101 protein-coding genes, 4 tRNA genes and 6 pseudogenes (1 of these 111 running past the window's edge) are annotated in these 113885 nt (G+C 70.1%); 61 read left to right on the plus strand and 50 right to left on the minus strand.

Annotated elements, in window-relative coordinates; all coding sequences use genetic code 11:
- From IEZ19_RS12810 to IEZ19_RS12820, 3 genes are all read left to right on the plus strand, one after another.
- Positions 1 to 1819, plus strand: a 1819-nt coding sequence (locus tag IEZ19_RS12810; RefSeq protein ID WP_189311280.1) for an MFS transporter, incomplete at its 5' end; no start/stop codon positions are given.
- 125 nt (positions 1820 to 1944) lie between these two features.
- Positions 1945 to 2766, plus strand: a complete 822-nt coding sequence (locus IEZ19_RS12815; protein WP_189311281.1) for a YceI family protein — start codon at positions 1945 to 1947, stop codon at positions 2764 to 2766.
- 49 nt (positions 2767 to 2815) lie between these two features.
- Entirely contained in the window at positions 2816 to 3286 is a 471-nt protein-coding gene (locus IEZ19_RS12820; protein ID WP_189311282.1) for a PPOX class F420-dependent oxidoreductase, read from the plus strand.
- Positions 3287 to 3293: 7 nt separating this feature from the next.
- On the opposite strand, the gene IEZ19_RS12825 is transcribed toward IEZ19_RS12820, so the two are convergent.
- Together IEZ19_RS12825 and IEZ19_RS12830 are read right to left on the minus strand one after the other, a co-directional pair.
- A complete protein-coding gene (locus tag IEZ19_RS12825) occupies positions 3294 to 4061 on the minus strand; it encodes a TetR/AcrR family transcriptional regulator (RefSeq protein ID WP_373296965.1) in 768 nt (255 codons plus the stop codon).
- Between the two features lie 2 nt (positions 4062 to 4063).
- Entirely contained in the window at positions 4064 to 4306 is a 243-nt protein-coding gene (locus IEZ19_RS12830; RefSeq protein WP_229840257.1) for a GntR family transcriptional regulator, read from the minus strand.
- Positions 4307 to 4462: 156 nt separating this feature from the next.
- Between IEZ19_RS12830 and IEZ19_RS12835 the strand changes: the two genes are divergently transcribed.
- A complete protein-coding gene (locus IEZ19_RS12835) occupies positions 4463 to 4747 on the plus strand; it encodes a hypothetical protein (protein ID WP_189311283.1) in 285 nt (94 codons plus the stop codon).
- On the opposite strand, the gene IEZ19_RS12840 is transcribed toward IEZ19_RS12835, so the two are convergent.
- The 7 genes from IEZ19_RS12840 to IEZ19_RS12870 form a co-directional block, all read right to left on the minus strand.
- Positions 4722 to 6911 carry an ArnT family glycosyltransferase gene (locus IEZ19_RS12840; RefSeq protein WP_189311284.1) on the minus strand — a complete coding sequence of 730 codons (2190 nt, stop codon included), beginning with the start codon at positions 6909 to 6911 and terminating at the stop codon, positions 4722 to 4724. The genes IEZ19_RS12835 and IEZ19_RS12840 overlap by 26 nt on opposite strands.
- Positions 6908 to 8332 carry a bifunctional glycosyltransferase family 2/GtrA family protein gene (locus IEZ19_RS12845; protein WP_189311285.1) on the minus strand — a complete coding sequence of 475 codons (1425 nt, stop codon included), beginning with the start codon at positions 8330 to 8332 and terminating at the stop codon, positions 6908 to 6910. The genes IEZ19_RS12840 and IEZ19_RS12845 overlap by 4 nt, the downstream gene beginning before the upstream one ends.
- Before the next feature lie 14 nt (positions 8333 to 8346).
- Positions 8347 to 9969: a sensor histidine kinase gene (locus tag IEZ19_RS12850; protein ID WP_189311286.1), complete on the minus strand. Its 1623-nt coding sequence runs from the start codon at positions 9967 to 9969 to the stop codon at positions 8347 to 8349.
- Positions 9966 to 10706, minus strand: a complete 741-nt coding sequence (locus IEZ19_RS12855) for a response regulator transcription factor (RefSeq protein ID WP_229840259.1) — start codon at positions 10704 to 10706, stop codon at positions 9966 to 9968. The genes IEZ19_RS12850 and IEZ19_RS12855 overlap by 4 nt, the downstream gene beginning before the upstream one ends.
- A 134-nt stretch (positions 10707 to 10840) precedes the next feature.
- Positions 10841 to 11743, minus strand: coding sequence for an amidohydrolase family protein (locus IEZ19_RS12860; RefSeq protein ID WP_189311287.1), 903 nt, complete (start codon positions 11741 to 11743; stop codon positions 10841 to 10843).
- A 48-nt stretch (positions 11744 to 11791) separates the two neighbouring features.
- A complete protein-coding gene (locus tag IEZ19_RS12865) occupies positions 11792 to 12676 on the minus strand; it encodes a DUF2797 domain-containing protein (protein ID WP_189311288.1) in 885 nt (294 codons plus the stop codon).
- A gap of 148 nt (positions 12677 to 12824) precedes the next feature.
- Positions 12825 to 13208: a thioredoxin domain-containing protein gene (locus IEZ19_RS12870; protein ID WP_189311289.1), complete on the minus strand. Its 384-nt coding sequence runs from the start codon at positions 13206 to 13208 to the stop codon at positions 12825 to 12827.
- A 56-nt stretch (positions 13209 to 13264) separates the two neighbouring features.
- Here IEZ19_RS12870 and IEZ19_RS12875 point away from each other — a divergent pair, with 56 nt between their 5' ends.
- Genes IEZ19_RS12875 through IEZ19_RS12885 form a run of 3 tightly spaced genes read left to right on the plus strand, consistent with a single transcriptional unit; the run spans position 13265 to position 14929 of the window.
- The gene (locus IEZ19_RS12875) at positions 13265 to 13699 is read left to right on the plus strand and encodes a heavy metal-responsive transcriptional regulator (RefSeq protein ID WP_189311290.1); all 435 of its coding nucleotides are present in this window, start codon (positions 13265 to 13267) and stop codon (positions 13697 to 13699) included.
- Positions 13700 to 13717: 18 nt separating this feature from the next.
- Positions 13718 to 14488 (plus strand): Clp protease N-terminal domain-containing protein, encoded by a 771-nt coding sequence (locus IEZ19_RS12880; protein WP_189311291.1) that lies wholly within the window; start codon positions 13718 to 13720, stop codon positions 14486 to 14488.
- Between the two features lie 48 nt (positions 14489 to 14536).
- Positions 14537 to 14929 carry a MarR family winged helix-turn-helix transcriptional regulator gene (locus IEZ19_RS12885; RefSeq protein WP_189311292.1) on the plus strand — a complete coding sequence of 131 codons (393 nt, stop codon included), beginning with the start codon at positions 14537 to 14539 and terminating at the stop codon, positions 14927 to 14929.
- 307 nt (positions 14930 to 15236) lie between these two features.
- Here IEZ19_RS12885 and IEZ19_RS12890 read toward each other — a convergent pair whose 3' ends face one another.
- On the minus strand, positions 15237 to 16802 hold the full coding sequence (locus IEZ19_RS12890; RefSeq protein WP_189311293.1) for an alpha/beta hydrolase: 1566 nt from the start codon (positions 16800 to 16802) through the stop codon (positions 15237 to 15239).
- Between the two features lie 446 nt (positions 16803 to 17248).
- Here IEZ19_RS12890 and IEZ19_RS12895 point away from each other — a divergent pair, with 446 nt between their 5' ends.
- On the plus strand, positions 17249 to 17515 hold the full coding sequence (locus tag IEZ19_RS12895; RefSeq protein WP_229840266.1) for a transposase: 267 nt from the start codon (positions 17249 to 17251) through the stop codon (positions 17513 to 17515).
- Between the two features lie 87 nt (positions 17516 to 17602).
- Positions 17603 to 18670: a tyrosine-type recombinase/integrase gene (locus IEZ19_RS12900; protein ID WP_229840268.1), complete on the plus strand. Its 1068-nt coding sequence runs from the start codon at positions 17603 to 17605 to the stop codon at positions 18668 to 18670.
- A gap of 139 nt (positions 18671 to 18809) precedes the next feature.
- On the opposite strand, the gene IEZ19_RS12905 is transcribed toward IEZ19_RS12900, so the two are convergent.
- A tRNA-Arg gene (locus tag IEZ19_RS12905) sits at positions 18810 to 18882 on the minus strand.
- A gap of 180 nt (positions 18883 to 19062) precedes the next feature.
- Positions 19063 to 19153, minus strand: a tRNA-Ser gene (locus tag IEZ19_RS12910).
- Positions 19154 to 19328: 175 nt separating this feature from the next.
- Here IEZ19_RS12910 and IEZ19_RS12915 point away from each other — a divergent pair.
- Together IEZ19_RS12915 and IEZ19_RS12920 are read left to right on the plus strand one after the other, a co-directional pair.
- Positions 19329 to 19811 (plus strand): SSI family serine proteinase inhibitor, encoded by a 483-nt coding sequence (locus tag IEZ19_RS12915; RefSeq protein WP_189311294.1) that lies wholly within the window; start codon positions 19329 to 19331, stop codon positions 19809 to 19811.
- A 349-nt stretch (positions 19812 to 20160) separates the two neighbouring features.
- Positions 20161 to 24489 carry a PAS domain-containing protein gene (locus IEZ19_RS12920; RefSeq protein WP_189311295.1) on the plus strand — a complete coding sequence of 1443 codons (4329 nt, stop codon included), beginning with the start codon at positions 20161 to 20163 and terminating at the stop codon, positions 24487 to 24489.
- Positions 24490 to 24547: 58 nt separating this feature from the next.
- Here IEZ19_RS12920 and IEZ19_RS12925 read toward each other — a convergent pair whose 3' ends face one another.
- The 5 genes and pseudogenes from IEZ19_RS12925 to IEZ19_RS12945 all read right to left on the minus strand — a co-directional run bounded on the left by IEZ19_RS12925 (position 24548) and on the right by IEZ19_RS12945 (position 28683).
- Positions 24548 to 26203, minus strand: coding sequence for a long-chain fatty acid--CoA ligase (locus tag IEZ19_RS12925; protein WP_373296966.1), 1656 nt, complete (start codon positions 26201 to 26203; stop codon positions 24548 to 24550).
- Between the two features lie 136 nt (positions 26204 to 26339).
- The gene (locus tag IEZ19_RS12930) at positions 26340 to 26933 is read right to left on the minus strand and encodes a SigE family RNA polymerase sigma factor (RefSeq protein ID WP_189311297.1); all 594 of its coding nucleotides are present in this window, start codon (positions 26931 to 26933) and stop codon (positions 26340 to 26342) included.
- Between the two features lie 166 nt (positions 26934 to 27099).
- A pseudogene (locus IEZ19_RS12935) lies at positions 27100 to 27603 on the minus strand (thiolase C-terminal domain-containing protein); the annotation flags it as partial.
- Positions 27600 to 28196: pseudogene (locus IEZ19_RS12940) on the minus strand (acyl-CoA dehydrogenase family protein); the annotation flags it as partial. The pseudogenes IEZ19_RS12935 and IEZ19_RS12940, both read right to left, overlap by 4 nt.
- A gap of 175 nt (positions 28197 to 28371) precedes the next feature.
- The gene (locus IEZ19_RS12945) at positions 28372 to 28683 is read right to left on the minus strand and encodes a hypothetical protein (protein ID WP_189311298.1); all 312 of its coding nucleotides are present in this window, start codon (positions 28681 to 28683) and stop codon (positions 28372 to 28374) included.
- 369 nt (positions 28684 to 29052) lie between these two features.
- Here IEZ19_RS12945 and IEZ19_RS12950 point away from each other — a divergent pair, with 369 nt between their 5' ends.
- Complete coding sequence (locus IEZ19_RS12950; RefSeq protein ID WP_189311299.1) at positions 29053 to 29922, plus strand: bifunctional DNA primase/polymerase; 870 nt, start codon at positions 29053 to 29055, stop codon at positions 29920 to 29922.
- A gap of 44 nt (positions 29923 to 29966) precedes the next feature.
- Positions 29967 to 30419 (plus strand): hypothetical protein, encoded by a 453-nt coding sequence (locus IEZ19_RS12955; protein WP_189311300.1) that lies wholly within the window; start codon positions 29967 to 29969, stop codon positions 30417 to 30419.
- Between the two features lie 20 nt (positions 30420 to 30439).
- Here IEZ19_RS12955 and IEZ19_RS12960 read toward each other — a convergent pair whose 3' ends face one another.
- Positions 30440 to 31684: an MFS transporter gene (locus tag IEZ19_RS12960; RefSeq protein WP_189311551.1), complete on the minus strand. Its 1245-nt coding sequence runs from the start codon at positions 31682 to 31684 to the stop codon at positions 30440 to 30442.
- A 138-nt stretch (positions 31685 to 31822) separates the two neighbouring features.
- Here IEZ19_RS12960 and IEZ19_RS12965 point away from each other — a divergent pair, with 138 nt between their 5' ends.
- From IEZ19_RS12965 to IEZ19_RS12990, 6 genes and pseudogenes are all read left to right on the plus strand, one after another.
- Positions 31823 to 32749: a LysR family transcriptional regulator gene (locus IEZ19_RS12965; protein WP_189311301.1), complete on the plus strand. Its 927-nt coding sequence runs from the start codon at positions 31823 to 31825 to the stop codon at positions 32747 to 32749.
- Positions 32750 to 33073: 324 nt separating this feature from the next.
- Entirely contained in the window at positions 33074 to 34585 is a 1512-nt protein-coding gene (locus IEZ19_RS12970) for an alkaline phosphatase D family protein (protein WP_189311302.1), read from the plus strand.
- A gap of 492 nt (positions 34586 to 35077) precedes the next feature.
- Entirely contained in the window at positions 35078 to 35557 is a 480-nt protein-coding gene (locus IEZ19_RS12975) for a cupredoxin domain-containing protein (protein ID WP_189311303.1), read from the plus strand.
- A 2-nt stretch (positions 35558 to 35559) separates the two neighbouring features.
- On the plus strand, positions 35560 to 36063 hold the full coding sequence (locus tag IEZ19_RS12980; protein WP_189311304.1) for a hypothetical protein: 504 nt from the start codon (positions 35560 to 35562) through the stop codon (positions 36061 to 36063).
- Positions 36064 to 36129: 66 nt separating this feature from the next.
- A pseudogene (locus tag IEZ19_RS12985) lies at positions 36130 to 36619 on the plus strand (DUF6529 family protein).
- A gap of 507 nt (positions 36620 to 37126) precedes the next feature.
- The gene (locus IEZ19_RS12990; protein WP_229840270.1) at positions 37127 to 38428 is read left to right on the plus strand and encodes a cytochrome P450; all 1302 of its coding nucleotides are present in this window, start codon (positions 37127 to 37129) and stop codon (positions 38426 to 38428) included.
- A gap of 96 nt (positions 38429 to 38524) precedes the next feature.
- Here the strand turns inward: IEZ19_RS12990 and IEZ19_RS12995 are convergent, their stop codons facing one another.
- A complete protein-coding gene (locus IEZ19_RS12995) occupies positions 38525 to 39082 on the minus strand; it encodes a GNAT family N-acetyltransferase (RefSeq protein ID WP_189311305.1) in 558 nt (185 codons plus the stop codon).
- A gap of 843 nt (positions 39083 to 39925) precedes the next feature.
- On the opposite strand from IEZ19_RS12995, the gene IEZ19_RS13000 reads away from it, so the two are divergent.
- The 4 genes and pseudogenes from IEZ19_RS13000 to IEZ19_RS13015 form a co-directional block, all read left to right on the plus strand.
- On the plus strand, positions 39926 to 40150 hold the full coding sequence (locus IEZ19_RS13000; protein WP_189311306.1) for a ferredoxin: 225 nt from the start codon (positions 39926 to 39928) through the stop codon (positions 40148 to 40150).
- Positions 40147 to 41514: pseudogene (locus tag IEZ19_RS13005) on the plus strand (NAD(P)/FAD-dependent oxidoreductase); the annotation flags it as partial. The gene IEZ19_RS13000 and the pseudogene IEZ19_RS13005, both read left to right, overlap by 4 nt.
- Positions 41515 to 41562: 48 nt before the next feature.
- Positions 41563 to 42768 (plus strand): cytochrome P450, encoded by a 1206-nt coding sequence (locus tag IEZ19_RS13010; protein WP_189311553.1) that lies wholly within the window; start codon positions 41563 to 41565, stop codon positions 42766 to 42768.
- Between the two features lie 315 nt (positions 42769 to 43083).
- A pseudogene (locus tag IEZ19_RS13015) lies at positions 43084 to 43748 on the plus strand (helix-turn-helix domain-containing protein); the annotation flags it as partial.
- A 161-nt stretch (positions 43749 to 43909) separates the two neighbouring features.
- Here IEZ19_RS13015 and IEZ19_RS13020 read toward each other — a convergent pair.
- The 7 genes from IEZ19_RS13020 to IEZ19_RS13050 form a co-directional block, all read right to left on the minus strand.
- Positions 43910 to 44012, minus strand: a tRNA-OTHER gene (locus IEZ19_RS13020).
- A gap of 245 nt (positions 44013 to 44257) precedes the next feature.
- Positions 44258 to 44779: a RipA family octameric membrane protein gene (locus IEZ19_RS13025; protein ID WP_229840272.1), complete on the minus strand. Its 522-nt coding sequence runs from the start codon at positions 44777 to 44779 to the stop codon at positions 44258 to 44260.
- Positions 44780 to 44831: 52 nt separating this feature from the next.
- Entirely contained in the window at positions 44832 to 47207 is a 2376-nt protein-coding gene (locus tag IEZ19_RS13030; RefSeq protein WP_189311307.1) for a P-loop ATPase, Sll1717 family, read from the minus strand.
- A 563-nt stretch (positions 47208 to 47770) separates the two neighbouring features.
- The gene (locus IEZ19_RS13035; protein WP_189311308.1) at positions 47771 to 48193 is read right to left on the minus strand and encodes a DUF6233 domain-containing protein; all 423 of its coding nucleotides are present in this window, start codon (positions 48191 to 48193) and stop codon (positions 47771 to 47773) included.
- Positions 48194 to 48263: 70 nt separating this feature from the next.
- On the minus strand, positions 48264 to 48506 hold the full coding sequence (locus IEZ19_RS13040) for a hypothetical protein (protein ID WP_229840274.1): 243 nt from the start codon (positions 48504 to 48506) through the stop codon (positions 48264 to 48266).
- A gap of 46 nt (positions 48507 to 48552) precedes the next feature.
- The gene (locus IEZ19_RS13045) at positions 48553 to 49062 is read right to left on the minus strand and encodes a GNAT family N-acetyltransferase (RefSeq protein WP_189311309.1); all 510 of its coding nucleotides are present in this window, start codon (positions 49060 to 49062) and stop codon (positions 48553 to 48555) included.
- Entirely contained in the window at positions 49059 to 49811 is a 753-nt protein-coding gene (locus IEZ19_RS13050) for a GntR family transcriptional regulator (protein WP_189311310.1), read from the minus strand. Before IEZ19_RS13050 ends, IEZ19_RS13045 begins: the two co-directional genes overlap by 4 nt.
- Before the next feature lie 489 nt (positions 49812 to 50300).
- Here IEZ19_RS13050 and IEZ19_RS13055 point away from each other — a divergent pair, with 489 nt between their 5' ends.
- The 10 genes from IEZ19_RS13055 (at position 50301) to IEZ19_RS13100 (ending at position 59494) form a co-directional block, all read left to right on the plus strand.
- The gene (locus tag IEZ19_RS13055; protein WP_189311311.1) at positions 50301 to 50567 is read left to right on the plus strand and encodes a DUF6284 family protein; all 267 of its coding nucleotides are present in this window, start codon (positions 50301 to 50303) and stop codon (positions 50565 to 50567) included.
- A complete protein-coding gene (locus IEZ19_RS13060) occupies positions 50564 to 50860 on the plus strand; it encodes a DUF6303 family protein (protein WP_189311312.1) in 297 nt (98 codons plus the stop codon). Before IEZ19_RS13055 ends, IEZ19_RS13060 begins: the two co-directional genes overlap by 4 nt.
- Positions 50857 to 51048 carry a hypothetical protein gene (locus IEZ19_RS13065; protein ID WP_189311313.1) on the plus strand — a complete coding sequence of 64 codons (192 nt, stop codon included), beginning with the start codon at positions 50857 to 50859 and terminating at the stop codon, positions 51046 to 51048. Before IEZ19_RS13060 ends, IEZ19_RS13065 begins: the two co-directional genes overlap by 4 nt.
- A complete protein-coding gene (locus tag IEZ19_RS13070; protein ID WP_229840276.1) occupies positions 51045 to 52163 on the plus strand; it encodes a DUF2637 domain-containing protein in 1119 nt (372 codons plus the stop codon). The genes IEZ19_RS13065 and IEZ19_RS13070 overlap by 4 nt, the downstream gene beginning before the upstream one ends.
- A gap of 99 nt (positions 52164 to 52262) precedes the next feature.
- The gene (locus tag IEZ19_RS13075) at positions 52263 to 52640 is read left to right on the plus strand and encodes a DUF6251 family protein (RefSeq protein ID WP_189311314.1); all 378 of its coding nucleotides are present in this window, start codon (positions 52263 to 52265) and stop codon (positions 52638 to 52640) included.
- Between the two features lie 399 nt (positions 52641 to 53039).
- Positions 53040 to 54947 carry a winged helix-turn-helix domain-containing protein gene (locus tag IEZ19_RS13080; RefSeq protein WP_189311315.1) on the plus strand — a complete coding sequence of 636 codons (1908 nt, stop codon included), beginning with the start codon at positions 53040 to 53042 and terminating at the stop codon, positions 54945 to 54947.
- A gap of 109 nt (positions 54948 to 55056) precedes the next feature.
- Entirely contained in the window at positions 55057 to 55911 is an 855-nt protein-coding gene (locus IEZ19_RS13085; protein WP_189311316.1) for a bifunctional DNA primase/polymerase, read from the plus strand.
- A 2-nt stretch (positions 55912 to 55913) separates the two neighbouring features.
- The gene (locus IEZ19_RS13090) at positions 55914 to 57389 is read left to right on the plus strand and encodes an AICE element replication initiation protein (protein ID WP_189311317.1); all 1476 of its coding nucleotides are present in this window, start codon (positions 55914 to 55916) and stop codon (positions 57387 to 57389) included.
- 477 nt (positions 57390 to 57866) lie between these two features.
- Complete coding sequence (locus tag IEZ19_RS13095; protein WP_189311318.1) at positions 57867 to 58052, plus strand: helix-turn-helix transcriptional regulator; 186 nt, start codon at positions 57867 to 57869, stop codon at positions 58050 to 58052.
- Positions 58053 to 58117: 65 nt separating this feature from the next.
- Complete coding sequence (locus IEZ19_RS13100) at positions 58118 to 59494, plus strand: tyrosine-type recombinase/integrase (protein ID WP_189311319.1); 1377 nt, start codon at positions 58118 to 58120, stop codon at positions 59492 to 59494.
- A gap of 135 nt (positions 59495 to 59629) precedes the next feature.
- Here IEZ19_RS13100 and IEZ19_RS13105 read toward each other — a convergent pair.
- Together IEZ19_RS13105 and IEZ19_RS13110 are read right to left on the minus strand one after the other, a co-directional pair.
- Positions 59630 to 59716 (minus strand) — tRNA-Ser (locus IEZ19_RS13105).
- A gap of 33 nt (positions 59717 to 59749) precedes the next feature.
- Positions 59750 to 61231 carry a S1C family serine protease gene (locus tag IEZ19_RS13110; protein WP_189311320.1) on the minus strand — a complete coding sequence of 494 codons (1482 nt, stop codon included), beginning with the start codon at positions 61229 to 61231 and terminating at the stop codon, positions 59750 to 59752.
- Positions 61232 to 61518: 287 nt separating this feature from the next.
- On the opposite strand from IEZ19_RS13110, the gene IEZ19_RS13115 reads away from it, so the two are divergent.
- From IEZ19_RS13115 to IEZ19_RS13125, 3 genes are all read left to right on the plus strand, one after another.
- A complete protein-coding gene (locus tag IEZ19_RS13115) occupies positions 61519 to 62358 on the plus strand; it encodes a glycerophosphodiester phosphodiesterase (RefSeq protein WP_189311321.1) in 840 nt (279 codons plus the stop codon).
- A gap of 254 nt (positions 62359 to 62612) precedes the next feature.
- Positions 62613 to 63251: an ATP-binding protein gene (locus IEZ19_RS13120; protein ID WP_189311322.1), complete on the plus strand. Its 639-nt coding sequence runs from the start codon at positions 62613 to 62615 to the stop codon at positions 63249 to 63251.
- 374 nt (positions 63252 to 63625) lie between these two features.
- On the plus strand, positions 63626 to 64591 hold the full coding sequence (locus tag IEZ19_RS13125; protein ID WP_189311323.1) for a DUF5926 family protein: 966 nt from the start codon (positions 63626 to 63628) through the stop codon (positions 64589 to 64591).
- 245 nt (positions 64592 to 64836) lie between these two features.
- On the opposite strand, the gene IEZ19_RS13130 is transcribed toward IEZ19_RS13125, so the two are convergent.
- Together IEZ19_RS13130 and IEZ19_RS13135 are read right to left on the minus strand one after the other, a co-directional pair.
- On the minus strand, positions 64837 to 65481 hold the full coding sequence (locus IEZ19_RS13130; protein ID WP_189311324.1) for a hypothetical protein: 645 nt from the start codon (positions 65479 to 65481) through the stop codon (positions 64837 to 64839).
- Positions 65482 to 65537: 56 nt separating this feature from the next.
- Complete coding sequence (locus IEZ19_RS13135) at positions 65538 to 66203, minus strand: bifunctional DNA primase/polymerase (protein ID WP_189311325.1); 666 nt, start codon at positions 66201 to 66203, stop codon at positions 65538 to 65540.
- 610 nt (positions 66204 to 66813) lie between these two features.
- Between IEZ19_RS13135 and IEZ19_RS13140 the strand changes: the two genes are divergently transcribed.
- The 3 genes from IEZ19_RS13140 (at position 66814) to pdxR (ending at position 71303) form a co-directional block, all read left to right on the plus strand.
- Positions 66814 to 68232 carry a PP2C family protein-serine/threonine phosphatase gene (locus tag IEZ19_RS13140; RefSeq protein ID WP_189311326.1) on the plus strand — a complete coding sequence of 473 codons (1419 nt, stop codon included), beginning with the start codon at positions 66814 to 66816 and terminating at the stop codon, positions 68230 to 68232.
- Positions 68233 to 68405: 173 nt separating this feature from the next.
- Positions 68406 to 69872 carry an aminopeptidase P family protein gene (locus tag IEZ19_RS13145; protein WP_189311327.1) on the plus strand — a complete coding sequence of 489 codons (1467 nt, stop codon included), beginning with the start codon at positions 68406 to 68408 and terminating at the stop codon, positions 69870 to 69872.
- A 63-nt stretch (positions 69873 to 69935) separates the two neighbouring features.
- Positions 69936 to 71303 (plus strand): MocR-like pyridoxine biosynthesis transcription factor PdxR, encoded by a 1368-nt coding sequence (gene pdxR / locus IEZ19_RS13150; RefSeq protein ID WP_189311328.1) that lies wholly within the window; start codon positions 69936 to 69938, stop codon positions 71301 to 71303.
- A gap of 38 nt (positions 71304 to 71341) precedes the next feature.
- Here pdxR and IEZ19_RS13155 read toward each other — a convergent pair whose 3' ends face one another.
- Positions 71342 to 71905 (minus strand): GNAT family N-acetyltransferase, encoded by a 564-nt coding sequence (locus IEZ19_RS13155; protein WP_189311329.1) that lies wholly within the window; start codon positions 71903 to 71905, stop codon positions 71342 to 71344.
- On the minus strand, positions 71902 to 72351 hold the full coding sequence (locus IEZ19_RS13160; RefSeq protein WP_189311330.1) for an ATP-binding protein: 450 nt from the start codon (positions 72349 to 72351) through the stop codon (positions 71902 to 71904). Before IEZ19_RS13160 ends, IEZ19_RS13155 begins: the two co-directional genes overlap by 4 nt.
- 184 nt (positions 72352 to 72535) lie before the next feature.
- Here IEZ19_RS13160 and IEZ19_RS13165 point away from each other — a divergent pair, with 184 nt between their 5' ends.
- The 9 genes from IEZ19_RS13165 to IEZ19_RS13205 all read left to right on the plus strand — a co-directional run bounded on the left by IEZ19_RS13165 (position 72536) and on the right by IEZ19_RS13205 (position 82311).
- The gene (locus IEZ19_RS13165; protein WP_189311331.1) at positions 72536 to 73375 is read left to right on the plus strand and encodes a hypothetical protein; all 840 of its coding nucleotides are present in this window, start codon (positions 72536 to 72538) and stop codon (positions 73373 to 73375) included.
- Between the two features lie 137 nt (positions 73376 to 73512).
- Complete coding sequence (locus tag IEZ19_RS13170; protein WP_189311332.1) at positions 73513 to 74244, plus strand: YcnI family copper-binding membrane protein; 732 nt, start codon at positions 73513 to 73515, stop codon at positions 74242 to 74244.
- 94 nt (positions 74245 to 74338) lie between these two features.
- Positions 74339 to 74992 carry an SCO family protein gene (locus IEZ19_RS13175; protein WP_189311333.1) on the plus strand — a complete coding sequence of 218 codons (654 nt, stop codon included), beginning with the start codon at positions 74339 to 74341 and terminating at the stop codon, positions 74990 to 74992.
- Positions 74989 to 75441, plus strand: coding sequence for a copper chaperone PCu(A)C (locus IEZ19_RS13180; RefSeq protein WP_189311334.1), 453 nt, complete (start codon positions 74989 to 74991; stop codon positions 75439 to 75441). Before IEZ19_RS13175 ends, IEZ19_RS13180 begins: the two co-directional genes overlap by 4 nt.
- Before the next feature lie 13 nt (positions 75442 to 75454).
- Complete coding sequence (locus IEZ19_RS13185; protein WP_189311335.1) at positions 75455 to 77332, plus strand: copper resistance CopC/CopD family protein; 1878 nt, start codon at positions 75455 to 75457, stop codon at positions 77330 to 77332.
- An 8-nt stretch (positions 77333 to 77340) separates the two neighbouring features.
- The gene (efeB, locus tag IEZ19_RS13190) at positions 77341 to 78624 is read left to right on the plus strand and encodes an iron uptake transporter deferrochelatase/peroxidase subunit (protein ID WP_189311336.1); all 1284 of its coding nucleotides are present in this window, start codon (positions 77341 to 77343) and stop codon (positions 78622 to 78624) included.
- Between the two features lie 80 nt (positions 78625 to 78704).
- Positions 78705 to 79637 (plus strand): prephenate dehydratase, encoded by a 933-nt coding sequence (pheA, locus tag IEZ19_RS13195; RefSeq protein WP_189311337.1) that lies wholly within the window; start codon positions 78705 to 78707, stop codon positions 79635 to 79637.
- 593 nt (positions 79638 to 80230) lie between these two features.
- On the plus strand, positions 80231 to 81508 hold the full coding sequence (serS, locus tag IEZ19_RS13200; protein ID WP_189311338.1) for a serine--tRNA ligase: 1278 nt from the start codon (positions 80231 to 80233) through the stop codon (positions 81506 to 81508).
- Positions 81505 to 82311, plus strand: a complete 807-nt coding sequence (locus tag IEZ19_RS13205) for an HAD family hydrolase (protein ID WP_189311339.1) — start codon at positions 81505 to 81507, stop codon at positions 82309 to 82311. Before serS ends, IEZ19_RS13205 begins: the two co-directional genes overlap by 4 nt.
- 389 nt (positions 82312 to 82700) lie before the next feature.
- Here IEZ19_RS13205 and IEZ19_RS13210 read toward each other — a convergent pair whose 3' ends face one another.
- The 5 genes from IEZ19_RS13210 to IEZ19_RS13230 all read right to left on the minus strand — a co-directional run bounded on the left by IEZ19_RS13210 (position 82701) and on the right by IEZ19_RS13230 (position 86503).
- Entirely contained in the window at positions 82701 to 82913 is a 213-nt protein-coding gene (locus IEZ19_RS13210; RefSeq protein WP_189311340.1) for an SGM_3592 family protein, read from the minus strand.
- Between the two features lie 79 nt (positions 82914 to 82992).
- Complete coding sequence (locus IEZ19_RS13215; RefSeq protein ID WP_189311341.1) at positions 82993 to 83712, minus strand: ABC transporter permease subunit; 720 nt, start codon at positions 83710 to 83712, stop codon at positions 82993 to 82995.
- Positions 83713 to 83722: 10 nt separating this feature from the next.
- Positions 83723 to 84634, minus strand: a complete 912-nt coding sequence (locus IEZ19_RS13220; protein WP_189311342.1) for an ABC transporter ATP-binding protein — start codon at positions 84632 to 84634, stop codon at positions 83723 to 83725.
- Positions 84631 to 85539, minus strand: a complete 909-nt coding sequence (locus IEZ19_RS13225; RefSeq protein WP_189311343.1) for an ABC transporter permease subunit — start codon at positions 85537 to 85539, stop codon at positions 84631 to 84633. Before IEZ19_RS13225 ends, IEZ19_RS13220 begins: the two co-directional genes overlap by 4 nt.
- Complete coding sequence (locus IEZ19_RS13230) at positions 85529 to 86503, minus strand: ABC transporter ATP-binding protein (protein ID WP_189311344.1); 975 nt, start codon at positions 86501 to 86503, stop codon at positions 85529 to 85531. Before IEZ19_RS13230 ends, IEZ19_RS13225 begins: the two co-directional genes overlap by 11 nt.
- A gap of 225 nt (positions 86504 to 86728) precedes the next feature.
- Here IEZ19_RS13230 and IEZ19_RS13235 point away from each other — a divergent pair, with 225 nt between their 5' ends.
- From IEZ19_RS13235 to IEZ19_RS13245, 3 genes are all read left to right on the plus strand, one after another.
- Positions 86729 to 87571 (plus strand): M24 family metallopeptidase, encoded by an 843-nt coding sequence (locus IEZ19_RS13235; RefSeq protein ID WP_189311345.1) that lies wholly within the window; start codon positions 86729 to 86731, stop codon positions 87569 to 87571.
- 5 nt (positions 87572 to 87576) lie between these two features.
- Entirely contained in the window at positions 87577 to 89337 is a 1761-nt protein-coding gene (locus IEZ19_RS13240; protein WP_189311557.1) for an SDR family oxidoreductase, read from the plus strand.
- Between the two features lie 271 nt (positions 89338 to 89608).
- Positions 89609 to 90157 carry an RNA 2'-phosphotransferase gene (locus IEZ19_RS13245; RefSeq protein WP_189311346.1) on the plus strand — a complete coding sequence of 183 codons (549 nt, stop codon included), beginning with the start codon at positions 89609 to 89611 and terminating at the stop codon, positions 90155 to 90157.
- 15 nt (positions 90158 to 90172) lie between these two features.
- On the opposite strand, the gene IEZ19_RS13250 is transcribed toward IEZ19_RS13245, so the two are convergent.
- A complete protein-coding gene (locus IEZ19_RS13250) occupies positions 90173 to 91075 on the minus strand; it encodes an LLM class flavin-dependent oxidoreductase (RefSeq protein ID WP_189311347.1) in 903 nt (300 codons plus the stop codon).
- A gap of 151 nt (positions 91076 to 91226) precedes the next feature.
- Here IEZ19_RS13250 and IEZ19_RS13255 point away from each other — a divergent pair, with 151 nt between their 5' ends.
- The gene (locus tag IEZ19_RS13255; RefSeq protein ID WP_189311348.1) at positions 91227 to 92153 is read left to right on the plus strand and encodes a Cof-type HAD-IIB family hydrolase; all 927 of its coding nucleotides are present in this window, start codon (positions 91227 to 91229) and stop codon (positions 92151 to 92153) included.
- Positions 92154 to 92160: 7 nt separating this feature from the next.
- Here the strand turns inward: IEZ19_RS13255 and IEZ19_RS13260 are convergent, their stop codons facing one another.
- The 5 genes from IEZ19_RS13260 to hisC form a co-directional block, all read right to left on the minus strand.
- Positions 92161 to 93210 (minus strand): M23 family metallopeptidase, encoded by a 1050-nt coding sequence (locus IEZ19_RS13260; protein WP_189311349.1) that lies wholly within the window; start codon positions 93208 to 93210, stop codon positions 92161 to 92163.
- 385 nt (positions 93211 to 93595) lie between these two features.
- On the minus strand, positions 93596 to 97093 hold the full coding sequence (gene cydD, locus IEZ19_RS13265; protein WP_189311350.1) for a thiol reductant ABC exporter subunit CydD: 3498 nt from the start codon (positions 97091 to 97093) through the stop codon (positions 93596 to 93598).
- Between the two features lie 78 nt (positions 97094 to 97171).
- Entirely contained in the window at positions 97172 to 98191 is a 1020-nt protein-coding gene (cydB, locus tag IEZ19_RS13270; protein WP_189311351.1) for a cytochrome d ubiquinol oxidase subunit II, read from the minus strand.
- A gap of 18 nt (positions 98192 to 98209) precedes the next feature.
- Positions 98210 to 99718, minus strand: a complete 1509-nt coding sequence (locus IEZ19_RS13275; protein WP_189311352.1) for a cytochrome ubiquinol oxidase subunit I — start codon at positions 99716 to 99718, stop codon at positions 98210 to 98212.
- A gap of 314 nt (positions 99719 to 100032) precedes the next feature.
- On the minus strand, positions 100033 to 101112 hold the full coding sequence (gene hisC, locus IEZ19_RS13280) for a histidinol-phosphate transaminase (protein WP_189311353.1): 1080 nt from the start codon (positions 101110 to 101112) through the stop codon (positions 100033 to 100035).
- Between the two features lie 463 nt (positions 101113 to 101575).
- On the opposite strand from hisC, the gene IEZ19_RS13285 reads away from it, so the two are divergent.
- The 3 genes from IEZ19_RS13285 (at position 101576) to IEZ19_RS13295 (ending at position 105142) form a co-directional block, all read left to right on the plus strand.
- A complete protein-coding gene (locus IEZ19_RS13285; protein WP_189311354.1) occupies positions 101576 to 102688 on the plus strand; it encodes a LacI family DNA-binding transcriptional regulator in 1113 nt (370 codons plus the stop codon).
- 314 nt (positions 102689 to 103002) lie between these two features.
- Positions 103003 to 104094: a metallophosphoesterase gene (locus IEZ19_RS13290; RefSeq protein WP_268248629.1), complete on the plus strand. Its 1092-nt coding sequence runs from the start codon at positions 103003 to 103005 to the stop codon at positions 104092 to 104094.
- 181 nt (positions 104095 to 104275) lie between these two features.
- Positions 104276 to 105142: a hypothetical protein gene (locus tag IEZ19_RS13295; protein ID WP_189311356.1), complete on the plus strand. Its 867-nt coding sequence runs from the start codon at positions 104276 to 104278 to the stop codon at positions 105140 to 105142.
- A gap of 144 nt (positions 105143 to 105286) precedes the next feature.
- On the opposite strand, the gene IEZ19_RS13300 is transcribed toward IEZ19_RS13295, so the two are convergent.
- Both IEZ19_RS13300 and IEZ19_RS50605 read right to left on the minus strand, forming a co-directional pair.
- The gene (locus IEZ19_RS13300) at positions 105287 to 106273 is read right to left on the minus strand and encodes a WD40 repeat domain-containing protein (protein WP_229840278.1); all 987 of its coding nucleotides are present in this window, start codon (positions 106271 to 106273) and stop codon (positions 105287 to 105289) included.
- A gap of 121 nt (positions 106274 to 106394) precedes the next feature.
- Positions 106395 to 106493, minus strand: a pseudogene (locus tag IEZ19_RS50605) (DUF6233 domain-containing protein); the annotation flags it as partial.
- Positions 106494 to 106587: 94 nt separating this feature from the next.
- On the opposite strand from IEZ19_RS50605, the gene IEZ19_RS13305 reads away from it, so the two are divergent.
- Both IEZ19_RS13305 and IEZ19_RS13310 read left to right on the plus strand, forming a co-directional pair.
- Positions 106588 to 106863 carry a hypothetical protein gene (locus IEZ19_RS13305; RefSeq protein WP_189311357.1) on the plus strand — a complete coding sequence of 92 codons (276 nt, stop codon included), beginning with the start codon at positions 106588 to 106590 and terminating at the stop codon, positions 106861 to 106863.
- Entirely contained in the window at positions 106860 to 108173 is a 1314-nt protein-coding gene (locus tag IEZ19_RS13310; RefSeq protein WP_229840280.1) for a PP2C family protein-serine/threonine phosphatase, read from the plus strand. The genes IEZ19_RS13305 and IEZ19_RS13310 overlap by 4 nt, the downstream gene beginning before the upstream one ends.
- 105 nt (positions 108174 to 108278) lie before the next feature.
- Here IEZ19_RS13310 and thiC read toward each other — a convergent pair whose 3' ends face one another.
- Positions 108279 to 110117, minus strand: a complete 1839-nt coding sequence (gene thiC / locus IEZ19_RS13315; RefSeq protein WP_229840282.1) for a phosphomethylpyrimidine synthase ThiC — start codon at positions 110115 to 110117, stop codon at positions 108279 to 108281.
- Positions 110118 to 110359: 242 nt separating this feature from the next.
- Here thiC and IEZ19_RS13320 point away from each other — a divergent pair, with 242 nt between their 5' ends.
- Positions 110360 to 110536 (plus strand): hypothetical protein, encoded by a 177-nt coding sequence (locus tag IEZ19_RS13320; protein ID WP_189311358.1) that lies wholly within the window; start codon positions 110360 to 110362, stop codon positions 110534 to 110536.
- Between the two features lie 87 nt (positions 110537 to 110623).
- On the opposite strand, the gene IEZ19_RS13325 is transcribed toward IEZ19_RS13320, so the two are convergent.
- The 4 genes from IEZ19_RS13325 to IEZ19_RS13340 all read right to left on the minus strand — a co-directional run bounded on the left by IEZ19_RS13325 (position 110624) and on the right by IEZ19_RS13340 (position 112888).
- On the minus strand, positions 110624 to 111061 hold the full coding sequence (locus tag IEZ19_RS13325) for an SsgA family sporulation/cell division regulator (protein ID WP_189311359.1): 438 nt from the start codon (positions 111059 to 111061) through the stop codon (positions 110624 to 110626).
- 98 nt (positions 111062 to 111159) lie between these two features.
- Positions 111160 to 112017, minus strand: coding sequence for an IclR family transcriptional regulator (locus tag IEZ19_RS13330; protein WP_189311360.1), 858 nt, complete (start codon positions 112015 to 112017; stop codon positions 111160 to 111162).
- A 198-nt stretch (positions 112018 to 112215) separates the two neighbouring features.
- Positions 112216 to 112428, minus strand: a complete 213-nt coding sequence (locus tag IEZ19_RS13335) for a DUF5326 family protein (protein WP_189311361.1) — start codon at positions 112426 to 112428, stop codon at positions 112216 to 112218.
- 142 nt (positions 112429 to 112570) lie between these two features.
- Complete coding sequence (locus IEZ19_RS13340; protein WP_189311362.1) at positions 112571 to 112888, minus strand: cupin domain-containing protein; 318 nt, start codon at positions 112886 to 112888, stop codon at positions 112571 to 112573.
- Between the two features lie 59 nt (positions 112889 to 112947).
- Here IEZ19_RS13340 and IEZ19_RS13345 point away from each other — a divergent pair, with 59 nt between their 5' ends.
- The 3 genes in view from IEZ19_RS13345 to IEZ19_RS13355 are tightly spaced (at most 7 nt apart) and all read left to right on the plus strand, a layout consistent with a single transcriptional unit that may run on beyond the window.
- Positions 112948 to 113328: a phage holin family protein gene (locus IEZ19_RS13345; protein WP_189311363.1), complete on the plus strand. Its 381-nt coding sequence runs from the start codon at positions 112948 to 112950 to the stop codon at positions 113326 to 113328.
- 7 nt (positions 113329 to 113335) lie between these two features.
- Positions 113336 to 113827 (plus strand): low molecular weight protein-tyrosine-phosphatase, encoded by a 492-nt coding sequence (locus IEZ19_RS13350; protein ID WP_189311364.1) that lies wholly within the window; start codon positions 113336 to 113338, stop codon positions 113825 to 113827.
- Positions 113824 to 113885, plus strand: partial view of a cystathionine gamma-lyase gene (locus IEZ19_RS13355; protein ID WP_189311365.1) — the start only. It continues 1075 nt past the right edge of the window; only the first 62 of its 1137 coding nucleotides appear in the window; the start codon lies at positions 113824 to 113826; its stop codon lies beyond the right edge, outside the window. The genes IEZ19_RS13350 and IEZ19_RS13355 overlap by 4 nt, the downstream gene beginning before the upstream one ends.

The following is a 113885-nucleotide window of genomic DNA, read 5'->3' on the forward strand; positions in this document are numbered from 1 at the left end:
CTGGGTCACCTTCGCCGGTGACAAGTACGACTGGGTGTCGTGGCAGACGTACACGATGGTGGCCGGTTCGATCGTCCTCGGTCTGCTCTTCCTGCTCGTCGAGTCCAAGGCCAGCCAGCCGATCATCCCGCTGCGCCTGTTCCGCAACCGCACCATCACCCTGTCGTCGCTCGCCTCGCTCTTCGTGGGCATCGCGATGTTCAGCGGCACCGTCTTCTTCGCCCAGTACTTCCAGCTGGCGCGGGACAAGTCCCCGACGATGTCCGGCGTCCTGACGATCCCGATGATCGGCGGTCTGTTCGTCTCCTCCACGGTCTCCGGCCAGATCATCACCCGGACCGGCAAGTGGAAGGCATGGCTGGTCAGCGGCGGCGTCCTGGTGACGGCCGGCCTGGGTCTGCTGGGCACCATCCGGTACGACACCGACTACTGGAAGATGGCCATCTTCATGGCGATGCTGGGTCTCGGCATAGGCATGATGATGCAGAACCTGGTGCTGTGCACGCAGAACCAGGTCGCGCCCTCCGACCTCGGCTCGGCCAGCTCCACGGTCACCTTCTTCCGCTCCCTGGGCGGTGCGATCGGCGTCTCCGCGCTCGGCGCGGTGATGGCCAACCGGATCACCCACTACGTCAAGGACGGCCTCGCCGACCTCGGCCCCAAGTACGCGCACCTCGCCTCCGGTTCGGGCTCCGGCGGCTCCATCCCGGACATGAACAAGCTGCCCGCGCCGCTGCGCACGGTCCTGGAGAGCGCCTACGGCCACGGCATCGCCGACGTCTTCTTCATCGCCGGCTGCCTGGCGGCGGTCGCCTTCCTGATCACGCTGTTCATCAAGGAGGTCCCGCTGCGCACCTCGGGCGCGCTCGCCCAGGCCGCGGAGGAGAAGGCGGCGGAGGAGGCGGCGGCCGAGTCCGCGCCGGAGACGGCCGAGCAGCCGGTGCCGAGCTGGGCGACCGCCGTGGTGAACCCGTCGGAAGGCGACGGCACCGAGGCCGCCGCCACCCGGCAGCTCACCGCCGTGGCCACCCTGCCCACCCCCGAGCGGTCCGCGTCCGGCGGCGTCCCGGTCCACGGCTTCGTCCGCGGTGCCGAGAGCTCCCCGGTCGGCGGGGCCGCGGTCACACTCATCTCCCTCACCGGCCGCCAGCTGGGCCGCTCGGTCGCCCAGGCCGACGGCTCCTACACGATGGAGGCGCCCGGCACGGGCACCTACGTCCTGATCGCCTCCGCCGACAGCTTCCAGCCGCAGGCGTCCACGATCGTCGTGGGCCAGGACCCGGTGTCGTTCGACATCCTGCTCAGCGGCACCAGCGGGCTGAGCGGTGTCGTCCGGGGTGCCGGAAACGCGCTGCCGGTCAAGGACGCGATGGTGATCGTCACCGACGTGCGCGGCGATCTGCTGGCCACCGGGAACACCGGTGAGCAGGGCGAGTTCGCCTTCGCCGAACTGGTGCCGGGCGCGGTGACCGTCGCGGTGAACGCGGCCGGCTTCCGCCCGCGCGCCCTGCCCGTCGAGATCAGCACCACCGGGGTCACCCGGATCGAGGTCGACCTGGACGCCGGCGCCCAGCTCCAGGGTGTCGTACGGGCCCCGCACGGGCCGCTGGCCGACGCCCGCGTGACCCTCGTGGACGCGGCGGGCAACGTGGTCGGCACGTCCACCACCGGCACGGACGGGGCGTACGCCTTCACCGACCTGAACAGCGGTGAGTACACGGTCATCGCGACCGGCTACCCGCCGGTGGCGACGGCCCTGACCGTCTCCGGCACCGGAGTCGACGGCCACGACATCGAACTCGCCCACCCCGGCGAGTAGTTCGGCCCCGGCCCGTGGCGGGCGCGCTCCTACGGACGGCGCGCGTGCCACGGGCCGGTCTGCTTCACCCGACCACTTTGCAAGGCTTTTCGAAGCCATCCATGGCTTTTGAGGGAGAAAACGGGATGGGACTGACCGCGAGGATTCAGACCCGGGACGGATGGGCCGTGTCGCACGCGGTCGTCACCGTGACCGACACGACGGGCCGGCAGGTGCTGCGCGCCGAGGCCGACGCGGAGGGGGCCGTCCGCGACGCGACCCAGCTGGTCCCCGGGGCGTACACGGTGATCATCATGGCCGTCGGGTTCGCGCCCGCCGCCGCCGGAGCGATCGTCACCGCGAGCGGCCGCGCCGAGATCGGCACGGTGACGCTGGCCCGGCAGGGCGGCACCGAGTTGCCCCCGCCCGGCCCGTGGACCGTCGACCCGGCCCACTCCACGGTCGGCGCCGTCGCCCAGCACCTGGGCATCTCCAGCGTCCGCGGCCGGTTCACGGACTTCGCCGCCACGATCGAGATCGCGCCCGACGACATCACCAAGTCCCGGGTGGAGGCGGTGATCCGGGCCGCGTCCATCGACACGGGCACCGCCATGCGCGACACCCATCTGCGCTCGGCCGACTTCCTCGACGTCGAACGGCATCCCGAGATCACCTACCGCTCGACGGGCCTGACCGCGTCCGGCGCCGACCACTGGACGGTCCACGGCGAACTCGCGATGCACGGCGTCGTACGGCCGGTCGACCTCGATCTCGCCTACCTCGGCACCGGCGCCGACGCCTGGGGCGGCACGCGCGCCGCGTTCCGCGCGACGGCCGAGCTGCGCCGCGACGACTTCGCCATGAACTACAACCAGATCGTCCAGGCCGGCATCGCCGCCATCGGTACGACCCTCAAGGTCGAACTGGACATCCAGGCGGTCCAGGGCGAGACACTGCCGCAAGGGTAGGCCCACCAGGGTCAGCCACAGCCGGGCCCGCTGCCCCTAGGCTGCCTCCATGGCACCGAACATCGCGACGAACACCTCCGTCTCCCTCGACGAGCTGCTGGACTTCGTACGGCCCCGCCACCGCGCCATCCTGCTCACCCGACGGGCCGACGGCGGCCCCCAGGGATCGCCGCTGACCTGCGGGGTCGACGACTCGGGCCGGATCGTGGTCTCCACCTACCCGGAGCGCGCCAAGACCCGCAACGCCAAGCGCGACCCGCGGGTCAGCCTGCTCGTGCTGAGCGACGACTGGAACGGACCCTGGGTCCAGATCGACGGCACGTCGGAGGTCATCGACTCCCCCGACTCGGTGGAACCACTGGTCGAGTACTACCGGAACATCGCCGGTGAGCACCCGGACTGGGACGAGTACCGGGAGGCGATGATCAAGCAGGGCAAGTCCATCATCCGGGTGACGCCGGAGCGCTGGGGTCCGGTGGCCACGGGTGGTTTTCCGGCGCGGCTGGTCTCCGGGGAGTAGCCGTTCCTCAAGCGCGGGTGGTGCGAGCCACCATCGCCTCGATGCCGGCCACCAGGAGTTCGAGGGCGAAGGCGAAGTCACGGTCCAGCATCTCCTGGACCGTGTCACCGCCGCGGGCCGCCATGATCTCGGCGGACTCCTGGACGGCGGCGGCGGTCTCGGGGGCTTCGGTCACCGCGCTCATCGCGGTGTGGAAGTACTCGTCCGGGGTCATGTCCGCCGCCGCGACCCGGGCGGCGAAGTGGCCCTCGATCGTGCCGTAGCCGTACACGAACTGGAAGACGGCCGAGATGGCGCCCGTGATGCCGTGCGCGGGCAGTCCGGTACGACGGATCACCTGCTGCACCCACCTGGAGAACGTGAGCGAGTTGGGCCCGATGTTGAGATAACGCCCGGCGAGCGGCGAGAGCCAGGGGTGCCGCACGAGCAGCCCCCGGTACTCCCGGGCCAGTGCGCGCAGCTGCTCCCGCCAGTCCCCACCGCCCGCCTCGGCGTCGGGCAGCCGCAGTTCGCCGTAGGCGGCGTCCAGGGCGAGTTCGAGCAGGTCGTCCTTGGTGTCGACGTACCAGTACACGGACATGGCGGTCACGTTCAGCTCACCGGCCAGCCGCCGCATGGAGAACCGGTCGAGTCCCTCGGTGTCCAGCAGCCGCACGGTCGCGTCGGTGATCCGGTTCCGGTCCAGCCCGGAGGGCTGTCCACCACGTGTGCGCCGACGGGCCTTCTCCCGCAACCACACACTGACGCGCACCGCGTCCGGCTCCACCGCGTTCACTGTCAGCTGTCCGCGGTGGGCACAGGGTCGACGACATGGCTGCCGCGGCCGGACCAGGTGACGATCAGGCCCTCGTCGCGCAGGGCGGCCACTGCCCGCTGAACGGTCGAGGCCGCGACATCGAACTCCGTCGCGACCGCCAGCACGGACGGCATGCGGGATCCGGGCGGGTACGTGCCGGAACGGATGCGGGCACGCAGGATGTCGAGGATCTGCGGATAGACGGGCTGCGTGCGGTCGACCATGAGGGCAAGCGTGCGACCCGACGACATTACGCGCATCCGGGGATTCGACCTACCGAGGATTCGACCTTTCGAGTACGCTGGATGGGCAATGGAAAGCGCCCCCTGAGAAGCCGGGCAGGGCTGCGTCAGGGGGCTGAGACACGAAGGGCGTGTCCTATGTCCGACCTTATCGACGCCGGCCGGGACCCCTACAACGGGAAGCGTGTCCTGGTCCAGCGTGGCGGGGTGCTGGAATTCGCCGCCAACACCGCCGTACTCGAATCCGCGACCGCGCTCCTCGGTGTCGTCGACGCGGTGCTGGCAGCCGAGGACCAACTCCGCGCCGATGAACTCGCCGTGTGGCTGCGGCCCACCGTCGATCTGTTGCGCGACGTCACGGCGGTCGCCGCCCGGTACGTGGACGACGACCCGCGCGTCAGCTTCCCGCGGCCTCCTGCGTGAGGTCGTAGAACGTGGCCGAACCGACCGTCACCTTCTTGAAGTTGCTCTGCACCCAGGAGGTGATCTGCGACGACGTGCCGCCGTCGCTGCCGCCCATGCCTCCGCCCATGCCGCCACCGGAGACGAAGTAGTGGATCTTTCCTTCCGCCACGTACTTCTTGAACTGGGCCAACGTCGGTGACGGATCCGTGCCGTTGAAGCCGCCGATCGCCATCACCGGTTCCCCGGTCGTGAGTTGGTAGCTCGCGGCGTTCTGGGAGCCGATGGACGCGGCGACCCAGGTGTAGTCCCCGGCATTCGACTTCAGGAGATTCTTCGCCTCGGCCGAGACGCTGGCGCCGTCGAGCAGGCCGCCGGCGCCACCGGCTCCGCCGCCCATCCGGCCGCCCTCCCCGATGAGACCACCACCCGGGAAGCCGTTGCCGTTCCCCTGGTCCGGTGTCGTGCCGTTCTGCTGGTTCTGACCGGGCAGGCCTCCGCCGGGCAGGCCGTTGCCGGTCCCCTGCTGCCCGTTCTGGCCCGGCAGGCCTCCGCCGAAGCCGCCGCGCATCCCGCCGCCGGCCCCGCCGGGTCCGCCAGGTCCGCCCCCGAACCCCATCGTGCTCGCCCCTGCCGGGCCCGCCGTCGGGATGGAACCCGTGTGTGCGGAGTCGACCGTGCTCAGCGTGTACGCCGTCGGGCCGGCCAGTGCCGCCACCAGGGCCGCCGCCGCTGCCCCGAGGGCCAGTCGCCGCGGAACCCGGCCCGCGAAGACCAGGCCCAGCGCGGCCACCAGGCCTCCGATCAGGACCAGCCACTTCAGCCAGGGGAGATAGTCCGGTGTGCGGTTGAGCAGGGCGTAGCCCCAGGCCGCCGCCGCCACGGCCGACGCGGCCAGGGTGATCGACGCCCACGTCTCGCCGCGCTTCTCCCACAGCAGGCCGGCGCCCATGCCGATCACGGCCGCCACGTAGGGCGCGAGGGCCACCGTGTAGTACTGGTGGAAGATGCCCGCCATATAGCTGAAGACGGCCATCGTGATCACCAGGGAACCGCCCCAGGCCAGGAACGAGGCTCGGGTGACGGACGTACGGCTCGCCCTGCGCGTCGCCCACAGGGCCCCCACCAGCAGGATCAGCGCCGCCGGGATCAGCCAGGAGATCTGGCTGCCGATCTCGGAGTTGAACATCCGGTCCCAGCCGGTCGTCCCCCAGTTGCCGCCGCCGTTGCCGCCGGCCCCGCCGCCCCCGACGCTGCCGGTCTCGTCGCCGCTGATGCGTCCGAGGCCGTTGTAGCCGAAGGTCAGCTCCAGGAAGCTGTTGTTCTGCGAGCCGCCGACATAGGGGCGGGAGGAGGCCGGCCACAGCTCCACGACCGCGACCCACCAGCCGCCCGACACGACCAACGCGAGAGTCGCCACGCCGAGTTGAGCGAGCCGCCTACGCAGCCGTACCGGGCCGCAGACCGCGTAGACCAGCGCCAGTGGCGGCAGGATCAGGAAGGCCTGCAAGGTCTTGGCCAGGAACGCGAAGCCGATCGCGGCTCCCGCCCACACCAGCCACCGCGTGCGCCCGTCCTCCACCGCCCGGACGACGAAGTAGCAGGCCAGCGCCATCAGCAGCGCCAGCATCGCGTCCGGGTTGTTGAACCGGAACATCAGCGCGGCCACCGGGGTGAGCGCGAGCACCGCGCCCGCGATCAGACCGGCCGGCGGGCCGAACCGGCGCCGTACGGCCGCGTACACCACCGCGACCGTGCCGACGCCCATGAGGACCTCGGGGGTGAGGACCGCCCAGGAGTTCAGGCCGAAGACCCGCACCGACAGCTCCATCGGCCACAGGAAGACCGAGGGCTTGTCGACGGTGATCGCGTTGCCTCCGTCCAGCGAGCCGAAGAAGAACGCCTTCCAGGAGGTGCTGCCCGCCTGGACGGCCGCCGAGTAGAAGGAGTTGGCGTAGCCGGACGCGCTCAGGTTGTAGAGGTAGAGCAGCGCGGTGGTGAGGAGCAGGGCCAGGAGGGCGGGGCGGGCCCAGCGCGGGTCCTCCGGACGGCCGCGCCACAGGGGCCGTACCAGCGGCTGCCGGGGCTCACCCGACCCGGGGGCATGTCGTCGTCCTGGGGGAGCGGGCGGGCCCCAGTCGCTGGGCCCGGTCTGCTGGGTCGGCCGGTCGTAGTGGGTGGTCATCGGGAGTCCCCCGGGTCGGTGTCGTGAGGGCGCACCGGCTGCAGCCGCAGGGTGGCGTCCCTCCAGGCGACGTCCGCGGCCTCACCGGCGCGGAACTGGGTGGTGCGGTACGGCTGATACGGCTGCTGGTGCGTGCCCGCGGTCGTGTACGTCGGCGAGGACAGAACCGGCTCCTCGCCCTCCCGCCGCTCCGGGAACACCCAGGCACGGAAGAGCAGGAAGCGCAGCACCGTGGCCGCGAGGTTGGCGGCGATGAGCACCGCCAGTTCGGTGGAGTGCGCGGGACTGCCGGCGGCCGCGTTCAGCGCGGCGAGCGAGCCGCCGGTCAGCGCGAGACCGATGCCGAAGACGACCAGGCCCTGCGCCTGGTGCCGTACGGCGCCGCCCCGGCCGCGCACCCCGAAGGTCAGCCGGCGGTTGGCCGCCGTGTTGGCGACGGCCGAGACCAGCAGCGCGAGGGCGTTGGCGATCTGCGAGCCGGTGAACTGCCGGAAGCCGCTGTAGAGGAGGAGGTAGAAGAGGGTGGACAGGCCGCCCACGACGCAGAAGCCGACCAGTTGCCGGGCCAGGCCCCGCGGCACGTCCTTGATCTCGCGGTCGCGCGGGTCGTCACCGAACGGCCGGGTCAGCCGGTCCAGCGGCAGCGAACCGGTGGCCAGCGCCCGGCCCATCCGCCACACGCCCTTGAGGTCGTCGGTCGCCGTCTTCACGATGTGCACCGTCGAGTCCGGGTCGTCGACCCAGTCGACCGGCACCTCGTGGATGCGCAGCCCGGCCCGCTCGGCGAGCACCAGCATCTCGGTGTCGAAGAACCAGCCGGTGTCCTCGACGAGCGGCAGCAGCACCTCAGCGACGTCGCGCCGGATGGCCTTGAACCCGCACTGCGCGTCCGAGAAGCGGGCCTGGAGCGAGCCGCGCAGGATGAGGTTGTACGAGCGGCTGATCAACTCCCGCTTGGCACCGCGCACCACCCGCGAACTCCGGCTGAGACGGGAGCCGATCGCCAGGTCCGAGTGGCCCGAGATCAGCGGCGCCACCAGCGGCAGCAGGGCGTTGAGGTCGGTGGACAGGTCGACGTCCATGTACGCGAGGACCGGGGCGTCCGAGGACGACCAGACGGTCCGCAGCGCCCGGCCGCGGCCCTTCTGCTCGAGCCGGTACGACCGCACCTCGGCGATCTCCGCGTCCAGTCGCGCCGCGGCCAGCGGGGTGGAGTCCGTGGACGCGTTGTCCGCGATCGTGATGCGGAACGGGTACGGGAAGGTGCGCCGCAGGTGCTCGTGCAGTCCGCGCACGCAGGGTCCGAGGTCCTTCTCCTCGTTGTAGACGGGGATCACGACGTCCAGGACTGGCGTACCGGCGGCGCCGGCCGGGAGGTGCTCCCGCGCCGGCAGGGTGCCGGGAGAAGAGTCGGTTTGCATGGAACCGACTGTTGTCAGGTGCCCTGTTGCACCCGTGTGGTGACGCTGTGCTGTGCCTGTGAGTGCTGTTGCCGGTTCGTTTCGGGGGCCGGCTGCGGCACGGTGGGGGCGAGCGCGCGCAGGTGCACGGTGAACACGGTCCGTCCGGGGACGCTGTCCACGGTGACGGCACCACCGTGCGCGGTCGCGACGGCCTGCACGATGGCCAGGCCCAGACCGGTGGAGCCGGTGGCCCGGGAGCGCGCCGAGTCGCCGCGCGCGAACCGCTCGAAGACGTGCGGCAGCAGCTCGGGCGGGATGCCCTGCCCGTCGTCCTCGACGTCCACGCACAGGCACGGCCCGCGCTGCTGGACGCGCGCGGTGACGGTCGTACCGGGCGGCGTGTGCGTACGGGCGTTGGCGAGCAGGTTGACCAGGACCTGCTGCAGCCGGGCCGCGTCCGCCGACACGAGGGCGGGCTCGTCGGGCAGGTCGAGGCGCCAGTTGTGGTCCCGGCCCGCCGCGCGCGCATCGCTGATGGTGTCCACGACGAGCGGTACGAGGTCGGTGTGCTCGAGCTGGAGGGGCCGGCCGGCGTCGAGGCGGGCGAGCAGCAGCAGATCCTCGACGAGCAGGGTCATCCGGCCCGCCTCGGACTCGATCCGGCCCAGGGCGTGCCGGGTGTCGGGCCCGACCTGTTCTCTCCCGCGCCGGGTCAGCTCGGCGTACCCGCGGATCGAGGCGAGCGGCGTACGCAGCTCATGGCTGGCGTCGGCGACGAACTGCCGTACCCGCATCTCGCTCTGCTGGCGTGCGTGCAGGGCGCCGTGGACGTGGTCCAGCATCCGGTTCAGCGCGGCACCGACCCGGCCGACCTCGGTGTGCGGGTCGGTCTCGGACTCGGGGACGCGCTCGTGGAGGTTCACCTCGCCGGTGTGCAGGGGGAGTTCGGAGACCCGGGTGGCGGTGGCGGCGACCTTGCGCAGGGGGCGGGTGGCGACGCCGACGATGACGGTGCCGGCGAGGGAGGCGGCGATGAGACCGGCGGCGGTGACGCAGACCTCGACGATGATCAGGGTGGTGATGGTGCTGTCGGCGTCGGAGGTGGGGATGGCCACGTAGTACGCGCCGTTGACGCCGGTCGCGTACTGGACCCGGTAGCTGCCGAGGCCGGGCAGCTCGACGGTGCTGCGCCGGTTCGTGTCCTTGGAGACCCCGTCGAGGACCTTGATCTGGGCGGTGTTGAGCGCCACGGGGTTCATGTCGAAGACACCGCTGCTGTTCTTCGCCTTCTCGCCGCGCTGGGCCTCGGTGACGGTGCCGTTCTCGACCTTGCCCACGATCGTGCCGGGCGGCTGCGGGCCCTTAGTGACGAAATCATCAAGTTTGGGCGGTTTATGGTGATCGTCCGCGGGTGGGACACCGGCGTCCTTGACGCTCGCCCCGCGGGGCGGCCCGGAGGCGCCGACGGCCACCTCGCCGAGCTGCCTGTCGAGCTGCTCGTACAAGTGGGACCGCAGCGCGAGGGTGGTCACGGTCCCGATCACCGAGCACACGACGGCGATCAGCACGACGGACGCGACGACGAGGCGCGTCCGCAGGGTGCGCGGCTGTCCCGCGCGTCGCTGCCGCGTACGCGTCCGTCGTCGCCCGCTCATGACGCGGCGGGCTTGATCAGATAGCCGGCGCCGCGCCGGGTGTGGATCATCGGCTCGCGTCCCGCGTCGATCTTCCGGCGCAGGTAGGAGATGTACAGCTCGACGACGTTGGCCTGGCCGCCGAAGTCGTAGGACCACACCCGGTCCAGGATCTGCGCCTTGCTGAGCACGCGGCGCGGGTTGCGCATCAGGAAGCGCAGCAGCTCGAACTCGGTCGCGGTGAGATGGATGTCGTCCCCGCCGCGCGACACCTCGTGACTGTCCTCGTCGAGGGTGAGGTCCCCGACGACGAGCACGGACTCGGACCGCCGGTCGGCGGCACCGGCCCGGCGAATGAGCCCGCGCAGCCGAGCGACGACTTCCTCCAGGCTGAAGGGCTTGGTGACATAGTCGTCGCCGCCGGCGGTCAGACCGGCGATACGGTCCTCGACGGCGTCCTTGGCGGTGAGGAAGAGGACGGGCACGTCGGGCAGGTCACGGCGCAGCCGGCCGAGCACGGCGAGGCCGTCCATGTCGGGCAGCATCATGTCCAGGACGACGGCGTCGGGCCGGAACTCGCGAGCGGACTGAACGGCTCCCTGCCCGTCACCCGCGCTGCGGATCTGCCAGCCCTCGTAACGAAGGGCCATGCTCAGCAGTTCGGTGATCGACTGCTCGTCGTCCACCACCAGCACGCGGACGGGGCTCCCGTCCGGCCTCAGCAGTTCGGTGCGCCCCTGGGGCGAGGTCGTGGTCATGGTGGACACCTTGTCGGGGCCCCCTGAGAACGCGCTTTTTGGAGTCTGTGATTTCCCTGAGAAACGCACAGAGTGGGTTCAGGGAGTACACAGGGTAAGCCTGGGAGCCGCCCAGGGGCCGGGCGTCGCTCGTCTCACAGCCCGAACAGCCGCGCCGCGTTGTCGTGGCACACGGCCCGCAACCAGTCGTCACCCAGGTCCAGCCGCTCCAGGACGTGCAGCTGATGGACGTACGGATAGGGGATGTTGGGGAAGTCGGAGCCCAGCAGCACGCGGTCGCCGAGGTCGGCGAGACGTGGCAGAGCCCGCGGCGGGAACGGAGCGTGCCGCTCACTGAAGTCGGTGAACGCCATGGTCGTGTCGAGCCGCACTTCCGCATACTGCTCGGCCAGGGCGAGGAAGTCCTCGTACTCCGGCATCCCGAGATGCGCGACGATCAGCCGCAGCCGTGGATGCCGGGCCAGGACCCGCCCGACCGGCTCGGGCCCGGTGTGCTTGCCGGGAGCCGGCCCCGATCCGCAGTGCATGACGACGGGAACCCCGGCCTCGGCGAGCAATCCCCATACAGGATCGAGCAGTTCGTCGGCCGGATCGTACGCCCCCACCTGCACGTGCGCCTTGAACACACGCGCGCCTCGGACGATCGCCTCCTGGACGTACGCCTCGACACCGTCCTCCGGGAAGAGGGTGGCGGTGTGCAGACAGCCGGGCGTGCGTAGGGCGAAGCCGGCCGCCCAGCCGTTGAGCCACTGGGCCATGCCGGGCTTGTGCGGGTAGAGCATGGCGCTGAAGGCACGCAGGCCGAACCGGCGAAGGAGCCCGGTCCGTTGCTCCTCGTCCTCCCGATAGGTGATGGGCCACTCGACTCCGCCGGTGAGCGGGCCGAGCGCGTCGAAGTACGCCCAGACCTTGTGCAGGACACGCTCGGGCATGAAGTGGGTGTGCACGTCGACGAGGCCTGGCAGCCCGAGCCGCTCCCAGAACCGCCGAACGTCTTCCGCCTCGGTGCCGTACGCCTCGCCGGTGTCTGCTGTCACGCGCCACTCCCTCTCCCCGGGCCCCCATTCTGTCCCCGCACTCCGCGATCAGAACAACTGGTCCTGGACTCCGATCTCCTCCCTGAACCTCCGCACGGGCAGCGCGAGTCCGCCCTCCGCGGCGCCACCGAGGGCAACCAGCTCCCACCCGGTCATCAGCCGGGTGTCGATGACGACGACTCCGCGCCCGGTCGCGAGATGCAGATCGGGTCCGGCCGCGGCGACCAGCTCACCGCTGACGGACCCACCGGCGACCAGCTCGCTCACCTCCCCGAAGGCGGGACGCGGGTCGTCTTCGAGGCCGAACACCTCGGCGTGGTCGACGGGCCGGAACGGCTCCCGGTCGAGCGCCTCCGGCCAGCCGCCGAGCGCCGCGGCACGGTCGTGCAGGTCCGCGATCTCGGCGGCGCGCTCGTCCGGGGTCCCCGGCAGCGCGGACCGTACGGCCCGCTTGGCGCCGTACGGGATCCTGTCCGGTACCCCGAGCGCGGCCCGGAGCAGCTCCTCGGTGCGCCGGGCGGCCATCAGCGGACCGGCACCGAGCCAGCTGAAACAGACGGCTCCCTGCTCGAGCAGCCGGGCGGGGCCGCGCTCGACGGCGGTGATCCCGACCTTGACCATGCCGGGCCCGAACCAGGCGAGGTACACGTGGTACGGCCGGGGATCGTCGGCGATCGTGTCGGCGGCCACGGAGTGCGCCCGGTCCAGCCGCGCACACTCGTCACACCGCGCGCCGGTACTGCGCCCCGGCACGACCGCCCGCACGGGACAGGCATGCCCGCGCGCCCCCACACAGACCCGCGCCCCTCCCTCGGCCACCCCGAACGCAACCCGCTTCCCCCACCCCAACGCACTCACGGCCCCGCCGCCCCATACCAGCGCGGGCCCGTCCCCCGACCACCGCAGTCCCGAGCATGTCCATACGTGTGCCATCACCTCCGAGCGTAGGCGGGGGGACTGACAGCGGGGGGCGGGGTGGAGCCTGGGACCCGGGAGTTCGCGACGACGTGCCGTCTGTTGGTCCGCGGGCCCCGGTGGTCCCGTCAGAGTTCCGGGGCCGGGTGTGGTCAGGAGCGTGTGCTCAGGAGCGCACCGAAGACGGACCTGCCGCTGCCGGGCCTGCGCGCTCCCCGGCGGCTTCGGTGCCGCACAGCGCGCGCCGGAGGTCGGCGACGCTCGGCGCGCCCTCGGCCCTGCGGTCGGGACCCCGGTAGAGGCGGCAGGAGAGGGAGGCGGCGGCGCCGGGGACGGCGAAGGGATCGGTGCCGTCGATCAGGACGGTGGGCGAGCCGGTCATCCCCAGCCGCACGGCCGCTTCGTGATCCGCGACCTCGATCAGCTCGACGTCGGCGCCACGGCCGCCGAGGGCACGGTCGATCCGTTCCCGGACCACGGGGGCGTTGGGGCAGTCGGGCACGGTCAGCAAGGTGATGCGCATGCCGTCGTCCTCTCGCGTCAGGCTCACTGTGGCCGACGCTAGACCCTCCAGCACGCTGGAAGGTCAAGCCGTACGCTCGGGGCATGCGCATCGGTGAGCTGGCCGCCGCGAGCGGGCTGACGGCCAAGACCATCCGCTTCTACGAGCAGGCCGGGTTGCTGCCCGAGCCACCGCGCACACCGGGCGGCTACCGCGACTACCCGCCCCAGTCCCGCGTGCGGCTGGCGTTCGTCCGCGAGGCGCAGTCCGCCGGCCTGACCCTCGCCGAGATCCGCTCGATCCTCGCGCTGCGCGACTCCGGCGAGGCGCCCTGCGCCCACGTCGCCGACCTGATCCAGCAGCGCCTGGCGGGCATCGAGCGGCGCCTGGCCGAACTCCGCGCGACCCGAACCGCCCTGCGCACCCTCGCCGAGAGAGCCGCCACGACGGACCCGAGCAGCTGCACGGACGTGGACATCTGCAGCATCATCGCGACCCGTCAGACGAGTGACAACGAGGGATTGTCGGCGTCGGGTTGACAACCTACAGTTGTCGGTATGAGCGCTGAGCCCACCGCGGACCAGCTCATCACAGCGGCCCGCGCCCGTGCCGGAAGCGATGACGAACTCGCGTTGCTGGATGCCGTCATCGCCGTCACCCATGACCTCTCCCGCCAGGCCGACACGGCCGTCGACGAGGTCGTACGCCGGGCCCGCGCGGCCGGTCACTCCTGGACCGTGATCGGCGAGCGCCTCGGCGTCTCCCGGCAGGCGGCCCGCCAGCGCTACGCGGACCGCGTCGAACGCATCCGGGAGGCCGAGGCGTCAGGCACCGCGGTCCGGGCCCGCGACCTGGAGAGCAGCCTGTCGGCAGCGCTGGCCGCCGCCGGCGCCGAGGGACTGGCCGAGGCGGGCACCGAGCACATGCTCCTCGGCCTGCTCACGGACGGAGTGGCCGCGGCCGCCCTGGAGCAGCTGGGCGTCACCCGCGACAAGATCCGCGACGCGAGCCGACGCCTCTTCGACCACCCCACCGGCCGGGCCGACACGAGCGAGCCGGTGTTCTCCGGCGAGGCGGAAGCCGCGCTGGCCGCCGCCGAACACCTGGCGACCGAACGCACCCCGGCCTGCGCCCCGGTCGTCGTCACCACTCCCCAACTGCTCGCGGTCCTCGCCACCAACCCCGGCTCCCGGGCCCGCCGCGTCCTCAACGACCTCGGCGTGGACGTGGCCGACGTCAAACGCCTGGTGCACTGCTACACCAACGTCCCCCGCACCCCTTTCGGCCGCCGCGGCCGCCGCGGGCGTCCGAAGCCAACTGGTCGTTGACCTTGGGGCGCAGCCGCGGCGGCCGAGGCAGCCGACCTCGGTGGGCAGTTGCGCTCCGCCGTCGGACGCCTCTACCGCCGCTTCCGCAGCGAGCGCCCCGAAGGCAGCCTCGGAGACGCGGTACTCGCCGTGCCCACCCGTCTCCACGAGCACGGACCACAGACCCTCACCGAACTCAGCAAGCACGACCGGGTCTCCCCTGCCTCCATGAGCCAGACCGTGAACCGCCTCACCTCAGCCGGCTACGCCGAACGCAGCCGCGACCCGGGTGACCGCCGCAAAGTGCTCTTCAGCGCCACCGCAGAAGGCGACGAACTCGCCGGCGCCGCCCCAGTACAGCGCAACGCCTGGCTCGACGAACAGCCAGCCGCCCTCAGCGCCGAAGACCGCGCAGTGATCGCCCGCGCCACAGCACGGCTCATCAGCATCGCCGACTCGTGAGCGGCCGTCAGCCCGGCCAAGCTGCGCTGCGGTGAGGTCCTCGGGCTCACAGGAAGTACGGGCCGCGCTCGGCAAGCCGTCCGCCGTGCCGGACGGCCGGCACCGCGTCCGGCTGCCATCAGCCGTTGATGTACTTCGCTGCTGTACAGCACCAATTTGGAAGACTGCGTATGTGGACGACGGCCGACCTGGCAAGTCTCTGACCTATGCGGGAGCGCCGGTGAAGCCGCTGTTCTCCGTGCCTCTCAGGCGAGTCCGCAATGGCCCGATGGGCCTCGATCTTCGAGACTCGCTTTCTGCCCCTGCGTCAGGTGCAGACGGTGCCGACGGGTGGGAGCTGACCGTTCAACAGGTACCGGTAGATGGCGGTGTCGACGCAGGTGCTGCCCTGGTGGAAGGCCGTGTGGCCGTCGCCGTTCCGGGTGAGGAGGCGGCCCGAGGAGAGCTGGCGGGCGAGCGCCTGGGACCAGAGGTAGGGCGCGGCCGGGTCGCGGGTGGTGCCGACGACCAGGATCGGCGGGGTGCCGGGTGCGGCGATGCGATGCGAGGGCTGGGTCGGCCCGACCGGCCAGTGCGCACACGCCTGGAGGAAAGTGGAGTAGAGCGCCCCGAACTGGGGTGAGACACGGACGAACTCGGGGAGTGCCGCCTCAGCCTGCGCGGGGGTGAACCGCGGGCCGAGCGGGGCGCTGAGGCAGCTGACCGCCGTAAAACCCAAGCCGCCGACGACGGAGTGTTCCTGGTCCGCGGCGGTGAGTTTCTGCAGCCCGGTGGTGTCGCGGCGGGTCACCTCGCTCAGCAACACGCGCAGGTCCTCCCACGCGGGCGCCCGCAGCGCTTCCGTGACAACAGCAAGGAGGACTTGCCCTGTGATGGTGATGTCCTTGCCTGGCCGGAGCGGGTTCTGGTCGAGTGCGGCCACCAGGGCGTCGAGGGTGCGGTTGGCTTCCTCGGCAGAGTGGCCGACGGGGCAGTCGGTGCGGGTGGCGCAGTCGGCGGCGAAGGACTCCCAGGCGACCTGGTATCCGTGCGCGACGTCCAGGAAGCGGTGGTAGCCGTCGATGGAGGGGTCTACGGCTCCGTCCAGGACCATGCGGCCCACACGGGAGGGGAAGAGTTCGGCATAGGTGGTCCCGAGGTAGGTGCCGTAGGAGAGGCCGAGGAAGTGCAGCCGTTCGTCTCCGACGAGGGCGCGCATGAGGTCCAAGTCCCGTGCTGCCTCCAGGGTGCCGACGTGGGGCAGTAGCCGCCCGGAGTGCAGTCGGCACGCATCGGCGATCTCTTCGTTCACCGCGTCCATGCCCTCGAAGTCTGGTTTCCCGGCGGTGGTGATCACACCAGCATTGGGGAGGGTCATGGCCGTGTCGGTGTTGCAGTCCACCGGGGTGCTGTCGCCGACCCCACGCGGGTCGACCGCGACCAGGTCGTAGGCTGCGCGCACCGATGGCGAGAGGGCATCAGCAGCCGCCCACAGTCCGGTGATGGCCGGGGAGCCTGGACCACCGGGGTTGTATAGCAGGGAGCCGATCCGTTTCGCGCCGGTCCCGGTGGCCCGTTTGCGGGTGGCCGCCAGCGTGATGTCGCCCGCGTCGGGGTGGGCGTAGTCCAGCGGCGCCTTCAGGGTCGTGCACTGGAAGGCCGGTTTGTCCGGGCAGGGCTTCCAGTCCAGTTGCTGCTGGTAATAGCGCAGCAGACCTGCCGGGACGGGGGCCGTGGCAGCGGTGGCCTCCGTCCCGGCGGGGATATGTGCGGCGCTCAGCCACAGGAGGGTGGCCGTGCACGAGGTCAGCAGCAGCCCGCAGGCGCTCAGCACCGCAAGCGCGCCGCGGAGCCTGCGCCGGGGTATTCGGTCACTGGTCGGGTCAGCGTTCATCGCCAGCCTTCGCTTCTGCCCGCGCGGGACACGGGACTTGTGGGGATCGAGGGTGGGGTCGCGATCGTCGGCCCTGGCACCGGGACCCGTCCTCGAGCGGCGCTCTCACCGATCCGCCTCGCGATGTGTAACCAATGCACCACAGATCGTGTTCGTGTGACCGTTCGACTGAGCCGAATGTGTGAACCGTGCTGCTCCACGTTTCATACGAGGCCCCGTCACAAGTTCCCGCGGCCATAGGCGGGGTCACAGTGCCGCATGAAGCAGCGGGCCTCTCGGTAGGGAGGCGGGTGTCGAAGTCCGTTCCCACCGGGAGGCCCGTTGCCCTGGCAGTGCACACCGATCCCGGCCTCGCGTCCACCGCGGTCACTCTTGCATGTGACTGCTACGTGCACCTGTACGGGGCGATCGGCCCGGGCAGGCGCGCGCCGCGGTATCCGAGCGATATGACCGACGCGGAGTGGGCGGTGGTCCGGGCGGCGATGCCGGTGCCGGCATGGCTGGAGGGCCGGGGCGAGCGCCCGGAGGTGCATTGCCACCGCGAGATGATCGACGCGGTGCGGTACTTGGTCGACAACGGCGCCAAGTGGCGTTCCCTGCCCACGGACTTGCCCTACTGGCGGGCGGTGTACGACTTCTTCCGCCGCTGGCGCCGTCACGGCTACGTGCGCGAGCTCGGGCAGCGCTGCCGTTGGCGTACTTGCTGCGGCTGAGGCGCACGACGTGGTCCGGTAGCGGACCGCGGTGGCGGTTGCCGCTACCGGATCAGGCCTGGTCAGAGCGCCGACAAGCTCACGGAGTTGCAGGAGAAGACACGGAACGGCATCCCGGCCGCGGAGTCCACGATGCCGTTCGGCGACTACCTCACCTACTGGCTCGCCGCCGTGGCACCGGAACGGCTCAAGCCAGCAACGCTGAACAGCTACGAGGGGTTGACCCGGCTGTACATCCGGCCGGCACTCGGCAAGAAGAGACTGAACCGCCTCTCTCCGGCGGGCGTACGCCGCTTCCTGACGGAGTTCAAGGTCTCCTGCCTGTGCTGCCTGCGTGGCGCCGACAAGGAGCGGCCGAAGGAGAAGCGCTCGTGCTGCGCCGTGGGCCGTTGCTGCGAGCGTCGCCCATCGGCCCGCACCGTCCAGTACATCCACGCCGTCCTGCGATCCGCCCTGCAGCAAGCGATGCGCGAGGAACTGATCGCGCGGAATGTCGCCCGGATCGTGGAAACGCCCACCGTCGACCCCAAGGAGGTACGTCCGTTGGACGCCGGGGAAGTCCGCCTAGTGCTCAAGACCGCCCCCTCCCATCGCCTCTACGCCCTGTGGCTGCTGCTCGTGTCCACCGGCCTGCGCCGTGGCGAGGCTCTTGCACTCACCTGGTCTGACATCGATCTCGCAAACGGCCAGCTCCGTGTCCGCCGGAACGTGCAGCGCATCCGGCGTGAGCTGCTGTTCGGCACTCCCAAGACGAAGCGGTCCATCCGTACGGTGTCCCTGCCGAAGGCCTGCGTACGGGCGCTCACCCTCCATCGCGAACAGCAGGAGCGAGAGCGAAAGGTCGCGGGCGAGAAGTGGCGGCCGACGCCGGGTCAGCCGGACGGGCTCATCTTCACCACAGTGTCCGGCCGCGTCACTGACCCCCGCAGCCTGAACCGGATGCTGACGATCCTGTGCCGGGACGCGAACGTCCGCCGTGTGCGGGTGCACGCCCTCCGGCACACCTGCGCCTCGCTCTTGCTCGCTCAGGGCGTCGACGCTCGCACGATCATGGAGACACTGGGGCACAGCACGATCACGATGACGCTGGACACCTACGCGCATGTGATGGGGACGACGCTGCGGGCCGCCGCGATCAGATGGACGACGCTCTGAGGCTCGACAATCTCGACGAAGACTCGGAGGACGCAGAGGAGCCAGACAGCAACGACTGAGCGCCGCTTCCAAGCGCGTTGATGTCACCGGTTGATGTCAAAGGCCCCTCGGGATGATCCCAAGGGGCCTTTGACATGTGTGCACTCGGCAGGATTCGAACCTGCAACCTTCTGATCCGTAGTCAGATGCTCTATCCGTTAAGCTACGAGTGCTTGTTTTTGGTTTCTGTCCCCGCTTTCGGCCCTTCCGGCCCGCTCTCGGCGACAGGAAGAACATTACATGACTGCCGCCGCCATGTGAAATCCATTCCCCCCACCCCTTGTGACCTGCGGAAACACGTCTGAAGCACTGAAGCCCCGGTCATTGTGGACCGGGGCTTCAGTGATCAGGTGCGGAGGCGGAGGGATTTGAACCCTCGATGGGCTTTAAGGCCCAAACCGCATTAGCAGTGCGGCGCCATAGACCGGACTAGGCGACGCCTCCAGCACAACCCCTCACGCGAGCGCGCGAGTGGTGCGTGCAGATGATGACACAGTCGAGCGTGCTGTCACCAATCGGCTCCCACGGTACTAGGCAGTCGGGCCGCAGAGCAAAGCCGTTCTCTTCTCCGGTGGGGCGCGTCGCGCAACGTCCGCGGGTGTGACGCGTTGGTCAGGTCATGTCGCCGATCATCTCGCGAGCCGCCGCGGCCGCCGCCTCCGTCACGGCCGCCGCCGCCCTGGCCGCCGCAGTCACCACCGCACCCGCCTCCGCCGTCACCCCCGTCACGCCTGCCCCCTGGGGCTCCCCCGGGACCGGGGACCATCTGACCGTCACCGTCCGGCACGCCGGCGCCGGACGCGACGGGACGTACGCGCTGTCCTGCCATCCGGGCTCCGGCAGTCACCCGGACGTGGCCGGCGCGTGTTCGGTCGTGGACCAGAACACGCGCTGGGGGCGCGAGCCCTTCGCGCCGGTGCCGGAGGGCAGCGCCTGCACCCTCCAGTACGGCGGTCCGGCCATCACCCGTGTCACCGGGTCATGGGCCGGACGCCCGGTCGACGCGACGTACGACCGCGGCGACGGATGCGAGATCGCGCGGTGGAACCGGATGGTGCCGCTTCTGCCCGACCTGAGCCATCAGTCCGGCCTCGGCCGCTAGTGCTGTGACCGGCCTGAGCCGTCGAGGGGCGCGACACCGGGTCCGTCGCGGGTCCGTGCCGGGCCCGCTCCCGACGAGCAATCCGGGTCGGCAGTCCGTCGTTCCGGTTCGCGGAGGATTCGTGTGCGCGCCCCCGTTGCCGTGAAAGTCCCGCGAAGCCTCACGGAGGAGTGGCGAAGCCGGGGCACGCGGTCACACGTTCCCCTTCACTTCGTCGTGCGACCTCCCTCTCATCCGGCGTCCCGAGCCCAACCTCTGCCCTTAGACTCCCTCGCGTGACACGCCGCACGTCGGTTGGCAAGATGGCCCGAGCGGTGGGAGAAGTGCGGTAACAGGGAGGAAGCGTCTCGTGAGCAGCAGGCCATCCCGAGGCGCTGCTCGCCTCGCAGCCATACTCGACGCGCTTCCCGACGCGCTGGTGCTGGTCAACGCCAACGGGACCGTCGTCAACGCCAACACGATCGCGCTGGAGGCGTTCGAGACCCCGGGTACGGCTCTGGTCGGGCGGGGGCTGCTCGATCTGCTGCCCGAGTTCGACTCCAAGCTCATCCCGGGCTCCATGCGCCGCCCCGACCACATGGACGCGCAGGGGCGGACCAAGCCGACGCGGATGATCGCGCGGCGGACCGACGGCAGCGAGTTCCCGGTCGAGGTCACGAGCGCCAACCTGGAGAACGGGCAGCAGGCGTACGACGGTTACGGCTACAGCGGTGACGAGCTGCTGATGCTCGTCGTGCGGGATCTGACCGGGACCGTGGACACCGAGGCCGAGCTGGCGCGCTCGCAGCGGCAGACCGAGATGATCCTGAGGGCCGCCTCCGAGGGTGTCGTGGGGACGGACACCGAGGGACGGATCGTCCTCGTCAACCCGGCAGCCGCCCAGATTCTGGGCTACCGCGCCGGCGAACTCGGCGGCAAGAAGCTGCACGACCTCGTCCTGCACTCCCGCGGCGACGGCTCCCCCTTCCCGTACGCCGAGTCGCCGCTCGCCGACACCCTGCGCTCCGGCCGCAAGCACCGGGTGCGCGGGCAGGTGCTGTGGTCCAAGGGCGACAAGAAGGTGCCGGTCGATCTGACGACCGCCCCCGTGCGCGACGGCGACCAGCTCGTCGGCGCCGTGATGACCTTCGCCGACCGGCGGCCGTACGACACGCTCGCCGAGGAGAAGGCCGCCACCGAGAAGAAGCACACCGAGGAGCTGGAGCGGCTCTCCGAGGAGCACGCCTCCGACCTCACCGCCCTGCGCCAACGGCATGTGTCCGAGCTCGAGGAGCTGCGCGAGGCGCACGCGGAGGAGATCGCGGCGGCCGAGGAGCGGTACGCCGCGCTCGGCGAGCGGGAGAAGGACCGGTACGAGGCCCTGGCCGGGCGGCACGAGCAGCTCCTCACCTTGCTCAGCCGCTCCCTGCGCGGACCGCTGGACGAGCTGCGCCGCGAGCTGGCCGCGCTCGCCGCCGACGACGCGGGGCAGCTGTGGCCCGAGGCCAACCAGGTGCTCCACCACCTCTCCGCCGGCTACTCGCGCATCACTCAGCTCATCGACAACGTCCTCGGCTACCAGCGGCTCGACGCCGGTACGGACGACGTCGCCCGGACGAAGGTGATGCTCGACGCCGTCGTCGCCGCCGGTGTGGAGGGGGCGGTGGAGCTCATCGGGCCCGGCCGCGTCCAGTTCGCCGTGCACGCGCCGCCCATCGAGGCCGAGGTCGACCCGCAGCGCCTCGCGATCGCGCTCGCGCATCTCGTCGCGGACGTCGCCGGGGTCGACGCCACCGGCAACACGCCCGTGTCGGCGGGCGGTTACCTGGACAACACCGTGGTCGTGGCCGCGGCGCAGCGCGGTGAGGTCGTACGGATCGAGGTGCGCGGGCCGTATCCCGGGGGAGATCCGGTGCACGAGCCGATCGTGCGCGGGATCGTACGGGCGCACGGCGGTGTGCTCCAGACGCACGAGGTGCCCGGGATGAGCGGCAGCGCGTTCGTCCTCGAAGTGCCGATCGGGGGTGGCGCGGGGGCCGTTCCGGTTCAGCCGCAGGCCCCGGCCGTCGTTGAGACGGCTTCGGTCGATGCGGGCACGCAGACCTCCGGTGGACGGCGGCGGGCCCGGCGGTCCTCCGTGGACGCCTTCCTGGAGAGCGAGGTCACGGGCGCGGGCGGCGGCTCCGAGACGGCGACGACGCCTACCGGGCGGCGGCGGAGGCGCGCGGCCGAGCCGGCGACGGAGACACCGGCCGAGGGCGTGGAGGCCGCCTCCAGTGGCACGGGACGGCGGCGCGGGCGACCGGCCGAGGACGCCGGTACCGGTACCGGGGGCGGTGATCAGGGCGTTGCCGAAGGCGCCGTCGTGACCGCCGCCGAGCATGCCGCGGGGGCCGCGGCCTCGGGTTCGGGGCTCGGGTCCGTACCGCCGCAGGGCGTTCCCGCGTCGGGCGGACGGCGGGCCCGGCGCGACGGCGGTGAGCCTCAGGCCCTGCCGGCCGCGCTGCCCGCGGCGCAGTCGACGCCGGCGACGCCGGAAGCGGAGGCCGCATCGGCCGAGGGCGCGCAGCCCACCGGGCGGCGGCGCCGTGCGCTGGCCGCCGCGGCGGAGCGTGCCGCGGTGCAGGAGTCGGCTGCCCGTACGGTCTTCGCGCTGCCGCCCGCCGACGCGGACCGCACGCCCGAGCCGACCGCCGCGGCCGCGCCGGTGCCGGTGCCGGCCCAGCTGCCGGTCGCGGCACAGGGCGCCCCGGGCGGCGACGGCCGGCACGATGCCGTTCCCCACGACCAGGCCGACGACCACACCCCGCCCCAGCCGCATCCCACCAACGCCCCGACGGGCCGCCGCCGACGCGCCGTCGTGGCCCGGCCGGGGGAGGAGACTCCGGGTGCGGGCACGCCTGTGCAGGGGGTTCCGCAGGGGGCCTCCGGGCAGGGGGTCAGCGGTCCGGCCGGTGCGGTGGCTCAGACGGGCGCCGTGGCTCCGACCGGTGCGGTGCCCGCGGCCGGTGGCGTGGTGCCGCCCGGCGGTGTCGTTCCGCCCGGTGGCGTGCCCCAGGTCGCCCCGGCGCCGCACGCGTTGCCGAGCGGGGCAGCCGTCCCGGCGCAGGGCACCGTCGGGCAGGGCCTGCAGGTGGCTCCCGGTCAGGCCGTACCGGCGCAGGCGGCTCCCGGCCGGCCGGTTCCGGCCGTACCGGTGGCCTCCGGACAGCCCGTACCCGCGCAGCCCGCACCGCAGGCTCCGCCGTCACAGACCCCGGCTCAGCCCGTGGCCGCCCAGCCGCTTCCCGCCGAGGCCGCCTCGGCGCAGCCCGTGCCGGTCCCCGGTGCGCAGCCGGCCCCGGGCGCGGGCGTATCCACCGCCACTCCGGCCACAGGCGTAGCCGCCGCCCAGCAGACCCCGCCTCCCGGCATCCCCGTCCCGCAGCAGTGGGCCGGCACCGACGACACCTCCGGTGCGGGTGCCGCCACCAAGACCCCCGCCTCCGGTACTCTCCTTCCCCCGCAGCGGGCCGGAGCGCGTACCGCTCAGCCGCTCCCCGCCGAGGCCGCCGCGCCGGTCGACCCGAACTCGACCCAGGGGCGGGCGATCAGTGTGCGGACGCTGGGGCAGGGCGTGCCGTTCAGCAGGCAGGCCGCGCAGGTGCAGCAGCCGACGGCCACGCCGCCCCCGCACCAGCCGAACGGCGGCGGCCGGCGTCGCAAGCTGGGCACCCGGCCCGACCCCGCCGGTGCCCCGGAGCAGCGCACCGAGCCGGGGGCGCGTCCGCATCCGGCGGCCGAGCCGTCGGCCGGACAGCCGTCGCTCGGCGGGCAGTCCCGGCCGGCATCCGCCCCGGCGGGCGAGGTGGCCGGACGTTCGTACGCCATCGGCGCCCCCGACGAGAACGCCGCCGAGGGACCCGAACCGCTGGACGGTCCGGGCGGCGCCGTCGAGATCGCCGACCCGCCGCGCCCCCAGCCGATGGACGACGAGCTGCCGCCGGAGCCGCTGGACAACCCGCGCCGGCTGCTGGTGTGGCCCGCGCCGGACGTGACGACCCAGCAGGCGCTCAGCGACCGCGGCTACCGTCCTGTGATCGTGCACTCGCGCGAGGAGGTCGACGCGCAGATCGCCGCGTTCCCTGCCGCGCTGTTCGTGGACCCGCTGACCGGGCCGATCACCCGTACGGCGCTGCAGTCGCTGCGGCAGGCCGCCGTGGCCGCGGAGGTGCCGGTACTGGTCACGGCGGGACTCGGACAGGCGACGCGCGAGGCGGCGTACGGCGCCGATCCCGCCGTACTGCTGAAGGCGCTCGCCCCGCGCGACAGCGAGCAGCATCCGCCGCGCGTGCTGCTCATCGAGGAGCACGCGGAGATCGCGCTGGCGCTGACCGCGACGCTGGAGCGGCGCGGGATGCAGGTGGCGCGTGCCGCGAGCGACACGGACGCGGTGACGCTGGCCGGGCAGCTGCGGCCGAACCTCGTGGTGACGGACCTGATGCAGGTGCACCGGCGGCAGGCCGGGATCATCGACTGGCTGCGCGCGAACGGGCAGCTCAACCGCACGCCGCTCGTCGTCTACACCGCCGCCGTCGGCCAGGCCGACCTGCCGCGGCTGGCCTCGGGAGAAACGGTGCTGTTCCTCGCGGAGCGGTCCACCAGCCCCGAGGTGCAGAGCCGCATCGTCGACCTGCTGGCCCGGATCGGCACGAACTAGCCGCCCGCACCGCCGCCTTCACGGCAACGGCGGCGCGGGTCCATGTCCGTGTCGGCGCTCAGAGGTGCGTGACGTCCAGCTGTCCGTCCGCGTACTGCCTGCGCAGCACCTTCTTGTCGAACTTGCCCACGCTCGTCTTCGGCACCGACGCGATCACCGTCCAGCGCTCCGGGAGCTGCCACTTGGCGATCCTGCGCTCCTCGGCGAGGAAGACGCGCAGGGTCTCGAAGTCGGTGGTGGCGCCGTCCTTGAGGACGACCGTGGCCAGCGGGCGCTCGCCCCACCTGTCGTCGGGGACGGCGACCACGGCGGCCTCGGCGACGTCCGGGTGGGACATCAGCGCGTTCTCCAGGTCGACCGAGGAGATCCACTCACCGCCGGACTTGATGACGTCCTTGGCGCGGTCGGTGAGGGTGAGGAAGCCCTCGGGGGAGATGGTGCCGACGTCGCCGGTCTTCAGCCAGCCGTCCTCGCTGAACTTGTCGGCGGGGCGCAGCGGCTCGGCGTCGGGGCCGTTGTAGTAGGCGCCCGCGATCCACGGGCCGCGCACCTCCAGCTCACCCGCCGACGTGCCGTCCCGGGGGAGGCGTTCACCGCCGGGGCCGGTGAGGCGCGCCTCGACGCCGGCCGGGAAGCGGCCCTGGGTGAGCCGGTACGCGAACTCCTCCTCCGTACCGACCGCGTGGGCCGGCGGCCGGGCCACCGTGCCGAGGGGGGAGGTCTCGGTCATGCCCCAGGCGTGACAGACCCGCATGCCGAGCTGGTCGAACGCCTCCATGAGCGAGGGCGGGCAGGCGGAGCCGCCGATGGTGACCTGGGTGAGTGAGGAGACGTCGCGGGGCTTGGCGTGCAGCTCGCCGAGCAGGCCCTGCCAGATGGTGGGGACGGCGGCTGCGTGGGTCGGGCGCTCGGTCTCGATCATCTCGGCGAGCGGCGCGGGCTGCAGGAACCGGTCCGGCATCAGCATGTTGACGCCGGTCATGAAGGTGGCGTGCGGCAGGCCCCAGGCGTTGACGTGGAACTGCGGCACCACGACCAGCGAGGTGTCCCGGTCGGTCAGGCCCATGGACTGGGTCATGTTGACCTGCATGGAGTGCAGATAGATCGAACGGTGGCTGTACACCACGCCCTTGGGGTCACCCGTGGTCCCGGAGGTGTAGCACATGGCGGCGGCCTGGCGTTCGTCGATCTCGGGCCAGTCGAACGTCGTCGGCTTGTCCGCGAGCAGTTCCTCGCACTCGTGCACCCGCGCCTGCCCGCCGGCCAGCGGGGCGCGGTCTCCGGGGCCGGAGACGACGATGTGCTCGACCGTGGTCAGCCGGGGCAGCAGCGGGGCGATCAGCGGGATCAGCGAGCCGTTGACGATGATCACACGGTCGGCCGCGTGGTTGACGATCCAGACCAACTGCTCGGCCGGGAGGCGGAGATTGAGCGTGTGCAGCACCGCGCCCATGGCGGGGATCGCGAAGTACGCCTCGACGTGCTCGGCGTTGTTCCACATCAGCGTCGCGACCCGGTCGTCGGCGCGGACCCCGAGGTCGTCACGCAGGGCGTGTGCCAGCTGGGCCGCGCGGACACCCGCCTCGGCGAAGCTGCGCCGCCGCGGCTCGCCCTCCCCGGTCCAGGTGGTGATCTGGGACCGTCCGTGCACCAGCACTCCGTGCTCGAGAATGCGGGTGACGGTCAGCGGTACGTCCTGCATGGTGCTCAGCACGGCGTCCTCCCGGGGTGACATTGGCTACGCGGTGGTACGGGTTGCGCCGATTCTGCGCACATACCGCGCGGTATGTCACTAGGGCGCGGTGATCGATCACCGCTCGTACGGCCCCAATTGCCCCCACAGGCGCCCGCTATCGAACAAGCACCAGCTCGGGATCCTCACGCAGCTTGCCGAGCGCGCGCGACACCGCCGACTTCACCGTGCCCACCGAGACCCCGAGCACCTCGGCCGTCTGGGCCTCGCTCAGGTCCTCGTAGTACCTCAGCACGACCATGGCCCGCTGCCGCGCCGGCAGCTTCGAGATCGCCCGCCACATCGCGTCGTGCAGCGCCTGCCGCTCCGCCGCGTCGTCCTCGGCGGGCGCGGGGTCCGGCTCGGGCAGCTCGTCGCACACGAACTCGTCGACCTTGCGCTTGCGCCACTGCGACGTCCGCGTGTTCAGCAGCGCCCGGCGCACATAGCCGTCGAGCGCCCGGTGGTCCTCGATCCGTTCCCACGCCACATACGTCTTGGTGAGCGCGGTCTGCAGCAGGTCCTCCGCGTCGCTGGGGTTCGCGGTCAGCGAGCGGGCCGTACGCAGCAGCACCGGCTGGCGGGCCCGCACGTACGACGAGAACGACGGATACGTGGGCGTCCCCCCGGTCGGGCACAGCCGAGGGCGGGGGAGGGTCTGTCCTGCTGGTGCGGCGGCCACCGAGGCGCTGGTGCAGACGGGTGTGGTCATGGCTCCACGCTATGAGCGACCCCCGCACGGGCGGATCGGCCCCAGGTCCCGAAGAGGAGTCCCCCTCAGGTTGTAGGGGTGGGGTTGACTACACCTCCTGAAGGTGGAGTACGGGGCGGCTCCTACTCCGGGATGAACCCTGACGACCCCTGAGGACCCCGAGGACTCAGCCCTCGGCCGCGAGCACGAGCCCCGACGTCGGCACCCCCGTCCCGGCCGTCACCAGGACCTGGCCCACCCCCGGTATCTGGTTCACCGCCGTACCCCGCACCTGGCGCACCCCCTCGGCGATGCCGTTCATCCCGTGGAGGTACGCCTCCCCGAGCTGGCCTCCGTGCGTGTTCAGCGGCAGCCGCTCCTCGGCCACGAAGTCCGCCGCCTCCCCCTTTCCGCAGAACCCGAACTCCTCCAGCTGCATCAGCACGAACGGGGTGAAGTGGTCGTACAGGATCCCCACGCCGATGTCCGCCGGGCCCAGCCCCGCCGTGCGCCACAACTGCCGGGCCACCACCCCCATCTCCGGCAGGCCCGTCAGGTCGTCCCGGTAGAAGCTGGTCATCTGCTCCTGGGCCCGGCCCGCTCCCTGGGCGGCCGCCGCGATCACCGCCGGGGGGTGCGGCAGATCGCGGGCCCGCTCCACCGACGTGACCACGAGGGCCTGTCCGCCGTCCGGCCGCCGACCGTCTCGATCGGCGTCCAGGAAAAGCCGGGGGCGTCGGTGGGGACGAGGAGGATCGAGATGCCGCGGTGCCGGGGCGCGTCGGGGTCGGTGCGGCAGGCCAGGCAGATCCAGTCGGTGTGCTGGGCGCCCGAGGTGAAGATCTCCTGCCCGTCGATGCGCCGGCCGTCCCCGTCGCGCACGGCCCGGGTCCGCAGTGACGCCAGGTCGGTCCCGGCGGACGGCTCGCTGCAGCCGATCGCGAAGGCCAGGTCGCCACTGAGGATCCGGGGCAGGAAGCGGGCCTTCTGCCGTTCGCTGCCGTGCCTCATCAGCATGGGGCCGACCGTGTCGAGCGTGACCATGGAGACGGGAGCGCCCGCCCGGTACGCCTCGCCGAAGAACACGAACTGCTCGTCCGCGCCCCGCCCTTGCCCGCCGTACTCGACGGTCCAGCCGAGCCCGAGCAGACCGTCGACGCCGATGCGACGCAGCAACGCCCGCTGCTCGCGCGGGTCGCCGGGTGGGCCGTCCGGCATCAGGGCGCGGAAGTACGCACGGAGTTGAGGTGCACGGCGGGGGCCTCCCGACCTCGTACCAGGCACGTACGCTCCGCTTCCCGGGTCGTACGGATGCGATTTCTGACTGTCCGTCAGAAACTGCTGCCTGTCAAGGCCGGGGTCACGCACGCGAAAATGTCTGCGCGGCGGCACCGGGGCACCGCCGCGCAGACGCGTTACGACCCTTGGAACACACCCCACTCGAGCGGTCGGGCGTGGCTCACCACAGGCGGGTGAAGTGGATGACGACGTTCTCGTTGCCCTGCTGGACGGCGGTGAAGGCGGAGCGGTTGACCTGTGCGGTGTTGCTCTGGTTCGAGGCGCCGGAGCCGACCGCGTTCTGCTGCGTGGTGGACGAGTTGCCGTTGTTGTCGTGGCCGACTCCACTGCCGACGATGCTCGCCACGCCGGCGTTCGATCCGTCGTCCGCGATGGCGCCGTTGTCCGCGGCCGCGACGCCGGTGAACAGGGCGGCTGCGAGCGGGAGTGCGGAGACGGCGGCGAGAACGCGGGCGGTACGGATGCTTGCCATGTTGTTCCTCCAGAACAAAGTACTCATCGGCCCGGTGGCCGGAAGTACGTGAACTACGGCTGCTGCCGGGTAAGTTGGCCGACCTCCCGGACGGTGGTGCACGACGTCGCGAATCCAGAGTTGCCCACCGAATCTCCGGCGAACCACCTCGGAAGGCATGATTCGCACGCAAGCGTGATGACAAGTCGATAAACCCTTATCGCCACCTTTGGTGATCTCAGCGCCCAGTTGTATACAACACGGATGCCTCCCTCCCAAGCGGCGCAAGCGAGGAACCGTTACGGCGCACATTCCGGCCAATCCGTGCGCCCCGGCGCGTCACCGCCGACACCTCTTCCCTTTTTCGAACGTACGTACGAACATAGAGGCATGGCCACCACCGACCGGCAGGCCACGACGCTGGCCCTCGCGCACGCCCTGTCAGCCGCCGAACGCGGACTGGCCGTCATCCCCCTGTCCCGGACGAAACTCCCGGCCCTGCGCTCCCCTCACCGGGGCCAACCCGACCCCGGCCCCTGCCACGGCGAGTGCGGCCGCTTCGGACACGGCGTGTACGACGCCTCGACCGACCCGGTGCGCATCCGCGAGCTGTTCGCCGCCGCGCCGTGGGCGACGGGGTACGGCATCGCGTGCGGACTGCCCCCGCACCACCTCATCGGCATCGACCTCGACACCAAGTCCGGCACGGACTCCTCGGCCGCGCTGCGCGAACTGGCGCTTCGGCACCTGTTCACGATCCCCGAGACCGTCGTCGTCCTCACCCCGAGCGGCGGTCGCCACCTGTGGCTGACCGGCCCGTCCGACGTCGCCGTCCCCAACTCGGCCGGCCGGCTGGCCCCCGGTATCGACATCCGCGGCGCCGGCGGCTACCTCGTCGGCCCCGGCTCCCGTACCGAACACGGCGTCTACGGCACCGCGCCCGGGACCGCCCGGCTGCCCCCCGCGCCCTGCCCGCCCGCGCTGCTGCGTCTGCTCCTGCCGGCGCCGCGACCCACCCATCCCGCGACGCACCCCTCGGCAGGCGACCACGGCCAGGGCCTGGTCCAGTTCGTCCTCGCCGCCCACGAGGGCCAGCGCAACACCCGCCTGTTCTGGGCGGCCTGCCGCGCCTACGAGAACGGCATCGGTCCCGCCCTCGTCGCTCCTCTCATCGACGCGGCCCTCAACACCGGCCTGACCGAACGCGAGGCCCGCGCGACGATCGCCTCGGCGGCGCGGATGACCGGGCACAGGCCGTAGAAACCCGCGAGACCACCCACCCGCGTGTCCCTAGGGTGAGCGCCATGCCCCTGACCCGAGTCGTCCTGACCTCCGGCCGCTCCGTCGACCTCGCGGACCTGCATCTGTCGTCGACGTACGGCGGGATGCTGGAGGGCTACCCGCGCAAACCCGTCAACGACCTGCGGATCAAGGGCCTGCTCCGCACCGCCGAACGCGCCTTCCCCGCCACGCCCGTCCACCTGGTCCCGCCGTCGCGCGAGCACCCCGACCAGTACGCGGGCGCCTTCGGCCCCGTGGAGGTCATCCCACCGGTGGCGTGCGTCGGCACGTTCCGCTCCACGGCCCTCGCCCCCGGCCACGATCCGGTCCTGTACCGCTCCGCCCTCACGATCGTCTGGTTCCAGAACGCCCCACAGGTGCCGTCCGGCTGCGACGCGGACGCAGGGCTTCGGGGGGTGGCCTGGGAGGAACTGGCACAGGACCACGAGCTCCAGATCTGCGGTCGGGTCGGGTGAGCGTCGGGCCTGCGGCCGGATCAGGAGAGGCTCGTGGCCCGTTCCCTGGTGTCCTCGCGCGCGTGCTCGCCTCGCGGGAGCAGCAGCGGTGTGGCCAGGAGGAGAACTCCGGCGATCGCGATGGCCGTGCGCGGGCCGGTGACGGCGGCGAGCAGGCCCCATACGGCAGTCAGGGCGGCGATGCCCGCGCTGGTGCCGACCGACCACGCGGACAGGGTGCGGGCGACGCGGTCGGGGGCGGTGTGGTCGAGGCGGTACGTGGCCAGTACCGGGTTGTAGACGCCGCAGAAGAACACCAGGCCGAACTGGACGGCGATGATGAGGACCATCCCGGGGAGACCGGGCTGGACGAACGCCAGTCCGACGGGCCAGCACGCGCGCAGCAACCCGGTCGTGAGGAGCACCCGGCGCTGCCCGAACCGGGTCACGAACCGGCGCGCCAGGCGTGAGCCGACGAGGCCGCCGACACAGGGAAGCGCGAACACGAGACCGTACTGCCAGGGTGCGAAGCCGAGACGGCCCAGCAGGAGTACGGCGAGCAGCGGCTCGGAGGCCATGATCAGGCCGTTGACCACGATCGCGTTGAAGAACAGCGGACGCAGCGTGGGGTGGGTGAGGATGTGGCGCCATCCCTCGAGCAGATCCGCCGCGCGCAGTCGCCGTCCACCGGTCCGCTCGGGGCGCGGTTCCGTCCCGCCGATCGCGCGGATGCCCAGCGCCGAGAGCAGATAGCTGACCGCGTCGGCCACCACGGTCGTCACCGGGCCGAACAGCCCGATCGCGGCCCCGCCGAGCGGTGGTCCGACGACGGTGGCGGTCCATGTCGTGGACTCGAACCGGCTGTTCGCGACGAGCAGGTCCCCGGGCGCCACGAGCGCCTTCAGATACGCACCACTGGCCGCCCTGAACGTGATGTCGGCCGCGGCGACCACGACGGAGACGACGAGGAGTTGGACGAAGCTCAGCCATCCGAGCGCGAAGGCGACGGGGACGCTCAGCAGCGCCGCGAAGCGGGACAGGTCCATCGCCATCATGACCGGCCGCTTGCGGCGGAACTCCACCCATGGGCCCAGCGGCACCGCGAGCAAGGTTCCCACCGCCCGCCCCGCGGCGGACAGCGCCGCCACCTGGGTCGGCCCGGAGTGCAGCACGAGGATCGCGATCAGGGGAAACGCGCCGAACCCAAGCCAGGTGCCGTACGAGCTGACGGCGTACGCCGCCCACAGCCACTCGAACCGCCGCCCCAGGCTCCGCCAGCCCGCCACACCCACACGCACCACCTCCAGCCGACCCGGACAACCGCACGCCGCCCACGGGCATCCAAGCGGGTGGCGGACGACGCGATCAAACAACCGGCCGGACGGGAAGGCACAACCGCCCGTTGTGCGCCTACGGTGGAGGGCGTGGATCTCGAGGCAGTGCGCACCTTCGTGGCCGCCGCCGAGGCGGGGCGGTTCCAGGACGCCGCCGCCGAACTGTCGGTCACCCAGCAGGCCGTCTCCAAGCGCGTCGCCACGCTGGAGAAGCGCCTCGGCGTACGGCTGTTCACCCGCACCGCGCGCGGGGTGAGGCTCACGGTCGACGGACAGGCGTTCCTGCCCCACGCCCGCGATCTCCTGCGGGCCGAGGAGCGGGCCGTCGCCTCCGTCCGTCCGGGCCGCCGGGCTCTGCGCGTCGACGTGATCGGCCGGCGGCTCGCCCCGGCCACCCTGCTGGGCGACTTCCGTCGTGCGCACCCCGAGGTCGAACTCGACGTCGTCACCCTCTTCGACGTCGACGCGGCCGTCGACGCCCTCCGGTCCGGCACGATCGACGCGTCCTTCCGGGCCGTCACCATGCCCGGCCGGCAGCTCCCCGACGACATCCGGGCCGTCCGGGTCTACGACGAACCCGTTCAACTGCTCATCGGCCCGGCCCACCCGCTCGCCGCCGCGCACACGGTCACGCCCGCCGAGCTGGCCGGGCACCGGATCTGGATGCCCGGCCTCGTCCCCGGCACCGAGTGGGCCGCCTACTACGACGCCCTCGCCGCCGCGTTCGGACTCACCATCGAGATCACGGGCCCCGACTTCGGCACGGAGCCCCTGCTGGACACCATCGCCGGCTCCAGCTCGCTGGCGACCTTCGTCGGCGAGCGGACACGCCTGGTCTGGCCGGCCGACCAGAGCCTGCGCCGGATCGCCGTGGGCCGTCCGACACCGGTCTACCCGCATTCGCTGATCTGGCACCGCGAGAACCCGCACCCGGCACTGGCCGCCCTCGGCGACCACCTCGGCTCCGGGCGGCTCGACCACTCCGACGCGGGGACCTGGACCCCGGCCTGGGCCTAGCGGTCAGGACGGCCGCGCCGGCCGGCCGGGCATGCCGGCTGCCCTCGACCAACTACCCGGGTGGAGGGCTTTTCTCACGGCTCGTCATGCGGAGCCGGTGGGCTTCGGCCTGCGACCCACCACCACTGAGCCCGTGATCGGACCACCTTCATCGCATACGGCCGGCGGGTGAAGCAGACCGGAACCCTCCTCGCCTGTCAGCCGCCTGTTCATTGGGCCTTACACCTTTCGCCCGAGGCCTGACATCAGGCTGTCGCGCGGCTTCATGACTCTCCGGATCCGGACGTACTCATTCCTTCCCTTACGGATGCGAGGATTCCGGCCTTGTCGAACGACAGATCCGAACGCCCTGCCAGACAGGGATCCAGCCGCCGCAACTTCCTGATCATGTCGGGTGCCGCCGCTGCCGCGACGGCCGTCGGGGCAGCCACCGCCACCCCCGCCCTGGCCGCGACGACGGGCACCAGTCCCGGCATCGGTCACTTCAGCTCATACCCGTTCTCTCTCGGTGTCGCCTCCGGCGATCCGCTGCCCGATTCGGTCATCCTCTGGACGCGTATCGCGCCCGAGCCGCTGGTGATCGGCTCCGGGATGCCCGACCGGCCGGTGCCCGTGCACTGGCAGGTGGCCGACGACGAGGCCTTCACCGAGATCGTGCGCGAGGGCGAGATCTTCGCCCGGCCCGAGAACAACCACGCCGTACACGTCGATGTGCGTGGCCTGCGACCGGACCGCTGGTACTTCTACCGCTTCCGCTGCGGCTCCGAACTCAGCCCGGTCGGCCGTACACGGACTCTGCCCGCACCGGGTGCGTCCGTCGCGTCCTTCACGGTCACTCACCTTTCCTGCCAGAACTGGGCGGTGGGCTACTTCACCGCTCTGCGGTACATGGCCGAGGACAGCATCGACCTGGCGCTCCACCTGGGTGACTACATCTACGAGGGTGCGATCAGCGGCCCGGTGCGCGACGGCGCCGACGTGCCGGACGCGATCCGGGCCGCGTGCCATTCGGTCGACGAGTACCGTCTGCGCTACTCGCTCTACAAGACGGACCCGGACCTGCAGGCCGCGCACGCCGCCTATCCGTGGGCGATCGTCTGGGACGACCACGAGGTGAGCAACGACTACGCCGGCGGAGTCGACCACGGTCCGGCCCAACTCGCCCGCCGGACCGCCGGGTACAAGGCCTGGTGGGAGAACACCCCCACCCGGGTCGACCCGCCCGTCGGGGCGGACGAGCGCATCTACCGCCGGTTCGCGGTCGGCAGCCTGGTCCAGTTCGACCTGCTCGACAGCCGCGAATACCGGATCGGCGACAACGACCCGCTGGTCTCCAAGCTCGGCGACGAGCAGGAGGCGTGGCTGATCGACGGCATCAACGCCTACGACACGACGTGGAACGTCGCGGCTGTCGGCCAGCAGCTCGGTGGCGTGAATGCGAACAGCCCCACCCGTAACCGCATCTACAAGGCCTACTACGACCGGAGCGTCGCCCCGGTCATCCTCGCCGGCGACCTGCACTGGACCATCGCCTCGGACGCGCTGCTCGCGATTCCGGACGCTTCCAGCCCGATCGTCGGCGAGCAGTTCATCGTCACGTCCATCACCTCGACGGGCGACGGGCCGGGCAGCCAGGCGACGAAGGACGGCTGGATGAAGTTCCCGTGGGTGAAGTACGTCGACGGCTACCGCGGCTACATCCGCTCGACGTTCACGCCGAGCGGTGTGTACAGCACTCAGCGGGACGTCCGGTTCGTCACCCGGCCGAACGCGCCGGTCTGGGACGCCCAGAACTTCTTCATCGACCCCAAGAAGCCGGGCATCCAGCTCGCGTAGCCCGAGTCGGGGCGACGGGCCACGAGCCTGAGTGGGAGCCGGGAGCCAGGTGAACGGCTCCCGGCTCTCACCGTGGGTGGCCCTAGGGTACGACCGTCAACAGCCGAGCCGACCGAAGACTTCGATCAGGGTGCGGCCGGACGCTGGGGACGTCACGAAATCGGCACCAGCGCGTGCCCGCCGCGTGCCCGATCGAGCGGTGAGCCACGGGGCCACCGGGCCAGCCGAAGATCACGCAACCGAGTCACCGCACTCGAACTGGCGCCCAACAAGATCGGTACGACAACAGCTTCACATCACCGGGCCGCTTCGGATTCGACTTTCGCCTGTGTGGGGCAGTCGGTCACCGGCCGCGGTTCGGGCTGCGGCCCTTTCACTGCTGATGGTGGCCGCGGCGGCCCGATCGGGTGATGGCCAGCCCGCGGAGAGTGTCGGCGTTGGCGCGGCCGGGAACGTGGGCCAGTCTTGTCGCGGAAGGGAGGCCCGCCAAACATGGCCGTGCGCTGCTTCGGATCTCCGCGCCCCGCCCGCGACGGAGTGAAGTTCCTGGCGCTCATCGCGCTGACCGCCGCCACTGCGTGCTCCAGCGGTTCGACCCCGGCCCCGACCGGGAGTCCGAGCGCGAGCGCGAAGCCGGCCACGACGATCACCGTCACGATGAAGGAGTATTCACTGACCCTCTCGCCGGCCCACGCGGCCGCGGGGACCGTCACGTTCGTCGTGGACAACGCCGGCGCCGTGGCACACGCACTGGCCGTCGCGGGGCCCGGCGTGTCCGATGCGCACACCTCGACCGTCCCGCCCGGCGGCCAGGCGCGGCTCACCGTCACCCTCCAGGCCGGCAGCTACGAACTGTGGTGCCCCATCGACAAACACCGGGAACTCGGCATGGACACCCACCTCCAGGTCGGCGGGAACGGCCCGGCGTCACCGGCCCCCAGCAGCGCCGCCGCGACCGCGACCGGGCAGTAGCGATGGCTCCCGGACCCGGCGGCCGCCCGCACCGCACCGCCATCAGCCGGCGCACGGTCGTGCGCGTGCTGCTCCAAGTGGTGACCGCGGCCGCACTGACCGTGAACGCCTACGTGCACGCCGACCTCGCCCACGCCTTCGATCGGGTCGGGCAGCAGATCAGCCAGGGAACGCTGTTCCGCCTCGAAGCCGCCGTGGCGTCCCTGGCCGCGCTGCTGGTCCTGCTCCTCGGTCGCCGGCGGCCGGTGTGGGCGTTCGCCTTCCTGGTGTCCGTCTCCGCCCTGGGCGCCGTGCTGCTCTATCGGTACGTGAACGTGGGCGCTCTCGGTCCGCTGCCGAACATGTACGAGCCGGCCTGGTGGCCGAAGAAGACCGCCAGCGCGATCGCCGAGGCCGTCGGCGCCGTGACCTCGCTCGCCGGCTTCCTGATCACCGGCCCGCCGCGCTCTGCGTCCACCCGGGCCGGCGCTCCTCGGGGCGACAAGGCCGACGGCGTGGGCGGCTGATCACATGCATGCCTCGCCCCGCGCACCGAATCCCGGCAGCTTCTGGGGCTGCTGTTGCCCCTGGCGGTGACCGGCGGCCTCATCTGGTACGGCCGGGTACACACCCCGGAGTACCGGCGCAGCTTCTGTGCACGGCCACGCCGTGCCCCTGCTCAAGGCCCAGCCGGGCAGCGCCCTGTTGGGGGACTGGCTCTGATCCAGTTGCTTCTCGCGCTGTGGATGTACGGCCGGCTGTCCGGCCTGCGCGCCGCGCCGCACTCGGTGGGCACCACGCACCGCCTGATCGGTATGTTCGCTTTCCTGTTCTCCGTCCCGACCGCCCAGCAGTGCATCATCGCCTACGGCGTCAGCCTGACCGGGCCCCGCGAGGCGCTGCACTCGCTCGCCGGCTGTTTTCTTCGGGGCCTTCGTCGCCAAGGTCGTCGTGGTGCGCCACCGCCGGTGGCCGGGCTGCGCGCTCCCGCTCGCCGGTGGCGCGCTCGTCACGGTGATCGCCCTGGCCTGGTACTCGGCGGCGTTCTGGTACCTGAACGGCTTCCGGGCGCCCGGCCTGTAGGCGGACGACGCCGGATCGGTGCCGTCGTCGGCCACTATCGGCAGTGGTCACAGCTCGCCAACCCGCCGCCTTCCCGAGGTGCGAGGTGACCGGTTCGCGCGAAAGCCGTTCCGTTCCTTCGGGGCGTTGGTGCCGCCCCCGGCCGCGAACCGCCGGCACCGGGGCGACGTTGGCCGGCTGCGGGCCCGGCCCGCAAGCACGCGCCTTGTATCCATGCATGTAATTGATAGCCTAAAATAGGGTGTATGTGCTATGCGCGAAAAAATTGAACGTACGGCACGTGGTGCTGAAGGCAAGCGAGAGGAGTGCCTCATGATCGCCAAGCTGCTCGCCAAGTTGTCCTTCACCCGCAACTACGGTGCGTACGGGGCCCACGACTGGGGCACGCACACCGGCGACGACAGGGTGTGACCACACGGTCGGCGGGCGCCCCCGGGCTCCCGCCGGCTCCTGGCCGCGCTGCCGACGATATCGGCCTGACTGCTACGAGAAGTCAGGGGCGATCCCATGGGCCGAGTGAATGAGCCGCCGCGGTTGCCCGGAGGCAGCTTCGCGGCCTGGAGCCGCGACCGGCTGGCACTAGCGCGCCGTGGCGCTGACGAGTGCGGGGACGTCTGGCAGCTGGAGCCAGGTGTCTACGTAGCCGCTACGGCCGGGGTGTGTGAAGTGGTCCTGCGCCGCGCGCAGGACTTCCCCAAGCCGTCCTCGCCTCTTTTCCCGCCGTTGAAGCGGGCCGGCGGAGCGCCGATGCCCGAGGAGCGGGCGCGCGCTCGCGCCGCCCGCATGCGCGGACTGCGCCCGCAGGCGGTTGCGGCCCGGATCGGTGAGATTGCGCGCGGGACCGCTCGATTTGCCGACCAGTGGCCCACGGGCCGGGACGTCGAGATTCTGCCCCTGGTCCGGCCCGTCCTGGCAGAGATCGGCGTGCGCTACCTCTTCTCCGAAGACGCTCCCGCCCTGCTGCCCTTCGCCTGGCAGCTCTTCGTGGCCCGGGAGGTGCTCGTACGCCCCTCGCACTGGGTGTGGCCGCGCTGGGTCCCCACACCGGCACGGCGGTTCCGCACACGGCGGCAAGTCGCCTTCACCAACGCTTTGCGGTCCATCGTCCGCCGGCGCCGTTCATCGGGCCGGCTCGGTGACGACGTGCTGGGACAGATGCTCCGGCCCTCCTCCCGCTACGGCCCGCTGTCGGAAGAAGTCATCCTCGACACCCTCCCCGGAATCACCGTCGCCACCTTCGAGACACCCTCCCGGGCAGCCGGATGGATCCTGCTCCACCTGGCCCGGTACGCCCAGGCCGCGGACCGCGTCGCGGCCGAAGCCGCCCTGCTGCCCGCCGACCCGGCCACGACGACCAGCACCCACCTCGACAACCTGCAATACACCCAGGCGCTGGTACGCGAAGTGCTCCGACTGCACCCCCCGAGCTGGCTGCTCACCCGGCGCGCCCCGCGACAGACTCAGCTCGCCGACTACACCATCGACGCCGGATCCACCGTTCTCGTCTGCCCCTACACCGCCCACCGCGACGCACGGGAACACCCCGAACCGGACCGGTTCCGGCCCGAACGCTGGCTCGACGATTCGGGCTCGCCGGCGAAACCCGGGGTCTTCCTCGGCTTCGGTACCGGGCCGCACGGCTGCGAGGGAGCCGCTCTGGCCATGGCTATGCTCACGCTCATGACCGCGCAGACCGCCAGCCGCTACCACTTGAGCGAGCCGCCCGGCGCGGAACCCGGCTACCGGGTCACCACCTTCGAAGGTCTCGCAACCGCCGGCCTGCACCTGCGTGCCACGTTGCGCGGCTGAGGGCAGTCCTACTTTCGGTGGCAGGCCGCCTCCACCCGCGAACAACGAACGTCGATCAAGTCCGAGTGCCGTTCCACACGCGCTCGGATCACCGGCTCATGGTTCGCTCATCGTGTGTCGCCGGTCGAACTCGTTGACGAGCATGCCCATCATGACGAGGTCGTGGTGCCGGCCGGCGAAGAAAACGTGTTCCCGCAAGCGCCCCTCCTCGGTGAAGCCGAGCCCACGAAAAAGTGCCAGCGATGCCTCGTTGTGGGCCAAAACCGCCGCCAGGCATTTGTGATAGCGCCGCTCGGCAAACATGAAGCGCAGCAGCAGCACCACCGCTTCCGTCGCGAAGCCCTTGCGCCGGTGGCCGACGCTGATGGTGATATCGAACTCGAACCAGCCTGAGCGAGGGCCGGTGCGATGTGAGCCGACTGTACCGACCAGCTCTCCCGTGGCTGTCGCTTCGACCGCCAACCGGAAGCGGTCGTCATCGCACTCGGCAACGGCCTGCTCCTTCGCCCAGGCACGGTAGCTCTCGGCAGACCTCGGCAGATCCAGCCGGCCCCCTCGCGGCCCGTCATCGTCGGCGAAACGCGCGAACGCCGTCCAGTCGTCGGGCTCGACAGCGCGCAGGCGTACCCGATTACCGGTCCAGGACGATGCCATGCCCTATTTGATCACGCTGCTCTGCGCGCGAGGCCGACAGGCACGCCGAGGCAGGCGTTGCCCGCCGTGCTCCGTCTCACCGCTGATCGTCGTCCTCGTCAGGAGCAGCGGGGTCGTGCAGCGGGCGCAAGTCCGACTGTGTCAGAGAGGGTCGTGCCGATACTGCCGCGCTACTGCTCTTCGGACTGAACTGAGGTAGAGCTGTCATGGGGCGGGAGGTCGGGGCAGCTCATGGCGGTACCCGTGGCGACGATTATGAACATCGGGATCCCGTCATCGGAGCCTGCCCACGCGATCGACGGAGTCTCAATGGCCCGGTCAAGCGCCGCTGCCCGAGTCCTGCCGAGTGGGCACGCGACGGGCATGGGGCTGCCGCCGGTCACCGCTCCAGGAGTTCGATCCGACCTCTACGGACTCGGCATCTCGCTGCCGTGCCGCGTACGCCGGTTCTCCACCAAGGTACGCCGCTGTCCAGCGTCGTTGATGTCAACGTTGGATGTCAGGCGTGCGTCTCCCGGGCCATCGGACTCGTCGGTATCGGTGCCGCTGTTACGCTGATTCTGTGACGGTATTCCGGCGTACCGTGCCACACGGTTTCCGTCGAAACGGCAATCCAAAAGAGCGCCGCTTGCGTAACCAAAATGCAGCCGCACCAGGGATACGTCCCTAGTCAGGCGCCGATCGCCTGAGCCGCGATGATCAATTCTTTCCATGGCGACCCGACGAGCGCGGTGCACCCCCTCGTACTTCGCAGGGGTGGGCAGCGGCCGGATCCTCCCTTGTTGCGCGCCGGAGTGGCGCTGGCTTGAGGGTCTGCAGCTCCCACTCCCTGTGGAGGTCGGGGTGAAAGTTGTCGTTGATCTTTCCCGATGTGCGGGGTATGCGCAGTGCGCGTTCCTGGCTCCGGAGGCGTTCCGGATGCACGGTGAGGAAGCGCTCATGTACGCCCCGAACCCCGACGCCCAGCGCGACGAGGTGCTACGCGCCGCGGCGGCCTGCCCGGTCCAGGCGATCCTGGTCGACCAGCTGGAGGCGCGGCACGCACCGGCGGAGGCGTCGCCGTCATGACCAGTGCCGACAACCTGCAAGCGTTCAAGCGCGATGGCCGCATCGTGGTCGTAGGGGCGTCACTGGCCGGACTGCGGGCCGCGGAGGCGCTACGCGACGAGGGCTTCACCGGATCGCTGACCATGATCGGCGACGAGCTGGGCGAGCCCTACGACCGGCCTCCCCTGTCCAAGCAAGTACTGACCGGGTGGGTGCCGGCCGGGGGCACCGCTTTGCCCCGCCGTCGTGGCATCGATGCGGAGTGGCTGCTGGGCGTGCCCGCCAGCGGGCTGGACCTCGCGACGAACCACGTGCGACTCGCCGACGGACGCGGGGTTCCCTTCGACCGGGTGCTGATCTCTACCGGGGTACGGGCCCGGCCGTGGTTCGTCGAGTCCGAGGCGGCCCTGGACGGAGTGTTCGTCGTACGTACGCGCGAGCATGCCGAGAGTCTGCAGCGAGCCCTCGCCGCCGGGCCTTCCCGCGTTCTGGTCATCGGTGCGGGATTCACCGGCTCCGAGATCGCCTCCATCTGCCGAGAGCGGGACATCCCGGTGACCGTCGCCGAACTCGGGCCGGCCCCGCTGGTCGGGGCGCTAGGTGCCCTGATCGGTGAGGTTGCGGCGGACATGCAGCGCGCTCACGCCGTTGACCTGCGTTGCGGTGTCAAGGTCACCCGGCTTGAGGGCGACGCACAGGGACGGTTTCGCCGTGCTCACTTCGACGACGGCAGTACGGTCGACGCCGATGTGGCGGTGGTGGCACTCGGGAGCATCCGCAACACCGAGTGGCTGCGGGAGTCGGGACTGGCGGCGGGCGTGTGGGGAATCACCTGCGACACGGGCTGCCGCGCCCTCGACATCAATGGCCGCGTCACCGACGACGTCTTCGCCGCGGGAGACGTGGCACGTTGCCCGAACCCCATCTACGAATACCGGCTCATTTCACAGGAGCACTGGGCCAACGCCGTGGAGCAGGCAGAGATCGCGGCACACAACATGGTCAGCGCCCAGGCGGACCGCTGGCCCCACCTGTCCATCCCGCTGTTCTGGTCGATCCAGTTCGGCGTCAACATCAAGTCCGTCGGCGTGCCGACCTTCGCCGACGAGGTGGTCGTCACCCAGGGATCGCTGGACGACCACCGTTTCGTCACCGCATACGGCTATCGGGGCCGCGTCACGGCTGCCGTGAGCTTCAACAACGCCAAGTGGCTGAACCACTACCGACGATTGATCGAGACGGCCGCGCCTTTCCCGCCCCCCTGCCCCACGCCGGACCAGCCGGCCGACATGAAACCGGTGCCCGTCGACTTCCCCGGCCCCGCCCTGATCGCTCAGGGCGCCACCGTGATCGTCACAGGCCATGACCCGGGTGAGCGCCGCGTCGCGGCCGTGCACCAGCATCGCCAGGAGGAAGGCCGGATCACGACCGGGATGCCCGGCACGCTGCAACGGATCTTCGACTACTCCGCCCGGGCCGACCCGTACCCGCTGTATGCCGAGTTGCGCGAGACGCCAGTGGCTCGGCAGGAGGACGGCAGCTACGTCATCAGTACCTATCGTGGGATCACGGACATACTGAATGACCCGCATCTGAGTTCCGACCTGCGCAATCTGTCGCGTCCGATGCCCCCTGCCGAGGAAGGGGCCACGTCGTCGTTCATCCACATGGACTCGCCCGAGCACGATCGCCTGCGGCGTATGGCGATGCGTCACTTCGGCCCCCCGCACACCCCGGGGCTGGTGACCGGACTTGAAGGCTTCCTGACCGCAACCGTCGGCAGCCTGATCGATGATTTGGCGGGCAAGGAGCAGATCGACGTCGTCGACGATTTCGCCTCCCCGTTCCCCGTAACCGTGACCTGTCACTTGCTCGGCGTGCCACGCGAGGACGAGCCGAGGTTCCACCTCTGGGTGAACGACATCATGAACTCGATCGACTACAACCCCAAGACCGACCCGAAGGAGAAACTGGACAAGGGCGTACAGGCCCGCAAGGACTTGCGCCAGTGCCTCGGCGAGCTGGTGGAACAGCGCCACGGCCGGCCGGGAGACGGCCTGCTGTCACGGCTGGCCAACGACGACGGGCCCGACGGTCGGATGGCCGACGCCGAAATCGTCGCCACCGCCAGACTGCTCCTCATCGCTGGCCATGAGACCGTCGTCAACCTCATCACCAACGGCATGCTGACGCTGCTGCGCCACCCGCAGGTGCTGCAGCGACTGCGCGACGAACCGGACCTCGTCGTGCCGCTGGTCGAGGAACTGCTGCGCTACGAGCCACCCGTGCACATCATTCCCTGGCGGGTGGCGTACAGCGACGTCACCGTCGCCGACACCGTCATCCCCCAGGGCTCGCAGATCATGCTCATGCTGGCCTCAGGCAGCCGCGATCCGAAGCGCTTCCACGATCCGGACCGCTTCGACCCGGATCGGCATGACAACCAGCACCTGGGGTTCGGCAGCGGCATCCACCTGTGTTTCGGCGGCCCGCTGGCCCGGCGGGAAACCCAGATCGCGCTGACCGCGTTGGTACGCCGGCTCGACCGCCCCAGGCTGGTCGTCGACCCGCCGCCGTACCGGCCCAGCCCCGTTCTTCGGGGTCCGATCCATCTGGACATCGAGCAGGGTGACGGTTGACGCGGCAGCCGAGGGCAGTTGAAAGGTCGCGCCGCGGCCGGCCCGGCCCCGGTGCGTGGACCTCTATGAACGGCGCCATGCAAGGGTGAATGAGAGGGAAACTGAGACGGAGGGGACGCCGCTGGCCAGCGCTTCATGCTCTCTGGTGGGGCACTCCTGCGTTGGTGACTGCGTCCGCGCTCTGACTCCCGACAGCGGGGCGGACGGGCAAAAGGTCGTCCGCCATGGCTGGTGCTCTGACCGCATAGGTTCGCCGGGTTGGGGGTCGTGGCGGCTGGATGGGCGGTGATGTCCGATCCGACTGCTGGAGGTGCGGTGGCCGAGCCTGTCCGTGTGCGCAGACTGACCGACCAGGAGGGGCAGAAGCTGCAGCAGATCGTGCGCCGGGGCAGCACGAGTTCGGTGCGCTACCGGCGCGCGATGATGCTGCTGGCCTCGGCCGGTGGGAACCGGGTGCCGGTGATCGCCCAGCTGGTCCAGGCCGACGAGGACACCGTGCGGGATGTGATCCACCGGTTCAACGAGATCGGCCTGGCCTGTCTGGACCCTCGATGGGCGGGAGGCCGTCCCCGCCTGCTCAACCGTGATGACGAGGACTTCGTCGTCCAGACGGCCACCACTCGCCCCACCAAGCTCGGCCAGCCCTTCACCCGCTGGTCGCTGCGCAAACTCGTCGCCTACCTGCGCAAAGTCCACGGCCGGGTCATCCGCATCGGTCGCGAGGCGTTACGCGGCCTGCTCGCCCGCCGCGGTGTCACCTTCCAGCGAACCAAGACGTGGAAGGAGTCCCCGGATCCCGACCGCGAGGCGAAGCTGGACCGCATCGAGGAGGTCCTTCACCGCTCCCTGACCGGGTGTTCGCCTTCGACGAGTTCGGCCCGCTCGGGATCCGGCCCACCGCAGGCTCGGGCTGGGCCGAACGGAAACATCCCGACCGGGTGCCGGCTACCTACCACCGCACCCACGGGGTTCGCTATTTCCTGAACCGGGCCGATCCAGGGGTCTGATCCTGGCCCACACATGACCCATACGCACTGGTCAACAGCGAGAAATGCGTGAATCGGGGGGAGACAGGGTGCATGCAGAAGGGGTGCCCCTCCGGAGAGGGGCACCCCTTCTGACCTGCACTGTCTATGACCTGTGCGGAGGCGGTGGGATTTGAACCCACGGTGACATCGCTGCCACGACGGTTTTCAAGACCGTCCACAAGGCATGACCCAAGGCGCGCTGACCAGGACGTTCGCTGTCTCTGTCTGGCTGCGTGGGCGAATCTGGCCAGAGGATGGCCACAGGGGGATGATGCGGCCCCCAGGACAGCCTTGAGGCGCTCGCGTTCGATCACCGCTTTAGGGGAGAGGATGGGACGCTCCGCCGGTGACCTGCTGATTCTCGGACCGAGCTAGCGGGCGCGGATATGGCCGCTAGCCACCCTTGTTGACTGCGGTTGACCCCGGCATCTGGCACGGCTGTGGCAGGCTGTGCTCAACGTCTAGAAGACGAAGTAGGCGAATAAAGCCACATATCCTAGGCCGAAGAGCAGCGGCATGGTTTGCTCGACACTTGTAAGACGGAAGTATCTGCCATGGTGACCCGATCGCACGAAAGCATGCCACTCACCTTTTGAGTATGCTCGGGCTGGCAATTTTTCTTCGAGCACTTCTATCACCGCATATTTTGCTTTATTAACCAAGCGGTACGATCGCAGTGCACAAAACCAAACGAAACACTCGCCACACGTAATGACGAGAGCAATTAACAGGACGAAGACTCTCGACTCACGCGCCACCGCCGGGGCCAGTGACGCAATAACACTAACCATGGCTAGGTTCAAGGTTAGAAAGAAGGAATTGGTTAGACCTCGACGAGCGCTTAGTCGATCAGCCATTTCGACACATAGCTTGTACTGTTCGAGGATCAACTGGCTCTGACGGACTCCATCCTCGTGCGTCCCGTCTTCAATCACGTTCACGTTCCAAACTGCTGTACGCAGTTCTTGCGAAGGTTCGGACATGATCACCCCCGTGGGGGGCGGGGCAGAATCCCGCCAATCGGCTACCATAATATTAACTTTCGATTTCGAGGAAGTTGCGGTATGCCGGATGCACCTCGTACCGCTCCTCTCTCTTTCCGCGTCGTGAGGCATTTCGGGCCAGGATCTTTGCTTTCCTCAAGTCGTCTGCCCTGTCCGGGTAAGAGAAGTCTCCCTCTCGTACCTCTACGCCCAGGAAGGAGATTTTCAGCAACCCTTCTAGGCAGTCGGTGGCCTGACTCGCCTCGTCCATCCCAGGTATCGATTGGATGATCTCCAAGACCTCTGTTTTGGGCATTATGGACGGGCAGCCGGCGAACTCGTAGACGACCTCTTCTAGATGGCTCATGGTCGCCCCGTACTCGACGAGCAATGCATCAAGGGCGAACTTGCTATAGTTCTTCTCCGCCTCCCTAATATCGGAATCTTCTACCAGCAAGTGGCGGGCATTAGCCGCATTGAATACAGCCGCCTTACAGAAGAAGACCAGATCTCGGGGGCGGTGAAGAATGATTGAGAAGATGTAATCTAGGGTCGGTTTATCGCCAATCTGCGAACAGAAATACCGTTCCCACAGCTCGTCCGGTGAGGTTCCCTTAGGACGTACGGATAGATAGCGTTCGTCCATTACCCGCTTTAGCAGATCGGGCTGGTTCCAATCAATTCTCTTCGTGTTAATCTTATCTGGCTCGCGCGCCTCCTTAATCACTTCGTCATATATGTCAGACCTCAAGAAGACGCTGACAGTGACATTCACAGACCGAAGTCTATTGTTCTCCCGCTGGAATTCTTCAGCGATTCTGCTCACTGTGCCTAGAAGGCCCACGAGTAAGATTGCTTGGGATTTTAGCTGAGCGGACTTCGTCCAAGCGCTGTCGAGATTGTCCACCAGCAGGGCTACGCGATGGCGGTCACGCAGAGCATCACCGAGCAGTTTGCGGAGGTTTCCTACAATATTGCCGTGCAGGGCTTGGGCGATCCGCTCTCGCTGCTTCTCGATCGAGATCGTACGGGAGGTTTCCCGCAACTCACGTCGCACAGATTCGATAACCCGCTCGAGCCGAATCGAAAACTCCTCAGCGATCTCGTTCTGTGTCAAATAGTCTCGAAGTCGCGCCATTGGAGTTCCATCACCGATGCCAGCAGGCAGTCTGTCGGCTGCGGCTACAGCCTCGAGGGAGATCTCGGAGTAAAGCAGAAACCGCCAAAAGCTTTCTACGAGGAAAGACTGGTTTCCATCGCCGCCGAGGGACTCCAATACGCTTACTAGACCATCCAAGTCATAATTACTAGGCCGGACGACACAGACCAGATTTCGCTTGTCGTCTCGTAGCACTTGAGACGCTCGGATCATGTTCGCCGATTTTCCCATTCCCTTGCGCCCGACGAACACAACGCTGCTTTCATTCAGTACTGCCTCGTATTCCGCTGTCTCTACGAAATACTCATCGAGGGTGTCCGACTCATTCTCGGCGACATAATCGCCGAACTTGAGATCCTTGAGCTCTGTGGCGAGCTCGAGCTTCGGGCTGGGAACCTGGTCGTCAATCTCTTCCTGGTTCCAGGCTCGGAAGGCTTGCTCACGCCACTGACTTAGTTTCTCTGCGAGTCTCTTCTTGTTGTGATAGGTGTACAGAATGTCCTTGTAGTCGACTGGGCCGCGGTAGTCATCTTCGACAACCACCAGCAAAGGCCTTTCAAGTCCTCGTGCTAGCCCAGCGATGAATGCACTCCGAGCGTTATGCAGACGATTCCGATCATGCCTTTCGCCCGACATTTGGAGAAGCGTAGCTGCAGACGAATAGACGGCATTCACATACCAGGCAAGGGGTGCTGATCCTTGTTCAGCTGGATCGGCGATCGTGACTTTAGTTCCCAGATCCCTTTCTTTTCCTACCATTCTGCGAAGATTGCGCTCTGCTTCAGATGTATGATAGGTGGGCACATAAAAGATTGAGTTCTTTACGGTTCGATCTAGGGCTTGGGAGGCGTCATCCCAGAGAGTCTTTTCACTTGCCGCATTGATGCCGCTCATGAACCTTGCGGCGAGTTCTCCCCCATTCTCATAAAAGATGCATCCTATTGTTGAGAAAATGTCAAATGCTCGCCAGTCGCGCACGGTTTCAGAGGACTTGAAAACAGATAGTACAATGTGCTTGCGTTGACTGAAAGCGTAGCCAACTTCGAATAGCACATTCTCGCTTAGTGTGGTTACGTCGAACAGGCAGATGGTGCTGTCATCGATATCCTGAAGAACGGTCTCGATGATTAGTCTGCCTGTGGCTGGGTTTGCCTCCCATGTTTTTGCCTCGGCGAACCCGCTCCTATTTATTACCGTGGCTGCCTGCTGAATTTCCTGAGAGACGTCTGCGGGATTTTTCGAGTATCCTAGGAAAACTTTGTAATCCATACTTCCCCCCTGCGATCTGGCGGCGGAGCCCTTCCCTCGTTGGTTAGCACCAACGCAGCACCGGTCAAGCGTGCAGTTGCCCCCCTGCACCTCATTCGTTTGAGTTTAGGCAGTGATCGGTTGGTTGGGGAGGCTTCTCGCCGATCCGGCTTAGCCTCAACGTCCCAAGGTCGGCGGAGCGGGTTTGGCCGGTGGCCTGCCTGGTCTCGGGTCGAGCATGATCAAGGGGCCGTACGCTGGTTGGCGACTCGGGCAGGCTATGGACCTGCCCGCAATGTGCCGCGTCTGCTCGGCTCTGCCTGGGTCGACGGTGGACGGGATGGGAGCTCCCACGCGCGCGACTACGGGCCCGCAGTCGCGAACGGCGCCCCCTCCATCCCGGTGTCGGCCGATCCCCGCCGGAGGTATGGCCTTGACCGATGCCCGCGCTATGCGGTGATCGACCCATGTTCCCCGGCCTATCCACACGTGGGCGCGCGTCGGGCAGTCTGTGGACCTGCCCGGTAAGCACGACGTTGGGGCCATGACCTTCGAAGCTCGCGCCAAAGTGGCTGCCTTAGCTGTCAGTCGGCGTCGATACCCAGCTCGGTGTCCGGCCGGCAGAAGGCGCACCCAGTGACGTTCGGGTCGGTGAGCGCGGCCCGAGCATCGTGGTCCCTGATCCGGTGAGGCGTGCCCTCGATCATGGTGCAGTCCCCTACGTGGATCACGGCGGGCTCGGGCCCGTTGGGGGTGCGCTTCTGCTGGACGACAAACCCGACCTGGGCCTCCGCTTGGGCGAGTGCGGGGAGACCGGTCCCGCCCTTGACAGGCCGAGCTGGTCGTCGGCGCGCGGGCGGCGGCCCTTCGGCGCGGATGAGTGCGGCCCGGACGGCGTCACGCTGGAGACGAAGGTAGATGGCCACCGTCTCGGTGTCGGCGATCTGCTTGTCGAGGTGTGCCAGGATCGCGTGGAGGCGTGGCGGATCCGAAGGCAACTCGCTCATGTGTTCGATTGAAGCACCTCAAGCGCCGCACATCGAGAAGGGTGCGAGCGCGGCTCGTCACGGCGATCCGCTACTCCGCGGCGGGGTCCTCACGCCCATGCCTCACCGCTTCCTTGACCGCCTGCTCCAACTCGTACCGGTTCAAACCAGCTGCTGCCGCGTGCGCCGTGATCGCGGCCTGCACTGCTTCGGACGCCGTACGCCACCGGTTGAGCTGAGCATCGTGCTCCTCGCCTTGAAGGCCAGCCAGCTTCGCGCGCTCCACTTCGGCGGATCGTTCCAGGGTGATCAAATCGTCGGGTATGTCTGCCACGAGTGGATCATAAGCTCGTTCGCCGACTAGGTCTCGGTGGAGAATCTCAGACGGCGATTCGAGTTGGGCGCTGGAAGAGCGCCCCCGACCTGCGGTGCGGCAGGTCCACGATGCGTACGAGGGTGAATCCCGCAGCCTTGTAGTACCGGTGCAACCCCTCGTTGTCCTTCCAGGCGTCCAGACGAAGCCACCGCTTGCCCTGCGCTGCGGCACGATCCGTGGCCCAATCCAACAGGCTCGCCCCGACGCCGCCGCCGGCCGCGCCCCGACTCACAGCCATGCGGTGTAGGTATAGCGCGGCACCCGGCTCGTCATCCGGGGTCCAGAACTCCGGGTCGGCGAAGTCGTCTACTTGAACGGTGGCGATCGGCTCGCCGTCCTCGAAGGCCAGGAAGCACACTCCCTGTTCCAGGGCCGCCGTAATGCGGTCGCGGTGCGGCGGATATTGCCACTGGTCGATGCCCCGGGATGCGAGCCAGGCGGATGCCCCGTTCAGCAGCGCTTCCACGGTCCCGAGTTCGTCAGGGCGGCCGGGACGGATATGCAGGTCGTTCATGCTCCCTCGTTCGACGCTTCGCGCTGTCGCTCGTACGAGATCACGTGTCGGTCCCCGGGGAGTACGGTCACCGCAACGCGCACAGGCTGCCCTTCGCCCGTGAATCCAGTCGTGACGTGGACGCCCACTGGCGTTCCGGGGCCGAGGTCCAGGCGGTGCACCTGCTCCGGCGTGGGCATCCGAACGTACAACTCGTCTAGCGCCCGCACCTGTCGGTAACCGAGTTCGGCCAGAACCTCATTGGCGCCGCGGGCAATGTCCTCTGGGCGCATGATTTCCGAGTCCCGCACGATCGCGAGCGGGAAGTAGCTGTCATTGATGTTGAACGGCTCGCCGTCGAGGTAGCGCACCCGTTTCCGGACCGCAACAAGGTCACCTGGCTCCAAGTGAAGCCGCTTGGCTACGTCCTCCGGCGGCTCCACGATGGCGACCTCAATGACCTGCCGCGGCTCGCGTCCCTCTCCCGCGTACTCAGTCATGAAGGCGTCCATCTCCGGCGAGTACGGCCGCTTCCTGAACTCCGCTTGGGGACGGAACACCATCGGCTGACGCCGACGGACGAAGTGACCCTGCGGGCGGGCGGAGATGACAAGTCCCTCGTTCACGAGCTGCGCGAGTGCCTTGCGCACTGTCTCCCGCGATACGCCGTACTGGTCGCGCATCTCTGCTTCCGTCGGAAGCTTCGCGTCTGGTTCAAGCTCTCCGGACGTGATCTGCTCCCGCAGCGCGTCCGCGATCTGCTGATACATCGGGTTTCGCCCGAGTCGAGTCACTGTCATGCCTCCCATGGAAGCCGCTAGCTGACTGCATTGTCCAGTCAATGCGGCCAATGCCCTTGCGGTCCTTCAATCGGTCTGCCAACATCCTGACTGTAGCCATTGTACGGACAATGGCTACAGCGCCTCGACGTCCCTGGATTTTCTCGCAGGGATGCCGAGGTGAAGGGGCCCGGGATAGAGCGGGCCGAGGGACCCGGACCCCTGGTCAACCGGAGGGCTCAGACCGAAAGGTCACGTCTCCATACGCCTGAAACGGGAGCCCGTGTTCCCGAAGGAGACAGCGACACACGTTCAACCTCTCCGCAGCGCTTACTGCTGCGGCCGGTTGCCTCCGCTGCTCGTCTCGTACGAGCAGCGCTGAGGGGAGCCGGATCTACCGACTTCAACGGCGCGCGGCCCCGGTGCGGGAACACCGGGGCCGCTGTTCGGGCCGTTCCAGAGCAGAGGAGTCACGACCCTATGAGTCCCATCGTCACTGTTCAGGACGTTGTTACCGCGTTCGCCGACTGGATCGAGCCGACGGACGCTGAGCTGGACGCGATCGAGCGGGAGATGCCCGTCATCCTGGCGGACGTCGACCTGCTGGACGCGCAGATCGTCACCCTGGACCGCACTCCGAGCGAGCTGGACGCCCGCCGTATCCGCCGGGCCCGCCGCCGGGTCCTCACCGCCCGCCGGGACCTGGCCAACCGCGCCGCCGACACGCACCGGGGCGGTGCGGCATGAGCGGGCCGGAGATGGCTCGGGAGTTCACCGCGCTGATGTCCGTGCAGCGGGGCCGGTGGCGCCTGTACGTGGCGCTGCTGAACACCACCGCGCGGTGGCCGGAGCGCACGTTCAACCGCGCGGTGCCGACGCTCACGCAGCGCGTGGACGCGCTCAGTGCGCTTGGCTTCGAGCCGGTTCCGGGCGCCGAATGGACGTGGACGGAAGACAGCGAGACCCCCGACGATCCCGCCTCCCCGGTCGTTCTGATCGCTGCGATCCGGGTGCGCTCCCGGGCGGAGGTGGGGGCATGAGCTTCCAGACCCCCTTGTCCGGTATCGCGCTGGCCCTGGTCGTTGCCGGTCTGCTGCTCGCTCTGGCGGGTCTGGCGGGCATCGTCGCCACGGGCCACGGTGTGTGGCGGTGGCTGGTGGCGGTCGGCTGCTTCACGCAGGCGGCTGGCTGGCGGCTTCACGCCGTGCGGGAGCGGGTGCGCCGATGACCATGTCCTTCGATCCCGAGCAGGTGCAGAGTGCGGAACGCACCCTGTCGATCGGCACGTGGGCTATCACCGCCGGGGCGGTCCTGTACTCGGTCCTGACAGTCACGCCGCTGGTCCAGGAGGTCACGCCGGATGCGTGGGACTGGACCGGGCCGATCCTGCCGATCGTGGTGGACTCCGCTGTGGTCATCGTGATCCGCCTGGACTCGGTCGTCTCCCGTCTCGGGATGCGTGCGGGTGCCTGGCCGGCGCTGCTGCGGTGGATGACCGGGCTGATGACGCTGCTGCTGAACATCGGCAACAGTGCCCTGTCGGGTGACCTGGTCGGCGTTGCCGTGCACGCCGTCGCTCCTCTGCTGCTGATCGTCACGGCGGAAGCGGGGCTTGCCTACCGGCGGGCGCTGGCTGAGGGGCTGGCCCGGATCAAGCGTGAACAGGACGCTGAACACGAGCGTTCACGGGCCGAGCAGCGGGCCGAAGCCAGGGTCGCGCGGGAGGAACGCGAGGCCAGGGAGGCGCGGGAGCGGGAGGACCGTGAACGCGACGAGGACCGCCGTGAACGCCGTGAACGCGAGGACCGTGAACACGCCTGGCGGATGCAGCAGAACCAGGCCGAACGCGAGGACCGCCAGGCCCGCGAGCAGCGCGAGCACGAAGCGCGCATGGAACGCGAGCGCACTCAGCAGGCGGCAGCCGAGAACGCCGCTGAGCAGGCTCGACAGACCCGCGCACAGGCAGACCTGACGGATCGTGCACTCCGCGACCAGCAGGCCGTACTACGCCGTGAACACCCCGTTCAGACCACTGTTCACGCCCCCGCACCCGCACCGGCCGCGCCCGCCGTCGACGCCGACCGGGTGCCCGCCGTGCCCGTTCCGGCCGCGAGCGTGAACACCCCCGCGCCCACCGTGAACACCGCCCCTGCGGCCGTGAACACCCCGCGCCTGAACGAGGGGGAGCGGGTGCCGGAAGAGGTGGCGCGGGCCATCATCGCGGACCCAGCGAACGCCGATCACTCGGTGCGGACCCTGGCCACCATGACCGGCTGGTCCGTCGGCTGGGTTGCCGCACGCCGCGCCGAAGCACGCAAGGACGCCTCTCCCGTTGCGGCCTGATCTGCCCACTCAGCCCCGGCAATGTCGCCGTGAGGGCGCCCGATCGAATCGGGCCCGGGGCACTCCCGCACTACCTACCGATCTTGCCAGGAGGCATTTGTGGAACAGCTCCCCGCCCCGCGTACGGTCGTGCAGCTCCCCGACGGCCGTCACGCCTACATCGACCCCCACGCCCTGCCCGCACAGCAGCAGGCGCCGCAGGTCGTACACATCCACCAGGCCGCCCCGGACCGCACAGTGCAGCGCATCGCCCTTGGGGCCGGGGTCGGTGCGGGCGCGGTCGGCGCGTCCGTCTACTTCGCCCCCATGCTCATCGCGGCGATCACCTCCATGGCCATCAGCCTCATCGCCATCGCGGTGGTGATCGTGGTGGCCGGGTGGGCAATCGTGACAGTGGTCCGCTCGGTCGGCGGCAGCGAGGGACAGGCCGCCGCGAAGACCCTCACCGGGGCGCGCGGTCGTCGCGGTCGGCGCTGACTGCCCGTCCCCTGTCGTCGCCAGGCTCCGCACGGTCGGGGCTCTGGCGGCGGGAGAGGGCGGGCAACCGGCCCCGCTCAACCCGGAAGCCACAGACGGCCGTTGGAGCGCCCGGACCCCCCTCCCGTGGGGTGGAAGACCCCCGGGCCCGTGAACGGCCGCCCACGCCCCCACAGAGACGCTGCGTGACCGTGTTTCCGGCCCCTCTACGCGCGCGTGCGCGTAGGGCCCCTCCCCTCAGAACGGCGCAACTCTGCAACTCCGCAGGTCAGATGCGGTTGCAGGGGTTCAACCGGCGTTGTCGACGCAACCGGCAACGCCAACTACCGCAAATCGGGCGGGCCGGTGACGCCACGCAACGGCGCACCGGCCCTCATCCACGTCTTGGAGGACCCTTTCGTGGACTGGAAGCAAGCATGGTCGACCACGACCAATACGACCAACACCGCGCTGGACGCACTCGCCCCGGTGTGCACGCCGTTCGCCGCCTGGTGGGACCGGGAGACGGAACGCCGGACGCAACTGCGGACCCCGGAGAACCTGAAGGCGCTCATGACCGCGCAGCGCGAGCACAACTCCGCCCGCTCCACCGCAGCCATGGCACGCAATCAGCGCAGCGCGGCCCGCAAGGCGTCCAGCAACCCGCTGTCCGCCGACCGCCGCGCCGCGCGCACGGCGGACAAGGCCGCCCGGCAGCACCACAGTCAGGCGCGGGCCGGGCTGAAGGCGGCGCGCAAGAACTACCCCGCCACCCTCGCGGCCCGAGCCGTGCAGGCGCATGCCGCGCACGCGGTACCCGGAGGGCTAGCCTCCTGGCTGATGTCGGAGGCCAGTCACGCGCTCACCGTGTGGCCTGCCTCGGTGTCGGCCGGGCTGATCGGCCTGCACGCCGCCGGATTGTGGCTGGGACGCCGTCAGCCGTCGGTGCAGCTCGATGACGGGATGACGGCGGAGGAGCGGCGGCTGGCCTCGCGGCTGGACCCGTCGTTCTGGGTGCAGAACGCGGATGCCCGCGGCTTGTCGGGCACCGTGCCCACCCCGGCCAAGCTCACCCCGGCCGGGCTGGTCTCGCATGTGCGGCTGGACGCCAAGTGGACGCCCACCGGGTTCAAGGGCAAGCGGGAGGAGATCCGCGCTCTTCTCGGTGCCCGCACCGATCTGCCCATGGAGATCAAGGCGGGCTCCCACGGGGACCGGGCCACGATCACCCTGCGGACCCGCAGCGCCGCCGACGGCATCGACCTGAACGGCTGGACCCCCGGCGCCCCCTGGGGAGTCGACACCGTCACCGGTGAGCCGGTGATCGTCCCTCTCGGTCGTCGCATGCTGGTGGCCGGGACGTCGGGTGCGGGCAAGAGCTGGTCGACGCGCGCCATCCTGGCCGAGGCGTCCGAGACGCCGGATCACCGGCTTGTGGTCATCGACCCGAAGCGCGTGGAGGCCCTGAACTGGAAGCACCGCGCCCGGACCGCCGTGACCCCGCTGGAAGTCCTGAAGGTCACGGGCGAGCTGTACGCGGAGATGATCGAGCGTGAGGCGCTGATCCCCCGGGGTGAGGACGTCATCCAGATCAGCCCGGACCGGCCCCGCATCACGGTCTTCGTCGATGAGGGTGCCGAGGTCATCGCCATGTCCAAGAAGCCCCGGCGCAAGGGCACCGGGGACGACCCCGGTGATCCCGACTGGGGTGAGATCATCGAGAACCTGCGGTCCCTCGCGCGGCGGGCCCGCGCGGCCGAGATCATCGTCATCTGGGCGACGCAGAAGCCCACGATGTCCGGTGAGGGCCACGGCATCGACTCCCAGATCGCGGGTCAGATCACCTACCGGGCCTCCCTCGCGCTGTCCAGCGCGGGCGAATCGCAGGTGGTGTTCGGGCAGGACGCCCACGAAAAGGGCTGGCACGCCCACGAACTGCCCATGCCGGGCTTCGCCCTGCTGCGCTCGCACCCCAAGGCCAAGCCCCACCACATCCGCACACGGGCCATGTCGCCCAAGGACGTCATCGCCCTGCCCGACCGGCCCATATGGCAGCGCGACTCCGCCGGACCGTCCGGGAACACGCTCCGCCTGGTCAAGGAGCAGACCGCCCTCGAGGCGGCTCCCACGTCGGCGCCGACGGCGGAGACGAACCGTGACCGGGTGCTGAAGGCCGTCCAGGACGGTGCCCGGACCCTGCGGGACATCACCGACCGGACCGGGATCAACAAGGGGACCGTGTCCCGTGAGGTCAAGGCCCTCACGGCCGCCGGGTCTCTCCGCAAGGGCGATGACGGGATGCTCCTGCCCGGTCGCGAGGCAGCCTGAGCCCCGCTGTCTGACCTGCCCGACCAACGACAACGGCGGCCCCCTTCCGGCAAGAACCGGGGCCGCCGTCAATCCATCAGTCCCTCACAGACCTGTGGAGGTCACCAGCATGCCCCAACCCACCGACGTCCGGGGAGAGTGCCTGCCTGCCGCTCTCTCCCTGGCAGCCTCCGGCGTGCCCGTGCTGCCGTTACGAGCGGGGAAGGTGCCGTTCGGGAACTGCCCGGCCTGCGCCGACAACGCGTGCGGTGGCCGGCCGAACATGAAAACCCCCGGCCCCTGCACCTGCCCGCACCCCTGCCACGGCTGGGCCGCCGCCACCACCGACCCCCACACCCTCAACTCGCCGACGTGGGCCCGGGCCTGGCGCGAGGCGGCAGCGGTGGCCTACCACCCCGGCGGCGCCGGTCTCACCGTCGTCGACCTCGACAACACGGCCGCCATCGCGTGGGCCCGTGCGAGCCTGCCCGCCACCCGGACCGTGCCGACGACCCGGGGTGAACACTGGCTCTACCAAGGGGCGATGCAGTCCGCCAACGCTGTACGGCCAGGTGTGGACGTCAAGTCCACGATGGCCTACGCCCGGTGGCTCGGTTCCGGCACCGGCACCATGACCGCGCTGCCGGACGGTGTGCGCGCCCTGGCCGTGAAGGAGCCCGCCGCAGTCCGGCCGGTGGCCGTCACCGTGCCCGCACGGCTCGGGGGCGGGGAGTGCCCTCACCGCACGCCCGTCTACCTCGATCGTGGCATCGCCATGGCAGAGCAGCGCATCACCGAGGCTCGCGAGGCGGTGCACGCCACGGTCTACCGGACCTTCCTAGCGGTGCTGTCCACGCACGGCCGGTGCGGCTGCCTGACCGACGCCCACGTGGCGCGGTTGTTCACCGCCGCGCAGGCCAAGGGTGAAACCGCCCGGCACTGCACCGACGCGTGGACCAACGCCCTGACCAGGTTGGGACTGTGACCATGGCTGACGACGAGAAGAACCCGGCCCGCGAGGTCATCACCGACTACGCGCAAGCGCACTTCCGGTACTTCCGCACCGCCGACGGCACCGTGTACGCGCAGAGGAACGGCCATCCCGTGGCCCGCCCGATGCGCTCGCAGGGCACGACCGGCAGTCACCGCCAGGAACTCATGGTCGGCCTGTTCAGGGACGGGCGCGGTGTGTTCAACGGGACCGCGCTCAAGGAGGCATTGGACTTGATCGAAGCGCTCGCGCTGACCGAGGACGTGCAGCCCGTCCACATTCGCGTCGCCCCCGGATTCGACGGGGCGACGTGGCTGGACCTGGGCCGCGACGACGGGCAGTCCGTCCGCATCCACCCCTCCGGGTGGGACGTCGCCGTCCCCGACCCGCGTGAGGTGTGCTGGCGGCGCACCCAGCTCACCGGGGAACTCCCGGTGCCTGCCAAGGACACCGACGGCAAGGGCATCGACCTGTTGATGCGGCTGTGCAACTTCGCCAACGCGGAGACCGAGTGCCTGGCCATCGCCTGGCTGCTCGGCTGCCTGGAACCGTCCGTGCCCGTGCCCGCGCCGTTCCTCACCGGGCCGCAGGGCGCGGGCAAATCCACCGGTGGGCGGATGCTCGTGCGGATCATTGAGGGCATGAGCGGGGACCTGCGCCGCGCTCCGAAGGATGAGGAGAACCTGATCGCGGCGGTGGCGGCCGGATGGGTGACCGCCCTGGACAACCTCTCGCACCTGACGCCGGAACTGTCTGACGCCATGTGCTGCATCGTGACCGGCATCGAGAACGTCAAACGGGCCCTGTTCACCGACGGGGACGTGTTCCGCGTCGGCTACCGCCGCCCCCTGCTCCTGACCGGCATCGACGTCGGAGTCATCCGGCCCGACCTGGCGGAACGGCTCCTGCCGCTGCGCCTGGAACGCCCCAGGGTCCGGCGCACCGAGGCGGAGCTCTGGGCGGAGTACACGGAAGTCCTGCCGATCATTCTCGGCTCCCTCCTGGACCTCACGGTCAAGATCCGCGCAGTGGAGGCGGAGACCCCCACCGATCTGCGGATGGCGGACTTCGCCCGCCTGTGCGCGCAACTCGACGCGGCAACCGGGCTCGGAGCGCTCACCGCCTACCGGGCCAGCCTGGACGACCTCAACGACGACGTGATCGAGGGCGATCTCCTCGCCCAGACCGTCCTTAGGCACGCCGACACCATCGAACCGGGCGCGGCGCAGCGGATGACGTCCACCGGGTGGCTGCACTGCCTCACCACCCTCTACACCGGCGAGGACTACCGCCCCCTGCCCAAAGGCTGGCCGACTACCGGCAAGGTCCTCTCGGACCGCCTCAAGCGCCTCCAGCCCACCCTTGCGGCCCGGGGCGTCCTCATCGACTCGGGCCGCACCAAAGAGGGCCGCTACCTCGAAATGACCCGCCTGCAAGCCCCGCCCCCACACGAGCAGGGGCAGGCGTTCTGACCGGTGCCGCCGACCGCACAAGCAAGAAGAGCACCCTGTCCCAGCGTGCTCTTCTTGCTGTTCGGCGGCAGCGCCGCCCTGCGATGAACGCGCCGCGAAGCGGCTCCATTTACCGCCCGAGAGACGCGCCGCGTAGCGGCTCCTTCTTCACGCTCTGAGCCGCACCGCACCACCACAGACAGCCCCTCTCTTTTTCCTAAGTAGGAAACGCTGCGTCACCTGCGTCACCTGCGTCACAAAACGCCCCGTGACCTGCGCATACAGGGGTGACGCAGACGACGGGCTCTGCGTCATCCTGCGTCACCTGCGTCACCGATGACGGACAGCCTGCGTCACCGATGACGCACCCCCAACGCTCTGCGTCACCCCAAACCCGCAGGTCAGAAGCCTGGGATGACGCAGGTGACGCGGTGACGCAGAAATCCGCACCTCGGACACACACGGCCCCAAGACCAGCCCAAGCGAGGAGTAGCAACGATGGCTCGCCCCAAGATGCTCAAGCTCCCCGAAGTCCTCGAAGAGATCGAGATGAGTCGCGCCGCCTTCTACCGCATGCGTGCCCGGGGTATGGCCCCGAAGCTCATCAAGCTGCCGAACGGACAGATCCGTTGCCGTCGCAGCGATTTGGACGCGTGGTGGGCCGAGCACGAGATCGCAGCCTGACTTATTGACCGACCCGAAGGGGACCCCGCCGTGTGGCGGGGTCCCCTTCCGCTTGAAGGAGCACAATGCACAGCTACGACGTGCGCATTTGGAGCGTTCGGAAGCGTCCGAGCAAAGCCGCTCCGTTCCAACTCCGCTGGCAGGTCGATGGAACGGAACATCAGGAGAGGTTCACGACCAAGACCCTCGCCGACGCCCGCCGCGCGGAACTGCTAACCGCGACGCGCAAGGGCGAGCCGTTCGACACCGAGACCGGACTCCCGGTGTCCGAAGTGCGCGAGCGGAACCGTACGGGCTGGTACGCCCATGCCCGCGCGCATGCCGCCCGGAAGTGGCCGACTGCGGCGGCCAAGCACCGTGCGAGCATCGCCGAAAGCCTGACCATTGCCACGATGGCTCTCTGCCCGGCAGGGAAGGGGCGCCCGGCGGATGACCTCCTACGCCGGGCGCTTTACCAGTGGGGATTCAACCCGGGACGCGCCGACCAGGAACCGCCGGAAGCGGAGGCCAAGGCGTTGGCGTGGGTGGAGCGCAACGCGCCTGCCGTGGTCGACCTCGACAGCGCGAAGCGCGTGCGCATGGTGCTGGAACACCTGGCAAAGCGTCAGGACGGCAAGGCTGCCGCTGCGAACACGTTCCGGCGCCGCCGTGCGGTACTGAGCAACTGCCTTCGCCTGGCCGTGGAGCATGAGCTATTGCCCGGCAACCCTCTGCATCGCGTGCACTGGGAGACCCCCAAGGCGGTGGAAGAGCTGGACGCGCGAAGCGTCGCCACACCGACACAGGCGCGGGCGCTCCTGGACGCGGTACGTGCTCAAGGTCCGCGCGGCGCTCACCTGGTCGCGTTCTTCGCGTGCATGTACTACGCCGCCATGCGCCCTGAGGAGGTGTCCATGCTGAGTGCCGAGCAATGCGACCTCCCTGAGGAAGGGTGGGGGCGACTCATGCTCGCCGGCGCCCGGCCGCAGGTTGGATCCGCCTGGACGGACGACGGCAAGCCGTACGAGGAAAGGCAGCTCAAGCACCGGGCCCGCCGCGCGGTCCGACCGGTGCCTGTCCCCCCTGTGCTGGTCGCCATCCTGCGCGCCCACCTCGAAGCGTTCGGGACCACAGCCGAAGGCCGCCTGTTCAGCGCCGTACGGGGCGGACCGATCCGGGCGCAGGAGTACGGCAGGGTGTGGAAGGAGGCTCGCCGGAAGGCGCTCACCGCCGCGCAGGTGGCCTCACCGCTCGCCGCCATCCCGTACGACCTGCGGCATGCGTGCGTGTCGTTCTGGCTCCGTTCCGGGGTGAGCCTGGCCGAGACCGCCCGGCGCGCGGGGCAGAGCGTCGCGGTGCTTCAGCGGTACTACGCCAAGGTGCTGGACGGTGAGGAAGCAAGGATGAACGCGCTGATCGAGCAGGGGTTGGCGGAGCAGGACGGCGAGCCGGACGAGTCGTAGATCCTGGCCGCAGGTTGGCCGCACGAGCTGGTCAGAGGTGGGATACCGGCGGGCCAGAGTGAGACAAGGTCACGCCGAAGGGGTGCCGCTCTGGAGAGGGGCACCCCTTCTGACCTGCACTGTCTATGACCTGTGCGGAGGCGGTGGGATTTGAACCCACGGTGACATCGCTGCCACGACGGTTTTCAAGACCGTTCCCTTCGGCCGCTCGGGCACGCCTCCCCGCGCTGCCTGATCAGCGGCGCGGGGACAAGACTAACCGTTCGGCTCGTCGCCTGCCCGGGCGCCCAGGGTGACTTCGGCTGTGTGCTCCTGGCCACCCCGCTTGTAGGTGATCGTCACCTTGTCGCCGGGCTTGTGGGTCCAGATCTCGCCGATCAGGGTGGGGCCCGAGTCGATCACCGAGTCGTCGAGCTTGGTGATGACGTCGCCGGACTTGAGGCCGGCCTTGGCCGCGGGGCCGCCCGCCTCGACCGGGGCGGCGCCGCTCTGGCCCTGGTCGGTGATCTTCGCGCCGTCCGTGCTGTCCTCGAGCGAGACGACCGCGCCGATCTTGGCGTACACCGGCTTGCCCGTCTTGATCAGCTGCTGGGCGACGTACTTGGCCTGGTTGATCGGGATGGCGAAGCCGAGGCCGATCGAGCCGGACTGCCCGGAACCGCCGAGGCCGCCGCTGCTGCTGGACTGGATCGCGGAGTTGATGCCGATCACCGCGCCGCTCGCGTCGAGCAGCGGTCCACCGGAGTTGCCCGGGTTGATGGAGGCGTCGGTCTGCAGGGCGCTCATGTAGGACGCCTTGCTGGAGGCGCTGCCGTCGCTGGAGGCGACCGGGCGGTTCTTGGCGCTGATGATGCCGGTCGTCACCGTGTTGGACAGGCCGAACGGGGCGCCGATCGCGATCGTCTCGTCGCCGACCGCCACCTTGTCCGAGTCGCCGAGGGCGAGCGGCTTGAGGTCCGACGGCGCGTTCTTGAGCTTGATGACGGCGACGTCGTAGCCCTGGGCGTGGCCGACGACCTCCGCGTCGTACTTCTTGCCGTCGGGGAACGTCGCGGTCAGCCTGCCGCCGTCGACGGCATCGGCCACCACGTGGTTGTTGGTGACGATGTGGCCCTGGGTGTCGAAGACGAACCCGGTGCCGGTGCCGCCCTCGCCGCTGGTGGACTCCGCCTCGATGGTGACGGTGCTGGGCAGGGACTTGGCGGCGACGGCAGCGATGGTCCCCGGGGAGCGCTTGACCTGGGTGGCGCTGCCGCTGTCGGTGGCGGAGACGGTCGTGGAGCCGGCGTCGTCGCTGTTCTTGGCCAGCGTGTAGCCCAGACCGCCGCCCAGTCCGCCCGCGACCAGCGCGGCCACCAGGACCGCGGCGACCAGGCCGCCGCGCCCGCCGCGGGGCTTCGGGGCGGGCGGCTGGTACGACGAGCCCCAGCCGGTGTTGCCCGCGCCCGCGCCGCCGTCCGCGTAGGAGGGCGTTGCGGGGGGCGGGGGCGGCCAGGAGGCGTCCGGGGCGGGGCCGGCCGCCTGGGGCGTGCCGGAGGGGTCCGCAGGCGTGTGCGCGGCGGGCGCCGCGCCGTACTCCGATGCGCCGGGGGCGCCCGGAGGCACCGGCGGGAGCGGAGTCGTCGGCGCGTCCCCGTGGGGCGGGCCTGCCTGCGGGGAAACAGCGGGAGATGCCACCGGCACGGGAGGTGCGGACGGGGCCGGGGGTACCGGGTTGCCCTCGTTCTCGGTGCTCACAGCATTTCTCCTCGATCCACGGCTGTTGTTCTCGGTCGCACTCGGTCATGCTCATTCACGCTTGTTCACGGTCCGGCGCGATGCAGCTGTGCATGTGCTTTTGTCTGACGTCAGCTTTTCCCACGGGCCGTCAGAGCACCATAAGCGGTTGCTGTGAGTCCGGGGCCATCCTTTATATAGGACTTTTCCGATAAAAGTTTCATTCCCCGGAGAGTTCATGCCGCCGTTCGCTTCACGTACGCGCCCGTGCCGCCACGCGTACGCCCTCACGGTGACACCATGACGCGGTGACCCACGCACGACAGCACCCCATCCAGGTCGTCGCCCACCGGGGTGCCTCCGAGGATGCACCCGAGCACACCCTCGCCGCGTACCGGAAGGCGATCGAGGACGGCGCGGACGCCCTCGAGTGCGACGTGCGGCTGACCGCGGACGGGCATCTCGTGTGCGTGCACGACCGACGCGTCAACCGTACGTCCAACGGCCGTGGAGCCGTGTCCGCCCTGGAGCTCGCGGATCTCGCCGCGCTCGACTTCGGCTCCTGGAAGACCCGGGAGGCCTGGCGCGGGCGGGACGAGGAGCCGGACTGGGAGTTCCTCCCGGCGGACCGCACGGCGACCTCCGCGGACACCTCCGTGCTCACCCTGGAGCGGCTGCTCGAGCTGATCGCGGACGCCGGGCGGCGGGTGGAGCTGGCCGTCGAGACCAAGCACCCCACGCGCTGGGCAGGTCAGGTGGAGGAACGGCTGCTGCAGCTCCTGAAGCGGTTCGGCCTGGGAGTGCCCGCCTCGGCCGACGAGTCCTCGGTACGGATCATGAGCTTCTCGGCGCGGTCGCTGCACCGGGTACGGGCGGCCTCGCCGACGCTGCCGACCGTGTACCTGATGCAGTTCCTGCGGCCCCGGCTGCGCGACGGGCGACTGCCGGCCGGTGTCCGGATCGCGGGCCCCTCGATCCGGATCGTGCGCAACCACCCGGCGTTCATCGAGCGCCTGAAGCAGGCCGGTCACCAGGTGCACGTGTGGACCGTGAACGAGCCGGAGGACGTCGGCCTCTGTCTCGAGCTGGGCGTCGACGCGATCATCACCAACCGGCCGCGCGCGGTGCTGGACCAGCTGGGCCGGTGAGCGGGGGGCCGGCGTCGCTGCGGCTGCCCTGACATAAGGACGCCGTGACATAAGGACGCCGTGGCTCAAAATCCACCCGCGGCATAAAGAGGCCGCGCCCCCTGTGACCTAAAGAACTACGTAAGGACCGGCTCGCGTAACTTGACCGGATCGCCCGCTCGGACGGCCCTCATTCGCAGACCACACCAACGAAATCCAGCCATCTCGTTACAGGGAGTGCTCCGGCGCGTTCGGTCCGTGTTCGAACGTTGCGAATGCGTCACCGGACCCGCATTGGCCGGTTTCCGGTTCTGGCCAATGGGGCATCCACACCGTGGCGTGGGGCAAAGGAGGTCTCGGGGGTGGCGTTGGTGGTGGCACAGGAGGTGCCCACGTCGTCGAGCATGGCCGTACCCCATGGCCCTGCGGGCGTGGGGGAAGCAAGACACCGGATGCGCGATCAGTTGCGTACGGGTGGCGTATCGGAATCGGTCATCGACGACGCCGTACTGATCCTTTCCGAACTATTGAGCAATGCCTGCAAACACGGGCGACCACTGGGCGACGCGACGGCCGGGGACGGCGACGTCCGGGCCGCCTGGCGTGTGGACCCGCACGGACGGCTCATCGTCGAGGTCACGGACGGGGGCGGTCCGACCCGCCCGGCTCCGGCGACCCCGTCGGTCACCGCGCACGGCGGTCGCGGGCTGAACATCATCACCGCGCTGGCCGATGACTGGGGTGTCCGGGACGACACCCAGGGCGAGGTCACGGTGTGGGTCGTCGTCCACGAGGACGTTCATGATCCGGATGCCGGGCAGCGCAGCGGGGACTTCGTCACGCGCGTCATCGCGCCCGCGATCCCGGTGATCCCCGAACTGGACTTCGCGGCCGCCTTCGACGACCTGGACTGAATCGAACCGCAGAGCAGCGCGACGGCCGGGGCCCGGCTTCCGGGACGAACCGGAGTCCCGGCCCGCGCGGACACCTTCCGGCGGGGTCGGCCGACGGGTCGGGGCGGCGGGCCACGGGTTCGGACCCGGGCACGCGCGGGTTCCGGCCGGGCACGTGCCGGTACGCCCCCGGGTTCCCGGCCGTCGCGACCACCCGCCGTACGCAGGGCCCAGGCGGCCGGCAACACCCGACACCCCCAGCCCAGCACACGCCCCCGCCGCTCACAGGTTCCCGTCCGCCACCAGCCGCGTCGTCCACAGGTTCCCGTCGGTCGGAGCGGGAGCGGCTAGGCTCCCGCCCGTACCAGACGAGCCGTAACCGGGAGACACCCACGATGGCCAAGAAGCGACCCCAGACGAAGGCCAAGCAGCCCCAGATCACCGACGGAGAGATCCCGGTCGTCGGCGCCCGTGAGCCCTGCCCCTGCGGCAGCGGCCGCCGTTACAAGGCGTGTCACGGGCGCGCCGCCGCGCACGCCGCGACGGAGTTGGTGCACCGCCCGTTCGAGGGGCTGCCGGGCGAGGGCGACTGGGTGGCGCTGCGCGAACTGGTGCCCGCCGCCACGGCCGAGCTGACCCTGAAGGACGGTCTGCCCGAGGGCGTCCCCTCGGTCACGCTCGCCACGGTGCTGCCGATGGCCTGGCCCGCCCTGCGCCGCGACGACGGCTCGGTCCTGCTGGGCCTGCAGAACGACACGGCGTCCGGCGACATCAGCCGCGACCTCGCCGACACCCTCCAGCGCGCCCTCGCCGCAGAGCCTGGCACCCCGGTCGAGGGCCGCCGGGCACCCGTCGACGGTCCGCGCCTGCAGGACCTCCTCGACCTCGAAGGCGCCTTCGAGCCAGTTGTGCACCCCGGCTTCGAGTTCTGGGTGCCGGACCCGGAGAACACCACGCCCGAGGTGGCCGCCTCCCTGGAGCGGGCCAACGCCGCGGCGATCCCCACCGTGAAGCTGACCGGCGTGGATGCCGCCTACTGGTGCGAGACGCCGGAGAAGAACCACCTGCGCTGGGTCATGCCGTACCCGGAGGAGCGCCTTCTGGACGCTCTCGCGCGTCTGCACGCGGCCGGTCGCTCGAGTCTCGGCGAGGGCACCCGCCTGGTCGGTTCCTTCCGCGCCCACGGTCTGACCGTGCCGGTGTGGGACCTGCCGAGCGGCGTGAGCGCCGAGGACGTGGAGAAGCCGGCCGCCGAATTCGCCGAGCGCCTCACCGCGGCGCTGGCCTCGGACGCGCCGCTCACCTCCGACGAGCGACGTGCACGCGGCGGCCTGACCAACCGCCAGGTCACGCTCAGCTGACGCACAGCGGGTTCACGGGCTGCGGCCGACCGACCGGTCAGCCGCAGCCGGACCCGCCGAAACAGGTGACTCCTGTCACAAGTCCCCGACGCGACAGGCAAATCGGTGTCCGAATAGCCGAGATCGAATTTGCTAACCGCCGATCTCTTGTTACCGTTCCAGTAGCCCGGTTGCTGGTGCATCCCCCGTCGCCAGCAACCGGGTCTTTTCGTATCCGAAGCAGTTGTACGGAACGTAGCCCTCCGTCAACTCCTCTTGAACGCTTTGGAGTTGACGCCGAAGTCGGTGTTGCTTGCCGAGCGCAGCAGCAGCGGTCCCTCGCCACCGCGCGCAGCGAATTCCGTGACCGCCGTGTACCCGTCCAGGTCGCCCCGGGTGCGCTCCCGGGGTGTCTCGCAGGTGGCGGGCTCGTCGTCGGAGCCCGCGCGGCAGTGCATCCGCACGGCGTGGCGGCCCGGTCCCATGAGGCTGAGCACGGCGTCCAGCGGCCGGCCCGTGGAGTTGCGGTAGTAGGTACGCGCCCAGGTGTCCTCGCCCTGTGTCAGCACACAGGTCTGTGCCTCGACACCGTCGGGTGAGGAGAGTTCGGGACCGCAGCGGGCCGCGGTGGCGAGCCCCAGGCCGAGCACCCGCGTGGAGCCGGGCGCGGCGGACGAGGATTTCTGGTCGCCGTACGCGCTCCGGCTCCGGTCGTCGTACGAGGGGTCGTACGACGAACCGCGCGCCGTGTCCTGCGCGGAACGCCGTACGGCCGACCGGTCCGGGTCACCCACGGAGCCCACGGACGCCACGGCCAGGGGAACCACGAACGCGCACACCGCGAGACCCGCGAGGGCGAGCAGACGGATCGTGTGGGGGTCCGGGGGTCCGACCCCAGAGATTCGCAGCATGTGACGGAAGATAACGACCTGTGCACGGCCGCCGGTTCGGCGCGCGCACGACACCCTTACAACTCGGGCGCGCTCACACCCGTACGAGTGAGGGCGTCGACCACGGCGTCCACCACGGCCTCCACGTCGGGCACCCAGGGCGAGGCGGAACCCGGCAGCGGCGCGCTCTCCCAGCGGATGGCGCCCTGGCCGGTCTCGGACGGCGGCAGGGCGAGATAGCCCCCCTCGCCGTGAAAGCGGAGGGAGCCGGGGACGAAGTCCTTGGCGTAGAGCAGGTCGCCCAACTGCTCCATGGAGTACGGCTTGACGAGGATCGCCCAGCGGGTGGGCGAGGCGATCACCGGGCCGAGGCGCATGCCCCGGCGGTCGAGTGCGTCGAGAGCGCGGGCGGCGGCGGGAGCAGGCAGGCTGACCGCGCAGGGTGCCGTGCCGCCGGTCGCCAGCACGATGGGCGCGTCCGGCCGCCGGGTCCACCACCAGCGCACCATGCGCTCGTCGGTGGTGGCCGCGAGGAGGCCGGGGTCGAAGGGATGCGCACCGGGCACCGTGCACTCCGGGTCGGGACACGCGCAGCGCGCCCGTCCTTGCGGGTCCGGAGCCACGCCCGGGAGTACGGGCCACTGCCATTCCGTCGCGAAGGTCAGGGCCGCGCTGATCAGGTCAGGCCTCCCGTCGTTCCGCCTGGACAGGAGCCTGCGTCGCCTTCCGAGGATCTCGCGCATGAGCGCTCGTTCCTTTCCGTTGCACCGCTGGCAACACCGTGGACCACATCACACCATGTGTCGATCACTTCACTGTGCGTACCTGTTGGCGCATCACACCCCTGCTCCTGGCAAGGGGAACCCCAAGGGGTCGAGCATTGGCCGTGTCCGCGTCCTACTGCGTCTATCAAAAGCACGGCCGCGGCGTGGGGGTGGCGAAGTCTGGCGTTTTGCGTCCCGCGTATTTCTCTTCGCCTCCGCCACGGGAGGATGGGGCACGGTCGTCGGTGGCTAAGACGCCCGGGTCCGTCGCCAGGTTCCGGGTGGCCCCCAACCACCCCTGGCCTTCACCGAGTACGTACCCATCACGACCGCTGTGACGCTCCGTGGAGCAAACCCAGTCGACCGCAATGAGCCGATACCCGAGGCAGTTTCAAGCCAACTTCGCTGTCGCGCAAGTGCTCCGGCCGAAACCCCCAAGAGGCCCGTGGACACCAGGAATCCTCGCAGGACAATGCTGGACATCCCCTCTCGAGTGCGTGTACATGTGGAGACACTGCTAGCGGCGCAGAATCACATGGGGGTTTGCGATGCTTCTGAGCAATACGCACCGGTCTGAAAGCCGGACGCCATGAACGCCCCGCACCCTCCGAAAGTGGCTGGAATCGATTCAACCGTTTCCACTCCCGCACACACTGTCACGCCCGCCCCCACCACCCCGGGCACACCTCAGGTCCCCAAGACACCCGCACCCACCACTCCCGCTCCCGGCGCCGTCCTCCAGGACCGGCTGGCCGGCTGGGTCTCGGACCTGACCACCCTCCACGAACTCACCGAACGCCAGGTGCGCACCGACTCGGTGGAGTCCGCTCTCCAGGAACTGCTGCGCGCCGGCGCCGCCCTCGTGGGCGCCGGGCGCGGTCTCGTCGTGCTGGAACCCGACGACGGCCTCGGCCCCGCCACCACGATCGGCCTCGGCCTCGGCCGCGCCGACCTCGGTCACATCGAGACCGTGCCGCGCGGCGCCCTGCCGTACGGCCGCCTTCTCGACACGGCCGCCGGGCTCCCCGGCGGCGACGGCGAGATCGTCCGCCCCGACCTGTTCGCCGAGGACGGCCTCGACCCCCGCCACCGCGAGGTCGCCGCCCGCCTCGGCTACGCCGCCAGCTACGCCCTCCCCCTGTCCACGGAGTCCGCCGGCCGCCTGGGCGCCGCCGTGTGGCTGTACGACGAGCCGGCCGAGCCGCACGAACGCGCGCGCCATCTCGCCGGCCTGTACGTCCGCCACACCACCGAGCACCTGGCCCGGCTGGTCGAACTCGAGCGCACACGCGCGTCAATGGCGGCCGTCACCGACGAACTGCTCCCGTCCCGGCTGCCCCGGGTGCCCGGCGTGCAGCTCGCCGCCCGCCACCGCACCGGCCCGTGCGGGGGCGGCGACTGGTACGACGCGCTTCCGCTGCCCGACGCGGCGCTCGGCCTCGCCGTCGGCTCGGTCACCGGCACCGGGCCCAGCGCGGTCGCCGCCATGGGCCGGCTGCGCGCGTCCCTGCGGGCGTACGCGGTGATGGAGGGCGAGGACCCGGTCGCCGTCCTGTCCGACCTCGAACTGCTGCTGCGGCTGACCGAGCCCGCCCGCTCGGCGACCGCGCTGTTCGCCTATTGCGAACCCGCGCTGCGGAAGGTCACCCTGGCCGGTGCCGGACACAGCCCGCCGCTGCTGCTCGGCGAGCGGCGCACCGAGTTCGCGGAGACCTCCGTGTCCGCGCCCCTGGGCATGCTCGCCTGCTGGGAGGCGCCGAGCGTGGAGTTCCAGGCGGAGGCCGGAGAGACGGTTCTGCTCTACACCGACGGGCTGCTGCACCGCACCGGCGACCCCACGGACCGCGCCTTCGCCCGGCTGCACGCAGCCGCGGCCGGCGTGCCGCGCTCCCGGCTCCACGACCCCGAGGCCATCGCCGACCACGTCCTGCGCACGGTCCTGCCGGACGGCCTCGACGCGGCGGACAGCCCGGATGACGTGGTCCTGCTGGCTGCGCGCTTCGACTGAGCAATACCGCACATACGCCTGAGCAGTCCCGTACATACGGCATGCCGGGGCATAACACGCTGTCCGACCCGGGGTCCCTCGCCGTACGACCGTACGATGATGGGGGTCCCCCCTGCTCGGGCGGAGAGCGGAGCGCCGAGTGCTCGGGGGACATCCGTGCCGTATCGAGGAGGATGACCGTGGCCGACGAACTCACGCCGGAGACCCCGGAGACTGAGTCGGAGGAGCCGATCAAGCAGCGCAAGAACGGCCTGTACCCGGGCGTTTCCGACGAGCTCGCCGAGAACATGAAGTCCGGCTGGGCCGATACGGAGCTGCGTGACCTGAAGCCGGTCGAGCAGGCCGCGCACGCCGCGCGCCGCCGCGCCGCGCTGTCCGCCCGCTTCCCGGGCGAACGCCTGGTGATCCCGGCGGGCAACCTGAAGACCCGCTCGAACGACACCGAGTACGCCTTCCGCTCGTCGGTCGAGTATGCGTACCTCACGGGCAACCAGACGGAGGACGGCGTCCTGGTCCTCGAGCCCACCGCCGACGGCCACCAGGAGACGATCTACCTCCTGCCGCGCTCCGACCGCGAGAACGGCGAGTTCTGGCTCTCCGGCCAGGGCGAGCTGTGGGTCGGCCGCCGCCACTCCCTCACCGAGTCCGAGGCGCTGTACGGCGTGCCGGCCGCCGATGTGCGCGAGCTGGCCGACCAGCTGCGCGAGGCCACCGGCCCGGTCCGCGTGGTACGCGGCTACGACGTCGGCATCGAGGCGGCCCTGACCGACAAGGTCACCGCCGAGCGCGACGAGGAACTGCGCGTCTTTCTGTCCGAGGCCCGCCTGGTCAAGGACGAGTTCGAGATCGGCGAGCTGCAGAAGGCCGTCGACTCGACCGTGCGCGGCTTCGAGGACGTCGTGAAGGTCCTCGACAAGGCCGAGGCGACGAGCGAGCGCTACATCGAGGGCACGTTCTTCCTCCGCGCGCGCGTGGAGGGCAACGACGTCGGCTACGGCACGATCGCCGCGGCCGGTCCGCACGCCTGCACGCTGCACTGGGTGCGCAACGACGGCCCCGTCCGCTCCGGCGACCTGCTCCTGCTGGACGCGGGCGTCGAGACGCACACGCTGTACACGGCCGACGTCACGCGCACGCTGCCGGTCAACGGCACGTACAGCGAGATCCAGAAGAAGATCTACGACGCGGTGTACGAGGCCCAGGAGGCCGGCATCGCAGCGGTCAAGCCGGGCGCCAAGTACCGGGACTTCCACGACGCCGCGCAGCGCGTGCTGGCCGAGAAACTCGTCGAGTGGGGTCTGGTCGAGGGGCCGGTCGAGCGGGTCCTGGAACTGGGCCTGCAGCGCCGCTGGACCCTGCACGGCACCGGCCACATGCTCGGCATGGACGTCCACGACTGCGCTGCCGCACGCGTGGAGACGTACGTCGACAGCACGCTGGAGCCGGGGATGGTGCTCACGGTCGAGCCGGGTCTGTACTTCCAGGCCGACGACCTGACCGTGCCGGAGGAGTACCGGGGCATCGGCGTCCGCATCGAGGACGACATTCTCGTCACCGAGGACGGCAACCGGAACCTCTCGGCGGGTCTGCCTCGGCAGTCCGACGAGGTCGAGGGGTGGATGGCGTCGCTGAAGGGCTGACGACAGACCGAAGGCCGGGCACCCGTGGGGTGCCCGGCCATTCATGTGCCTGGGGGAGTTTTCATGGACGGCTTCTGGTCCGGTGTGGGCGTCGACCTGCATCTCGAACCGGACTCCGCCGACGGGCGGCGGATCGGGCTGGAACGGGCTCTGCGGGACGCCGTACGCGACGGACGGCTCGCTCCCGGGACCCGGCTCCCCGCCACCCGGCGGCTCGCCGTCGAACTCGGCATGTCGCGGGGCACCGCCAAGGCCGCCTACGACCAGCTCGTCGCCGAGGGGTATCTCACCGCGCGGCAGGGGTCCGGGACCCAGGTGGCGTCGTTGCCGTCCGTCGACGCGGACACGCCGGCGGCGGCCGCAGGCGTGCGTGCGCCGCGTTTCGATCTGCGGCCCGGCAGCCCGGACGTCGGCGCGTTCCCCGCGGCGGCCTGGCTGCGGGCGCTGCGGCGCGCGATCGCCACGGCGCCCTCACTGGCGTACGACTACGGCGATCCGCGCGGCCGCATCGAGTTGCGTACCGCGCTGTCGGGCTATCTGGGGCGGGCGCGCGGGGTGATCACGCCCCCGGAGCGGATCGTCATCACCTCCGGGTACGTCCAGGGACTCGCGCTCCTCACACGCGTGCTGGGCGGCGCCGCGGTCGCCATGGAGGACCCGGGGCTGCCGTTCCACCGTGAGGTGGTCCGGCGCAACGGTGGCAGCGTGGTGCCCGTGGCCGTCGACGAACACGGGGCCCGTGCCGAGGAGCTGGGCGACGTGGCCGCGGTGGTCGTCACGCCGGCCCACCAGTACCCGACCGGGGTGACCCTGCGCCCCGAGCGGCGGCGGGCGCTCAGCGACTGGGCACGCGCGCGTGGAGCACTGATCGTCGAGGACGACTACGACGGGGAGTTCCGCTACGACCGCCAGCCCGTCGGCGCACTCCAGGGGATGGCACCGGCTCAGGTGGTGTATCTGGGCACCGCCTCCAAGACGCTCGGCCCGGCGCTGCGGCTCGGCTGGATGGTGCTGCCGCCGCACCTGGTCGACGCGGTCGCCGACGCCAAGCTGCACAGCGACCACCACACCGAGTCCATCGGCCAGTTGGCGCTCGCCGAACTGATCGGCAGGCACGCCTACGACCGGCACGTGCGCGCGTGCCGTCTGCGCTACCGGCGCCGCAGGGACCAGCTCCTGGACCGCCTCGGCACCCGCCGACAGGTACGCGGCATCGCGGCCGGCCTGCACGCCCTGGTGGACGTCACCGACGAGGCGACCGTGCTGGAACGGGCGGCCGAGGAGGGACTCGCCGTGGGCCGCCTGGGCGACCACTGGCACACGCCTGGCGAGGGACGGCCGCAGGGGCTGGTCGTCGGCTACGGAACGCCCCGCGAGCGCGTGTACCCGGAGGCGCTGGAGGTCCTGGCGAAGGTGCTCGACGCCGCCTGAGCGGACAGCCCGTACGGGAAGCCGCCGTGGCCACCGGGTCACAGCGCCGGATCCCGGTCGTGCAGGATGCGCTGGAACAGGCGGCAGTCGCGCCATGCCCCATCGATGTGCAGATAGCGGGGCGCCGTGCCGATGAGGTCGAATCCGCACTTCTCCAGGACTCGCTGGGAACCCGTGTTGTCGAGGAGGGTGGACGCCTCGATCCGGTGCAGTCCGACCGTGTCCCGAGCGATCCGGCACACCCGCTCCACGGCCGCGCTCGCCAGCCCTCGGTTCTGCTGGTCGGCGGCGGTCCAGTAGCCGAGGTACGCGCTGCAGAACGGTCCCCGCGAGATCCCGGACAGGGTGATCGTCCCGACGATCTCCCCCTCGGCGGAGGCGAGCACCCACGGCACCGCGCTCCCCTCGGCGAACTGCCGCAGCAGCCCCGCGAGCCGCTCCGCCTGGCCCTCGACCGTGAAGAAGGGCTCCGGCCGGCGTGGCTCCCAGGGGCGGAGGTGTTCCCGGTTGGCGACGTAGGCGGCGCACAGCGCGGCGGCGTCGATGGTTGTGACGGGCCGCAGGGTCACGCCGGCGAGCAGCGTCTCGGCCTCGATGCTCATGCTGTGAGCAGTGACGGGTCCTTTTTCCACTTGAGCATTTTGTCGAAGCTGACCACCGTGCCGCCAAGTCCTGGCTTCGCGCCGATCTGGACGTGGTCGGCGAGTTCCTCGATGAGGCACAGACCGCGGCCGTGCTCGGCGTCCGCGCGCGGGGGCCAGGCGCCGGACGACGGGCGGACGAACCCCGGGCCGGAGTCGGTCACTTCGATGCGGCACTTCTCGCCGTCGAGGTAGGCGGTGACCCGGTACGCCTCCGAGGAGCCGCCGCCCCGGCCGCCCCCGCCGTGCTCGACCGCGTTCGCGCAGGCCTCGCTGAGGGCGACGGAGAGGTCGTAGGAGATGTCGGGGTCCACGCCCGCGGTCTCCATGGTGCCCAGGAGCAGCCGCCTGGCCAGCGGGACGCTCGCTGCCTCGCGGCGCAGATGGAGTGACCACCAGATGCTCATGCTCCAGCCTCCTGGCCGCGGCTCGACATACCGTTACGTATTGCCGCCCGCACGCCTCTATAAGCACACCGTCTGCTTGAGGCCGCCCATACGGTGGATGCGGGCGGCCAGAATCCGGTGTATGGGAGCCACTTTCGGACCTGCCGCACGAAGCGGATGAGGCCAGTGGGATGATGACCGCGCCATGACTGCCCCCCACCCACTCACGGCGCGCTCCGGAGCCGGGCTCCGGATGCTGCGGGCCGCGGTGTTCGCCGCGGTCTGCGTCGTGCTGGCCGCGGCGGGGCACGCACTGGCCTCCTGCGCCACCGTTCCGCTGTGGACGCTGGGCGCGGGATTCCTCGGCTGCCTGGTGATCGTGGCACCGCTCGCCGGCCGGCAGCGCTCGCTGCCGGGCATCGCGGCCCTCCTCGCGGTCGGCCAGACCGTGCTGCACACGCTGTTCGGGCTGGGCCGGCACGGCATGTCGTCCGGGGCGATGACGCCCGGGTCCATGAAGGGCATGGACTCCATGGGCGGGATGAGCGACGCCATGCTCGTCGAACGGGCCGCGCGGCTCGTCTGCGGGACGGGCGCGGCGGCGATCAGCCCGGCCCACGCCCACCGGCTTCTGTCCGACGCCCACTTGCTCGGCGGGTCCGGCACGGACATGAACACCGTGCCGGAGCACTCCGGGAACGCCACCGTCTCCACGGCGTCGCTCCTGCCGTCCCTGCCGATGCTCCTCGCTCACGTCCTTGCGGGCATCGCCGCCGGCTGGCTGCTGCGGCGCGGGGACCTCGCCCTGCTACGGCTGATCGAGCTGTCGGCGCACGGGGTTGCGGAGGGGGCGCTCGTACGGTCCCTGCGCGCGGCACTCGCGCTGGCACGCGCCCTGTGCGCCGGACTTCCCGCCGCCCCCGAGGCCGGCCCGCGCCCACGCCGTACCGGCACGGACGAACCGCCCGCCCCGCACACCACCGCACTCCAGCACACGGTGATCCGGCGCGGCCCGCCCGCCGCCGCGCTCGCCCTCGCCGCCTGACGCGACGCGACCACCGCTGAGCCCGGTACGGGACAGGGGCCGGCCGCCGTCGTGCGGCGCGGTACGCGCGGGTGACCGACACGCGTGCCCCTTGTCACCTTTCACCGGAACTCACTCAGAGTGGAGTGCTCCCTGCCATGAAGGCTTCTCGTATCGCGGCCGCCGCTGCCGTCGCAGGTTCGGCCGTCCTCGTCCTGTCCGCGCCCGCCTTCGCGCACGTCTCCGTGCAGCCCGAGGGCACCGCGGCCAAGGGCGGTTACGCGGTCGTCGACTTCAAGGTCCCCAACGAGCGCGACGACGCCTCGACCACGAAGCTCGAGGTCACCCTCCCCACCGACCACCCGCTGGCCTCGGTGCTGGCGCAGCCCGTCGACGGCTGGACCGTCAAGGTCACCAAGTCCCGGCTCGCCAAGCCCCTCGAGGTGCACGGCGAGAAGATCGACGAGGCCGTCACCAAGGTCACCTGGACCGCCGACGGCAAGGGCATCGAGCCCGGCTTCTTCCAGAAGTTCCCGCTGTCCATCGGCGCGCTGCCCGAGGACACCGACCAGCTCGTCTTCAAGGCGCTGCAGACGTACTCCGACAACGACGTCGTGCGCTGGATCGAGGTGCCGCAGAAGGGCCAGGACGAGCCGGAGAACCCGGCCCCGGTGCTCCAGCTGTCGGCCGCCGAGGACGACGGGCACCACGGATCGTCGGCCGACGAGGCCTCCGACACGACCGAGAAGACGGCCGCCGCCCCGTCGGACACGACCGACTCCTCGAGCAGTGACACCACCGCGCGCGTGCTCGGCGTGGCGGGCATCGTCGTCGGCGCGGCCGGCGTCGCGTACGGCGTCTTCGCCGGCCGCCGGCGGTCCGCCGCCTGACACCCGTAAGGCCCGCTCCGCGCACCGGGGTCGTGCGACATCCCGCGTACGACCCCGGTGCGCCCCGGGATTCTCACATCTGGGACATTTTTCTATGCGCAAGAAGACGTTCGCCGCGGCCGCGCTGCTCGCCGCCGCCACCCTGACCCTCTCCGCCTGCGGCAACGGCGGCGACGACAAGTCACCGATCGCCGTGGTCTCCGAGGAGTCCGGCTCGGCCAAGGCCGCGACCCTCCTCGACCAGCCGTTCGAGAAGCCTGACCTGGTCCTCACCGACACCCACGGCGTCAAGTACGACCTCCGCAAGGAGACCGCAGGCCGCCCGACGCTGGTCTACTTCGGCTACACGCACTGCCCCGACATCTGCCCACTGACGATGAACAACATCGCGGTCGCCAAGAAGGCGCTGCCCAAGGCCGAACAGGACGCGCTGCGGATCGTGTTCGTCACCACCGACCCGGACCGCGACACCCCCACCGAACTCGGCAAGTGGCTCAAGGGCATCGACCCGCAGTTCATCGGCCTCACCGGCGACTTCTCCACGATCCAGGCCGGCGCCCGCACCCTCGGCATCTCCATCGAGCCGACCACGAAGGACAAGAACGGCAAGCTCGTCTCCGTCCACGGCACCCAGGTCGTCGCGTTCTCCCCGAAGAGCGACGAGGGCTACCTCCTCTACGGCGAGGACGCCACCGTCGACGACTTCGCCAAGGACCTGCCCAAGATCATCAAGGGGGCGAACCCGTGAAGCGGCTCGCCGTCCCGGCGGCCGTGATAGCCGGCGCGCTCGCCCTCGCGGGCTGCGGCGGCTCCGGCGACACGAAGGCCGAGGTGTCCGTCAGCTCCTCCTACATGCCCCAGCCCGTCTCCGCCGACCTGGCCGCCGGGTTCCTGACGATCGTCAACAAGGGCTCCACCCAGGACGAGTTGACCTCCGTCAGCAGCGACGCCGCGGGCTCGGTCACCATGCACGACACCGTCGGCGGGGCCATGGAGCAGGTCAGCTCCTTCGCCGTGCCCGCACACGGTCAACTCGTGTTCAAGAGCGGTGGCAACCATCTGATGTTCGAGAAGCTGAAGCGCAAGCCGAAGCAGGGTGACATGGTCACGGTGAAGCTCGAATTCGCCAAGTCCGGTGCCGTCACCGTCGAGATGCCGGTCAAGTCGGCCACGTACACCCCGTCGACCGGACACTGAGGGAGGGACCACCGTGACGCGGACCATCGCCCCCCGCCTGCGCACCCTGGTACTGCTGCTGCTCGCCGTCACCGGCACGCTGCTGGCCGGTGCCGGGCCCGCCTCCGCGCACGCCGCGCTGACCGGCAGCGACCCCGCACAGGGGGTGGTGGTCGACAAGGCACCCACCGAGGTGTCGCTGACCTTCTCCGAGAAGGTCGCCATGAACGACACCTCACTGCGCGTCCTCGACCCGAAGGGCAAGCGGGTCGACACCGGCAAACCGGCCAACGTGAGCGGGACGACATACGCCGTGCGGCTCCACGCCGGCCTCGTCGACGGCACCTACACCGTCACGTACCAGGTCGTCTCCGCCGACAGCCACCCCGTCGCCGGCGCCTACACCTTCTCCGTCGGGGCCCCCTCGAAGACCAGCGTCTCGGTCGACGGGCAGACGGCGGGCGGCGGAGTCGTCGGCTGGCTCTACGGGTTCGGGCGCTACGTGTCGTACGCCGGCTACATCGTGCTGGTCGGCGGCGCGGCCTTCGTCCTCGCCTGCTGGCGGCGCGGCTCCGGAGTGCGGGCCGTGCAGCGGCTCGTGGGCGCCGGCTGGGTCGCACTCACGGCGGCCACCCTCTGGCTGCTGCTCCTGCGCGGCTCCTACAGCGGATCCGGCAAGGTCGGCGACATCTTCGACCTGGAACTGCTCAGCCAGGTACTGCAGACCAAGACCGGCGCCGCGCTGGTCTCCCGGCTGCTGCTGCTCGCCGCCGCCGCGCTGTTCATCGCCGTCCTGTTCGGGGCCTACGACAAACGGGACGACGACGAGAAGCGCGACCTGACGTTCGGGCTCGCGATCGGCGGGACCGTGGTGGCCGCCGGGCTCGCGGCGAGCTGGGCGATGGCCGAACACGCCTCGACCGGGCTCCAGCCCGGCATCGCCATGCCGGTCGACGTGGTCCACCTGCTGGCGGTGGCCACTTGGCTGGGCGGCCTCGTCGCCCTCCTCGTGGCCCTGTACCGGGCTCCCGCCGAGACCCCCGTCGAGTCGACGGCCGTACGCCGCTTCTCCCGCGTCGCCTTCGGCTCGGTGCTCGCTCTGGTCGCCACCGGCGTCTACCAGTCCTGGCGTCAGCTGGGCTCCTGGTCGGCGTTCACCGACACCCGCTACGGACAGCTCCTCCTCGTCAAGATCGGGCTCGTCCTGCTGCTCGTCGGCATCGCCTGGATCTCCCGGCGCTGGACGGCACGGCTCGCGGACCCGGCAGCCGCTGCCGCAGATGCGGAACAGCCCGAGAAGGAACACGTCAAGGCCGCGGCCGGCAGCTCCCAGCGGGCCGCGCAGCTCGCCCGGCAGCAGGCCGCCGTGGACGCCGCCCGGCAGAAGCGGCTGCGCGACGACGACCCGAACCGCTTCGGTCTGCGCCGCTCGGTGCTCGCGGAGGCGGGCGTCGCCGTCGTCCTGCTCGCCGTCACCACGGTGCTCACCCAGACCGAGCCGGGACGCACCGAGCAGGAGGCCGCGGCCGCCACCTCCGCGTCCTCTTCGTCCCCGGCGTCGTCCTCGTCCGGGGCGCTGACCCTGGACATGGCGTTCGACACGGGCGGCAAGGACGGCAAGGGCGTCGTACGGCTCGACATCGACCCCGCGCGCGTGGGCGGCAACGACATGCACCTCTACGTGCAACGACCGGGCGGCCAGGCCTTCGACATCCCCGAGGTGAAGGTTGCCTTCACCCTGGACGCCAAGAAGATCGGGCCCCTTCCCGTCACCCCCGACCACATCACCACCGGGCACTGGGCGGCGAGCGGGGTGCAGATCCCCATGGCCGGCGACTGGAAGATCGCCGTGACCGTGCGGACCTCCGACATCGACCAGGCGACCGTCTCCAAGAACGCGCAGATCGGCTGAACCGCACCATGGCTGACCAGTCCACCCCTTCCGACGTGATCACCCCCGCGGACACCGCCTCCGAAAACTCGAGGGCGGGTCTGTCCCGGCGCACCCTGCTCGGCACCGCCGGTGCCACCGGGCTCGTGCTCGGCGCCGCGGGCGGTGCCATGGGGTACGCCGCCGCGCCCGCCCAGGCCACCCCGCTGACCTCGGTCGGCGCCGGCCGCACGATGTTTCACGGGAAACATCAGCCCGGCATCACCGAGGGCCTCCAGGCGCGCGGCCATCTCGCCGCCTTCGACCTGGCTGCGGGCGCCGGCCGCAAGGAGGCCGCCGCGCTGCTGCGCCGCTGGTCGCAGACGGCCGAGCGGCTGATGGCGGGCGAACCGGCCCCGCACGACGACACGGACGTGGCGCGTGACGCCGGACCCTCCTCGCTGACGATCACCTTCGGCTTCGGCCACAGCTTCTTCGGCAGGACCGGCCTGGACAAGCAGCGCCCGGCCGCCCTCGACCCGCTGCCCGACTTCTCCTCCGACCGGCTCGACAAGGCCCGCAGCGACGGCGATCTGTGGGTGCAGATCGGCGCCGACGACGCCCTGGTCGCCTTCCACGCCCTGCGCGCGATCCAGAAGGACGCGGGCGCGGCGGCCCGTGTCCGCTGGCAGATGAACGGCTTCAACCGCGCCCCGGGCGCCACCGCCCACCCCACGACGGCCCGCAATCTGATGGGCCAGATAGACGGCACCCGCAACCCGAAGCCGACGGACTCCGACTTCGACAAGCGGATCTTCGTGCCGGCGTCCGGCTCGACCGACCCGGGCTGGATGGCGAACGGCTCCTACGTCGTCGTCCGCCGGATCCGCATGCTCCTGGACGACTGGGAGAAGCTGTCCTCCGAGGCCCAGGAGGACGTCATCGGGCGCCGCAAGTCCGACGGTGCGCCGCTGTCCGGGGGCACCGAGACGACCGAGATGGACCTGGAGAAGGCCGACGCGCAGGGCAACTTTGCCGTCCCGGTCAACGCGCACGCCCGGATCACGCGGCCCGACCAGAACGGGGGCGCGGCCATGCTGCGGCGCCCGTTCTCGTACCACGACGGTTTCGACCCCGACGGGACGCCCGACGCGGGGCTCCTGTTCGTCTGCTGGCAGGCGGACCCGCTGCGCGGCTTCGTGCCGGTGCAGCGCAAGCTCGACCGCGGTGACGCGCTGTCGCAGTTCATCCGGCACGAGGCCAGCGGGCTGTTCGCGGTGCCGGGCGGGGCGGCGCGGGGAGGGTACGTGGGCCAGCAGCTGCTGGAGGGCTGAAGCAGCCCAGGTTCACTCACGGGAGGAGGCTGTCGTGCAACACATCAGCCGCGTTTCCCCGCGGCCATTAGGGTGAGGACATGCCAGCGAGCTATGCCTATCTCGGCCCCGAGGGCACCTTCACCGAAGTCGCCCTGCGCACGCTTCCCGAGGCGGCCACCCGGGAGCTGATCCCGTACGTGTCCGTGCAGTCAGCGCTCGACGCGGTGCGCACGGGCGAGGCCGAGGCCGCGTTCGTGCCCATCGAGAACTCCGTCGAGGGCGGCATCACCACCACCCTGGACGAGCTGGTCGCCGGCGCCCCGCTGATGATCTACCGCGAGGTGCTGCTGTCGATCACCTTCGCGCTGCTGGTGCGGCCCGGCACCGCACTGTCCGACGTCAAGACGGTCACCGCGCACCCGGCCGCCCAGCCGCAGGTCCGCAACTGGCTCAAGGCCAACCTCCCGGACGCGGTCTGGGAGTCGGCCGCCTCGAACGCGGACGGTGCCCGGCTGGTCCAGGAGGGCCGGTACGACGCCGCCTTCGCGGGCGAGTTCGCCGCCGCCCGGTACGGCCTCGTCCCGCTCGAGACCGGGATCCACGACGCGGAGAACGCGCAGACCCGGTTCGTGCTGGTCGGCCGTCCCGCCCGGCCTGCGGCCCCGACCGGGGCCGACAAGACCTCCGTGGTGCTGTGGCAGCGCGACGACCACCCTGGTGGGCTGCGCGATCTGCTCGGCGAGTTCGCCACCCGCGGTATCAACCTGATGCTGCTGCAGTCCCGGCCGACCGGCGCCGGCATCGGCAACTACTGCTTCTGCATCGACGCCGAGGGCCATATCTCCGACCGCCGGATGTCGGAGGCGCTGATGGGGCTGAAGCGGATCTGTCTGCAGGTGCGCTACCTCGGCTCGTATCCGCGCGCGGGCATCGGCCCGGACGAGGTCAGGCCCACGCTGCCGGGCACCTCGGACGAGGAGTTCGTGTCGGCGGCCGACTGGGTGGCCCGCTGCCAGGACGGCCGGTTCTAGGCGGTTCCCGCGGCTGCCGCCTGCTTCCGGCTGCTTCCGACCTGTCTGCCGACTGCTTACGGCCTGTCTGTCGGCCGGTCCTACCTCCCTATCTTCGTTATCCACAGAAGTTATCCACAGGGTGGCTTCTCGACCTGGGGACAAGTCGACAGGGGGCCGCTATTCAGTCGACAAATCGCCCTGGAGGCCCCGCACGGGGCCATCGTCCCGCGAGTCACCCTTCGTCCACTCGTTTCCCATGGTTCATCTTTTGGAGCAACCCCCTTCCACCCAAAAGTGGGTGTCGACCCGGTTTGTACAGGGAATTCTTCGATCCGGGCGACGCTCACGGAATGATCAATTCCAATGTCCACAGATCTTCCACACAGCCTGTGGATAACTCATCGGGGGTGTGGATTCCTGTGGACAACTCCGCAGCCAAATCCCGCGCCGCACAAGGGATTCCAGTCAAGCCACCGCCTCGCGGGTGCCCCCTTCCAGGGAGTGAGACGATGTTTATTGACACCTTACGCAATTACGTCATAGCGGTACGTAAGCCGTAGTCCGGAATACTGGGTCGTGAGCCGGAACCGCACACCGGTAGCCTTGAGCACGTGATTGACCTTCGTCTGCTCCGTGAGGACCCCGACCGTGTGCGCGCGTCCCAGCGCGCCCGTGGAGAGGACGTCGCGCTCGTCGACTCCCTCCTCTCTGCCGACGAGCGGCGCAGGTCGTCCGGCGTCCGCTTCGACGAGCTCCGTGCCGAGCAGAAGCAGCTCGGCAAGCTGATCCCCAAGGCCTCGGCCGAGGAGAAGGCCGAGCTGCTGAAGCGTGCCGAACAGCTCAAGGCCGACGTCAAGGCAGCCGACGCCGAGCGTGACGCCGCCGACTCCGAGACCCAGGAGCTGTTGCTCCAGCTCGGCAACCTCGTCCACCCCGACGTGCCCGTCGGCGGCGAGGAGGACTTCGTCACGCTGGAGGAGCACGGCACGATCCGCGACTTCGGTGCCGAGGGCTTCGAGCCCAAGGACCACCTGGAGCTGGGTCAGCTCCTCGGCGCGATCGACGTCGAGCGTGGCGCGAAGGTCTCCGGCTCCCGTTTCTACTTCCTCACCGGTGTCGGCGCCCTGCTGGAGCTGGCCCTGGTGAACGCGGCGATCGCCCAGGCGACGGCGGCCGGCTTCACGCCGATGCTGACGCCGGCGCTGGTGCGCCCCCAGTCGATGGCGGGCACCGGCTTCCTCGGCCAGGCGGCCCAGGACGTCTACCACCTCGACAAGGACGACCTGTACCTGGTCGGCACGTCCGAGGTGCCGCTGGCCGCGTACCACATGGACGAGATCATCGACGCGGACCGCCTCCCGCTGCGTTACGCGGGCTTCTCGCCCTGCTTCCGCCGCGAGGCCGGCTCGCACGGCAAGGACACCCGGGGCATCTTCCGTGTGCACCAGTTCGACAAGGTCGAGATGTTCTCGTACGTCGCTCCCGAGGACTCGGAGAACGAGCACCGGCGTCTGCTGCAATGGGAGAAGGACTGGCTGACGTCGCTGGAGCTGCCGTTCCGCGTGATCGACGTGGCGACCGGTGACCTGGGTGCCTCGGCGGCCCGCAAGTTCGACTGCGAGGCGTGGATCCCGACCCAGGGCAAGTACCGCGAGCTGACGTCGACCTCGGACTGCACCGAGTTCCAGTCCCGCCGCCTCTCGATCCGGGTGCGTGACGGCAAGCAGGTCAAGCCGCTGGCGACGCTGAACGGCACGCTGTGCGCCGTACCGCGCACGATCGTGGCGATCCTGGAGAACCACCAGCTGGCCGACGGTTCGGTGCGCGTGCCCGAGGTGCTGCGTCCGTACCTGGGCGGCCGGGAGGTCCTGGAGCCGGTCGCCAAGTGAGCGTCGGCCTCCCCTATCGGCTGATAGCGACCGACCTCGACGGGACGCTCCTGCGTTCGGACGAGTCGGTCTCGCAGCGCACCCGTGACGCGCTCGCCGCGGTGACCGCGGCGGGCGCCGCGCACATCGTCGTCACGGGCCGTGCCGTGCCCTGGACCCGGCACATCCTCGACGACCTCGGCTACCGGGGGCTCGCGGTGTGCGGCCAGGGGGCGCAGGTGTACGACGCCGGGGAGCACCGGCTGCTGACGTCCGTGACGCTGGACCGTCAGCTGGCGGGGGTGGCCCTGGCGAAGATCGAGGCGGAGGTCGGCCCGCTGTTCCTGGCGGCGAGCCGGGACGGGCTGGACGGCGAGGTGCTGGTCGGGCCGGGGTACGCGGTGACCGGGCAGCTGCCGTCGACGCCGTTCACGGACGCGGCGGATCTCTGGTCCGCGCCGCTGAACAAGATCTACATACAGCACCCGGAGCTGTCGGACGACGAGCTGGCGGAGGCTGCCCGGCGTGCGGCGGGCGGCTTCGTCACGGTGGCCATGGCGGGCGAGGGCATCGTGGAACTGCTCCCCCTGGGCCTGTCCAAGGCGACGGGCCTTTCTCTGGCGGCCCGCCGCCTGGGCCTGAAGGCGGCGGACACGCTCGCCTTCGGCGACATGCCGAACGACATCCCGATGTTCACGTGGTCGGCGCGGGGGGTGGCGATGGCCAACGCGCACGAGTCGCTCCGCGAGGTGGCCGACGAGGTGACGTCCTCGAACGAGGAGGACGGGATCGCGGTGGTGCTGGAGCGTCTGCTGAACGGCTGACGCACGTAGCTGCGGGCAAGTCGTGCCCCCACAGTGCCTCTAGGGCCCGGGAGGACCCCCAGGCGGCACGGGTGGGCGCAGCGGCATCTCGTTGCACCAGGCTGCGCAGCCACCCGTCCGCCCTGGTTGGGAAGGCGGCCCACGCGAGAGCGACATCGCGTGCTCGAAGCGGCCGCCCCGGGCAGCTCCCCGTGAGGGGCGGCCTCGACGGTGGGGTAACTACACCGGAGTCCGCCGCGGGCTGCCCTGTCGGGAGCTGGACGTACTGTCGTGCATGGACATCGCCCCGCTCCTCTCCCAGAACGTGGCGCCGGTCTCGGTCCGTCCGGCGTCGTGGACACAACCACTGTGCCCGTACGGCGAGTTGGACGCCACCGAATTTCCGTGTCCTACCGCCGCCACCTGCGCCGACGCACCTTGCTGAAGAACCAGCCCGCGGGCGGCTCGTCGGAGCGCCACGGCTGCGGCTCCGGTTCCTCCGCGCGCCAGCGGGCCGCGAGCATACGGGCACGGGCCGACGGCTCCGACGTCTCCGCGGAACGTATGAAGTCCTCGTCGAGGACTGCCCCGTCCCACTCGTCGCGCGACGCTTCGTCGGCCATGCCCGTACCTCCTGCCTGTGCATCCCCTTGATTCAGTGTGCCCGGACGGGCGTCAAGCCCTTGTCAGGACCGGGACCTGTCACTCCTCGCCGGCCAGGGTCAGCGAGCGCAGCTTCTGTCCCGCGTACCAGGTGGCCAGCACCGTGACCGCGACCAGCAGCACCGTCGCCGTCGTCAGCCCGACGTCGGACGTCACCAGGTCACCCCCCGCGACCTTGTGCGCCACCGCCAGCGACCACTGCTGGACGCTCAGCGTGCGCGCGCCGGGCACCAGGGAGCCGAACAGTGCCTCCCAGACCAGGGCGTAGACGAGTCCGAAGACCACCGCGTGCCGCGACACCGTGCCGAGGAGCAGGAAGAGTGCGGCATACGCGATCGACGCGACCAGTGACGCCACCGTGTACGCCACGGCGATCTGCTGGCCGTTGCCGTTCAGGATCAGGCCCGCGATCAGCGTCGGCACGGCCGAGAACACCATGGTCACCGCGATGGCCACGATCAGTTTGGTGAAGATGATCGTCGGTCGCTTCAGCGGCTTGGACAGCAGGTACACCACGGAGCCGTCGTCGATCTCCGGGCCGATCGCGCCCGTCCCGGCGATGACGCCGATGATCGGCACCATCGTGGCGAGCGCGAGCCCGCCGAGCAGGTCGGACGCCGTCTGGTCGTCGGCCCCGGCGAGGCCGCGCACCACCACGGAGATGGCGATCAGCAACAGGGGCAGCGCGCCCAGGATGAGTGCCCGGCGCCGGCCGAGCAGGGACCGGTAGGTGAGTCGGGCGACTGTGGGGTCGTACATCTTCGGCCTCCTACGCCGCGACCAGGTAAGAGAAGACGGACTCGAGGGACTCGTCGGACGGCGAGACCGTGTGCAGCCGGATGCCCTGGTCCCGGGCGACGCGCGGCAGCAGGGCCGTGAAGCGGCCGAAGTCGACGGCCTGGACGCGCAGCGCGCCCTCCGTGAGGTCGACCTCGATGCCGGACGTGGACGGGTCGGCGATCAGCGCGGCCGCGAGGGCGCGGTCGTCGCTGGAGCGCACCAGGTAGCGGTGCGGCCGGTCGGTCATCAGGCGGCGGATCTTCCGGAAGTCGCCGCTGGCCGCGTGCCGTCCGGCGACGACGACCTCGATGTGCCAGGCGAGCTGTTCGACCTCTTCGAGGATGTGGGAGGAGAACAGCACGGTGCGGCCCTCGTCGCCCATGCGCCGCAGCAGCTCCATGAGTTGCATGCGCTGGCGCGGGTCCATGCCGTTGAACGGCTCGTCGAGCAGGAGCAGCGACGGGTCGTGGACGAGCGCGCTCGCCATCTTCACGCGCTGGCGCATGCCCTTGGAGTAGGTCGAGATCTTGCGGTCCTGCGCGTACTCCATCTCGACCGTGGCGAGGGCGCGCTGGGCCGCCTTGGCGCCCAGCCCGTGCAACTCGGCGTTGGCGACGACGAATTCGCGTCCGGTGAGGAAGTCGTACATCGCCTCGCGTTCGGGGACGATGCCGATGTGCCGGTAGATGGCCTCGTTGCGCCACACCTGCTGTCCGTCGAGGGTGACGGTGCCGGTGGAGGGGGCGAGGAAGCCGCCCATCATGTTGATGAGGGTGGATTTTCCGGCGCCGTTGGGGCCGAGCAGGCCCGTGACGCCGGGGCCGATGGTCATGGTGATGTCGTTGACGGCGACCACGTTGCCGAACCAGCGGGAGACGTGGTCGATGGAGAGCGTGGTCACAGTCCGACCTTCCGGTAGCGGCGCAGCAGGAGGCCGTAGGCGGCGGCGATGAGGCCGAGGACGACGAGGACGTACACCACGCCCTCCGCGTACGAGGGGCCGATCCCGCCGGGGTAGGCGGAGGTGGCGCCCAGGAACGCGGACTGCACGCCGTCGATGAGGGTGATCGGCGAGAACAGGCCGATCCAGGGGACCGCGCTGCCGCTGCCCTGGGCGTCGGCGATGGCCTGGAGGGTGGAGACGGCGCCGTAGGAGATGGTCAGGACGGCGATCACGGCGGCGATACCGAAGCCGCGGCGCGGGGTGACGGCGGCGATGACCAGGCCGATCCCGGCGAACAGCAGGGACAGGAGTGCCACGGAGACCAGTCCCTGCGCGAATCCCTCGGTCTGGTCGCCGAAGTCGAGCTTGGCCAGCAGCGCGCCGACGTAGAGCACGAGCAGCGGGGCCGCGGTCAGGATGAACAGGGCCGAGGCCAGCGCCGCGAACTTGGCGCGGACGTAGTCGGCGGACTCGATCGGCCGCGAGAAGTACAGCGGTACGGTCTTGAAGCGCAGGTCGCGCGAGACGGACTGGGGTGCCTGCGAGGCGACGTACAGGCTGATGACGGCCTGCATGATGATCGCGTAGCGCGTGTAGTCGACGGGCAGGTCCTTCGCCTTGGTGGCGACCGCGACGGCCACCATGATCGCCGCGGGCACGCACATCACGACGAACAGCAGCATCGGCAGCACCTTGGACTTGACCGAGCGGCCGAGGCCGTAGGCGCCGCGCAAGGACTGCGAGTAGAGGGAGCGGGTGGCGTAGGAGCGGCCGAGGCGGGGGCCGTCGTACGTGCGGTAGCCGATGTTGTGGATGCGGGTCTGGTCACCCGCCGGTGTCGCCAGGGGCTGCTCAGCTGCCATGGCCGACCGCCTCCTTCCGCTGCTCGTCGCGCTCCGTGTCGTTCTTGAAGACCTCGGAGATGTGGTGCCTGCGCTGCTCCATGCGCACCAGGCCGAGGCCGAGGTCGGCGACGACGTCGCGCACGAGGTCGTACGTCTCCTCGCCGGACGCGGTGAGCAGCAGGATGTGTCCGGCGCCGGGCAGGCCCGCGCCCTCGTCGTGGAGCTCCACCCCGCGCGCGTGCAGCGCGTCGCGCAACGCGCGCGTGCCGTCGGGGTGCTCGTCCGTGTCGGTGACCTCGATCGCGAGCGTGGTCGTGGTCTGCGTGAAGTCGGTGGTGGAGCTGGAGCGCAGGAGCTTGCCGCCGTCGATCACGACGACGTGGTCGCAGGTGCGCTCGAGTTCGCCCAGCAGATGGGAGGTGACCAGGACCGAGATGCCGAAGTCGGTGTGGATGCGGCGGATCAGGCCGAGCATGTCGTCCCGGCCGACCGGGTCGAGACCGTTGGTCGGCTCGTCCAGGAAGACCAGCTGGGGGTCGTGGACGAGGGCCTGCGCGAGTTTCACGCGCTGCTTCATGCCGGTCGAGTAGCCGCCGATGGGGCGGTACCGCTCCTCGTACAGGCCGACGTGGCGCAGCGTGTCCGCGGTGCGCTCGCGGGCGGCGGCCGGCGGGAGGCCGGACATCCGGGCCATGTGGACGACGAACTCGGTGGCCGAGACGTCGGGCGGGAGGCAGTCGTGCTCGGGCATGTAGCCCACGCGCTCCCGGATGGCGGCGCCCTTGGTGGCGACGTCGAGGCCGAGCACCTCGGCGCGGCCCTCGGAGGCGGGGGACAGACCCAGCAGGATCTTGATCAGTGTGGACTTGCCGGCTCCATTGGCACCCACGAGCCCCGTCACACCGGGTCCCACGTCCACGGAGAGCCGGTCAAGCGCGGTCACCCGGGGGAACCGCTTGCTCAGGCTTTCGGTCGCGATCACAGTCACATCCTCGACCGTAGTGATGTGCGCCACGGGGGTCGTCAGACCGGAGAGCTGTCTTCGGGTCCGACTCGAGTCGTACGGGTCCCTACGGGATGCCCTGCCTGAGGGCTACGAGACGTGATCCACAGCTCCCCGCGCACCCTATTGACGCTTTCTCTAACAAGTGCCAGATTCGGCGAAGTCAAGTTACGAGCACGTACGGCAACCGTGGGACGAGGTGCCATGACGACGGCAGTGACGCGCGAACTCCCTGCCGGCCTGGGGGGATTCAGGCGGGTGCAGCGCCTCGCCTACGAGTGTGCGGAGGCGGTGGCGGCCCGGCTCGAACCGGGAGTGACCGAACGTGAGGCCGCGCGGATGCAGCGGGAGTGGCTGCGCGAGCGGGGAGTGCGGGACTGGTTCCATCTGCCGTTCGCCTGGTTCGGCGACCGTACGGCGTTCGTGAACTTCCGGATCCCGCTGCAGTTCTTCCCCACGAACCGCCTCCTGGAGCCGGGGATGCCGTTCATCCTCGACATGGCCCCGGTGTTCGAGGGGTACACGGCCGACATCGGCTATTCGGGCTCCCTCGGTGTCAACCCGGTGCAGGACCGGCTCATGGCCGACCTGGAGGCGCACCGCGAGCTGATCCTGCGCGAGGTGCGCGAGCGGCGCCCACTGCGCGAGATCTACGAGGACGTGGACCGCCTCATGGTCCGCCAGGGCTATGCCAACCGGCACCGCGCCTACCCCTTCGGCGTGATCGCGCACAAGGTCGACCGGGTCACGCAGCGCCGGTTCTCGCCGCACGTCTTCGGGTTCGGGGCGCGGTCCCTGAAGGGCCTCGCGAGCGACGCGCTGCACGGCCACCGCGAGGGCTGGTCGCCCCTGTGGTCGCCGTACCGCTTCTCCGACCATCCGCCGCAGCCGGGCCTGTGGGCGGCGGAACCGCATCTCGGATTCCGCGGTACGGGCGCGAAGTTCGAGGAGATCCTGGTGGTCACCGACTCCCGGGACCCCGAGCAGAGCGCCTTCTGGCTGGACGACGATCTGCCGCACGTGCGGCGCTGGGCGGAGGACAAGTGACGAGTCTGACGACGCTGAAGGGCGCACAGGAGCGCGTGGTGCGCACGGGCGGGGTCGAGCTGTGCGTGGCGGAGCTGGGGGACCCGGGCCGGCCGACGGTCGTGCTGGTGCACGGCTATCCGGACAGCAAGGAGGTGTGGTCCGAGGTCGCGGTCCGGCTCGCCGACCGCTTCCACGTCGTGCTGTACGACGTCCGGGGCCATGGCCGTTCGACCGCGCCGAAGCCGCTGCGCGGGGGCTTCACGCTGGCCAAGCTCACGGACGACTTCCTGGCGGTCGTGGACGCGGTCAGCCCGGACCGGCCGGTCCATCTCGTGGGCCACGACTGGGGATCGGTGCAGTCGTGGGAGTTCGTCACGGTCGGCCGCACCGAGGGCCGTATCGCCTCCTTCACCTCGATGTCGGGCCCGTCCCTGGATCATTTCGGGCACTGGATCAACGCGCGCGTGAAGCGTCCCACCCCCCGCCGGGTCGGCCAACTCCTCGGCCAGGGCGCCAAGTCCTGGTACGTCTACCTGCTGCACACCCCGGCGCTGCCGGAACTCGCCTGGCGCGGCCCGCTCGGCAAGCGCTGGCCGAGGATCCTGGAACGGATCGAGCAGGTCCCCGGCGACGGCTACCCGACCCCGTCCCTGCGCTCGGACGCGGCCAACGGCGCCTGGCTGTACCGGGACAACGTCCGCGCACGCCTGCTCAGGCCGCGCCAGGACGCGTACGCGCACGCGCCCGTGCAGCTGATCACGCCCCTCGGGGACGCGTTCCTGTCGGAGCGGCTGTACGACGATCTGGAGACGTGGGCCCCGCAGTTGACCCGCCGCACGCTCCCGGCGAAGCACTGGATCCCGCGTACGCGCCCTGACCAAGTCGCGGCGTGGATCGCGGAGTTCGTGACGGGCGTCGAGGGCGGACGCCCGGAGCCGGCGCGGGCGACCGGCCACCACGCGGACCGCTTCGGCGGACAGCTCGTGCTGGTCACCGGCGCGGGCAGCGGCATCGGACGGGCGACGGCGTTCGCGTTCGCGGAGGCGGGCGCGCGGGTGGTGGCGGTCGACAGGGACGCCGAATCCGCCAGCCGCACAGCGGAGTTGTCCCGCCTGCTCGGCGCCCCCTCGGCCTGGGCGGAGATCGTCGACGTCTCCGACGAGCAGGCGATGGAGAAACTCGCCGAGAAGGTCGCGGCCGAGTACGGGGTGGTGGACGTACTGGTGAACAACGCCGGCATCGGTTTGTCCGGTTCGTTCTTCGCCACGACGCCGGACGACTGGCGCAAGGTGCTGGACGTCAACTTGTGGGGTGTGATCCATGGTTGCCGTCTGTTCGGCAAGCAGATGGCCGAGCGCGGCCAGGGCGGCCACATCGTGAACGTGGCGTCGGCGGCGGCTTACCAGCCGTCCCGCGCGCTGCCGGCCTACGGCACCTCCAAGGCGGCGGTCCTGATGCTCAGCGAGTGCCTGCGCGCCGAACTCGCCGACCGGGGAATCGGGGTGAGCGCGATCTGCCCCGGCTTCGTCAACACGAACATCACCTCGACGGCACGCTTCACGGGAGTGGACGCGGAGGAGGAACGCCGCCGCCGGAAGAGCACCGCCCGCCTGTACGGGAAGCGCAACTACCCGCCGGAGAAGGTGGCTCAGGCGATCATGGAGGCGGTGGTCCGGAACGAGGCGGTGACGCCGGTGACACCGGAGGCGCGAGGTGCGTATCTCATGTCCCGTTACGCACCTGGGGCATTGCGACGGCTGGCACGGGTCGAGCCACGCATCTGATCGGGAAGGCGGGCGGCGGCGCGCCGAGTTGCGCCACCTCATCCGAACTGCCGTGATACACAGACGTCTTGTCCTTCCCGACGTCAAGCCACGCCGATGTCAACGATCTTGACGAAGAGGCGTAAATCGCCCACGAGTTGTCCACAGCTTCATCAATTTCCCTGTGGATAACATGACTTGGCTGTGGACCAAACATCGGGGCGAAAAATATCTGCGTGATCCGCGTCTCTCGCGGCACGCTGGTGGAGTGAACACGAAAGACACGAGTGGGATGGACGAGAGACGCACCGTGAAGGTGTCGAAGTACCTCTCGAAGCACCTGCGTCACCAGCCGGAACGGATCGGTCTCACGCTCGACGAGGCCGGCTGGGTCGAGATCGACACGCTGATCGCCGCGGCCGCCGCGCACGGGTTCCGGTTCACCCGTGAGGAACTGGACCATGTGGTGGCCGCCAACGACAAGAAGCGCTTCGCGATCGAGGGCACCCGGATCCGCGCCAGCCAGGGCCACAGCATCGAGGTCGACCTGGGTCTGCCGCCGGCGACCCCGCCGCCGTACCTCTACCACGGGACGGTCGCCCGCAGCCTGGACGCGATCCGCGCCGAGGGCCTCAGGACCATGAACAGGCAGGACGTACATCTTTCGGCCGACCGCGAGACAGCGACCCGAGTCGGCGCCCGCCGGGGGCGCCCGGTGGTGCTGTCGGTCGACGCGGCAGCGATGCACCGCGACGGCCATGTCTTCCACGTCAGCGCGAACGGGGTCTGGCTGACGAAGTCGGTACCGCCGCGCTATCTGCGCTTTCCCGCGGCGCACTGAGGACGGCCCGCGCGCTCACCCCAGCTGGGCGGTGGCGTCCGAGGCGATCTTCTCGAAGACCTTCTCGTCGGCGGCGAAGTCCGAGTCGGGAATCGGCCAGTGAACGACGATCTCGGTGAAGCCCAGCTCCCGATGGCGCCCGGCGAAGTCGACGAAGGCGTCCAGGGACTCCAGCGGGCGGCCGCGATCAGGGGTGAACCCGGTGAGCAGGATCTTGTCCATCCCGGCCGCGTCGCGCCCGATCTCGGCACATGCGTCGGCCAGCTTCTCCGCCTGCCCGCGGATGGCCTGGACCGACTGCTCGGGAGTGCCGTTCTCGTACAGCCCGGGGTCGCCGGTGGTCACCCAGGCCTGCCCGTACCGGGCGGCGAGCCTCAGCCCGCGCGGGCCGGTGGCGGCGACGGCGAAGGGCAGCCGGGGGCGCTGCACACAGCCGGGGATGTTGCGGGCCTCGTGCGCCGAGTAGAAGTCACCCTCGTACGACACCGAGTCCTCCGTGAGGAGCCGGTCGAGCAGCGGCACGAACTCGGCCAGCCTGTCGGCACGCTCACGCGGCGTCCACGGCTCCTGCCCGAGCGCGGTGGCGTCGAAGCCGGTGCCGCCGGCGCCGATACCGAGGGTGATCCGCCCGCCGGAGATGTCGTCCAGGGAGATCAGCTCCTTGGCCAGGGTCACCGGGTGCCGGAAATTGGGCGACGTGACGAGGGTGCCCAAGCGCATCCGCTCGGTGATGCTCGCGGCGGCGGTCAGGGTGGGGACCGCGCCGAACCACGGGCCGTCCCGGAACGAACGCCACGACAGGTGGTCGTACGTGTACCCGCTGTAGAACCCGAGCTCCTCCGCCCGCCGCCACGTGTCACGGGCCCCTTCGTGCCAGCGACGGTACGGCAGGATCACGGTGCTCAGGCGCAGACTCATGCCTCAGAGCCTACGGCGACGCTCGACGGGTCCGGGAATCCACAACCTCGGGGCAAACTGGTGGCCAGGAGAACCTGGCCGCGTCCCGGCACTCACCTCGTGAGTCATCTCTGTCTCATATGTGCGGACTTTCGCACGCCCGTGCGGGCATATGCGCGAGAATGACGCGGTGACCTCAGCGACCCGACAGCCCGAGACCCCGGCCTCCCCTCAGTTCTCGACCGTGCCCGAGCAGGGCGGCGCGCCCCTTGTGCCGCCGCGGCTGATCGCCACCGACCTCGACGGCACCCTGTTGCGGGACGACAAGTCGGTCTCGCCGCGGACGGTCGCCGCGCTGGCCGCCGCCGAGGAGGCGGGCATCGAGGTCTTCTTCGTCACCGGGCGGCCTGCCCGCTGGATGGACGTCGTCAGTGACCATGTCCACGGGCACGGTCTGGCGATCTGCGGCAACGGCGCCGCGGTGGTCGACCTGCACGGCGGCCCCGGCGCCCACCGGTTCGTGAAGGTGCGCGAACTGGCCCGGGAGAACGCCCTGGACGCGGTACGGCTGCTGCGCGAGGCTGCGCCGGGCACGGTGTTCGCGGTGGAGCAGACGTACGGCTTCTACCAGGAACCGGCCTATCCCGATCTGCACATGGAGCGCCCCGACCACCGCGCGCCCGCCGAGGAACTGCTCGCCGACGGCGGCCCGGGCACCGGCGAGCCGGTCCTCAAGATCCTTGCCTACCACCCCGACCTCGACCCCGACGCCTTCCTCAAGATCGCCCGCCTCGCCGTCACCGAGCGCGCCACCGTCACCCGCTCCAGCCCAAGCGCCCTGCTCGAACTCAGCGGCCCCGGTGTCTCCAAGGCCAGCACGCTCGCCCTGTGCTGCGCCGAGCGCGGCATCTCCCGCGAGGAGGTCGTGGCCTTCGGCGACATGCCCAACGACGTCGAGATGCTCACCTGGGCAGGTCGGTCGTACGCCATGGGCAACGCCCATCCGGAGGTGGTCGCGGTGGCCTCCGGGCAGACGGTCGCCAACAACGAGGACGGGGTGGCCGTGGTCATCGAACGGATGCTTCAGGGGCGGGTCTGACAACCCTTCAGCGCACTTTCACCCCGTGCCGGGCAAGCCACGGCACGGGGTTCGTGACCGAGTCGATCTCCGGTGTGCGGCGTACCTCGAAGTGCAGATGCGGGCCCGTCGAGTTGCCCGTGGTGCCGGACTGGGCGATCCAGCGGCCCGTGGGTACCTTGTCCCCCGCCTCCACGGCCACGGCCGCCAGGTGGGCATACTGCGTGTAGACACCGGCGGAGTGCCGGATCACGATCTCCATGCCGAAGGCGCCCCCGCAGGACACCTTCACCACCCGGCCGGCACCGACCGCCCGCACCGGCGTCCCGATCGGCACCGCGAAGTCCTGCCCGGTGTGCCGGTGCGCCCACCGTGAACCGCCCCTGCCGAACCCCGCGGACAACTCGTAGCGCTCCACCGGCGCCACCCAAGCCCGCCTGGTGCGCGTCCGGGGCTGGTTCAGACGTACGGCGCCACCACAGCGGCCCGCCGCGGCCTGGACGTCGGCCCGGCCCTGCAACTCCGCACGCGCCTCCTCGAGTTTCCGCTCGATGTCCTTCTTCAGGCCGGTGAGCCGAGCTGTCTGCTTCTCCGCCGCCTGCCTGGCCGCCTCGGCCTTCGCCTCGCCCGCGGCCAGTCGTGCCTCGGCCCGGCGGCTTCTGCCGATCGCGTGGCTCACCGCGAGATCCGTCTGCGAGAAGACGCGCTGACCACGCATCAGCTCGTCCGGGCCGTCCGCGAGGAGGAGTTGCGCGGTCAGCGGGAGCCCACCGCCCGTGCGGTACTGGGCGCGGGCGATCCGGCCCAGGTCGGCGTGGAGTACGGCGACCTGTCCGCGCTCGCGGTGCAGGAGCCGCTCGGCGCGCCGTGCCACGGCCCGCTGCGCCACGGCCTCGCGGCGCCCCGCCTCGTACTGCCGCGTCGCCACGGCGGCCTCCCGGTACAGCCGCGCCACCTGGGCACTGACACCGGCTTCCGAGCCGGGGCCGGCCGCCTGCGTGTCGGGCCGCGCCGCGAGAACGGCGAGCGCGCACAGCAGCAGCGGGACGACCGGCGGACGGCGGCGGGACGTACGCATGCGAGCGATCGTGGCCCTCCCGCCCCTCGGGGTCACGTCCGACTCGCGCGCCGGGGCGCCTGTTGCCGCGGACGGGTCAGGCAGGCTGGGCCCGGTGGCCCAGTTTGGGCACGGGCCGCGCCACCGTCATGCGGACGGACCGGTGAGGCGGCGGCCGAGAGTTGAGTACGACGCCTGCCGCACCGCCCTCGCGCGGACGGCTGGTGGTTCAGTACGGCACCTCCCACACCACCGACGCCCCCGTCGTCCTCCCCGAGGCCTGGCCCGTGGCGGCTGCCGCCGCCCAGGGACTCGGCGTTTGTGTGCGGATCTCCTGGTTGTCGAACCCTCCCGCCGGGAGAAGTCGGCCGGAGCTCGCCGCCACCGGGTCCCCGCCGCCCTGCCCCTACCGGGCTCCCACCAGCAGCTCCGCCTGTGCCTCCCGCTCTGCCATCGCGCGCAACGGCCCGTCCACGGCGGCCAGCTCGGCGTACGGGCCGCGCTGCACCACCCGGCCCTCGTCCAGCACGATCACCTCGTCCACCGCGTCGAGCCCGGCCAGCCGGTGGGTGATGAGCAGGGTCGTACGGCCCCGGGTCGCGGCCAGCAGATCGGCGGTGAGCGCGTCGGCCGTGGGCAGGTCCAGATGCTCCGCGGGCTCGTCGAGCACGAGGACCGGGAAGTCCGCGAGCAGTGCGCGGGCCAGCGCCAGCCGCTGCCGCTGGCCGCCGGACAGCCGTGCTCCATGCTCGCCCACGAGTGTGTCGAGTCCGTCGGGCAGCGAGTCCGCCCACTCGAGCAGCCGGGCCCGCACCAGCGCGTCCCGAAGCTCCGCCTCGGTGGCGTCCTTCTTCGCGAGGAGCAGGTTCTCGCGCACCGAGCTGTCGAAGAGGTGCGCGTCCTGGGCGCACAACCCGACCAGGCGCCGTACGTCGTCCCCGTCGAGCGAGTACGCGTCGACACCGGCCAGCGTGCAGGAGCCGGCCGCCGGGTCGAGGAAGCGCAGCAGCACTTGGGCGAGGGTCGTCTTGCCGGAGCCGGACGGCCCGACCACCGCGATGCGGCGGCCCTGTTCGAGGGTCAGGTCGAGGCCGACGAGCGCGTCCCGGTGCTGACCGGCGTGCCGGGCGGTCAGCCCCTTCACGACGAGCGGGAACGGCGACGCGGGCGCCTGCCGGGGCCGCTCCGGTTCCCGTACGGGCGCGGGGGCGTCCAGGACCTCGTACACCCGCTCGGCACTCCTGCGCACCCGCTGCCGGTACCGCACGGCGATCGGCAGCCCCAGTACGGCCTCGAAGGCGGCGAGCGGGGTGAGGACGACCACGGCCGTCGCCACTCCGCTCAGCCGTCCCGCGTCGACCGCCTGGGCGCCGAGCAGCGCCGCGGCCGCGACGGTCAGGCCGGAGACCAGCGCGGTGAGGCCGTCGCCGAGCGCGGTGGCCGTGGCGGCGCGCGAGGCGATCCGGGTGAGTGTGCCGTCGGCCCGGCGGGCCTCGTCCGTGCGGGCAGGCAGCGCTCCGGCGACCGTCAGTTCGGCGGTGCCGGTGAGCAGGTCGGTGACCCGCGTCGCGAGCACCCCGCGGGCGGGCGCCAGGCGCCGCTCGGCACGGCGCGCCACGGCCGCGGTCAGCAGGGGTACGCCGACTCCGGCCATGAGGAGCCCGGCCGCGAGCGCGGCACCGGCCTCGGGCAGCAGCCATGTCGTGAACGCCACGGACGCGGCGGAGACGACGACCGCGACGCCGGCGGGCAGCAGCCAGCGCAGCCAGTAGTCCTGCATGGCGTCCACGTCGGCGACGAGCCGGGAGAGCAGATCGCCCCGGCGAGCCGTACGCAGCCCGGCGGGTGCCAGCCGCTCCAGCCGCCGGAACACGGCGACCCGGGTGTCGGCCAGCATCCGGAGCACCGCGTCGTGCGACACCAGCCGCTCCGCGTACCGGAACACGGCCCGCCCGATCCCGAAGGCCCGCGTCGCCGTCACGGCCACCATCAGATACAGCACCGGCGGCTGCTGCGAGGCCCGCGAGATGAGCCACCCCGAAGTCGCCATCAGCCCGACGGCACTGCCGAGCGCCAGGCTCCCCAGCAGCAGGGCGAGGGCGAGCCGGCCGCGCCGGGGGCCGGACAGGGCACGGACCCGGGTGAGGACCCGGCCTCGGGAACCAGTGGGGGCGGTCTCGGGCCGGGTCTCGGTGGCCGTCTCCTCGAGGGAGCGGGTCTCCCGGGAGCCGACAGCCGCGACCGGGGACGACGACGCCGCCGTGCCGGGCGCCTCGGCGTTTTCGAGCCGCACCACCCGGTCCGCCACGTCCAGCAGCGCGGGCCGGTGGACGACGAGCAGCACGGTACGGCCCGCCGCCAATCGCCGTACCGCTTTTACGACCTCGGCCTCGGTCGCACCGTCCAGTGCGGCCGTCGGCTCGTCGAGCAGCAGCAGGGGCCGGTCCGCGAGGAACGCGCGGGCCAGCGCGAGCCGCTGCCGCTGGCCCGCGGACAGCCCGGCCCCGTCCTCACCGAGCACGGTTCCTGCGCCGTCGGGCAGCGCGTCCACGAACTCCAGCGCCCCCGCGTCACGCAGTGCCCGCCGTACGGCGTCGTCGTCCGCGTCGGGACGCGCCAGCCGTACGTTCTCGGTGATCGTGCCGGCGTACAGATGGGGCCGCTGCGGCACCCAGGCGATCTGCGACCGCCACTGCTCGAGGTCGATGTCGGCGAGGTCCGCGCCGCCGATCCGCACCTGGCCCGCCGTGGGCCGGACGAACCCCAGCAGGACGCTCAGCAGCGTCGACTTGCCCGCGCCGCTCGGCCCGACGAGGGCGACAGTCTCGCCCGGTTCGACGGTGAAGGACACGTCCGTCACCGCGTCCGAGGAGCGGCCGGGGTAGCGGACCGCGACCCCTTCGAAGGCCAGCGCGCCCGAGGGGACGGGAGCGGTCCCGGACTCTGGGAGTGGTGTCTCCAGGACGGTGAAGATCTCCTCGGCCGCCGCGAGCCCCTCCGCCGCCGCGTGGAACTGCGCGCCCACCTGGCGCAGCGGCAGATACGCCTCTGGCGCCAGCACGAGGATGACGAGCCCGATGTACAGATCCATGTCGCCGTGCACGAGCCGCATGCCGATCGTCACGGCGACGAGCGCGACCGAGAGCGTCGCGAGCAGTTCCAGCGCGAAGGAGGACAGGAAGGCGATCCGCAGGGTCTGCATGGTCGCCTGCCGGTACTCGCCGGTGATGCGCCGGATGGAGTCGGCCTGGGCCTTGGCGCGCCCGAACACCTTCAGCGTGGGCAGCCCCGCGACCACGTCCAGGAAGTGGCCGGACAGTCGCGACAGCAGCCGCCACTGACGCTCCGTCCGGGACTGGGTCGCCCAGCCGATGAGGACCATGAAGAGCGGGATGAGGGGCAGCGTGCCGACGATGATCGCCGCCGACACCCAGTCCTCGGTGACGATCCGCGCCAGCACCGCCACGGGCACGACCACCGCGAGCCCCAACTGCGGCAGATAGCGCGAGAAGTAGTCGTCGAGGGCGTCGACGCCCCGCGTGGCGAGCGTGACCAGCGAACCGGTGCGCTGCTCGCTCAGCCACCCCGGTCCGAGCGCGGCGGCCCGGTCCAGGAGCCGTCCGCGCAGCTCCGACTTCACCGCCGCGCTCGCCTGGTGGGCGGCGAGTTCGGTCAGCCAGGAAACGAGCGCCCGCCCGACCGCGACGGCCACCAACAACAGCAGGGGAGTGCGGAGTTCGGCAACCGGCATGTGGTGCTGGAAGGCGCCGACGACCACCTCTGCGATGAGCATGGCCTGAGCGATGACCAGGCCGGCCCCGACGGCTCCCAGCCCGACGACGGCCACCAGGAAGAAGCGGGTGGCACGGGCGTAACGCAGCAGACGCGGATCGATCGGTTTCACGTGAAACATGCCCTTCGGTCACAGGCTGGTGTTTCACGTGAAACATGGCGTGTCATGTGAAACACCCTCCCACCGGACTCAGTGCGCGGCTCCGGCAGCGGCGTCGGCGCCGATGTGCTGCGTCCCGATCCGCTTGCGGAACACCCAGTAGGTCCAGCTCTGGTAGAGCAGCACGATCGGCGTCGCGATCGCCGCACACCAGGTCATGATCTTCAGCGTGTACGGGCTCGACGAGGCGTTGGTGACGGTCAGACTCCAGTCCTCGTTGAGCGTGGACGGCATCACGTCCGGGAACAGCGACAGGAAGAGCATGGCCACGGCCGCCACGATGGTGACGCCCGACAGCGCGAACGACCATCCCTCGCGCCCGGCCTGGTTCGCGACGAGAGCCGCGACCAGCGCGACCACCGCCACGACCAGGGCGACCAGACTCTTGCCGTCACCGGTGTCGACCTGCGTCCACAGCAGGAAGACCAGGGCCAGGACCGCCGTGACGAGACCGATCCGCAGCGCCAGCTTCCGTGCCCGCTCCCGGATCTCCCCGACGGTCTTGAGTGCGGTGAACACCGCACCGTGGAAGGTGAACAGCGTCAGCGTCACCAGTCCGCCGAGCAGGGCGTACGGGTTGAGCAGGTCCCAGAAGCTGCCGACGTACTCGAAGTGCTGGTCGATCTTCACGCCCCGCACGATGTTGCCGAAGGCCACACCCCACAGGAACGCGGGGATCAGCGAGGTCCAGAAGATCGCCGTCTCCCAGTTGCGCTGCCATGACTCCTCCGGCCGCTTGGCCCGGAACTCGAAGGCGACACCACGGATGATCAGGCAGATCAGGATGATCAGCAGCGGCAGATAGAACCCCGAGAAGAGCGTGGCGTACCACTCGGGGAAGGCGGCGAAGGTCGAGCCGCCCGCCGTGAGCAGCCACACCTCGTTGCCGTCCCAGACGGGCCCGATGGTGTTGATCAGTACCCGCCGCTCGGGCCGGTCGCGCGCCAGCAGCTTGGTGAGGATGCCGACCCCGAAGTCGAAGCCCTCCAGGAAGAAATAGCCGGTCCACAGGACGGCGATCAGGACGAACCAGACGTCGTGAAGTTGCATGGTGTGAACTCCCTCGGCCTAGTACGAGAAGGCCATCGGCTTGTCGGCGTCCTTGATGTCGCCGCCGATCTTCGTGGGCGGGTTGAGGTCGGCCTCGGTGAGCTCGGGCGGGCCGGCCTTGACGTACTTCACCAGCAGCTTGACCTCGACGACGGCGAGGACGGCGTACAGCGCGGTGAAGACGATCATCGAGGTGAGGACCTCGCCCTGGGAGACGCCGGGGGAGACCGCGTGCCGGGTCTGCAGGACGCCGTAGACCGCCCAGGGCTGGCGGCCCATCTCGGTGAAGATCCAGCCCCAGGAGTTGGAGATCAGCGGGAAGGCAAGGGTCCAGATCGCGACGAGCCAGTAGAGCCTGCCGAGCTTCGGGCTGAGCGCCTTGTTCCTGAAGAGGACCAGATGCGGCACCTCGTCCTCACCCACCCGCAGATGCTGCGGCAGCAAGAACTTCTTGCGGGTCAGCCAGAGTCCGACGATGCCTATGGCGAAGGACGCCATGCCGAAGCCGATCATCCAGCGGAAGGCCCAGAAGGTGACGGGGATGATCGGCCGGTAGTCGCCCGGACCGTACTTCTCCTGCTCGGCCTTGTTGGTGTCGTTGATGCCGGGGACGTGCGAGTTGAAGTTGTCGTCGGCGAGGAAGGACAGTACTCCGGGGATCGACAGCTCGACGCTGTTGTGCCCCTTGCTCACGTCGCCGTACGCGAAGACCGAGAACGGCGCCGAGTCCTCGCCGTCCCACAGCGCCTCGGCGGCGGCCATCTTCATCGGCTGCTGCTTGAACATGACCTTGCCGAGGGTGTCGCCGCTGACCGCGGTGAGCAGTCCGGCGATGACCACGGTGACCAGGCCCAGTCGCAGTGAGGTCTTCATCACGGAGACGTGCTTCTTGCGGAACAGATGGAAGGCCGCGATGCCCACCATGAAGGCGCCGCCGGTCAGGAAGGACGCCGACAGGGTGTGGAACGCCTGGGCGAGAGCGGTGTTCTGGGTCAGCACATGCCAGAAGTCGGTGAGTTCGGCCCGGCCCCTGGCCCCGTTTATCCGGTAGCCGACGGGGTGCTGCATCCACGAGTTGGCCGCGAGGATGAAGTAAGCCGACAGGAACGTGCCGATCGCGACCAGCCAGATGCAGGCGAGGTGAAGCCTCTTCGGCAGCTTGTCCCAGCCGAAGATCCACAGGCCGATGAAGGTCGACTCGAAGAAGAAGGCGACCAGTGCCTCGAAGGCGAGCGGAGCGCCGAAGATGTCACCGACGAAGCGCGAGTAGTCGGACCAGTTCATGCCGAACTGGAACTCCTGCACGATGCCGGTGGCGACGCCCATCGCGATGTTGATCAGGAAGAGCTTTCCCCAGAACTTCGTCGCTCTGAGGTACTTCTCCTTTTCCGTGCGTACCCATGCGGTCTGCAGGCCGGCCGTGAGGGCGGCGAGGGAGATCGTCAGCGGGACGAACAGGAAGTGGTAGACGGTGGTGATGCCGAACTGCCAACGCGCCAGTGTCTCCGGCGCCAAAGCCAAATCCACGTCGTCAGTCTCCTTACATCGCCGTGGTACTGCGGCAGTCTGCCCCTTTTGTCACACACATCACTGGAGCAACCGGGACGTGATTGTGAACGCGTTCACATTCACAAGCAATTATGACGCATGGCTGTTCGACCCCGTAGAGGCGGGGGTCCCCAAGCCGTACCGGCAGGTCCCGGCCGCTTGGGCCGGTGGACCCAATGGCCGACGGGCACCGGTCCATGCCCCCGCACACACCGGTCCCGGAAGGCGTCACATGCGCCCTCCGGGACCGTGCGAAATCTATATAAAACTGTCTAAAAACGGACGAAAGCCCGTCAGAGCTCCTTGCGGAACCCCTCCGTCACCTTCAGGAAGATGTCGTTCGCCTCGTTCTCCCCGATCGTCACCCGCACACCCTCGCCCGCGAACGGACGGACCACGACACCGTGCTCCTCGCAGACCTGGGCGAAGGCTGTCGTGCGCTCCCCCAGCCTCAGCCAGACGAAGTTCGCCTGGGTCTCGGGCACGGTCCAGCCCTGGGCGCGCAGGGCGTCGACCACCCGCGCACGCTCGCACACCAGCGAGCCGACCCGGCCCAGCAGTTCGTCCTCGGCGCGCAGCGAGGCGACCGCCGCGTCCTGCGCGATCTGGCTCACACCGAACGGCACCGCCGTCTTGCGCAGCGCCGCCGCCACCGGCTCATGGGCGATCGCGAAGCCGACGCGCAGCCCGGCGAGACCGTACGCCTTCGAGAACGTGCGCAGCACACACACGTTGGGCCGCTCCCGGTAGATCTCCACGCCGTCCGGCACCTCGGGGTCGCGGATGAACTCCCGGTAGGCCTCGTCCAGCACCACGAGGACGTCACCGGGCACCCGGTCGAGGAAGCGCTCCAGCTCCGCTCGCTTCACGACCGTACCCGTCGGGTTGTTGGGGTTGCAGACGAAGATCAGCCGGGTCCGCTCGGTGACGGCGTCCGCCATCGCGTCCAGGTCGTGCACCTCGCCCGGCGTGAGCGGCACCTGCACCGACCGCGCGCCGCTGATCTGCGTGATGATCGGGTACGCCTCGAAAGAACGCCAGGCGTAGATGACCTCGCCGCCGGGTCCGCTGGTGGCCTGGAGGAGCTGCTGTGCGACGCCGACGGAGCCGGTGCCGCAGGCCAGGTCGGAGAGCGGGACACCGAAGCGGTCCGACAGCTCGTTCATCAGCCCGGTGCAGGCCATGTCGGGGTAGCGGTTGAAGGACGAGGCGGCGCCGGTCACGGACTCCATGACGCCGGGCAGCGGCGGATAGGGGTTCTCGTTCGAGGACAGCTTGTACGCGACCGGGCCGCCGGCCGCGGCGGGCTTGCCAGGCTTGTAGGTGGGGATACCCTCCAGCTCGGTGCGCAACTTGGGGCTCGTCTCGCTCACCGCAGTCCTCCTCGCGACCACCGGCGGACCGTCCGCGCCGCCGGCTTCCAATACTGCTCACCTTATGAGGATTCGGTGCGCCTGCGTACAGGTGCGGAGAGGCGAGAAGTTCACGTTTGACGGCCCGGGGAGTGGCGAGGGGGCAAACCTCACGAATCTCACAGGCATCAGGGGCATCACCGTACGAAGGCGTACGAAGCAGGGGGCGCGCCGCACATATATCTACGCGCCGGTGGCTCGCGCCGTGGCGCGCATCCTCCGTGAAGGTGAGTTGAGACCTCTTCGAAACATCGAGCACTTGGCAGGCCCATGCGCGTCGACGCGCCACGTCCTGCCATAGGTTTAGTCAACTGACTTTGTTTCGAAGGTGGTTGATACCTGATGACCATGCAGAAACGTGCCTGTCAACGGGTGCATATGCGTCCCTACTACCCCACCGCACGAGCCCTACTATCGGCTCGCCATGACAGCAGCAGGGAAGCACCAGGTGAGCCGCACGGAAACCTCACGTCGAGGAAGCCGGCCGGGTCGGGCGGGTATCAGGGACGTGGCCGCCGCCGCCGGAGTCTCCATCACAACCGTCTCCGATGCCCTGAACGGCAAGGGCAGGCTCCCGGACGCCACCCGCCGCCATGTCCGCGAGGTCGCCGACCGGCTGGGGTACCGCCCGTCGGCCGCCGCCCGCACCCTCCGTACCGGCAAGTCGGGGCTTATCGGCCTGACCGTGACGACATACGGGGATGAACCTTTCACCTTCACGGAGTTCGCGTACTTCGCCGAGATGGCCCGGGCCGCCACCTCGGCCGCGCTCGCCCGCGGCTACGCGCTCGTCATCCTGCCCGCCACCTCGCGCCACGACGTGTGGTCGAACGTCGCCCTGGACGGCACGGTCGTCATCGACCCCTCCGACCAGGACCCGGTGGTCAGCGAACTGGTCCGGCAGGGTTTACCCGTCGTCTCCGACGGCCGCCCGGCGGGCTCGCTCCCCGTCACGGCCTGGGTGGACAACGACCACGAGGCCGCCGTCCTCGGCATCCTCGACCACCTCGCGGACGCCGGCGCCCGCCGGATCGGCCTGCTCACCGGCACGTCCACGGACACCTACACCCACCTGTCCACCACGGCGTATCTGCACTGGTGCGAGCGGGTCGGCCAGGAACCGGTGTACGAGGCCTACCCGGCGCACGACCCCTGCGCGGGCGCCGTCGCCGCCGACCGGCTGCTGGCCCGTCCGGACCGGCCGGACGCGGTGTACGGCCTGTTCGACCCCAACGGCACGGACCTGCTCGCCGCCGCGCGCCGCTACGGCCTGCGCGTCCCGGACGACCTGCTGCTGGTGTGCTGCAGCGAGTCCACGGTGTACGCCAACACCGAGCCGCCCATCACGACGTTGTCGCTCAAGCCGCGGCGGATCGGCACGGCGGTGGTCCAACTCCTCATCGACGCCATCGAGGGGGTCGAGTCGGACCATCCGGTGGAGCAGGTGATACCGACGGAGCTGATCGTACGGACGTCGTCGCAACGACGGCCGCCGCGGACGACGGTCAGTCCCCCTCGTGGGCCCGAGGAGGAGTAGGGGCGGGGCGGCAGGGCGGCGCAAGGAACGCGGACTGCGGGGCCGGAGCGAGGCAGGGCCGCGGGTTGGGGGACAGCAGGCGCGGCGGATGGCGGGGGTGCAGGGGAGCGCTCCCGCGGACGTCGGCCGGTCGTCGGGGTGCACCACATGGCGGAACCCCTACCGAATGGGGTCGAAAGCCACACTGAACAGGAGTCCTGCTTCGATTCACCACCCCTGGGTCATCACACGGCGCGATCCACATTCCTATGATGGGCCCACGACACCGCGGGCCGCTGCGACCAGGCGGTCCGAAGCGGTACAGATGCGGCGCGATGGTGGAGGGGTCGATGACTCAAGGGGCCGGTCAGGGACCCGAAGTGGAGCGCACGGCGACGTTGCGCGACTTCCGGGTGCCCGCGTACGTCCACGAGACCGGTCCGTACGCCGACAGCACCCGCCCCGGCGACACCGCCCCGCCCGCCGAGGAGACGTACCCCGAGGGCTACACGCCCACCCGGCGCGACCTGCCCGTCATCAACCGCGGCGACACGCTCCAGGTGAGCGTCGATCCGGCGGCCGGCCCGGCCGCGCAGCCCGACAACGGCCCCGGCCCGCTCTATGTCGTCGGCGACGTCCACGGCTATCTCGACCAGCTGCTCGCCGCCCTCCAGGAACAGGGGCTGATCGATTCCGAGGGCCAGTGGTGCGCGGGCACCGCACGGCTGTGGTTCCTGGGCGACTTCACGGACCGCGGCCCCGACGGCATCGGCGTCATCGACCTGGTGATGCGGCTGTCCGCCGAGGCAGCCGCGGCCGGCGGCTACTGCAAGGCCCTCATGGGCAACCACGAACTGCTGCTCCTCGGTGCCAAGCGGTTCGGCGACACCCCCGTCAACTCCGGTGCGGGTACAGCCACTTTCCAGGCGGCCTGGCTGCTCAACGGCGGCCAGAAGACCGACATGGACCGCCTCCAGGACCACCATCTGCAGTGGATGGCCCGCCTGGACGCCGTCGAGGAGGTCGACGGCTATCTGCTCGTCCACTCCGACACCACCGCCTACCTCGACTACGGCGACTCGATCGAGGCCGTCAACGACACCGTCCGCGAGACGCTCACACGCAACGACGCGGACGAATGCTGGGACCTGTTCCGCAAGTTCACCAAGCGGTTCTCCTTCCGCGACGAAGGCGGCGCGGACGCCGTGCGGTCGCTGCTCGATACGTACGGCGGCACCCGGATCGTTCACGGCCACAGCCCGATCCCCTATCTGCTCGGCGAGGTCGGCTCCGAGGACGGCGAGGACACGGGCGGTCCCGTGATCGAGGGACCGCACGTCTACGCCGAGGGACTCGCCATCGCGATGGACGGCGGAGTGACCATGGCCGGAAAGCTGCTGGTCCGGCAACTTCCCCTGGATACCTGAGCGTTCAGGGGGCAGGCGTCCCCCGACGGAATACGTGCAGGCCCGCGCCCAATTTCCGGCAACCCCCTGTCACCGCGTGCCGTCACGGCTCTACCATCGACTTATCCGTAGCAGGCTCCCCTCCGTTTCTGCCCGACGGCTCGCCGGCGTGCGAGCCCCAAGCCCTACGGAGCATCGGGGGATGCACATGAACAGCGTTCCGCAGCACCTGCTGAGCGAGGACCGCCAGGAATACGAGCGGATCCTCGATGAGGCGCTGCGCTCCGCACCAAACCGCCCTGAACTGGCCGCTGTCGGACAGCGGCTCAACCCGGAACAGCTGCGCACCATGGCGCTCAACGCCACCGCACTCATCGCGGCGGCCGCGGCGACCGAGTACCAGCACTATGTGAAGGTCCGCGAGGAACTGCGCCGGCCGACGCCGTCCACCCCGTCGTCCGCACCCGAATCCGGCTCCGGGGAGCCGGGCTCGGGCGCGATGGGGCTCGCCACCACCCTCGGCGAGGCCGCCGAGACCGCAGGCGCGGGTGCCGTCGCCATCGTCGCGGTCCTCGCCCCTGTCCTCGCCGGAACCGCAGCGGCGATCTTCCTGCTCGTCGGCTACATCCTGAAGATGATCGACCCCGCGCCGGCGTTCGCCCAGACCATGATCACCACGGGCTGGGTGTTCGGCGCCGTCGCCGCGGCCGCGATCCTCCTCGCCGGAGTCGGACTGCTGCTCACCGCTCTGCGCAACAGCCCCTCGCTCGAGGCCGGACCGTACGGCGCGGCGGACGCCGAAGTCGCCCGGGCCAAGGACGCCTGGGCGGAGGCTCTGCTGGAACGCGGCATCCTGCCGTTCCTGTGCGACGCGCTGGCCGACCCCGGTGCGCCCATGGTGCGCCGTACGGCCCCGTCGGCCCCGGTCAGCCGCATGCCGCGCCTCGGCTACGACCGCCCGGGCTTCAGCAGCCCCGAAGAGGGCTCCCTCCCGGGCCCACGCCCGAGCTTCTCCAGCCCGGACTACACGAGCCCGGACTTCGGAGGCCCGGAACACCAGCCGGAATAACCCGGCTTGCGCCCCCGCCGCGGGGCGCAGGCCGGACACCCGGCCGGGCCCGGAACCGCCCTCCGCTACCCACCAACAGTGGTTTCAGGCCATGTCCCCGAAGGACCGAGCGGCCGACGATGCCGACGGTCCCCCACCCCGCCCTCACCCTCCCGCGTCCGGCAACGGGAGAACGGCTATGCCTCCGGCCACGGCGATTGCCAGACACGTCCCGTCGGGATGCAGCGCCGCGACCGGTGTCGGGACGTGGGTGACGCCGTACGGCCCTTCTCTGCGCGCCACTTCCACCTCGGGCCACTCCGCGAGCACCGCGCCGGTCGTCACGTCGACCAGTCGGGGACGACCGTGCAGGGAAACCACTCTGCCCCCGCCCGCGATCAGCGTGCCGGCCTTGAAGCCGACCGGGTTGCGATGCAGCCATCCCCGCCCGGACAGCGACCACACCCCGAGCCGCCGAGGACCGAACGCCGGAGCTTCGTCCTCGTCGAGGAAGTCCTCGTCCCCGGTCGCCACCACCAGACGGTCGTCGTCGAGCCAGCAGGCCGACTCCACCTCGGCGTCGATGTCCGCCTCGGCCAGCAGCGTCCCGCGCCCGTCCAGAACGGCGGGGTCCTTCAGCGCGCCGTCCAGGTCGAAGACCTCGACGATCCCGTACGGATGCCACACCCATCCGGCGACCAGCAGATGCCGGCCGTCCGGAGTCACCGACAATCGGGAATGGAACACGTCCTTCGCCTCACGGGCGCCAGCGGTGAGCCGCTTCCCCGACTCCACCTCCTCCATCTGCAGGACGTCGTACTCGTCCGGACAGTGGACCAGGACCTCCCGGCCGTCCGGCAGGCTCCCCAGCGTCACCGGGTAGTCGAAGTCCTTGGCGTGGTAAGGGCTGCGCGTCAGCTCCCGGACGACGCGTGCTCCGTCGAGCACCAGAGCCGTCGTCCCACGCTCGGCGTACACGACGCTGTAGCGCCCGGACGGCGATACGACAGCCCGGTCGACCCCGGCACCGTGACCGGGGTGCACCCGGCGCTCGACCCCACCGGCGTCCCAGGCAAGCCCGCCGACCACCTCGACCAGCTCACCGCCCCGCCACACCAGCGACCGAACGGAGGCCGCAGTCTCCACCAGCACCCAGATCCCCCCTGACCACTCGATCCCTACAGTGTTCCGGCGTCAGGCCAGTGGGACCAGTGCGTGTTCGGCGGGAGCGTCGGCGCATCCACCCGGTCCACCGCCTGGCCAGGCTCCCCGATCAGGCGACGCCGGTGCCCAGTTCGGTGTCCGACCGGCAGTACACACAGGCTGGAACGTCATGCCGCGGCGCATCGAGTGCCTGCGCCCGGCTGACCGGACGGCATCCACATTCGGCCTAATGGGCGGGTCGGGCCGTTTGGCCGTGTCACGCTGTGGTCTTGATTGATCACGGTCGTGTCAGGAGGCCGGGGGTGTACCGCTCACGTGAGTGGCTGTTTGAGCGGATCCGTCGCGACCGCCGAGTGGATCTTACGGATTCGCCGCGGGCGTCGGCCCACTGGTACCGACTGAGCCGGAACACGGTCGCCAAGGCGCTGAGGTGTCCGGTGCCGTTGCAGCGGCATAAGCCGCCGCCGCGCAAGAGCGTGCTGGAGCCGGTGGCGGGTTTCACCAATGCGATCCTGCGAGAGGATCTTCGGGCGCCGACGAAGCCGCTCAAGGCTGCTCAGACCGACCGGAGCTCATGATGCCAGGGAAGAACGAGGACCCCCCCGAGCAGCCGGCCAGCCTGCGTCTGGGCGCCGAGCTGCACCAGATCGCCCACCACCTGAGGATGCTGGCCCGGGCCCAAGACCGCCTGCACGACCTCTACGAAGCCGTCATCGACCGGGACGAGGATCTGTCCGCGGTACTGCAACTGATCGCCGAGACCGCCAAGGAGCTGGTCGGTGCGCGTTACGCCGCGCTGGGCGTGCTCGACGAGGACGGTGAACGTCTCGCGCAGTTCATCCCCGTGGGCATGTCGGAGCAGGAGAAAGCCGACATGGCCGACGTGGACCCCCCACAGGGACGCGGACTGCTGGGACATCTGATCGCACACCCTGAACCACATCGACTCAACGACATCGCGGCCCACCCCGACTCGGCCGGCTTCCCGCCTGGTCATCCACAAATGCGCACCCTGCTGGGAGCGGCGATCAACATCCGCAACAAGACCTATGGAGACCTCTACGTCGCCGAGCGGCGCGACGGGCACCCCTTCGACTCCCACGACGAAGCCCTGATCGTCGCCCTCGCCTCGGCCGCGGGCCTGGCCATCGACGACGCCTGCCTGATGAGGCAGACCCGACTGGACGCCGAGTACTTCCAGCGCATGCTTCTACCGCAACTGCCCGACCTCCAGCCGTTCGACGCCGCCGCCATCTACCACCCCGCCACCAGCCCCAGCCATATCGGCGGAGACTGGTACGACGCCCTCCTGGTCGACCACGCCTGCGCAGCCGTCATCGGCGACGTCGTCGGACACGACCTGAAGGCCGCCGCCGCCATGGCTCAGACCCGCAACATGCTGCGCGCCCTGCTGTACGACCTACGCGCCACGCCCAGCGCCGTCCTCACCCGCCTGGACCAGATCCTCACCGCCGTCACCGACAGCCCCATCACCACCGCCTGCCTGGCCCGCATCGAACCCGACCGACCGACCGGCTGGCGGCTGCGCTGGAGCACCGCGGGCCACCTCCCGCCGCTGCTGCTCCCGCCGGGCCGCCCGGCCCGCTACATGGAGGCAGACCCCGACGTGCCGCTCGGCGTCGACCCCAGCCTGCCGCGCTTCGAGCACACCCGCCCCCTGCCCGCCGGAGCCGTCGTGATCCTGTTCACCGACGGGCTTGTCGAGCACCCCCGGCGCTCTGTCGGGGAGGGCCTGGAACGGCTCGCCGCCCTCGCGAGCGAACACGCCGCTCTGCCGCTGCGAGCCTTGATCCAGGCACTGGTCGACAACCACCCCGGAGACGGCCACGACGACATGGCCATCCTCGCCCTACGCACCCCACACTGATCGTGGCTGCCGATCAGAGTGTGTGCCTCGCGTCCGAAGGCGGGTGACCTGCCGCCGGCAAGCAGGCAGTAGGGACAGGCCTTCAGGTCTGCCCCCTTCGCCATGTCAGTCGGCGATCGGCAGGTACACCCTGTTCCCGCCGGCCGCGAACTCCTTCGACTTCTGGAGCATCCCCTCAGCGATGTCCTCGGGTGACGCTCCCTCAACCGCCGCACCACCGAACCGCTCCGTGATGCTGTGACTGATCTTCATCGAGCAGAACTTCGGCCCGCACATCGAGCAGAAGTGGGCCGTCTTGGCCGGCTCCGCCGGGAGGGTCTCGTCGTGGAATTCCCGAGCCGTGTCCGGGTCCAGGGCGAGGTTGAACTGGTCCTCCCACCGGAACTCGAAGCGGGCGTCGGAGAGGGCGTTGTCCCAATCCTGCGCACCTGGGTGCCCCTTGGCGAGGTCGGCTGCGTGGGCGGCGATCTTGTAGGTGATGACGCCGGTCTTGACGTCGTCACGGTTGGGCAGGCCGAGGTGTTCCTTGGGCGTGACGTAGCAGAGCATGGCCGTGCCCCACCAGGCGATCATCGCGGCACCGATGCCGGAGGTGATGTGGTCGTACGCAGGAGCGACGTCCGTCGTCAGGGGGCCGAGCGTATAGAACGGAGCCTCATCGCAGATCTCCTGCTGAAGGTCGATGTTCTCCTTGATCTTGTGCATCGGGACATGTCCCGGGCCCTCGATCATCGTCTGTACGTGGAAACGCCTGGCGATCCGGTTGAGTTCCCCGAGAGTCCGGAGTTCCGCGAACTGCGCCTCGTCGTTGGCGTCCGCGATGGAGCCGGGCCGCAGGCCGTCGCCCAGCGAGTACGTGACGTCGTAGGCGGCGAGGATCTCGCACAGTTCCTCGAAATTCTCGTACAGGAACGACTCCTTGTGGTGCGCGAGGCACCACGCCGCCATGATCGAGCCGCCGCGCGAGACGATGCCGGTCTTGCGGCCCGCGGTGAGCGGCACGAACGGCAGACGCACGCCCGCGTGGACCGTCATGTAGTCCACGCCCTGTTCGGCCTGCTCGATGACCGTGTCCTTGTAGATCTCCCAGGTCAGTTCCTCGGCCCGGCCCTCGACCTTCTCCAGCGCCTGGTAGAGCGGCACCGTGCCGATGGGGACGGGGGAGTTGCGCAGCACCCACTCACGGGTGGTGTGGATGTTGCGCCCGGTGGACAGGTCCATGACCGTGTCGGCGCCCCAGCGGGTCGCCCAGGCCATCTTCTCGACCTCCTCCTCGATGGAGGACGTCACCGCCGAGTTGCCGATGTTGGCGTTGACCTTCACCAGGAACCGCTTGCCGATGATCATCGGCTCGATCTCCGGGTGGTTGACGTTCGCCGGCAGAACCGCTCGGCCCGCCGCGATCTCCTCGCGGACGACCTCAGGAGAAACGTTCTCCCGGATGGCCACGTACTCCATCTCCGGCGTGATCTCGCCCCGGCGCGCATAGGCGAGCTGTGTCACCGCCTCGCCGTCACGGCTGCGACGCGGCTGGCGCGGGCGCCCCGGGAACACCGCGTCGAGGTTACGCAGGCCGCCGCGCGGCGAGGTGTGCTTGATTCCGTCGTCCTCGGGACGGACGGGACGGCCCGCGTACTCCTCGGTGTCCCCGCGGGCGGTGATCCAGTTCTCACGCAGCGGCGGCAGGCCCCTGCGGACATCGGTCTCGACGAGTGGGTCGGTGTACGGGCCGGAGGTGTCGTAGAGCGCGACCGACTGCCCGTTGGTGAGGTGCACCTGACGGACCGGCACGCGCAGGTCGGGGCGCGAGCCCTCGACGTACCCCTTGTGCCAGCCGATGGACTTCCCGGCCTCCCCGTTCGACGAGCTGTTCACGGAACCGCTGGTGGCACCGCTCGTCGCGTTCTGCGCGGAGGCAGGCGTGCGTGCGTCCTTGATGGTCATGAGACCTACTCCCTACGCCGGCATTACCCGGTAACAGGTTCGGCGGTCGACGCAGCGGTTTCCGTCCGGTCGGTGTCGCATGCGAAACATCACTTGTTCCACGTGAAACATCGCAAAGACGGAGGTCAGCGCCCTCTCAGCCCGGTGCTCCGAGCTCCCGCGTGTGCAAAGGTGCCTCCACGCTAGCGTCAATTCGGGCGCGGTGAACAGAGGCCCCCATCCGTTCTTGCGATGATCGGTCGGTGACCACGACAGATCAGCACCCGTACCCGCCACCCGAGCCGCCACGCAGACGCGGCCCCGGACAGGGCGTCGGCCCCGGCTACGAAAGCCGGGACTACGACGGCCAGGAGACGGCGCCCGCGGGGACCCAGCCGGTCGCGGCGCGCGGCGGGAGGGGCAGGCGCCGTAAGAGGTGACGCCCGGGCAGCGCGGTGCGTCACCAGGGCGCGCAGAAGCGTTCCTGCAGACTGCGGACCGGCGCTTCGGATCGCCGCCGTATCGCTTCAGCCGGCGCTCTGTTCCTCGGCCAGGATGCGGTCCAAGGCCTCGTCGAGATGGGCGTCGAAGTCGGCGAGCGCCCCCTCCTGGCCGAGCGGCACCAGCTTGTCCGTGCGGTCCAGGAAGGCCACCAGGGGCGGCGCCGAGGAACGGAACACCGCCTGGTCACCGCCGACCTGAAGCCGGATCAGCACCTCGCCCAGCGTCTCGGGGTCGGTGGGCGCGATGTGCACGTCGCCGTCCCCACACGGCCGGCCCACCCCGTCGATCAGCAGCTCACGCCCGAACGCCCAGGTCACCGGGGCGTCCCCCGGCAGATGGAAGGTCAGCCGCACGGCATAGGGATCACAGGTCTCGTAACCCAGCTCCACCGGGATGCGGAAGGAGAGCTCCTCGGACACGAGAAAGCTCATCATGACCTCTGCCTGTACGGACTCGCGCATCGCCTACCCCGTCATTGACACCGACTGGCCTGGAATGACCCCATTGACACTGGTGGCATCTTGCTGAACGTACACACCAGATCACAAGGAGTAAGTTTTCAGATACTGATAGAGAGCGCGAGCGACCCCAGACGGTGCCCTACCTCGGCCTGCAGCCGCTGGGCCGCGGGCACCAGCCGGTCGGCCTGATGGGCGGGCAGCGACAAGGCCACCGTGGCCGCCCTGGCGCCGAAAGTGATCGGGATCGCCGCGCAGACCGTCCCGAGCGCATACTCCTGACGCTCAGTCACCGGCTCCATCCGCCGCATCCGCTCCAGGCGCCGGAGCAGATACTGGTCGTCACGCACGGTGTACGGCGTGAGGGACTGCACGGCGTAGCGGCCGAGGTGGTCGCGGCGGGCGCCGTCGTCCAGCTGGGACAGCAGACACTGCCCGATGGCGTGTGCGTGCCCGGTCTCGCGGAAGTCGGCCCACTCCGCCACCGCCGGATTGCCCGGGGTGTCGGAGACGCACAGTACCTCGATCTCGCCGTCGCGGTACGCCGCGTAGTAGACGGGCGCACCGATGGAATCGCGCCATTCGGCGAGCGTGGCGGCGATCGTCCTGCGACGTTTCTGCTGCGCCCCGCTGCTGCCCAGCCGCTCGGCCGCCTCCCCCAGGAAGAACAGGCCCCTGTCGCGCCGCAGATAGCCCTCGTGGACGAGGGTGCGCAGCAGGTGGTACGCCGTGGGGAGGGCGAGGCCCGTCTCGCGGGCCAGTTGTTTGGCGGGGGCGCCGTGCTCGTGCTCGGCGACCGATTCCAGCAGGCGCATGGCGCGCTGCACGGAGCCGATGAGGGTCGCGGAGTTCGGCGACTCGGAGACCGCCGTCCCCGACGGCCGCTGCACCGGGGGTGCCGAGGAGCGCGCGGCGGGGGGTGCGTGCGGTTCTGCGGGTGCGGTGTCGAGCGTGGCCAAGGGACACTCCGGGAGCGCGAGGGGGCAGCCCGTGCGGGGAAACACGGGTCGGGGTGTACGCCGCCCGCGGGGCTGGACCCCGCGTGGAGTTCCGGACTCTAACCGCCTGCCACCGCTCGCAGACGGCTGGTCCGGGAAACTTCCCTCGCGCGAGGGAACCGGTGATTTCCCGTTACCGTCACCGGTTTCCCACGGTGCTCACCAGTCGCTGCGCGACGAGGAGCTCGACATGAACTTACGCACGATGTAGATCAGTCCGCCGACCAGCGCCACGAAGATCAGCGCCTTGAAGAGCAGGCCGATCACGAAGCCGATCACGGTCGCTATCAGGCCGCCGAACACGACCAGGGCGATGACAGGCACCGCGACCCACTTCACCCACCACGGCAGTCCCGCGAAGATCTCTCGCATGGCCCTCGTCCTTTGCAGTCTCGTCTGTCGGCACGTATTCGGTGTCCTTCACCCGATGCTAGAACCGCGAGGGGTCTTCGCGGGCGCCCCGCACCCCCTGTCCTCCCCTGAGCGTTCCCCTAGGGAACCCTGAGGTGCGGGATCAGGCCTCGGGCGGAGAGAAGACCACCAGGACCCTGAGGTCCTCGCTGATGTGGTGGAACTTGTGGGCGACGCCGGCCGGGACGTACACCACGCTGCCGCGTGCCACCTGGGTCGTCTCCAGACCGACCGTGATGGAGGCACGGCCACTGACGACGAAGTACACCTCGTCCTGGTTGTGCGGCGTCTGCGGGTCGTGCTCGCCGGCGTTGAGGGCGTAGAGGCCGACCGACATGTTCCGTTCGCGCAGAAACTGCAGGTAGGCGCCTTCGTTGGCGGCTCTCTCCGCCTCCAGTTCGTCCAGCCGGAATGCCTTCATGGTGCTTGTCGCCCTCGCCCCGCTGCTCGTCGCCGATCTCGTCTGCCACGATCAGACACATGAAGAATTTCGTAGTCAAGACGATCGCGAACGCGGGCGCCCTGGCGGTCGCCGTATGGCTGCTCGACAAGATCACCCTGACCGGTGACAGCACGGGCAAGAAGATCGGCACACTGCTGCTGGTCGCCTTGGTCTTCGGTCTGGTCAACTTCCTGGTCAAGCCGATAGTCAAGGTCCTGACCTTCCCCCTGTTCATCCTCACGCTCGGCCTGATCACGCTGGTGGTCAACGCGCTGATGCTGCTGCTGACCTCATGGGTGGCCGGCAAGCTCGACCTGAGCTTCCACGTGGACGGCTTCTGGACCGCCGTGCTCGGCGGCCTGATCATCTCGATCGTCTCCTGGGCGCTCAACGTCGTCCTGCCCGACGGCAAGGACTGATCCCCCGATGACCTACCGCGTCTGCTTCGTCTGCACCGGCAACATCTGCCGCTCCCCGATGGCCGAGTCCGTATTCCGCGCGCGCGTGTCGGAGGCGGACCTCGACGGCCGTATCGAGGCCGACAGCGCCGGCACCGGGGACTGGCACGAGGGCGAGGGCGCCGATCAGCGCACCGTCTCCGTCCTCGAGACGAACGGCTATGACATCGACCACACCGCCCGCCAGTTCCAGGCGTCGTGGTTCTCCCGTCTCGACCTCGTGATCGCCCTCGACTCTGGTCACCTCAGGGCCCTGCGCCGTATAGCGCCCACGGAGGAGGACGCCCGGAAGGTGCGGCTGCTGCGGTCGTACGACTCCTCCGCCGGGGACGACCTCGACGTCCCGGACCCGTACTACGGAGGGCTGGACGGTTTCGAGGAGTGCCTTGAGATGGTGGAGGCGGCGAGCGAGGGCCTGCTCGCTGCCGTACGGGAACAACTGGAAGGACAGGCCGCATGAGCGACTCCACGAAGGACGGCGACGGCACGCGCGCGGTGCGCGCGGGACTGCCCGAGCC

It is taken from the genome of Streptomyces brasiliensis (genome assembly GCF_014647875.1).
Classification (GTDB): Bacteria; Actinomycetota; Actinomycetes; order Streptomycetales; family Streptomycetaceae; genus Streptomyces; species Streptomyces brasiliensis.

Coding starts and splice junctions, on each gene's coding strand:
- IEZ19_RS13345 (WP_189311363.1), top strand. CDS start 112,948: ATGAAGAATTTCGTAGTCAAGACGATCGCGAACGCGGGCGCCCTGGCG.
- IEZ19_RS13060 (WP_189311312.1), top strand. CDS start 50,564: ATGAGCGGGCCGGAGATGGCTCGGGAGTTCACCGCGCTGATGTCCGTG.
- IEZ19_RS12820 (WP_189311282.1), top strand. CDS start 2,816: ATGGCACCGAACATCGCGACGAACACCTCCGTCTCCCTCGACGAGCTG.
- IEZ19_RS13340 (WP_189311362.1), bottom strand. CDS start 112,888: ATGAAGGCATTCCGGCTGGACGAACTGGAGGCGGAGAGAGCCGCCAAC.
- IEZ19_RS12850 (WP_189311286.1), bottom strand. CDS start 9,969: ATGAGCGGGCGACGACGGACGCGTACGCGGCAGCGACGCGCGGGACAG.
- IEZ19_RS13145 (WP_189311327.1), top strand. CDS start 68,406: ATGACCGTGGCCGACGAACTCACGCCGGAGACCCCGGAGACTGAGTCG.
- IEZ19_RS13135 (WP_189311325.1), bottom strand. CDS start 66,203: ATGCGCGAGATCCTCGGAAGGCGACGCAGGCTCCTGTCCAGGCGGAAC.
- IEZ19_RS13175 (WP_189311333.1), top strand. CDS start 74,339: ATGCGCAAGAAGACGTTCGCCGCGGCCGCGCTGCTCGCCGCCGCCACC.
- IEZ19_RS12830 (WP_229840257.1), bottom strand. CDS start 4,306: ATGGTCGACCGCACGCAGCCCGTCTATCCGCAGATCCTCGACATCCTG.
- IEZ19_RS13035 (WP_189311308.1), bottom strand. CDS start 48,193: ATGAGCGAGTTGCCTTCGGATCCGCCACGCCTCCACGCGATCCTGGCA.
- IEZ19_RS13310 (WP_229840280.1), top strand. CDS start 106,860: ATGATGCCAGGGAAGAACGAGGACCCCCCCGAGCAGCCGGCCAGCCTG.
- IEZ19_RS12895 (WP_229840266.1), top strand. CDS start 17,249: ATGACCGACGCGGAGTGGGCGGTGGTCCGGGCGGCGATGCCGGTGCCG.
- IEZ19_RS13025 (WP_229840272.1), bottom strand. CDS start 44,779: ATGTCCGAACCTTCGCAAGAACTGCGTACAGCAGTTTGGAACGTGAAC.
- IEZ19_RS13140 (WP_189311326.1), top strand. CDS start 66,814: ATGAACGCCCCGCACCCTCCGAAAGTGGCTGGAATCGATTCAACCGTT.
- IEZ19_RS12835 (WP_189311283.1), top strand. CDS start 4,463: ATGTCCGACCTTATCGACGCCGGCCGGGACCCCTACAACGGGAAGCGT.
- IEZ19_RS12875 (WP_189311290.1), top strand. CDS start 13,265: ATGCGCATCGGTGAGCTGGCCGCCGCGAGCGGGCTGACGGCCAAGACC.
- IEZ19_RS13285 (WP_189311354.1), top strand. CDS start 101,576: ATGACAGCAGCAGGGAAGCACCAGGTGAGCCGCACGGAAACCTCACGT.
- IEZ19_RS13225 (WP_189311343.1), bottom strand. CDS start 85,539: ATGGCAGCTGAGCAGCCCCTGGCGACACCGGCGGGTGACCAGACCCGC.
- IEZ19_RS12950 (WP_189311299.1), top strand. CDS start 29,053: ATGGCCACCACCGACCGGCAGGCCACGACGCTGGCCCTCGCGCACGCC.
- IEZ19_RS12815 (WP_189311281.1), top strand. CDS start 1,945: ATGGGACTGACCGCGAGGATTCAGACCCGGGACGGATGGGCCGTGTCG.
- IEZ19_RS13070 (WP_229840276.1), top strand. CDS start 51,045: ATGACCATGTCCTTCGATCCCGAGCAGGTGCAGAGTGCGGAACGCACC.
- IEZ19_RS13085 (WP_189311316.1), top strand. CDS start 55,057: ATGCCCCAACCCACCGACGTCCGGGGAGAGTGCCTGCCTGCCGCTCTC.
- IEZ19_RS13250 (WP_189311347.1), bottom strand. CDS start 91,075: ATGAGTCTGCGCCTGAGCACCGTGATCCTGCCGTACCGTCGCTGGCAC.
- IEZ19_RS13045 (WP_189311309.1), bottom strand. CDS start 49,062: ATGAACGACCTGCATATCCGTCCCGGCCGCCCTGACGAACTCGGGACC.
- IEZ19_RS13030 (WP_189311307.1), bottom strand. CDS start 47,207: ATGGATTACAAAGTTTTCCTAGGATACTCGAAAAATCCCGCAGACGTC.
- cydB (WP_189311351.1), bottom strand. CDS start 98,191: ATGCAACTTCACGACGTCTGGTTCGTCCTGATCGCCGTCCTGTGGACC.
- IEZ19_RS12880 (WP_189311291.1), top strand. CDS start 13,718: ATGAGCGCTGAGCCCACCGCGGACCAGCTCATCACAGCGGCCCGCGCC.
- IEZ19_RS12995 (WP_189311305.1), bottom strand. CDS start 39,082: ATGGCATCGTCCTGGACCGGTAATCGGGTACGCCTGCGCGCTGTCGAG.
- IEZ19_RS12930 (WP_189311297.1), bottom strand. CDS start 26,933: ATGACCACACCCGTCTGCACCAGCGCCTCGGTGGCCGCCGCACCAGCA.
- IEZ19_RS12840 (WP_189311284.1), bottom strand. CDS start 6,911: ATGACCACCCACTACGACCGGCCGACCCAGCAGACCGGGCCCAGCGAC.
- IEZ19_RS12975 (WP_189311303.1), top strand. CDS start 35,078: ATGGCCGTGCGCTGCTTCGGATCTCCGCGCCCCGCCCGCGACGGAGTG.
- IEZ19_RS13325 (WP_189311359.1), bottom strand. CDS start 111,061: ATGCGCGAGTCCGTACAGGCAGAGGTCATGATGAGCTTTCTCGTGTCC.
- IEZ19_RS13295 (WP_189311356.1), top strand. CDS start 104,276: ATGCACATGAACAGCGTTCCGCAGCACCTGCTGAGCGAGGACCGCCAG.
- IEZ19_RS13155 (WP_189311329.1), bottom strand. CDS start 71,905: ATGAGCATCGAGGCCGAGACGCTGCTCGCCGGCGTGACCCTGCGGCCC.
- pdxR (WP_189311328.1), top strand. CDS start 69,936: ATGGACGGCTTCTGGTCCGGTGTGGGCGTCGACCTGCATCTCGAACCG.
- pheA (WP_189311337.1), top strand. CDS start 78,705: ATGCCAGCGAGCTATGCCTATCTCGGCCCCGAGGGCACCTTCACCGAA.
- IEZ19_RS13350 (WP_189311364.1), top strand. CDS start 113,336: ATGACCTACCGCGTCTGCTTCGTCTGCACCGGCAACATCTGCCGCTCC.
- IEZ19_RS13260 (WP_189311349.1), bottom strand. CDS start 93,210: ATGCGTACGTCCCGCCGCCGTCCGCCGGTCGTCCCGCTGCTGCTGTGC.
- thiC (WP_229840282.1), bottom strand. CDS start 110,117: ATGACCATCAAGGACGCACGCACGCCTGCCTCCGCGCAGAACGCGACG.
- IEZ19_RS13120 (WP_189311322.1), top strand. CDS start 62,613: ATGCGTCACCGGACCCGCATTGGCCGGTTTCCGGTTCTGGCCAATGGG.
- IEZ19_RS13235 (WP_189311345.1), top strand. CDS start 86,729: ATGACGACGGCAGTGACGCGCGAACTCCCTGCCGGCCTGGGGGGATTC.
- IEZ19_RS13335 (WP_189311361.1), bottom strand. CDS start 112,428: ATGCGAGAGATCTTCGCGGGACTGCCGTGGTGGGTGAAGTGGGTCGCG.
- IEZ19_RS13165 (WP_189311331.1), top strand. CDS start 72,536: ATGACTGCCCCCCACCCACTCACGGCGCGCTCCGGAGCCGGGCTCCGG.
- IEZ19_RS12945 (WP_189311298.1), bottom strand. CDS start 28,683: ATGGCAAGCATCCGTACCGCCCGCGTTCTCGCCGCCGTCTCCGCACTC.
- IEZ19_RS13095 (WP_189311318.1), top strand. CDS start 57,867: ATGGCTCGCCCCAAGATGCTCAAGCTCCCCGAAGTCCTCGAAGAGATC.
- IEZ19_RS13100 (WP_189311319.1), top strand. CDS start 58,118: ATGCACAGCTACGACGTGCGCATTTGGAGCGTTCGGAAGCGTCCGAGC.
- IEZ19_RS12855 (WP_229840259.1), bottom strand. CDS start 10,706: ATGACCACGACCTCGCCCCAGGGGCGCACCGAACTGCTGAGGCCGGAC.
- IEZ19_RS12980 (WP_189311304.1), top strand. CDS start 35,560: ATGGCTCCCGGACCCGGCGGCCGCCCGCACCGCACCGCCATCAGCCGG.
- IEZ19_RS12915 (WP_189311294.1), top strand. CDS start 19,329: ATGTCGCCGATCATCTCGCGAGCCGCCGCGGCCGCCGCCTCCGTCACG.
- IEZ19_RS12865 (WP_189311288.1), bottom strand. CDS start 12,676: ATGGCACACGTATGGACATGCTCGGGACTGCGGTGGTCGGGGGACGGG.
- IEZ19_RS13055 (WP_189311311.1), top strand. CDS start 50,301: ATGAGTCCCATCGTCACTGTTCAGGACGTTGTTACCGCGTTCGCCGAC.
- efeB (WP_189311336.1), top strand. CDS start 77,341: ATGGCTGACCAGTCCACCCCTTCCGACGTGATCACCCCCGCGGACACC.
- IEZ19_RS13245 (WP_189311346.1), top strand. CDS start 89,609: ATGGACGAGAGACGCACCGTGAAGGTGTCGAAGTACCTCTCGAAGCAC.
- IEZ19_RS12955 (WP_189311300.1), top strand. CDS start 29,967: ATGCCCCTGACCCGAGTCGTCCTGACCTCCGGCCGCTCCGTCGACCTC.
- IEZ19_RS13050 (WP_189311310.1), bottom strand. CDS start 49,811: ATGTATCAGCAGATCGCGGACGCGCTGCGGGAGCAGATCACGTCCGGA.
- IEZ19_RS12890 (WP_189311293.1), bottom strand. CDS start 16,802: ATGAACGCTGACCCGACCAGTGACCGAATACCCCGGCGCAGGCTCCGC.
- IEZ19_RS13160 (WP_189311330.1), bottom strand. CDS start 72,351: ATGAGCATCTGGTGGTCACTCCATCTGCGCCGCGAGGCAGCGAGCGTC.
- IEZ19_RS12990 (WP_229840270.1), top strand. CDS start 37,127: ATGGGCCGAGTGAATGAGCCGCCGCGGTTGCCCGGAGGCAGCTTCGCG.
- IEZ19_RS13290 (WP_268248629.1), top strand. CDS start 103,003: ATGGTGGAGGGGTCGATGACTCAAGGGGCCGGTCAGGGACCCGAAGTG.
- IEZ19_RS13170 (WP_189311332.1), top strand. CDS start 73,513: ATGAAGGCTTCTCGTATCGCGGCCGCCGCTGCCGTCGCAGGTTCGGCC.
- IEZ19_RS13210 (WP_189311340.1), bottom strand. CDS start 82,913: ATGGCCGACGAAGCGTCGCGCGACGAGTGGGACGGGGCAGTCCTCGAC.
- IEZ19_RS13125 (WP_189311323.1), top strand. CDS start 63,626: ATGGCCAAGAAGCGACCCCAGACGAAGGCCAAGCAGCCCCAGATCACC.
- IEZ19_RS13010 (WP_189311553.1), top strand. CDS start 41,563: ATGCCCGGCACGCTGCAACGGATCTTCGACTACTCCGCCCGGGCCGAC.
- IEZ19_RS12845 (WP_189311285.1), bottom strand. CDS start 8,332: ATGCAAACCGACTCTTCTCCCGGCACCCTGCCGGCGCGGGAGCACCTC.
- IEZ19_RS13255 (WP_189311348.1), top strand. CDS start 91,227: ATGCGCGAGAATGACGCGGTGACCTCAGCGACCCGACAGCCCGAGACC.
- IEZ19_RS13065 (WP_189311313.1), top strand. CDS start 50,857: ATGAGCTTCCAGACCCCCTTGTCCGGTATCGCGCTGGCCCTGGTCGTT.
- IEZ19_RS13215 (WP_189311341.1), bottom strand. CDS start 83,712: ATGTACGACCCCACAGTCGCCCGACTCACCTACCGGTCCCTGCTCGGC.
- IEZ19_RS13130 (WP_189311324.1), bottom strand. CDS start 65,481: ATGCTGCGAATCTCTGGGGTCGGACCCCCGGACCCCCACACGATCCGT.
- IEZ19_RS13090 (WP_189311317.1), top strand. CDS start 55,914: ATGGCTGACGACGAGAAGAACCCGGCCCGCGAGGTCATCACCGACTAC.